We start from the raw sequence: 115,343 nt of genomic DNA on the forward strand, positions 1-115,343 counted from the left end.
AGTACCGGGCGATCACCTGGTGGATGGTGACCAACGGGATCGACATCACGGACCCCTCCGCGATCGCCGCTGTGGCGGGCAAGCCCGAGATCGTCTCCGGTACGGACCCGGAGAACCCGACGATCACCGTGGACGGCACCGACGTCGGCGGTCCGATCCGTACCCAGGAGGTCACCGCCAAGGTCAGCGCGGTGAGCGCCGTGCCCGAGGTGCGTGCCCTGATCACCGAGCTGCAGCGGTCCATCGCCGGGTCCGCCCCGTCGGGGATCGTCGTCGAGGGGCGGGACATCGGCACGACCGTGCTGCCCGACGCCGACCTGAAGATCTTCCTCACCGCGTCCCCGGAGGCGCGTGCCGCCCGCCGCAGCGGTGAGCTGAAGGGCGCCGACGTCAACAGCACCCGCGAGGCGCTGCTGAAGCGGGACGCGGCCGACTCCAGCCGCAAGACCTCACCGCTCGCCAAGGCGGACGACGCCGTGGAGGTCGACACCTCCGAGCTGACCCTCCAGCAGGTCATCGAGTGCGTCGTCACCCTTGTCGAGGAGAAGCGGGACGCGAAGTGAGCGACCCGTCGAACGTTCCGTCGGAGCGCGGCGCCGAGGTCGGGCGGCGTATCGGCGTCGGCCTGATGTACGGGCTGTGGCGGCCGCGTGTCCTGGGCTCCTGGAAGGTGCCCGCGACCGGGCCGGTGATCCTCGCCGTCAACCACTCCCACAACATCGACGGGCCGATGGTCATCGGCGTGGCACCCCGGGCCTCACACTTCCTGGTCAAGAAGGAGGCGTTCATCGGCCCGATCGCCACCTTCATGCGCGCCACCGGCCAGCTGGAGGTCGACCGCTCGACGGCCGACCGTACGGCGATCAGCCGGGCCCTGGGCGTACTGGCGAACGGCGGGGTGCTCGGGATCTTTCCCGAGGGCAGCCGCGGCGACGGCGACTTCGCCTCGCTGCGCTCCGGGCTCGCCTACTTCGCCGTGCGCAGCGGCGCTCCCATCGTTCCGGTGGCCGTGCTGGGAAGCACCGACCGGCGCGGACGGTTGATAAAGGCGCTGCCTCCGCTGCGCAGCCGCGTCGACGTGGTCTTCGGTGACCCGTTCGAGGCGGGCGACGGCAGCGGGCGGCGTACGCGCGCGGCGCTGGACGAGGCGACCGTACGCATCCAGAAGCACCTCACCGCGCACCTGGACAACGCCAGACGGCTCACCGGCCGGCAGGGAGACGCCGGGCGCCCCGCTGAGCGCTGAGCGACACTTGAGTACTTGAGCAGTTCCAGTAGTTTGAGCAGTTTCGGTAGTTTCAGTAGTGGATCACCCGACAACCGGGGGTTTCACCGATCACCACGATGAACGAGGTACGCACTTCATGAACGACCACATTCCCTCCGAGAGCTCGGGAGAGTACGAGCACGGAGAGCTTGGCGATGCCGAGTACGCGGAGTTCATGGAGCTCGCCGCGGTGGAGGGCTTCGACATCGAGGATGTCGAGGGCGCGATCGACGAGGCGGGACACGGGCCGCTGCCCGTCCTCGCCGTCGTCGGACGGCCGAACGTCGGCAAGTCGACGCTCGTCAACCGCATCATCGGGCGCCGCGAGGCCGTCGTCGAGGACAAGCCCGGCGTCACCCGCGACCGCGTGACCTACGAGGCCGAGTGGGCCGGGCGGCGCTTCAAGATCGTCGACACCGGTGGCTGGGAGCAGGACGTCCTCGGTATCGACGCCTCCGTGGCGGCGCAGGCCGAGTACGCGATCGAGGCGTCCGACGCGGTCGTCTTCGTCGTCGACGCCAAGGTCGGCGCCACCGACACCGACGAGGCCGTCGTACGGCTGCTGCGCAAGGCCGGCAAGCCCGTCGTGCTGTGCGCCAACAAGGTCGACGGACCGAGCGGCGAGGCCGACGCCACGTCCCTCTGGGCCCTCGGGCTCGGCGAGCCGCACCCCGTCTCCTCGCTGCACGGCCGAGGCACCGGCGACATGCTGGACGCCGTCCTGGAGGCGCTGCCCGAGGCGCCCGCGCAGACCTTCGGCGCCGGGGTCGGCGGCCCGCGCCGCATCGCCCTCATCGGCCGCCCGAACGTCGGCAAGTCCTCGCTGCTGAACAAGGTGGCGGGCCAGGAGCGGGTCGTCGTCAACGAGATCGCGGGCACCACCCGTGACCCGGTCGACGAGCTGATCGAACTCGGCGGCGTCACCTGGAAGTTCGTCGACACGGCGGGCATCCGCAAGCGCGTCCACCTCCAGCAGGGCGCCGACTACTACGCCTCGCTGCGTACGGCCGCCGCCGTGGAGAAGGCCGAGGTCGCGGTCATCCTGATCGACGGCTCCGAGAACATCTCCATCCAGGACCAGCGGATCGTCACCATGGCCGTCGAGGCGGGCCGCGCGATCGTCCTCGCCTACAACAAGTGGGACACGCTCGACGAGGAGCGCCGCTACTACCTGGAGCGGGAGATCGAGACCGAGCTGGCCCAGGTCGCGTGGGCGCCCCGCGTCAACGTCTCGGCCCGCACCGGCCGGCACATGGAGAAGCTGGTCCCCGCGATCGAGGCGGCCCTCGCGGGCTGGGAGACCCGGGTCCCCACGGGCCGGCTGAACGCCTTCCTCGGCGAACTGGTCGCCGCCCACCCGCACCCCGTCCGGGGCGGCAAGCAGCCGCGCATCCTGTTCGGCACCCAGGCGGGCACCAAGCCGCCGCGGTTCGTGCTCTTCGCCTCCGGCTTCATCGAGGCCGGCTACCGCCGCTTCATCGAGCGCCGGCTGCGCGAGGAGTTCGGCTTCGACGGCACCCCGATCCACATCTCGGTGCGGGTGCGCGAGAAGCGCGGCAAGAAGAAGTAAGCAGCACGTCCTACGTGACTGAGGGCGGCTCCGATCCGGAGCCGCCCTCAGTCACGTGCAGGTGGTGGTCACACGCCCCGGCGCGGGCCCGGTGGCAGTGCGGCCGGGATGTGGGTCATCCCGGTGTAGTGCTGCTGCCGTGAGCCCGTCTGCCACACGGCGGTCGCGGTCGCCGTCTGCGGTTGCCCCTGCTGCGCGTCGAGTTGACCGACCCGCTGCCACACGGACGGCTGGCTCCCGCCGGTGCGCGCACTGAAAGCCCCCGCGCTGTAGGCGCTGTACGAACCCGACCCGAGCGAGCCGCCGTACGAGGCATGGCCGCTCGGACTGCTCCCGAAGGCCGCGAAGTTCAGCTCCTCCTCGCCACTGCGGTCACCGGGCCGCGACCGGAAGGACTTGCCGTACTCGGCGTAGAGCGCGTCGTAGATCGGCGTCGCCGATGGGCCGCTGGAGTAGGACTGGCGGCGGGGGACATCGTAGGTGTGCACAAACCTCCAAACGACCCTAAAGCCCAACAGATGCGGTCACTATCCCGATTTCGCAGGGCGCGCAGCGCCCGCAAAATGGGCGCGGGGAACTGCGCGACAAGCCACACGCGACCGAGAGCCGCCATCCAACCGAAGCCCCCAACCCCTATGCCGCTCACGTCCCCGCGAGCGGCAACGCACTGGCAACCAACTTGCCGACCCCCGCCGCCTTGTCCAACGCGTCCCGCAACAGATCCTCCCGGGGCTGGCGCCCGATGGACCCCACCGGCGCCGCGAACATCAGCACCTGCTGATGCTTGTTCGCGGCGGCCCGCCAGCTCTCCGTGACCTGCAACGGCTGGTGCGCCTGCCACCAGGCCACCGCGGACCCGCCGTTCGGCCCCGGCTGGAGTACGGCGTGCAGCTGGCCCGCCGCGAGCAGCACCGACCAGCCGTGCAGCACCGGCGGCACCTCCGTCAGCTCGGTCAGCGGCATGAAGCCCTGCTCGATGAGGAGCGGCAGGAAGTCGTCGCCGACGCCGGTCGTGCCGGGGCGGACGATCGGGGCGGTCGGTTCGACGACCAGGGCGGGGTGCAACTCGCCCTCGATCAGGACGAGTCCGCTGGTGACCCCCAGTACGGCCTGCTCGGGTGGGGCCGTCGGGGCCTCCTCGTCGGCGTTGATGGAGCGGACCGCGCCCTGGAGCTGCTCCTCGGTGACCTGGACGACCTGTGAGGGCAGGCAGCCCGCGTGGGCGAAGGCGAGGACGGCGGTCTCGTCCCCGATGAAGAGGACGGTGCTGGTGCGCTCCTGGGCGGAGTCGCCCGGCGTGCGGCAGGACGTGCAGTCGTAACTGCCCGGGGCGTTGTCGCCGGCGAGCAGCCGGTCGGCTTCTTCGTCGCCGATCTCGGCGCGGACCTCGTCGCTGACATCGAGCATGCGCGGCACGGGTGGCTCCCTCGGGATGCGGTACGTGGCGGGGCCGGGTCGCCCCCGGCCGGTGGGCCCGGACAGTCCGGGCTCATGAAGATGACAACGGGCGATCTGTGGCGGGGGTCACGCTGCACGGCGAACGGAATCGAACCATCACATGCACACGGTCACGTTGGGTGCGGAATCGGGCACTCCATGTCAAGTAACGGACAGGTTACGGAAGTTGGTTTGGTGAACTGACTCACAGTTTGTCCGAGTAGCTGGTCGACAAATCAGGAAATGCGCGAATGAAGTGGGTGGCCGAGATTCGCCGCTACCCACGGTAACTGTCAACTGGCCTGGGGCAACAGGGAATTGGTTGTTAACGGGTCGTCAGGGTCCATAGATTCCTCCGCTGTGTGCAGAGAGCACCGCTTGGGTACGTCCGCCGGCCGCGCAGAACCAGACATCGCGCAGCACCACCGCCGACGGACGGGGCGGAGTGTGCCGACCGCGTCACCGCGCGGCCGACGCGTTCCGGTCAGGGGGAGCCCGGGTCCGTAGAGAGGGATCTACATGTCCGAATGTGCCGATAGTTACACCCGCAAGTCGCGCAAGACGGCGGTCCTCGCCGGGGCGGCACTGCTCGCCCCTCTTGGTCTGCTGGCCGCGACCGGCAACGCCGCGGCAGCGGACAGCGGGGTGTGGGACCGCATCGCCCAGTGCGAGAGTGGCGGCAACTGGCACATCAACACCGGCAACGGCTACTACGGAGGACTCCAGTTCTCCGCGAGCACCTGGCGTGCCTACGGCGGTACGGCCTATGCGGCCACCGCCGACGGGGCCTCCAAGTCCCAGCAGATCTCCGTCGCCACCAAGGTCCAGAACGCCCAGGGCTGGGGCGCGTGGCCGACCTGCTCGGCGCGCGCCGGAGCCTCTGGGAGCGCTCCCGCCGCATCGGGCTCCGACTCGGGCTCCGGTTCGGCCGGCACCAAGTCGACGAAGAAGTCGACCAAGAAGGCGACCGGTTCCGGCGAGTCCGCCGCGTCCAAGGTCCCGTCGCAGGCGCCCGAGCGCGCGCCTGCCCACACCAACCGCAGCTCGTCCCGCGGCGACGGTGACTACACCGTCCGCGCGGGCGACACCCTGAGTGGCATCGCCGCCCGGTACACGACCACCTGGCAGCACCTGTACGCCGCCAACAAGGCCGTCATCGGCGACAGTCCCGACCTGATCGTGCCCGGACAGAGGCTCGACATCTGAGCCGCTCCCCCTGAGTCGGGCACGGTGCCCCATCCGGTCCGGACCGGATGGGGCACCGGTGTCATCTCGGTGGGTCGGCGAGTTCGGAGGCCTCCCCGCCGAACACGACCGCGCCCCGGCGGAGTTCGTACACGAGGGCCCGGCGGCCGTGCAGGGCGGGCGGCAACCGCTGCTCGGCGACGATCACACAGGCGTCCAGCGCGCTCAGCAGCCCGTACGTGTGGGCCGCGACCGCCGGTGACATGCCCTGCGCGGGCTCGTCGACGAGCACCACGCGCGCGTGTGCCAGCAGGGCGCGGGAAAGTGCGAGCATGCGCTGCTCGCCGCCGGAGAGGGTGCCCGCGCGGCGCGACAGCAGGAGCTTCAGCTGCGGGTAGGCGTCGAGTGCGGGGGTGGGGTCGGCGGCCGTCAGTTCCAGGTTCTCCCGGACCGTCAGCGACCCGAACACGGCCTGCCGTTCCGGCACCAGGCACAGTCCGCGCCGGGCCCGCTCGTACGCCGGCATCCGGGTCACGTCGGCCCCGTCCCACACCACCGCGCCCCCGGACAGCGGTACCGCTCCGGCGAGGGCGCGCAGGACGGTCGTACGGCCGGAGCCGTTGCGGCCCAGCAGGACGGTGAGGCCCGGACCCGGGGCGGTGAGGGAGACGCCGTGCAGGGCCTCCAGCGGGCCGTAGCGCACGCGCGCGTGCCGCAGGGCGAGGGTGGTCATCGGCCCACCGTCGCTTCCAGGGTGGCGAGGACCTGGTCGGGTGGCCCGGACGCGACGATCCGGCCCGCTGTCAGGACGTGGACCTCGTCGGCCAGGTCGGCGACCAGGTCGAGGTCGTGCTCGACGACGAGCAGGGCGGTGCCGTCGGCGGCGAGGGCGCGCAGCACGCGGGCCAGCGCGGCGACTTCGGCGGTGTCGAGACCGGCGGCGGGTTCGTCGAGGAGCAGGACGCGCGGGCTCCCGGCGAGCGCGCGGGCCAGTTCGACGCGGCGAAGGGTGCCTGTCGGCAGCTCGGCGGCGGGCAGTGAACGTACCGGTCCGTGGAGGCCTAGGAGCCGCAACGCCCGTTCCACCGCCGCCGGGTCGGTGACGTGGCCCTGTTCGGCGCCCACGCGGACGTTCTCCGCCACCGTCAACGACGGGAAGACGGCCAGTTGCTGGAAGGTCCGGGCGACACCGAGCCGGGTCCGGGCATGGGCGGCGAGCCGGGTGATGTCCCGCGTCCCGTAAAGCACCTTCCCGCGCGTGGGACGCACGGTTCCGGCGAGACAGTGGAACAGGGTGCTCTTCCCGGCCCCATTGGGCCCGACGACCGCGGTGACCCGCCCCGGCCGGACGTCGAGATCGACCCCGTCGAGCGCCGTGAATCCGTCGTAGCGGACGTGGAGGCCACGCGCGCGGAGGAGCGGCGCGGGGGCGGAGCCCCTGGGACCGGCGGCGGCCGGAGGAAGCGGTTGGGGACGCGGGGCAGTCGGGGGACCCGGGAGAGCCGGAGCGGTCGGGCCGACGGTCGGCCGTACGCCTTCGCCCACCAGCCGTCCGTGCGGGGCGGCTTCCGGCCGTTCGGGCAGCGCCGTCTCCGGCTGTCCGTGCGGTGCGGCTTCTGGCTGTTCGCGCGGTGCGCTCCCCAGTTGTCCGTGCGCTGTCGCTTCAGGCTGTCCGTGCGCTGTCGTCTCCGGCTGTCCGTGGGGTGCGGCTTCTGGCTGTTCGCGCGGTGCGCTCCCCAGTTGTCCGTGCGCTGTCGTCTCCGGCTGTTCGTGCGGTGTGGCTTTCGGCTGTTCGTGCGGTGTGCGCCCCGGCTGTCCGTGCGCTGTCGTCTCCAGTTGTCCGTGCCGTGTCGCCCCCGGCCGCCCGTGCCGTGTGCCCCCCGATCGCCCACGCCCCGCGGCCTTCAGCCGCCCCCGCGCGGCGACCCCCAGCGGCGTCAGCCGTGTCGTCCGTGCCGGCCGTAGCCGTTCCGTCAGCGTGCGCAGGGCCTCGTACGGGCCGCCCGGGAAGCGGCCCACCAGGGTCGCCAGGACGCCGATCAGGGCTGCCGCCACGCCACCCCGCGCGCCCGCGTCCAGGCCCACCAGCAGGGCCGCGGCCGTCAGCGCGCCCAGGGTGCTGTCGGCGCCCAGGACCACCACCGCGGCGAACCACAGCAGGCCGCGTACGGGGTCGAAGGTGCCGGGGTCGAAGGCGCGCAGGCCCATGGTGAGGAGGGCGCCGCCCAGGGCGGCCAGGGCGGCGCCCGTGACGAAGGCCAGCAGTTTCAGGGACGGGACCCGGACCCCTGACGCCGACGCGCCCTGTTCGTGGTCCCGTATCGCGGCCAGGGCCCGGCCCGTACGGCCCGTGCGCAGGAACCGCGTCGCCAGCAACGCGACCGCCAGTAGTGCCAGTTCCAGGACGTAGTACGCGCGGTCGCCCTCGAAGCCCGCCGGGCGGTGGACCGTCAGGCCCGCCGTGGCGTACGGCTGGGCGAAGACGAAGCGGCTCACCCCGACGCCCACCGCGAACGTGGCCAGCGCGAGGGCAAGGCCGTGGCGGCCGATCGCCGGCCCGCCCGTCAGCAGGCCCAGGGGAGCCACCAGGAGCACCGCCAGCGCCAGCGCGGCCAGTTCGGGGAGCCGGGGCAGGCCGGGGAAGCGACCGGCCGCCAGCAGGGCCGTGAAGAGGGCGCCAAGGCCCGCGTACGCCGCCTGGCCCAGCGAGATCTGGCCGCCGCGGCCGGTCACGACCACCAGGGACAGCAGCACCACGCCCAGCGCCGGCACCTGGACCGACGTATGCAGGTCGGAGCCCGCGAAGCCCAGGGGGAGCAGGAACAGCACCCCCGCCACGATCCACGCGCCCGGCGGGGTCGGTACGCGGGCCGTCGCCGCGCGCGGGAGCGCGTCGCGCGTGCCGATGCCGGGCAGGACCAGGGCCGCGACCAGCAACGCGACCACGAACAGGTTGGTGGCGACGGCCTGGAGCAACGGCTGGGCCCAGCCCGACGGGTGAAGGCGCGTCAGCTGGCTCTGGGCGACCCCGATGCCCAGGGCGACCAGCACCGCCACCGGGAGCGAGCGCATCCGGGCCGCCACGGCGACGGCCACCACCTCCATCACCAGCAGCGGCATCCCGTACGGGTCGAGGCGTACGTACGGGGCCAGCAGTACGCCCGTCAGGCCCGCGGTGAACGAGCCGAACGCCCAGCCCGCCGCGGCCACCCGGTCCGCGTCGACGCCGTTCAGCACCGCCAGCGGCCGGTCGTCGACCACGGCGCGCAGTTCCCGCCCGAACCGCGTCCACCGCGTGACCGCGCCCACGGCGACGGCCAGCACCAGGGCCACCGTCAACTGCCCCCACGGATCCGCCGACACCAGCTCGGGCGCGTCCGCCCGCGCCCCAGGACCCCACACCAGGACGGCCCCGCCCACCAGCAGCACGAACACGCCGATCGACGCGACCAGGGTCTGCGCCGGATCGCCGCCCAGGACCGCGAGCGGCCGGAACACGAACCGCTCCAGGGCCATGCCGATCGCCGGAGCCAGTACGAACAGCGTCACCAGGGCACCGAGCCACAGCGGCCAGCCCCACTCGACCGTGCTCTGCCGCAGCGCGTACGCGCACACCATCGCGATCGCGCCGTGCGCGAAGTTGAGCACGCCGGTCGCGCGGTACGTGACGATCAGGCCGATCCCGGTGAGCGCCGCCGCGCCGCCGATCGAGAGACCCGCGAGGGTGAGGTCGTACGTCAGGGACGCCATCGGTCAGTCGTCCGCCGAGTCCGGCTCGCAGATCGGACAGGGGGCTAGTTCACCGGTCGCGAGGAGTTTGCCGTCCACCGGTACCGCCTCCGGCTTTCCCGCGACCAGCGGGCAGTCCGCGCGGTGCCACAGGGTGCCGCCCGGCACCATCAGCAGACGGCCGCTGACGGCCACGGGAGCGGTGACCGGCTCTCCGGTGGCCTCGGCGGGCTCCGCGGCCACCAGGAGGCCGTACAGCTCCTCCACGCGGGCCGCGGCGAGCGCGTCCCGGCTGTGGGCGAGGAGGACCGCGCCCGCGACGATCAGGGCGGCCCCGGGGACCGTGCAGGACGCGAGGTACGGCAGCTGCCGCTCGGCGAAGCGCTCGCCCGAGACGCCGTACCAGCCGAGCACGCACAGCACCGCGCCCGCCGCCAGCGCGGCCCAGCCCGTCCAGAGGACGGGACGCACGGTCCGCGGTCGAGCCGATCGAGCTGTCTGCATCCTTGGCTCCCACACGTCGTGTGTCCTGGCTGTGTCCGTCCAAGCCCGCCAATGGCTTGCACTATGCCCGCTGTCAGCTGACCCTGAAAGCACCGGGCACGCCTGGCCCGGACCGACACCCGGTGGTGAGCCAGATGGTTCTCGGGAGCGACCTCAGGCGGGGGAACGCACGGCGGGGCACGGCCATCACGGCCGCCCTGGTGCTCTTCCTCGGCCCGGCCCTCGCGGCGTGCAGCGACGACGACGGTGGAGGCGGTGACTCGACGACGTCCACCCCGTCCGTGTCCACGGAACCGACGGACACGACGGAACCGACCGAGACGTCCTCGGAGCCGACCGGCGACGGTCCGGCCGATCCCGTCGCGGCCGAGAAGGAGATCCGGCAGAACTGGGTGAAGTTCTTCGACCCGGCCGTCTCCCTGAAGGACAAGCAGGCCGTCCTGGAGAACGGCGACAAACTGGGTCTGCTGCTCCAGGCCTTCAGCGGCGACCAGCGGGGCGGACAGGTCGAGGCCAAGGTCGACGAGGTCGAGTTCACCTCGCCCACCGCGGCCAACGTGAGCTACGCGCTCCTCCTGGAGGGCGCCACGGCCCTGCCCAACGCCTCCGGCACCGCCGTCGAACAGGACGGCACCTGGAAGGTCACCGTCAACACGCTCTGCGCGCTGGTCGGGCTGAGCGGCAATGCGTCGACGGCTCCGGGGTGTTGAGTCGGCCGCCCTGGGGCTGCTGCTCCTCCTGAGCGCGGCCTGCGGCAGCCGCCTCCCGGAGAGCGACTTCGAGCACCGCGGTACCCCGACGGCACCGTCGGCCGGTACGGCGCCCATCCGCGTCGGCATCATCGCCAGCGCCACCAGCCCGGTCGGCGCCACAGCCTTCACCGGCCCCCGCGACGGCGCGAAGGCCTGGTTCGAGCGGCTCAACGCGCGCGGGGGCATCGACGGGCGTCCGGTCGAGGTCCGGCTGTGCGACGACGGCGGCAGCGGAGTCGGCAACAACGAGTGCGTGCACAAGCTGATCGACGAGGACAAGGTCGTCGCCCTGGTCGCCACCACCGCCCTCGACTACGCGGGCGCCGACCTCGTCGCACGCGCACGCGTGCCCGACATCGGCGGTCAGCCGATCGGCGCGGCCTACGACACCTATCCGCACCTGTACGGCATCTACGGCAGCCTCGCGCCCCGGAACGGCACCCCGGGCTGGGGCGGGCAGCTGTACGGGGGCACGGAGGTCTACCGGTACTTCGCGCGCGAGCACGGGGCCCGCACGGCCGCCGTCGTCTCGTACAACCAGGCAGCCTCGGCCGCGTACGCCCGGCTGGTCGCCCGGGGTCTCGAGGCCGAGGGCTACGACGTGGTCACCGAGGAGGTCGACTTCGCGCTGCCCAACTTCCGCGCGGCGGCGGCCGACCTGAAGGAACAGGGCGCCGACCTCGTCTTCGACGCCCTCGACACCCACGGCAACGCCCAGCTGTGCGAGGCGATGGACGAGGTGGACGCGAAGGTCACCGCCAAGGTGACGAACGTACAGAACTGGACCTCCACCGTCCCCGAGGACTACAAGGACTCCCCGCGGTGCCGCAACGCCCTCTGGGCGACCGGATCGAGCCGCAACTACGAGGACACGGAACAGGCCGCCGTACGGGAGTTCCGGGACGCGACCAAGGGCCTGAAGACGCGTTCCCAGTGGCAGTTGGAGGGCTGGGCGGCGGCGAAGTGGTTCACGGACGCGGCGAAGTCGTGCGCGGGAACGGGCGTCACGCGCGCGTGCGTCGACGACTTCATGAACCGCAGTGACGGGTACACGGCCGGTGGTCTGCTGATTCCGGTGCGGTTCGAGCGGCTCGCCGAACCGCCGAGGACGCGCCGGACATGTCTGTCGGTCGCCCGGTGGCAGGACGACAAGGGGTGGGTCTCGCAAGGGGACATGAACAGCGACTGTTTCGATGTGCCGCAACTGCCGTACAGCCCTTGATACAGACTTCGACCATGTTGGAGACCTCGGCACGACTCCTGCGCCTGCTTTCCCTGCTTCAGGCCCACCGCGAGTGGTCGGGCGCCGATCTGGCCGACCGGCTCGGGGTCACCCCGCGGACCGTGCGCCGGGACGTGGACCGGCTGCGCGAGCTGGGGTATCCGGTCAACGCGAGCCCCGGCACGGGCGGTGGCTACCAGTTGGGCGCGGGCGCCGAGCTGCCGCCGCTGCTGCTGGACGACGACGAGGCGGTCGCCGTGGCCGTCGGGCTGCGGACCGCCGCCGGGCAGGGCATCGAGGGCATCGGCGAGACCTCCGTACGGGCACTGGCCAAACTTGAACAGGTGCTGCCCGACCGGCTTCGCCGGCGTGTCGGGGCGCTGAACGCCTTCACGGTGCCGATGCTGCGCGGGCCGCAGCCCTCCGCCGTCGACCCGGCCGTCCTCACCGAACTCGCCCACCTCTGCCGGGACACGGAACGGCTGCGCTTCGAGTACCGGGGGCACGAAGGGGCGGTGTCCCGGCGCACCGTCGAGCCGCACCGCCTGGTGTGCACCGAGCGGCGCTGGTATCTCGTCGCCTGGGACGTCGACCGCGCCGACTGGCGGACCTTCCGCGTGGACCGCATCACGCCGAAGCCGCCGCACGGACCGCGCTTCGCCCCGCGCAAGCCACCTGCCGACGATCTCGCCGCCTATGTCTCCCAAGGGGTCTCCACGCGCGCGTACGCCTCGCACGCCGTCGTCCGGCTGCTGGTGCCCCTCGCGGAGGCCGCCGAGCGGATCTCGCCCTCCGCGGGGACGCTGGAGCCCGACGGGGAAGGGGCCTGTGTGCTGCGTACCGGGGCCGCGAGCCTCGATGTGATGGTCGTCCACATCATGCTGACGGGCTTCGACTTCGAGGTGCTGGAGCCCAGGGAACTCGTCGACGTGATCAGGACCGCCCGGGACCGGCTGTCCCGCGCGGTGGCCCGGCCGGCGGTTTCCGAGAGGGGATCCGGGGCGGTGTCCTGAAGCTTCGGTGCGGGGGTTCTGTGTGGAAGTCGTGGGTGTTTTATGCGCTCTGCCGTCCGGGTGACGACCGGGATGCGTGGCATCGCCATGTATGGCGTGTGTAAGCGGCGCGTAAGGCGCCGGGCTGGAGATGAGCGGCGCAATTCGCCGTCCCCGAGTCGTCCTTCCGGCGTTCTCGGACGGGGTTTAACGGGGTTTATCGGGGGCTCTCGGAGGGGTGGCGAATTAGCCATGCATGATGATTATCGCTCGAAACAAGTGTCGTGATCTTGTGACAGAAGCGTGACCGGAGTCGTACCGGGAGATGCGAGGTGCCGGCGGCCGGGCTTTCCCCGGCCGCCGCCGGGCGCCTACGGTGACGGACATGGCATCCATCCCCAGGCCCGAAGAACCCCAGGACAATCCGGACACCTATGTCGGCCTCGACTCGACGCGGGCCGAGCGGCTCGCCCGGGAGCGCGGCTGGTCCGCGGTGCGGTCGCTGCCGCCCGGGGCGATCATCACCATGGAGTACCGGTCGGGACGGCTCAACTTCGAGGTCGCCGACGGCAGGGTGAAGCGCTGCTGGAAGGGCTGAGGCGACGCTGGTGCCGCCCCTGCGGCTCAGCCGTTGCCGGGCAGCGGGCGGGCCGAGGGGGCGCCGGTGCCGCGCGGGGCGCGGTCCGCGTGCGGCGGACGCCGGCTGCCGGTCGGCGTGATCGGGGTGCGCTCCGAACGGGCCGCGTGCGGATGGGCCGGATGGGTGGGCGTCCGGGACGAGCGGGCCGCCGGGGTGGTGTTCTCGCGGGCCGTGGCCTCTTCCTCGGCGGTCGCGTGCGGCCCCAGCAGCGCGGGCGTGCCGACCCGGGCCGGTACGGGCGCCGTGCTGGTGCCCTTGCCGCGGGCGCGCCAGCGGTCGCGCAGCGACAGGATCCAGGTCTCGGTACGGGGGATCAGCGGCTCGAACCACGGCAGCGCGAGCAGGACCAGAAGCCCCGCGACCCAGCCCAGGACGACATCGCTCAGCCAGTGAGTACCGAGATAGACCGTGGTGAGGCCGACGCCGAGGGACATCAGTGCCGAACCGGCGGACAGCCAGCGCCTGGCCAGCGGGCCGGTGGCCAGATAGGCCAGGATCCCCCAGGTCACCACGGCGTTCGCGGTGTGACCGCTGGGGAATATATCCCCGCCCATGCCCATTTCGTTCGAGCCGATGGTGGTCGCGTAGTGCGGTCCGAGCCGGCCCATGCCGATCTTGGCGGCACCCACGGTGACATTGAGCAGCAGCAGCGCGACACCGAACACGAGCAGCGGGCGCAGGGTGTGCTGACGCCAGGCGCGCCAGCCCAGCCAGGCCGAGATCATCACGGCGGTGGGGCCGCGCTGGCCGAGCACCACGTAGTAGTCGAGGAACGCGTGGATCTCCGGCCACTGCTGGTAGGGCCGGAAGAACATGACCTGCCAGTCGAGCCGGACCAGCCATGAGGTGATCACTACGGCCCACACGGTGGCGAGGTAGAAGGCCAGGGTCGCGACGAGGAGCGCGATCCGGTGCCTGCTCATCTTCGGCACATCGATGTGGGTCGGCCGTTCCGGTTCCCGGTCCAGCCTTGCGAACACCCGGTCCAGACGGGCGAGGTTTCCTTCGGTACTCACTCAATCGACGTTACAGCGAGTGAGCGCTGTTCTCCGCCCAATCTGCGGCTTTGTAATGACGATGTGATGTGGGATTCCTCTCAGGATGATGTTTAATTCCGCAGAATCCCTATTGGGGAGCGCGCCTTCCCTTCATTTCCATTGATCATGCGGCGAGCTTGTTTAATGGCCCTTTCGAATTAGTTCACCGTGCGGTCGTCCGGAATTCGCCCGGCGGTCAGGGCGGTCCCGAGCCGTTCAGCCAGAACGCCCCGTAGACCGCCGAGGCCACCGCGACCACGCCCGTCACCAGCGCCGACCTGGACGTACGCAGCCGGGCCAGGGCCAGGGCGAGCGGCAGCAGAAGGGGGAAGGCGGGCAGCAACAGACGTGGTTTCGAGCCGAAGTAGCTCGACGCGCACAGGGCCAGCAGGGTGACGACACCCGCGTACACCAGCAGCGGCAGCGGCTGGCGCTGCCGTACGCAGACGGCGTACAGCCAGATCAGCAGGCCCACGCCGACGATCAGTCCGATCCCGGCCAGGGCCGACGGGAACGACGTGAACTTGTCGGCGACGAAGCGGGCGAAGGCGGCGCCGCCGTCGAAACCGTTGCGCCAGCCGGCCTGGACGTCGAGGTAGCCGAAGGGGCCCTTGCCGGTGCGGTGGCCGACCCACAGGACGTATCCGGCGGCGCCGAGCGGTGCGATCAGCATGGCGAGGGCGCGTCGCCATACGGGCTCCCCTTGGTTCCGTACGCCTTGGAGGTGGGAGGCGATGGCCGCCGTCCACACCGCCGCGACCACCGCGAGGCCCACCGGGCGGGTCAGGCCCGCCAGGAGGGCCAGGGTGCCCGCCGTCAGCCAGCGGCCGGTGAGGACCGCGTACAGGGACCAGGCGGCCAGCGCCGTGAACAGGGACTCGCTGTACGCCATCGACTGGACGATCCCGACCGGCAGCACCGCCCACAGCAGCACCGCGCAGACACCGGCCCGGCGGCCGTAGACGTGATCCGCGACCGCGAACACCCCCCACGCGGCCGCCAGCGAGGCGACGATGCTCACCGCGAAGCCCGCGTCGGCGTACGACATCGGGGTAGCCGAAGCCAGGAGCCGCTCCAGCCAGGGCAGCAGTGGGAAGAAGGCGAGATTCGAGTGCACATCGCCGTTGGGGAGACGCACCTCATAGCCGTAGCCGAGTTCCGCGACCCGGGTGTACCAGACCGAGTCCCAGCGGGCCGTCAGCAGTTTGTACGCGCTCTTGTCCCGCGCCGCGCTCCACACGGCCAGCGCGACCAGGCCCAGCAGACGGACGGCCGCGTACCCGAGGAGGGCGGGCGCCGCTCGGCGGAGCGTGGGCAGCGCCGGGAGCGCGGGAGGCGGGCGGGTTCCGAGGTCGGTCACCGGTCGATTATCGACGGCGTATCGAACAAGGGCGGGCGGGGAGGCGGGCGGCCCGCCGGGCGCGTGGTGTACACCACACGGGTTCCGTGGACGGGTGAGAGGTCCGACACTTTTCGCCGCTGCGAACTCGCGTACGCTGTCGGACCACTCGCTATTCGCCGCGCGGACTGAGGACACCGCTCCTCCTCAGCCGGAGCCCCGGGGAGTCCCCACCCCGCGGACCGCCGAACGCGAGGGAACCTTGGAGGTACGTACATGTCCGGGACGACCAGGGCTGCCGCTGCGCTGCGCCGCCGGGCGGCCGGGGCCGGTGCCGGAGCCAACCGCTGGGTCGTCCTTCTCGTCCTCTGCACCAGCCTGCTGCTCGTCGCGGTCGACGCGACCGTGCTGCACGTGGCGGTACCCGCCGTCAGCGAGGACCTCCGGCCCGGCGCGATAGAGCTGCTCTGGATCGTCGACATCTATCCGCTGGTCTGCGCCTCGCTGCTGATCCTGTTCGGCACGCTGGGCGACCGCGTCGGCCGGCGGCGGATCCTGCTTCTCGGGTACACGCTGTTCGGCGTCGCCTCCGGACTGGCCGCCCTCGCCGACAGCGCCCAAGTGCTGATCCTGGCGCGGGCGTTGCTGGGTGTCGGCGGCGCGATGATCATGCCCGCGACGCTCTCGATCCTGCGGCAGGTCTTCCCCGACCGGCACGAGCGGGCGCTGGCGATCGGTGTGTGGAGCGCGGTGGCGGCGGTGGGCGCGGCGGTCGGGCCGCTGCTCGGCGGCTTCCTGCTGGAGCACTTCTGGTGGGGCTCGGTCTTCCTCGTCAACATCCCCCTGATGCTGGTCAGCCTTCCGGTCGGCCGGCTGCTGCTGCCCGAGTCGCGCGGTGAGCGGGACACCGGTCCGTGGGACGTGGTCGGCGCGCTGACGGCGGCGGGCGGGCTGTTCGGCGTCGTGCTGGGCGTGAAGCGGCTGGGTGGCGGGGAGGGCGCGGGGAACTTCCTGACGGTCGTGCCGCTGGTGGCGGGTGTGCTGCTGCTGGTGGTGTTCGTACGGCGGCAGCGGCGGCGCAAGCATCCGCTGGTGGACCTGGGGATGTTCGCCCGGCCGGCGTTCAGTACGTCCGTCGGGTGCATCGTGCTGGCGATGCTCGCGCTGGTCGGGCTCGAGCTGATCGCGGCGCAGTATTTGCAACTTGTACTGAAGCTCTCGCCCCTGGAGACGGGGCTACGGCTGCTGCCGCTGACGCTGGCGGCGATGGCGGCCGGGTTGGCGGGGGCGCGGCTGCTGCGGCGGTTCGGGCCGCGGACGATGGTGTGCGCCGGGTTCTGCCTCACGGCGGGGGCGGTCGTGCTGCTGATGGCGATGGGCGGGCGGGACAATCCGGGGCTGTTGCTGTCCGGGTTCGTGCTGCTGGGCTTCGGGCTGGAGACGACGCTTTTCGGGGCGTACGAGTCGATGCTGGCGGAGGCTCCGGCGGAGCAGGCGGGTGGGGCGGCGGCGATCGGGGAGACGTCGTACCAGCTGGGCGCGGGGATCGGGATCGCGCTCCTGGGGAGTGTGATGAACGCGGCTTACGCACCGGGGGTGGGGTCGGTGCCCGGGGTGCCCGCGTCGGCGTCGGCTGCGGCGGGGCATTCGCTGGGCGAGGCGTACGAGGTTGCCGGGCGGCTCGGGGGGTCGCCTGGGGCGGCGCTTCGTTCGGCGGCTCGGGATGCGTTTGTGCACGGGCTGCATGTGACGTTGCTGGTGAGTGCGGGGTTGTTGGTGCTGGGGGCGGTGATGGCGTTGCGGTTGCCGCGGGTCATGCAGTGTGGCGGGGCGGGTGGGCTGGCCGCGGTGCCTGGGCCCCGGGAGGTTGCGGGGAGCCGGGTGTCGGTGTGAACGGGGGGTTCGCCCACCCGCCCACCCGTGCGGCTTGATCGAGACGTGGGCGTCTCCTGTGGGGGCGGAGGTCTGTTGGCGGCTGCGGGTCGATACCTTTCCCACCCGCCCACCCGTGCGGGTCGGTTCAATCGCGGGCGTCTCCTGTGGGGGCTGGCGTCCGTAGGCGGCTGCTGGTCAGGGCCTTTCCCGCCCGCCCGCCTGTGCGGGTGGGTCGCGGCGTGGACCTCTGCCGTGGGGCGTGGGGGAGCGTTGGCGGCTGCGGGTGGTTCGGCGGGCCGCTGCCGGCATTGCTCACACCTTGTCGGGTGAGTGAGAGGCCTGCATGTCAGTTGGCCCGCACGGGCGGGTCGGTGGGAGAAGTTCTGACGCTGACTTGCAGCCGCCTACGGACGCCAGCCCCCACAGGAGACGCCCGCGATTGAACCGACCCGCACGGGTGGGTGGGCGGGCGGGAAAGGTCCTGACCCGCAGCCGCCGACGAACGTCAGCCGCCACAGGAGACGTCCGCAATTGGACAGGCCCGCACGGGTGGGCGGGTGGTAGAGGTCGTAGGCGGCGGTCGATTTCGTCCTCAGCCGTGGACGTGCGGCATGCTTCGTCGTAGCGTCGGGGTGTTGTAACTAGCGGTGCTAGTTAAAGTTATCGGAGGCTTCTCTGTGGCTGGGTTTGTGAAGCTGCCCCCTTTTGATCCCGCCGACCCGCTCGGGCTCGACGACACGCTCGACGCGGAGGATCTGGCGATCCGGGACACCGTGCGGGCCTGGGCTGCGGATCGGGTGCTGCCGTATGTCGGGGGGTGGTTCGAGGACGGGGAGCTGCCGGATATCAGGGGGCTTGCCCGGGAGCTGGGGGGTATCGGTGCCCTTGGGATGTCGCTCGACGGGTATGGGTGCGCCGGGGCTTCCGCCGTGCAGTACGGGCTTGCCTGTCTGGAGCTGGAGGCCGCCGACTCCGGTATTCGGTCTCTTGTCTCTGTGCAGGGGTCTCTCGCCATGTACGCCATCCACGCCTTCGGGAGCGAGGAGCAGAAGCAGCACTGGCTGCCCCGGATGGCCTCCGGCGACGTCATCGGCTGCTTCGGGCTCACCGAGCCCGACCACGGGTCCGACCCCGCCGGCATGCGTACCTACGCCAAGCGTGACAGTGGCGACGGCGGCGACTGGGTGCTCAATGGGCGGAAGATGTGGATCACCAACGGGTCCGTCGCCGGTGTGGCCGTCGTGTGGGCGCAGACCGATGACGGGATTCGTGGGTTTGTCGTGCCCACCGACGCCCCCGGCTTCTCCGCGCCCGAGATCAAGCACAAGTGGTCCCTGCGCGCCTCCGTCACCAGCGAGCTGGTGCTGGACGGCGTGCGGTTGCCCGGTGATGCGGTGCTGCCCGGTGTCACCGGGCTTCGCGGGCCCCTCAGCTGTCTCTCCCACGCCCGGTACGGGATCGTCTGGGGTGCCATGGGGGCGGCCCGGTCCTGCTTCGAGGCCGCCGTCGACTACGCGAAGACGCGCGAGCAGTTCGGGCGGCCCATCGGGGGGTTCCAGCTCACCCAGGCCAAGCTCGCCGACATGGCGGTCGAGCTGCACAAGGGGATTCTGCTCGCCCACCATCTGGGGCGGCGCATGGACGCCGGCCGCCTGCGTCCCGAGCAGGTCAGCTTCGGCAAGTTGAACAACGTACGCGAGGCCATCGACATCTGTCGTACGGCCCGGACGATCCTCGGCGCCAACGGGATCTCGCTCGAATACCCCGTGATGCGGCACGCGACGAACCTCGAGTCGGTGCTCACGTACGAAGGCACCGTCGAGATGCACCAGCTGGTGCTGGGCAAGGCGCTCACCGGACTTGACGCCTTCCGCTGACCTGAACAGCGGCCGGCGCGGCCGGTGAGCTGCCTTGCCTCAGCTCTGGTTGAAGAAACCGTCCGCCCGGTGCGGCTGGGCCTCTCCGCTGACGATCTCCGTGTCGGAAGGGGTCAGCAGGAACACGCGGTTGGACACCCGCTCGATCGAGCCGCGCAGACCGAAGATGAGGCCTGCCGCGAAGTCGACGACGCGCTTGGCGTCGGCGGGCTCCATGGCCGTGAGGTTCATGATGACCGGGACGCCGTCCCGGAAGAGCTCGCCGATGGCGCGGGCGTCCCGGAAGCTGTCCGGGGTGACCGTGCCGATCCGACGGCCCTTCTCCTCGGCCACCTCGCCGGCGACCTTGACCCGGGGGTCCGTGACCCAGGCATCCCCGGGCTGCTCGGTTCCCTCGGAGTAGTCGTCGTCGTTGTAGTAACGCTCGTCATCGTTGTCGTCGACGAGGCCAAGCCAGGCGCTTGCCTTGCGTACCGATCCCATGGACGCCTCCTCTCACAGCGGTCCTTCTTGCTTTCCGCATCCCTATCGTCATCCATGATGCGGATGGCGCGCCAAGTGAATAGACGCCGCGCGGGGGTTTCGTGACGGTACTGGTGCACAACCATTTCGTCGAGAGGCCCCGCGCCGCAAGGGTCTTGCTGTGTGCGGCTGCTGACTGAGAGTGAAATATGATTCTTCGTGGCGTATGGGTGAGCGTTGGGACGTATGGGTGAATGGGCGTCCTGCCCGCATTCCTGACGGAGCCTCAGGCGCGGCCGGCGGAGGCCCAGTCACCTCCGAGGTGGATCTGACGCATGATCAGTCCTTCAGGAACACCTTCAGAAACACCTTGTGCGTCCGCCGCCTCGAAGGTCGTCCCGGCGCCGGGCACCACGTTCAGGCCGGACAACTGGGTCAGATCTGTGACCTTCGTGAGTTCGGGGAGAGGAGGGAAGAGGGAGGGAGGAGAGGAGAAGGGGGTTGCGGGAGGAGAAGGGGGGCGCGTGAGGGGAGGGGTGTGCGCGGGTGTGAAGGCGCTGGCTGAGCGTGAAGTGCGTGATGTGCGCGGGAGAACGCGAAAAGGCGCCCGTGCGAGCGGGCGCGCAGGGGGTCAGCTCAACAGGAGGAGGACCACACTCGACCAAGGTCGATGTGGGAGCGTTTGACCAGCCACTGCTGTGGATGCATGGGGTAAGTGGAACAGGCATCCGGTTCGGCGTCAACCGACATGAGACGAACCGCTCACAGTTCGGACAGCCTTGACAGTGAGGGGAAACGGCGCCGTACAGTCGGTGAACGGCCCTGCTGAGGGGCTCGGCCGTAACGCGCGCCAGATACGACGTTCCGCGTCGTGTCCGCGCCGCGCGCACCCGTGTGAAGGCATCACCGTGTTCGACCTATCGCGTCACGGAGCCCTCGCATGTCCTCACACACCCTGGCCACGTCGGCCCCACCCGCGGACGCGGAACAACAACCACGCGACGAGACCCTTCCGGCCGTCGTCCGGCGCCGTCGGCGAGGCCAGTTGCTCACGCTCCGGCCGACCGCCGTCGCCGTCATCGGGCTGACGCTGCACGAGGCCGCGTACTCGATCGAGGGAGTTGCCCGGTGAGGCCGGCTCTCGTCATCGTGGGGGCCGGTCCGCGGGGGACCGGTCTTCTGGAGCGGATCGCCGCCAACGCGCCTGAGCTGTACGGGGATTCGGGCCTCGACATCCATCTCGTCGACCCCCATCCGCCGGGCGCCGGCCGGATCTGGCGCCAGGAGCAGTCCCCGCTGCTGTGGATGAACTCGCAGGCCCAGGACGTCACCATGTTCACCGACGAGACGGTGACCATGAAGGGCCCGGTGCGCCCGGGGCCCACGCTGCACGAGTGGGCGGACATCGACGGCCGGGTCTTCTCGGACCGGCAGCGCCTCGGCGCCTATCTGAACTGGGTGTACGAGGATTCCGTGGCCGCCCTGCCGCCCGGTGTCCGAGTCCAGCACCACACCGGGCGCGCGCTGCGGGTCAGCGGGCCGCGCGAGGGACGCCAGCAGGTGTGGCTGGAGGGACGCGCCCGGCCGCTGCTCGCCGACCTCGTCGTGCTGACGCTCGGCCATCTCGACGCCGAACTCGACGACGAGCAGCGTGAGTTGGCCTCGTACGCGCAGGCTCATGGGCTGGTCCATCTGCCGCCCGACTTCACCGCCGACAGTGATCTGTCCGCGCTCACGCCCGGTGAACCGATCCTCGTGCGCGGCTTCGGGCTCGCCTTCGTCGACCTCATGGTGCTGCTCACCGAAGGGCGAGGTGGGCGCTACGAGGGCGATCCTTCCGGTGCGGAGGGGGAGTTGACCTACGTGCCGTCCGGGCACGAGCCCGTGCTGTACGTCGGCTCGCGGCGCGGGGTGCCGTACCACTCGAAGATCGGCTACGACTGGACCGGCGAACGGCCGCCGCTGCCACGGTTCTTCGGGCCCGCCGAGGTGGACGCCCTGCTCGCGCGTCCGGACGGCTTCGACTTCCGGCGGGACGTATGGCCGCTGGTGGAGAAGGAGTTGGGGTTCGCGCACTACCACCGGCTGTTCACCGTCCATCCGGAGCGCACGAGTGGCACCTGGACGGACTTCGAGGAGAAGTACGCCGCCGCTGACCGGGCGGAGCGGGAGGTGCTGGTCGCCTCCACCGTGCCCGACCCGGCCGACCGGCTCGACCTCGACGCCCTCGACCGTCCGCTGGAGGGGGTGCGGTATCCGTCGTACGAAGCGCTCCAGGAGGGGCTTCGGGGGTACATACGGGATGATCTGACCCGGCATCACGATCCCTCGTACAGCCCTGACTTGGCTGTCTTCCTCGGGCTGCTCTCCGTCTACGGGCAGTTGGTGCGGCTCGGGGACATCGGGTCGTGGTGGCACGGCTTCTTCAGCTATCTCGCCTCGGGGCCGCCCGGGCCCCGGCTGCGGCAGATGCTCGCGCTGTCCCGGGCCGGCATCCTCAACTTCCTCGGCGCCGACACGATCGTCACCGCAGAGGACGGGGTGTTCCGGGCGAGCGGTGCGAGTGTGCCCGGTGCCTCGGTGGAGGCCCGCGCGCTTGTCGAGGCACGGCTGCCGGAGCCGACCGTGGAGCGCGCCCGCGACGCCCTGCTGCGCGAGCTGTACGCCGACGGGGCCGCCGTCACCCCTGAGGGGCTGCTTGCCGTGGACCCCGGTGACGGGCGGCTCCTGGACCGGGACGGCCGGCCGCATCCCCGACGTTTCGCGCTCGGTCCGCACACCGAGGCGCGGGGTTCCGGGGCGTTCACCCGGCCGCGCACCGGCGGTCCCGCGTTCCGCCAGAACGACGCGACGGCGCGCGCCGCGCTGTCCTTCCTACGGGCGCTGGACTGTCGCGAGCGCGGTGTGGAGTCCGGTCACTTCCTCGGCGCCGAGTCCGGCGTCGGGCGCGGCGCCGAGCGCGTTGCCGGGTCCGGTGTCGAGCGCGGTATTGGGCGCGGTGTCGGCTCCAGCGCTGAGCGCGGTGCCGGGCCCGGTATCGAATCGGGCGCCGGACCGGGTGCCGAATCTGGTGTCGGGCGTGGTGCTGAGCGCGTTGCCGGGTCCGGTGTCGAGTCCGGTATCGGACCTGGCGCCGGACCTGGCGCCGAGTCTCGTGTCGGGCGCGGTGCTGAGCGTGCTGTCGAGGCCGGTGTCGAGTCCGGTATCGGGCTTGGCGCCGGACCTGGCGCCGAGTCTCGTGTCGGGCGCGGTGCTGAGCGTGCTGTCGAGGCCGGTGTCGAGTCCGGTATCGGGCTTGGTGTCGAGTCCGGTGCCGGGCAGGGCGGTGAACTCGATGCCCGAGCGGGCGCCGAGCGTGACACCGCCGCCTGAAGTCCTGCCTTGCCATGCGGGTGCTGTGAGCGCACCGACGAAAGGTTTTCCCCATGACCTCAACGCACGGTCGGGGGCTGCTGCATCTGGCCGCTGCCGTCGACCGACAGGGATTGTTCGACGCCGACCTGTACGTCGAGTCGGCGCGGCTCGCCGAGCGCGGTGGGCTCGACTTCGTGACGCTCGGGGACTCCTTCACGCGCCCCGGCCCCGACGCGCTCGGGGTGCTCGCGCGGGTCGCGCCCGCCACCTCGCGGATCGGTCTTGTGCCCACCGTGACCACCACGCACACCGAGCCCTTCCACGTCCAGGCTGCGGTGGCGTCCCTCGACTGGGTCAGCGGCGGTCGGGCCGGCTGGCAGCTCGACGTGTCGGCGACCGAGGCCGAGGCCCGGCTCTTCGGCCGTCGTCGTGCCGAACCCGGCGACGCGCTGTGGCGGGAGGCCGGCGAAGTCGCCGACGTGGCCGCCCGGTTGTGGGACAGCTGGGAGGACGACGCCGAGATACGGGACGTGGCGACCGGCCGTTTCATCGACCGGGACAAGCTGCACCACGTCGACTTCCAGGGCGTCAATTTCTCCGTCAAGGGTCCGTCCACCGTGCCGCGGCCGCCCCAGGGGCACCCCGTCCGTGTCGTCGACGCGACCGAGGGACAGGCCCGGCAGACCGCGGCCCGGTACGCCGACGTGGTGCTTGTCCGGGCCGTGAGCGCCGCCCAGGCGGGTGCCGTACGGGACGAACTGCGGGTCGCCGCCAAGGACTTGGGGCGTGATCCGGACGGGCTGCGGGTCCTCGCGAGCCTCGTCGTCGACCTTGGGGGCGGTGAGTACGCCGCGGCGCCGGGACACGGGGGAGGCGGTCCCCGGCCGAGCGTGCACGGGCCGCTGTACCGGGGCGGGCCCGTCGACCTCGCCGAACTGATCACCGCCTGGCACACGTCCGGCATCGTCGACGGCTTCCATCTCGTCCCCGCCGAGCCGCGCCGCGACCTGGAGCGGCTCGTCAACGGCACGGTGGCACTCCTCCAGCACCGGAGCCTGTTCCGCACCTTCTACCCGGGCCGCACTCTCCGGGAGCACCTCGGACTGGCCCGGCCCGTCAACCAGTACGCCGGGTCGGTCGTGGCCGCCAGGGGTGCGTCATGACCGTGCGGGCGCCGGGGCGTCGGCAGATGCACCTCGCCGCGTACTTCCCGGGGGCCGACAGCACCACCGTGTGGGCCGATCCGAGGGCCGGGTCGCAGATCGGGTTCGCATCCATCGAACGGCTCGCCCGGACCGCCGAGCGCGGGCTGTTCGACTTCTTCCTCCTTGCCGACGGGCTGCGGCCGCGCGAGCACGAGGATCGGATTTATGACCTGGACGTGGTCGGGCGGCCCGAGTCGATCACCGTGCTGAACGCGCTCGCCGCCGTCACCGAGCGGATCGGGCTCGCCGCCACCGTCGACGCGACCTTCGACGAACCGTACGAACTCGCCCGCAGATTCGGCACGTTGGACCATCTCAGCGGCGGCCGGGCCGCCTGGAACGTGGTGACCTCGGCTGATGCCCTCACCGGCGAGAACTTTCGGCGCGGCGGCTTTCTCGACCGGGCCGATCGGTATCCGCGCGCGGCCGAATTCGTCGAGGCGGCACGGGAGTTGTGGGACTCCTGGACACCGGAGGGGGTGTCCCGGCCCTTCGCGTACCGGGGTCAACACTTCGACATCGCGGGCGAGTTCGGCGTACCGCGCTCACCGCAGGGGCAACCGGTGGTGATCCAGGCGGGGGACTCGGGGGAGGCCCGGGAGCTCGCCGCGTCGGCCGCCGATGTGGTCTTCGCGAGGTACGGGAGTCTGGACGCCGGGCGGGCCTTCTACGCCGACGTCAAGGGGCGGCTCGCGAAGTACGGGCGGGCGCCCGGGGACCTGAAGGTCATGCCCGGGGTGGGCGTCGTGCTTGGCGACACCGACGCCGAGGCGCGGGAGAGGGCCGCCGAGATCCGCCGGCAGCAGGTCTCGCCGCAGCACGCGATCCTCGCGCTGGAGGAGATCTGGGGCACCGACCTCTCCTCCTACGACCCCGACGGGCCGCTGCCCGACTTCGACCCGGTGCCGGGGACGGCCGTGGTGCGGGGGCGGAGCGGGATCGCCGACCCGGTCCAGGTGGCCGAGCGGTGGCGGGCCCTGTCGCGGGCGAAGGGGCTGTCGATCCGGCAGACCGTCATCGAGGCGAGCGGCCGGCACGTCTTCGTCGGCACCCCGCGGTCGGTCGCCGACGGGCTCGACACGTTCGTACGGGAGGAGGCGGCCGACGGGTTCGTCCTCGTCCCGCATCTCACCCCGGGCGGACTGGACGAGTTCGTGGACCTGGTCGTGCCGCTGCTCCAGGAACGTGGCGCGTTCCGTACGGAATACGAGGGGGTCACCCTGCGCTCGCACCTCGGGCTGGGCGAACCCGTATGGACGGGCTGACAGGGCGTCGCGCCGACAAAGATGACATACAGGTTGTGTACGGGCCGCGCACAGAACGCGTGGTCCGGGCGTGTGCCGAGGGCGGCGCACGGAGTGTTTCCAGGGAGTGAGCTGGAGTGGGTTCATGACGGTGGACGCGTCCGAGGTGTCGCAGAAATGGCACGAACGGCGCATCGGGACGGTGTCGGCGCCCTACGGGCCCCTCTCGCTCGTCGGTACGCACCGGGCCGAGGGCATTCCGGACGGTCGAATTCCGGCCATCCGCGGGCGGTGGACGTCCGACGGTGACGTGGTTGTCCTGACCGCCGTGGCCGGGCGACGCCTGGTCGTACTGGTGCGCGAGGGTGGCTGGGGCGTGCGTGGCTTCGACCCCGCCGCCGAGACCCGTACGGGGTTCAAGGGCGTCGAGGTCACCGCGTACGACCCGCGCCGGTCGGTGCCCGGCCGGTTCACCTCGTACGACGGGCGACGCACCGTGGGCCGTCTTCGCCGACTCGACCAGCGGCGACGGCGGTTATCGCCTCCGGTTTCCGCGTCCTGCCGCTCCGGGCGCGGAGGGGCGCGCGACGGTGGACTTCAACCGGTCCCTGCTTCCATCGTGTGCGTTCGCCGACCGCTTCGTCTGCCCCTTTTCCCCGCCGGGGAATACGCTGGTCGTCGCGATAGCCGCAGGGGAACGCGATCTCCGCTGGAACGATGCCGGTACGCCGCCAGAGCACTGCCCGAGCATCACCGGAACACCTAGCTCCTTGATCAACCCCTCCGGGTCGTACGGGGGTTGAACATCGTGAGGCCGAAAGGCGCCCTTGCGTCGGTCGGTGGTACGGCCGAATACTCCCACCCAGCGCTTGTCAGGGTCACAGCATGTTCGGAATCCGGACAGAGTGGTCCCTGACTGCGCCTCACGGGCCCCGACCCCACGCGGGCCCCCGACTTCCCATGTGGAGGAACGACAAGTGAGGATCAAGCGCACCACCCCCCGCAGTGGCATCACGAGACGGACCCGGCTGATCGCCGTCAGCACCGGACTCGTGGCCGCGGCCGCAGTCGCGATCCCCAATGCGACCGCCGCCGACGTCACCTCCTTCAGCACCGCCCAGCTCTCGAAGGCGAGCAGCTCGGTGCTCAAGGCCGACATCCCGGGCACCGCCTGGGCCGTCGACGCCAAGACGAACCGCGTTGTCGTCACCGTCGACAGCACGGTCTCCAAGGCGGAGATCGCGAAGATCAAGCGGCAGGCGGGCACCACCGCCGGCGCCATCACCATCAAGAAGACCCCGGGTACGTTCAACAAACTGATCTCCGGCGGCGACGCTATCTATGCGAGTAGCTGGCGCTGCTCCCAGGGCTTCAACGTCCGCAGCGGCTCCACGTACTACTTCCTCACCGCAGGTCACTGCACCGACGGCGCGGGCAACTGGTGGTCCAACTCCGGTCGTACGACGCTGCTCGGCGCGACCTCGGGCTCCAGCTTCCCGACCAACGACTACGGGATCGTCCGCTACTCGACCAGCTACCCGACGAGTTCGATCTCGGGCACCGTCGGCAGCGTGGACATCACCAGCGCCGCCACCCCGTCCGTGGGCACCACGGTCTACCGCCGCGGTTCCACCACCGGCACGCACAGCGGCCGGGTGACCGCCCTGAACGCCACGGTCAACTACGGCAGCGGTGACATCGTCTACGGCATGATCCAGACCACGGTCTGCGCCGAGCCCGGCGACTCCGGCGGGCCGCTCTACTCCAACGGCGGTGTCGCCTACGGTCTGACCTCGGGCGGCAGTGGCAACTGCACCTCCGGTGGTACGACCTTCTTCCAGCCCGTCACGGAGGCCCTGAGCGCCTACGGCGTCAGCGTCTTCTAGGGCAACCGGCTGGAACAACCGGCGCCATCGGTTTTCGCACGGCCTGACCTGTAGCCGGCAGCAGCAGGAGAGCCCCCGTACGCAACTCGCGTGCGGGGGCTCGCTCTTGTGCGCCTGACGGAGTTACCTTCGAAGTACAGGAAGTATCGCCAGTACGGGAAATACCGGCAGTACAGGAAGTCTCCCCTGCATACGCCCACTTCGGACCCTGGGGGCCGGCATGGTCGAGGAGCTGGTGACGGCGGGAGTCGCTGTCGCGTCCGTCGGAGTGATGTACGTGGCATCGGCGGCGCGAGTCGTCAAACAGTACGAGCGGGGTGTGGTGTTCCGGCTCGGTCGGCTCACGTCGAACGTCCGTGGGCCAGGGTTCACCGTGATCGTGCCCTTCGTGGACAAGATCCGCAAAGTCAACATGCAGATCGTGACGATGCCGGTGCCCGCGCAGGAGGGCATCACGCGGGACAACGTCACGGTCCGGGTCGACGCGGTCGTCTACTTCAAGGTCGTCGACGCGGCGGACGCGGTCGTTCAGGTCGAGGACTACCGGTTCGCGGTCTCGCAGATGGCGCAGACGTCGTTGCGGTCGATCATCGGCAAGAGCGATCTCGACGATCTCCTGTCCAACCGGGAGAAGCTCAACCAGGGCCTGGAGCTGATGATCGACAGTCCGGCGATGGGCTGGGGTGTGCAGATCGACCGGGTCGAGATCAAGGACGTGTCCCTGCCGGAGACCATGAAGCGCTCGATGGCCCGGCAGGCCGAGGCGGACCGGGAGCGGCGGGCCCGGGTCATCAACGCGGACGCCGAGCTACAGGCCTCGAAGAAGCTGGCGGAGGCCGCCGGGGTGATGTCCGAGCAGCCCGCCGCGCTCCAACTCCGGCTGCTCCAGACGGTGGTGGCGGTCGCGGCCGAGAAGAACTCGACACTCGTCCTGCCCTTCCCGGTGGAGCTGCTCCGCTTCCTGGAACGGGCACAGCAGCCGGCCGGGCAGCCAGCTGGGCAGCAGGTCGGGCAGCCGGTCGCGCCCTCGGCCGAACGGCCGGTCGCGCCGGCGCCGTCGGCGGGGTCGCCGGAGGCGGCGCGGGTGTCGGACGCGTCGGACGACGGGGAGCGGTCGGTGATCGCCGAGCGAGCCGACCAGTCCGGGCAGTCGCTGTCCGAGCAATCGCTGCACGAGCAACTTCCGTCCGCCGCGTCCCTGTTGGAACTGAGCCCCGAAGGGGCGAATTCAAGACAGGACTAGACCTCACCGTCTGCCTACTCGTTACTCACCCGTGGTGTTTGCAGTGCGAATTCATGTGAGGCAACTGTGCGATGACCGTGGACAGTCAAGGCGGGTTTGCCGGTGGGGGCGCACGCCCGTTTATCTACGCGCGTCCTGAAGTCGACCTTGTGTGCTCCCCGAACGCCTCGGAATAGTGGGTGCAGTTCGACCGGCCAAGGAGGTCCCCACAACCTCCGGCCGAACCCCCCACAGGAGGACGCAAGTTGAAGCACCGACGCATATCCAGGCGCCGTGCCACCGTGGTAGGTGCGGGCATCACCGCACTCGTCGCCGCGGGAGTGACCTTCCAGAGTGCGAACGCGAGTGAGGTCACCAAGTCCGCCGAGCCCAAGGCCCTTTCGGTCCTTGCGGCCGGAAAGATCGCCTCGACGCTCGGCAAGGACCTCGGCGCCGACGTCGCGGGAACGTACTACGACGCGAAGACGAAGACCCTCGTCGTCAACGTGCTCGACGAAGCGGCGGCCCAGTCCGTCGAGTCGGCCGGCGCCAAGGCCCGGATCGTCGAGAACTCCGTCGCCGAACTCGACAGTGCCCGTACGACCCTGAAGCAGGACGCGACCATCCCCGGCACCTCGTGGGCGGTCGACCCGACGGCCAACAAGGTCGTCGTCACCGCCGACCGCACGGTCTCCGCGGCCGAGTGGGCCACGCTCACCAAGGTCGTCGACGGCCTCGGCGGCACGGCCGAACTCCAGCGTACGAAGGGGGAGTTCAGGCCCTTCATCGCCGGCGGCGACGCGATCACCGGCAGCGGTGGCCGCTGCTCGCTCGGCTTCAACGTCGTCAAGGGCGGCGAGCCGTACTTCCTGACCGCCGGGCACTGCACCGAGGCGATCTCGACGTGGTCGGACTCGTCCGGCGTGATCGGCGAGAACGAGTCGTCCAGCTTCCCCGGCAACGACTACGGCCTGGTCAAGTACACGGCCGACGTCGCCCACCCGAGCCAGGTCAACCTCTACAACGGCAGCTCCCAGCGGATCACCGGCGCGGCCTCGGCCACCGTCGGCCAGTCGGTGACCCGCAGCGGCTCCACGACCCAGGTGCACTCCGGCACGGTCACCGGTCTGAACGCGACCGTGAACTACGGCAACGGCGACATCGTCAACGGGCTCATCCAGACCGACGTCTGCGCCGAGCCCGGTGACAGCGGCGGCTCGCTCTTCTCGGGCGCCAGCGCGATCGGCCTCACCTCCGGCGGCAGCGGTGACTGCGACTCGGGCGGGGAGACCTTCTTCCAGCCGGTCACGGAGGCGCTGTCGGCCACCGGTACGCAGATCGGCTGAGGCTTCGCCTTCACGTCGTTCGTATCCTTCGCGTCCTTCGCGTCCTTCGCGTCCTTCGCGTCCTTCGCGTCCTTCGCGTCCTTCGCGTCCTTCGCGTCCTTCGCGTCCTTTGCACACGATTCCTTTCCCGGTCTGATCGGTCCGGGACGATCCCGCCCCTGGGTTTCCGGGGGCGGGTTTTCGTTGTGGGCGGCGGCCCGTGTGATGCCTCTTGGTGAGATACAGTTTCGATCCTGATACTGAGTTCCACTATTCAGTGAATAGATCAGGTATGGCACTCAGAAGCGCTGACTGGAGACAAGACTCATGGCCAAGACCCTCGGACTCATCGGCAGCGGCATGATCGGCGGCGCGCTGGCCCGCCTCGCCGTCGGCGCCGGTCTGAACGTCGTACTGAGCAACTCCCGAGGCCCCGAGACCCTCGCCGACCTCGTCGTCGAACTCGGTCCGCAGGCGCGTGCGGCCACGCCCGACGAGGCCGCGCAGGCCGGTGACCTGGTGGTGGCGACGGTTCCGCTGGGCGCCTACGAGCAGCTGCCCGCCGCAGCCCTGGCGGGCAGGACCGTCATCGACACCATGAACTACTACCCCGACCGCGACAGCAGGATCGCCGAGCTGGACGCGGGCGAGCAGACCTCCAGCGCCCTGGTGCAGCGGCACCTGGCCGAGTCCCGGGTGGTCAAGGCGTTCAACAACATCGACTTCCGGCGCCTGTTCACCTCCGCCCGGCCCGCCGGTGCCCCCGACCGCAGCGCGCTGCCCGTCGCCGGTGACGACGCGGCCGCCAAGGCGCAGGTGGGGGAGGTGCTGGACGCCCTCGGCTACGACGCGGTGGACATCGGCACGCTGGCCGACAGCTGGCGCAGCGAGCCGGGCGCCCCGGTGTACGTCCAGCCGTACCTGGCGGCGCAGCCCGAAGGGCTGACCCAGGAGGAGATGGGGCGCTGGTTCTTCGAGACGCCGGGCGTCCCGGTGCCGGTCGACAAGGTGCGGGAACTGACCGACACCGCCGTCCGGCGGGCTGCGGGCGACGCCCGGGCGACCCTCAGTCGGGACTGAGGCGGGGAGGGCGGGGCTGGCGTGGTGACGGCGGGGGGAACCGGGCAGCTCGGGGTAGTTCGCCCGCGCCCCCGCCCGTACCGTTCACCGTCCCCGCCCGTACCGTTTCCCGTCCCCGGCCGCACCGTACGCCGGGGAGCCGGGCTCCCGCCGGAGGGCCTGCGGCCCGGCCCCGCGCGCGTGGTCAGCCGTACCGGCGACGTCTTCGCCGCCGACCCGGGCGGCGGGGTACGGCTGCTGGCCGGCACGGAAGGTTGGCCCGCCTGGCAGCGCGACATCGCCCGCCATGTCTTCCGCCCCCCCGGGGTCGCCCGCGACCTCTTCGCGAACCGGGACAACCAACTGTGCGGCTGTACGGCCCGGTTGCGTGCCCCGGTCGGCACGCCCCCGCCGCCCCCGATCCGACCACCCTCGTCGGCGAACGTGCTGTGACCGTTCGCAATTGTCGGCGGATCCGAGACCTGGCCCGGTGCGCCACCGGCGAGCGTGCCGCACGCCGCGGACCGCGAAGTCGGATACGTCGGTCGGTCGCTCCAGCGGGACCGGGATCTCCTCGGGTGCGGCCCCGAGGCGCTCGCGGGGTTGGTCACAAGGCGGGCGGGATCGGCGATGACGCGTCGGCAGGGACGGTCGTCCGCGCGGATCGCGGGGTGTCGGAAAGCCCATGATCTTGGAAGGGCGCGTCATCCGCCGGCGGCGTCCTCGGCCTCCCAGCGCAGCAGGTCGCCCGGCTGGCACTCGAGTACCTCGCAGAGTGCGGCGAGCGTCGTGAAGCGGACCGCCTTGGCGCGGCCGTTCTTGAGTACCGCCAGGTTGGCGGGCGTGATGCCCACGCGGTCCGCGAGTTCGCCCACGGACATCTTCCGCCTGGCCAGCATCACGTCGATGTCGACGGTGATCGGCATCAGATCACCTCGTCCAGCTCGGCCTGCATCTGTGCCGCTTCGACGTCGCGCGCGACGGCCTGGGCGAGCAGCATCCGCAGTACGAGCACGATGAGCGCGACCCCCAGGATGGCCAGGCCGACCCCGGCCATGATGACGGTGACACCCGGGTCGTCCCGCTGGCCCGGCGCGTTGACGGCCGTGACCGCGAACCACACGAGGGAGGCCGCCACGATCGCGCCGATCACGCCGTCCACGTAGCGGAAGGCGGCGTGGGAGAACACGGTTCCGCGTCGCACCATCGCCACCAGCCGCCATACGCAGACCAGGGCGACCTGGACCGAGACCATGCCCAGGATCGTGATCACGCGCAGCGCGGTCAGCGGGAGCGACCCGTCCTCCGGGTCGTTCCCGCTGACCAGCACCCACACCATCAATGCCTGTACGAACACGGTGCCGGCGAGCACCACCACGAGCACGGCGCGCAGCGCACGTACGGTCAGCTTTCCCACGGCCCGTCCTTCCATCGAATGACGATGGGAATCTATCGAAATTCGATAGGTGAAACAAGGGGTGGGGTAAAGGGTGGGGTGGGGCGGGGAGTGTGCCGCGAGGTCCTCCCGAATGCGGCAATCGAACGAGTGTGCGAGCCTTGGGTTATGGTGAGGACCTCGTGGGACGGGTCGGTCGAAGGGGGGCTTGTGGGTAGCAGGAGGTGTGTATGTCGTTTACGCACCTCCATGTCGCCAGTGGCTACTCACTGCGCTATGGCGCCAGCCATCCGCACGCGCTCGCGGAGCGGGCGGCGGAACGTGGACTGGACGCTCTCGCACTGACCGACCGGGACTCCCTCGCCGGTGCCGTGCGCTTCGCGAAGGCGTGTGCGCGGGCCGGAGTACGGCCGTTGTTCGGTACGGATCTGGCGGTTCCCGGGGCGCCGGGGGCCCGGTCGGCCGGGGCGAAGCGGCAGCGTACTCCGGCCAGGGGTGGTGCCTTCGTGACGGAGGCGCCGTTCCGGGCGGTGTTCCTGGCGCGGTCCGCGTCCGGCTGGGCCGAGCTGTGCCGTCTGGTGTCCACCGCGTCCGCCGAGTCGGCCGCGTCAGGCGCGTCAGTCCAAGGGGTTGGGTGGGATGACCTGGCCTGTGGTCGCGACGGGCTGTTCGTGCTGCTCGGGGCCGGTTCCGAGGTGGGCCTCGCGCTGGCGGCGGGGCGGCCGGACCGGGCGGCGCTGCTGCTGGAGCCCTGGCGGGAGCGGTTCGGGGAGGCGTTGCGCCTGGAGGTGGTCTGCCACGGTCGGCCCGGTACCGGGCCGGGGTCGCTGCGGCTGGCCGCGCGGATGGCGGGCTTCGCCGCCGAGCAGCAGGTGACGGCCGTGCTCAGCAACAGCGTGCGATACGCCGACCCGGGCCAGCGGGAGGTCGCCGACATCCTGGACTCCGCGCGTCTGCTGGTGCCGATCGACAACCGTGACGCGGCCCGGCTGGACAGCGGGCAGCGCTGGCTGAAGGACGCCGGGGAGATGGAACGGATCGCCGGACGGATCGCCGAGGCGATGGGCGGACGCGGCGCGGAGGCGCAGCGGCTGCTGAAGGCGACCGAGGAGACGGCGGCGGCCTGTGCGGTCGATCCGGGCGAGGCGTTCGGGCTGGGGCGGCTGAATCTGCCGGAGCCCGATCTGGTGGGCGCCAGTGCGGAGTCGGCCGACCGTGTGCTGGCCGAACGGTGTGCGGCGGGGATGATGAACCGCGGCTACCACCGGGAGGTGGCGCGGTGGGACCGGCTGGAGGACGAGCTCCGGATCATCGCCGGGCACGGCTTCGCCGGCTATTTCCTGACCGTCACCGAGGTCGCGGCGGAGGCTCAGAAGCTGGGTATCCGGGTCGCGGCGCGCGGCTCGGGGGTCGGCTCGCTGGTCACCCACCTGCTCGGGATCAGCCCGGTCGATCCGGTGGCGCACGGCCTGGTCATGGAACGCTTCCTGTCGGCGCGGCGGTCCGCGCTGCCCGACATCGACCTGGACGTGGAGTCGGCCCGCAGGCTCGAGATCTATCAGGCGGTGCGCGAGAGATTCGGGGCCGAGCGGGTGGCGACGCTCGCGGTGTACAAGACGTACCGGGTGCGCGGGGCGATCGAGGACGTGGCGCGGGCGCGGGGCGTGGACCCCGACCGGGCCGCTCGGCTGGCCAAGGAGTTTCCGCACATCAGGGCCCGGGACGCCCGGGCGGCACTGAGTGAACTGCCGGAGCTGCGCGAGGTCGCCGGGGAGGATCACGGGCGGTTGTGGGAGCTGGTGGAGATGCTGGACGGCCTGCCGAACGAGGCCGCGATGCACCCGTGCGGGCTCCTGGTGTCCAACGCCGGGCTGCTGGCGCGCACCCCGGTGCTGCCGACCACCGTCGAGGGCATCACCATGGCCCAGTTCGACAAGGAGGACATCGAGGACACCGGACATCCGAAGATCGACGTCATCGGCGTACGGATGCAGTCGGCGCTCGCCCACGCGGTCGCCGAGATCGAGCGGGTCACCGGCGAGCATTTCGACCTGGACGATCCCGCGCAGGTGCCGCCCGACGATCAGGCGACCTACGACATGATCGTGTCCGGGGACACCATGGGCACGTTCCAGCTCGAAAGCCCGGGTCAGCGCGAGCTGGTCAGGAACCTGCGGCCCCGCTCCTTCCTCGACCTGATCATCGACATCAGCCTGTTCCGGCCGGGCCCGGTGGCCGCGAACATGGTGCACCCGATGATCGAGGCCCGCGACGGCCGGACCCGGGCCCGTTATCCGCACCCGAGCCTGAAGCCGATCCTGGAGGAGACCAAGGGGCAGGTGGTCTTCCATGAGCAGGTCATCGAGATCATGACGACGATGACCGGCTGCGACCGTGGCATGGCCGACGAGGCCCGTCGCGCGCTGTCCGACCCGGACCGGCACGGCCGTATGCGGGCCTGGTTCGCCGCCGAGGCCCGTACCCGTGGCTACCAGGCGCAGGTCGTCCGGGAGGTGTGGGAGATCCTGGAGAGCTTCGGGAGTTTCGGCTTCGCCAAGGCGCACGCTGCGGCCTTCGCGCAGCCCGCCTACCAGTCGAGCTGGCTCAAGGCCCACCGGATGGCGGCCCTGCTGGCGGGGCTGCTCACCCATGATCCGGGGATGTACCACAAGCGGGTCCTGGCCGCCGACGCCCGTCGGCACGGGGTGCCGTTGCTGCTGCCCGACATCAACCACTCCCAGGGCGCACACATAATCGAACTGGTGTCTGATAGGTGGGGAGTTCGGATCGGACTGTCCCAAGTACGCGGTATCACCGAGGCCGAGACCGAACGCATCACCGGCGGACAGCCCTACACCTCACTGGGCGACTTCTGGCAGCGCGCCCGGCCCAGCCGGCCACTGGCCGAACGCCTCGCCCAGGTCGGGGCGATGGACTCCTTCGGGCCCCGGCGCGAGCTGCTGCTGCGGATCGCCGAACTGCACCGGTCCGGTCGCGGACACGGCTCCGCCTCGGGGCAACTCCCCATGGACGACGATCCGGGCGCCTCGACGGAAGGCGGTACGACAGACGGCGGTGCGACGGAAGGCGGTACGACGGCGGGGCTGCCGGTGATGAGCGCCTCCGAGCAACTCGCCGCGGAACTCGACGTACTCGGCATGGACATCTCCCGTCATCTGCTGGAGGACCACCAGTCCTTGCTCGCCGACATCGGCGCGACCCCCGCCGCCGATCTGCCGGGACTTCGGCACGGTACCCCCGTCCTGGTCGCCGGGATCAAGGTCGCCACCCAGACCCCGCCGATCCGCTCCGGCAAGCGGGTCGTCTTCGCCACCCTCGACGACCCCACCGGCCTGTCCGACCTGGCGTTCTTCGAGGACAGTCACGCACGCTGCGCCCACACGGTCTTCCACAGCGGTCTGCTGCTGGTACGCGGGACGGTGGCCCGCCGCGCACCGCGCGCGTTCAGCATCACCGGGACCGCCGCCTGGGATCTGGCCGAACTCATCGACCTGTACCGGGACGGGGGCCCGGCCGCCGTCGCCGACCGTCTCACCCGTCCGACGGTCACCGCCGGTCCGACCGCCGCACACCGGACCATCACCCAGCCCACCGGCTACGAACTGCACCCCTGGGCCGACCTGCAACCCCCTGGTGCCCCGGTCATCAGCGGGCGCACCTTCCACCACTCCAGCCCCGGAAGCGCGGGGTGACCGACGAATGATCCTCTACGTCCACTTCGGCAGCCCATGCCCGGAAGAAACGTTCCTCCAACTCCTGGACCTGCTCGGCGAGATCACCCCGGTCGTCCAGGCGCTGCCACCCGACGCCGCGTTCGCCGACGTCTCGGGGAGCACGCGGTACTTCGACCGCGACGCGACCGGGCTGGCGGCCGTGATCCGGATGCGCGCCGCCGCGGGCTGCGACGCCGACTGCACGATCGGCGTCGCCCCCAACCCGCTGCTCGCCCGGCTGGCGGCCACGCGCGGAGCACCCGGCGCGATCCGTACCGTCCCCGACACCCCTCGGGGCATCACCGCTTTCCTCGCGGGGCTGCCGGTCGCCGCCCTGCCGGACGTGGGGCCGGCGACCGTACGCACCCTGGCCTCCTACGGCCTGACCACCCTCGACACGATCGCGGTCGCCCCGCCGGCCACACTGCAACGCATCCTCGGTACGGCCGCCGGGCGCCAACTCCACCAGCGGGCGGCCGGTATCGACCCCACCCGGGTCATCCCCGGCGCCCCGCCGCGTTCCCTCTCCGCGGAGCACCGCTTCGGGCGGGACGAACTCGACCCCGGCCGACAGCGCGGCGCCCTGGCGCACCTGGCCGAGCGGCTCGGCGCCCAACTCCGCGGCGAGCACCAGGTCTGCCGGTCCCTGACCCTGACCGTCCGGTACGCCGACCACTCGACGACCACACGCAGCCGCACCCTGCCGGAGCCCACCGCGCACGGCCCCCAACTGCGGTCCGTCACCTACGCGTTGTACGCGACCCTCGGCCTGCAACGAGCCAGGGTCCGCGGCATCATGTTGCGGGCGGACGGCCTGTTCGACGCGGACTCGGCCACCCGGCAACTCACCTTCGGCACCGGCGACGACAGGGCTTACCGGATCGAGGCAGCGGCGGACAGGGCCCGGGCACGCTTCGGTCCGGGCGCGGTCCGGCCCGCCAGCACGGCCGGAATGGCCTGACCGTGAGTGGAGGGCTTCCTTCGGGGAGTCCGTGGACGCCGACGTCGGTACCGGGGCGGCGCCGGGCACGGCCGTCACGTGCGCGGTCCCCGGTCGGCCGGTCGGCCCCCGTTGGTCACGGTCCGTGCGTGGTGCGGGCGAAGTGGTCGATTTCGGAGCGGCCGGGGCCGGGGCGGGGAGTGTTTCGGTGGTGGGGGTGCGCAGTCCGTCGAGGAGTACGCCGATGCGGCGGTCGGCGAGGTCCGCCGTTGCGTCGGCGTTCCCGGTGCCGGGGAGCCGAGTGGCGGGGAACGGCGGCACACGGCTGTCGGTGTCGGTCGTGCCATCGCATCCGCGTACGGGCTTCCGGTCCTCCGCGTCAGTGACAGGCGGGGCGGCGGGCGGGTCGGGCGCCGGGGCCCGGACGCCGGTCGGCGCCGGGGCGGGTACGCGACGGCGCGGCGGTTCCCTGTACGACGCCCGTCCAGGGGGAGCGGCCAGGGCCTGTCGTTCGGAGCATGTCGGCTTCGGGCTGTGGTGTCGTCGTCTGCCGGTGAGCGGGGCGATGGGGTTCCCCGCTCGGGCGAAGTCGAGCGTGGGGGGGCGTGCGGCCGCAAGGCGGAGGAGGACGTCGACGCGTGAGGGAGTCGGCGGGCGCGTCGGCGCGACAGACGGGTGCCCGCCTCGGAGCGGCTGATGTCACGGCCGCCCTACGGCCCAGGCGTGATCCGGACGACAGGCCCTGAGTCCCCGGGTCTTGTCTCCCCGTGCCGGGCCCCGTTACCTTGCGGCGAGGTTTTGGTCAGGTACGCGGTGCGGTCCGGCGCATCGGTGTTCGGCGTACGGAACGGGCATCGGGTGACAGGTCGAGGCAAGGGCCGGCAGGAAGCGCAGTACGGGCTGCTGACGAGCATCGCCGCCGAGGCGGGGATCTCGCTCAGCACCGTGTCCAAGGTGGTGCACCGGCGCCGGGACGTGGGCGCGGCGACCCGGGACCGGGTCGAGGAGCTGCTGGAGCGGTACGGCTACGTCCGCCCGTGGGAGCGGGATCCCGCTACGCCCCGGCAGATCATCGTCGTCTTCCGCGATCTGTCCGGCCCGTACACGCTGGAGGTCGCCCGGGGCATCGTGGACGCGGCCGGTGAGTTGGGCATCGACGTGATCACCGGGACGACGAGCCGGCGGCCGATCTCCGGGTGGCTGGAGGAGTGCGTGGCGCTCGGCGCGGCCGGGATCGTGATCGTCATCTCGATGCTCGCCGAGGACGACCAGCGGCGGATCGTCGAGCAACAGCTGCCGGTGGTGCTGATCGACCCGCTCAGCGCGCCGTCGGAGGACATCCCCAGCATCGGGGTGACGAACTGGAGCGGGGCCCGGGACGCGGTGCAGCACCTGCTGGGGCTGGGGCACAGCCGGATCGGCATGGTCGCCGGCCGCTCGCACTCCCTGGCCGGGGCGGCCCGCGTGCACGGTTACCGGGCCGCGCTGGACGAGGCGGGCATCGGCTACGACCCGGCGATCGTGCGCTCCACCGACTTCGACTACACCGAGGCGCTCGCCGCGAGCCTCCAGATCCTGCGGGCCGCCGATCCGCCCACGGCCGTCTTCGCGGCCAGCGACGCGCAGGCGCTCGGTGTGCTTGAGGCCGCCCGGCAGCAGGGACTGTCCGTACCGGAGGACCTGTCGGTCATGTCCTTCGACGACACGCTGGTGGCCGCCATGGCCTGCCCGCCGCTGAGCGCGGTGCGTCAGCCGTTCGAGGAGCTGGGGCGAGAGGCGACCCGGGTGCTCATGGATCTCGCCCAGGGCCGGCCACCCGCGTCCCCGCGCATCGAGCTGGCGACGGAACTGGTGCTGCGGACCTCGACGTCCGTCCGCCGTCGAGTCAATACCCCGTAAGCCGTCATCGCGCGAAACCCTTTCGCAATGTGCCGGTGACAGTGCGGTGTCGCTTGCGAATACTGGCGTCCTCCCTTGCACGCCCCCTGCATCCCCCTTGCAGCCCATTTCAAAGGAACGCCGTTGAAAAGATCCTGGGCGCGAAAGGCTTTCGCCGCGGCGACGGCCTTCGGTATAGGTGCGGCATTCGCCGTCACCTCCGTGACGACCGCGTCGGCATATCAGCCGAGTACCGCGAACCTGTATACGGCGACCAACACCGCCGCGTGCAACAAGAGCCCCTGTGTGCTCTACCCGAAGTCGGCGCAGTTGCCGAGCGGGCGGATCGTGGCCACGTTCGAGGACAGCGAGAGTGCGCCGGTGGGCCAGACGCTGCCGGTCTACAAGAGCGACGACTACGGCACGACGTGGGCGAAGCTGTCCGACGTCCAGGCCCCCGCCCATCTCTCCAGCGACTCCGCGTACGCGAAGTACACGAGCAACTGGACCAACCCGTATCTGTACGTGCTTCCGCAGGCCGTCGGCAGCCTCAGCGCGGGCACGCTGCTGCTCGCGAGCATCGTCTCGGGCGACGACGCCTACTACCAGGAGCAGAAGGCCGCCGACTCCAGCTGGACACCGTCCGGCGACGGCGACCGCAAGGACGTCGCGCTCGCCCTGTACGCCAGCACGGATGACGGCGCTACCTGGAGCTTCAAGAACATCATCGAGGCCGGCGGCTGGCAGGGCGGCAGCGCGGGCGCCGTCGGCCGGGTCTCGGCCGCCAACACCGAGGCCCAGGTCGACCCCGTCTGGGAACCCCATCTGCTCGCCCACAACGGCAAGCTCATCGCGTACTACTCCGACGAGAAGGACTACACCGGGTACGACACCACCACCGGTGCTCCGACCCTCGACCCGGACAACGACACCGCGACTGACTCCGGCGGCCAGGTCCTCCTGCACCGGACCTGGGACGGCGCCAGCGGCACGGCGTGGAGCAGCCCGGTCGTGGACGTCCCGGGCTCGACCGTGAGCATGGGCGGCGGCAAGACGGAGATCGGGGGCGGCCGGCCGGGCATGACGACCATCGCCCCGACGACCGACGGCAAGTGGCTCCTGACGTACGAGTACTGGGGCGGCGGGACGAACGTCCGCTACCGGATCTCCGACGACCCGACGAAGTTCTTCTCGGCCACGGACGCCGCGATCACCTCGCTGCCCGTGCCCTCGGGCGGGAACACACTGGCCACCGGCGGCAGCCCGGTGCTCCTGCCGATGCCGGACGGCCGGATCGTCTACAACGCCTCCGGCAGCGGCAGCGTCTGGGTGAACGAGTCCGGGCTGAGCACCGGCACCTGGAAGCAGTACCAGACGACCATCGCCGCCGGGTACAGCCGCAACCTGCAGTACGTCGACGGCACGGGCCGTGTCCTGATCCTCCAGGCGTCCTGGAGCGGCGGCAGCGTCGGCCCCGTCAAGTACGCCGAGGTCGACCTCGGCCGCTCCGACGGCGCCTACTACAGCCTCGTCAACCGGCTGACCGGCCAGGTCCTGAGCACCGCCTCCGCGAAGACGCAGGACGCGAACCTCACCGGGAACACCCCCGACCTCGTCCTGGGCGCGGACTCCGCCGCGAACACCCAGCGCTGGCACCTGACCGCCAAGGGCAGTGACGTGACGCTGCTCAACAAGGCCGGGGGCCGTGCGGTCGCCATCTGGACCGGCACCGCCACGGCCGGGCAGAAGCTGGCCCAGTGGGTCGACGACGGCGCCACCGACAAGGCGTGGACCCAGGTCGCCGCGACCACCAGCGGGTACTACAAGCTCCGTTCGGTCCGTAACACCAGCCTGTACATGACCGGAGCGACCACGGGCGGCTCCGTCACCCTGGCGGCGTCGACAGACGACGGCTCGCAGGACTGGCAGCTGGTCCAGGATCCGCTGCCCACGGCCTCGACGTTCACCCTGAAGGGCACGAACTCCGGGCGCTGCCTCGACGTCCCGAACGGCCAGACGGGCGTCCAGGTCCAGGTCTACGACTGCTCGGGCAACGCCAACCAGACCATCACCCGGACCGCGGCGGGCGAACTCCGCGTCTCCGGCAAGTGCCTGGCCGCCAACGCCGACGGCACCACTGCGGGCACCAAGGTCATCCTGTGGGCCTGCAACGGCAAGACCAGCCAGCAGTGGGCGTTCCGGGTCGACGGCACGATCGTCAACCGCTCCAACGGTCTCGTCCTCGACGTGACCGGCTGGGGTACGGCCAATGGGTCGAAGGTTCAGCTGTGGACCGGGCTGGGCAATGCGACCCAGACCTGGACGCGGAGTTAGCGTTCCGTTTGAGGCATAGTGCGTCGGCTGCGGGTCCGTTGTGGCTGGTCGGGCAGTTCCCCGCGCCCCTAGGGGCGCGGGGCTCAGCCCCGTTCGATCGTCACCGGCACGCCGTGATGCCGTACGACCGTCGCGTCCCGTTCCTCACCCACGAGCCGGATCGCGTCCCGTACCGGTGTGTTCAGGCTGGAGGAGCCTGCCTGGAGGAGGATCTCGCCGGGTTCGACGATGCGGTGGCCGGTCAGGCCGGTGAAGGCCAGGCGGTCGGTGTGGACGTGGAAACGGACCACGGCCTGTTCTCCGGGGGCGAGTTCGACCTTGGCGAAGCCGAGCAGGAAGCGCACCGGCCGGGTCACCTGGGCCACCGGGTCGACGGCGTACAGCTGGACGGTCTCGGCGCCCGCGACCGTCCCCGTGTTCCGGACCCGCGCGCTGACCGTGAACTCCCCGTCCGTCGGCACCTGTTCGCGGTCGACGGTGAGCAGGTCGATGTCGAAGTCCGTGTACGACAGCCCGTGTCCGAAGGGGAACGCGGGTGTCGGATCGAGGTTGGACAGGAAGCTCTGCCGGTCGCCGAGCGGCGGGTGGAGGTAGGTGTAGGGCTGTCCGCCGGGCGAGTTGGGGATCTGTACGGGCAGCTTGCCGCTGAAGTTGGCCCGGCCGGACAGGAGTTGGGCGACGGCACGGCCGCCCTCCTCGCCCGGCAGGAACACCTGCACCATGGCCGAGGCGGTGGCCGCGAACCGGCCCACGGCATAGGGCCGGCCACTGCTGACGACCAGCACGACGGGCTTCCCCGTCGCCAACACCGCCTCCACCAGCTCCTCCTGGACACCCGGCAGCCGCAGATCCTCCACGTCACAGCCCTCGCCCGAGGTGCCGATGCCGAACATGCCCGCCTTGTCGCCGACGACCAGGATCGTGAGATCGGCGGCGGAGCAGGCCGCCACCGCCGCCGGGATGCCGGAACGGTCCTCGTCCCGGATCGGGCAGCCCTGTACGAACTCCCAGTGCACGGACGGGAGTTCCTCGGCCAGCGCCGTGCGCAGGGAGATCGCCTCGACGCCGTTGCCGAGGTCGTCGCGTTCGGCGAGGACGTGGTTGGGGAAGCTGTAGCAGCCGAACATGGTGCGTACGTCGTCGGCGCACGGGCCGATCAGTGCGATCCGGCCGATGGACGGGAGGGGCAGGGTTCCGTCGTTCGACAGCAGGACGGCACTCGACCGGGCCACGGCGTGGGCCAGCCGGCGGTTGTCCGGCTTGTCCAGGTCGAGTTCGCCCGCGCGCAGGGCGGGGGGTCTCGGGTCCCAGTCGGGGTCCAGGAGTCCGAGTTCGGCCTTCTGCCGCAGCACCCGGCGTACGGCGCGGTCGATCAACTCCTCGTCCACCAGCCCCTGTTGTACGGCATGCACGAGGGCGTCCCCGAAGCCGCGCTGGTCGGGCAGTTCGACGTCCATCCCGGCGCGCAGCGCGAGCGCCCCGGCGTCGGGGAGGTCGGCGGCCACCCGGTGGGCGCTCACCAGGAAGGGCAGGGACCAGTAGTCGGAGACGACGGTGCCCTCGAACCCCCAGACGTCGCGCAGGACTTCGGTCAGCAGCCACCGGCTCGCGGCGGGCGCCTCGCCGTCGATCTCGGCGTACGAGTTCATGACCGACCCGACGCCCGCGGCGACGAGCCGCTCGAAGGGCGGCAGGATCACGTCGTACAGCTCCCGGCGGCCGATGCCGACCGGGGCGTGGTTGCGGCCGCCCATCGAGGCGGAGTACCCGGCGAAGTGCTTGAGGGTGGCGTACACCCCGGCGCTCTGGAGACCGGTGACATACGCCTCGCCCATCTCCCCGACGAGGTAAGGGTCTTCGCCGTACGTCTCCTCGCAGCGGCCCCAGCGGTAGTCGCGGATCACGTCGACGACCGGTGAGAGCCCCTGGTGGACGCCGGCCTCGGCCATGTCGGCGCCGATGGCCGTGCCGACCCGCCGGATCAGCTCCGGGTCGAAGGTGGCCGCCATGCCGAGCGAGGTGGGGTAGATCGTCGCCCCGTACGCGGTGAACCCGGTCAGGCACTCGTCGTGCGCCATGGCCGGGATGCCGAACCTGCTCTGGCCGGTGATCTGCCGCTGGCGCTCGGCCAGGGCCCGGGAGTGCTCCAGGGCGGGCCGGGGCAGGGTGCCGTACGGGCGGGTCAGCTGGCCGAGGCCGTGCCGGGCGGTCTCGGTGAGGTCGCCGACGCGGTCGAAGATGCTGGTGCCCGGTGCCACCTCGGGGCCGGCCGGTTCGACGTCCTCCCAGGCGCTGCTGAGCTGCGCGACCTTCTCGGGGAGGGTGAGCCGGGCGAGCAGGGCCTCGACCCGCTCGGCGGTCGGGAGGCCGGGGTCGGTCCAGGGCCGGTCGTCCTCCTCCTGCTGGGGGAGGCCGTCGCTGTGGTCCGGCATGGTGGTGGTCATTGACGACTCCTCGGGGAGGTGCGCGGGCATGCCGACGGGGCCGGACACCCGGCCCGGCCGTCGTACGGGGTGAACTGCCCGGTGGTATGGGCTACTTGGAAAAGCCGGCGGTGAGACCCGCGACGAGCTGGCGCCTGGCCAGAATGAACAGCGCGAGCATCGGCAGGGTGGAGAGCACCACGGCGGCCATCGTGGCCGGTACGTCGATGCCGAACTGGCCCCGGTAGAGGGTCAGGGCCAGCGGGAGTACGGCCTTGTCGCCGCTCTGGGTGAGGATCAGCGGGAACAGGAAGCCGTTCCAGACCTGGAGCCCGTCGTACACGGCGACGGTCATCAGAGCCGGGCGGGCCAGCGGCGCGGCGAGCGAGAAGAGCATCCGCCAGTCGCCGGCGCCGTCGACGATCATCGCCTCGAAGAGCGAGCGGGGAACGTCGCGCAGAAAGCTCACCAGGATCATCACGGTGATCGGCAGCGCGAACGCCGCCGAGGGCAGCACGATCGCGAGCAGACTGTCGTACAGCCGCATCCTGATGATCAGCAGATAGACCGGGATGATCACCGCCTGGAGCGGGATCGCCAGGCCCAGCAGATACAGCCGGAAGGAGATCCGGGAGAGGCGGCTTCCGGCGCCCCGGACGATCGCGAAGGCGGCCATCAGGGCGACGGTCACGGTCAGGGCGACCGTCGCCACGGTCACGATCACGCTGTTGAGCAGGTAGGTCGTGAAGTCCCCGGCCAGGACGGTCCGGAAGTTGTCGAGCGTCGGGTGGCCGGGCAGGGCGAGCGGGCTGTCGGCGGTGAAGTCGGCGCGGGTGCGCAGACTCGTCACCACCAGCCAGTACACGGGTACGACGACGATCGCGGCCCAGAGGAGCGTGGTGCCGCCGGTGAGGATGCGGCGTACGGCGCCCACGGCCGTGCCGCGTCGGCGGGTACGGGGACGCGGGGGTGGCGTCGGCGGCTCGCCGCCGGTGGCCGTACGGGGGCGGCGGGCCCGGGTGACGGTGGTGCTCACATGCCCTCCTGCTGGCTGTCCATCCGGGTGAAGCCGGACAGGCGGGTCATCAGGAGCGACAGGCCGAGGCCGAAGACCACCAGGAGGGTGGCGACGGCACTGGCACGGCCCATGTCGTGGGCCTGGAACCCGGTGATGTACATGGCGAGGGGGAGGACGCGGGTGGCGGTGCCCGGGCCGCCGGTGCCTCCCGACAGGACGAAGATCAGGTCGAAGTAGGTCAGCGAGCCCACCAGCATGAGGGTGCTGGAGGTGACCATCGTGTACTTCAGCTGCGGCAGCGTGATGTGCAGGAAGCGGGTCACGGGCCCGGCGCCGTCGAGCGCCGCGGCTTCGTAGAGGGCGGTCGGGATCTGCCGTATCCCGGCCTGGTAGAGCAGGGCGTGGAACGGCACGAACTGCCAGGCGATCACGGAGATCACCGTGTACAGGGCCAGGTCGGGCGAGCCCAGCAGCGGCTTCGCCAGCCAGTGCAGGCCGGGCGTGGCACCGATGCCGAAGGACGGGTCGAGGAGCGCCTGCCAGGTCAGGCCGATCGCCACCGCCGACAGCAGCAGCGGCAGGAAGAACAGCACGGCGAACAGGGCCCGCGCCCTGCCCCTCGGGGCCTGGAAGACCCCGAGGGCGAGCGCGATGGGCGTCTGGACCAGCCAGCTCACGGCCATCACCTTGACGGTGAGGCCGAGCGCCTGCCAGGTCGCGCCGTCCGTCAGGACACTGGTCCAGTTGGTGAGGCCCGCCCAGCCGATGGAGCCCAGGCCGTCCCACCGGGCCAGGCTGAGCGCCACGACTCCCACCAGGGGGACCAGCCCGAACAGGCCGAAGAGCAGCAGGGCGGGGGCGGCCATCAGGAGGCCGGAGCCTCCTGACCGGCGCGCGGGGGCGGTGAGCGTCACGACCCCGCCTTGCTCATGTTCGTACCGAACTCGGCGGGCGATATCTCGCGCAGGAACGACTTGTCGGTGTTCGTCAGCAGCGGGTCGGCCTGGTCGGACGGCAGGGCCTGGTCCCAGGAGAGCTGGAAGCCGGGCGCGTTCTGCACCAGGTCGTAGACGAAGGTCAGCCACTCCTTGTCGGTCGACGACGTCACCGCCGCCAGCTTCGACTCCAGGCCCTTGACCGGCGGCACACTGCCCGCCGCGAGATAGGCGTCGACCTGGGAGTCGTCGAGGACGTAGTCCTTGAAGTAGGTGAGCGCGGCGGACTTGTTCTTCGTCGACGAGTTCAGCGACAGGAAGTTCGACGGGTTGCCGACGATGCTGTTCGCCTCACCGGCGCCGTCGGGCAGCGACGGGAACGCGGTGTAGCCGAGGTCGCCGCTCTTCAGGAAGTCCGGCGCGGCCTTGGCGATGTTGGCGTACTCCCAGGTGCCCATCAGCGTCATCCCGGCCTTGCCCGTGTAGAGCAGGGCGGTGGACGCTCCCTGGTCGTAGCTGACGGAGGAGGCGTTGTCCCCGAAGGCGCCGGCCTTCGCCAGGTCCTGGAGGCGCTGGTTGGCCTCGGTGACGGACGGGTCCTTCCACTTGGCCGCGTCACCGGAGGCGATGTCCGTGAACACCTGGGAACCGCCCTCGCGGTCGAGCAGGTACTCCAGATACATCAGCGTCGGCCACTTGGAGTTCGCGGCGAGGGAGAGCGGGACGACGTCCTTCGCCTTCAGCTTCTTCACGGCCGTCAGCAGGTCGTCGTACGTCTTCGGCGGCTCGACGCCCGCGTCGGCGAGCACCTTCTTGTTGTAGTAGAGGACGACCGGGGCGAGGCCGTTGGCGGGGACGCCGTAGACCTTGCCGTCGAAGGTGGCGCTCTGCATCACGCTCGGGGTGAAGCGGTCGGTGTCCGCGTTCGCCTGTGTCAGCGCGTCGACCTTGCCCGCCTCGACGTAGTCGTTCAGGGCGCCGCCGCCCCAGCTGAAGAAGATGTCCGGGGCCTGGTTCGCGCCGAAGGCGACGCGCAGCTTCTGCTTGTAGTCGTCGTTCGCGTAGAGCGAGAGGGTGATCTTCGCGTCCGGGTGGTCCTTGTTGTAGGCGTCGACGGAGTCCTTGAGGATCGTCTGGTCGTTGAGCGCCCACATCGTCAGGCCCTTCGCGGACGAGTTCCCGGACGATCCGGCCGGCCCCGAAGTTCCGCACGCGGCAAGGCCCATGGCCGCCGTGAGGGCGACCGCGGACGCGACGACGCGTCGAATTCTCGGGCTTTTGGCAATTCCGGGATTTCCGCTCGGCGGGACTCTCCGCATGGTGGTGCCTCTCTTCTTTCACATGCCGTCGGTGCGCCAGGCAGATCGGAGACGGTACGAAAGGCTTTCGGATTCCTCGCTGCCGACGGCCTGCCTGCTGGCCGGGACACTGGCACGGAATTCACATCCGGAACAAGGACCGGAAATGTCTCGGTTACGAAAGACTTTCGCCGGCCCTGTCCGCGCCCTGTCCGCGCTTTGTCCGAGCCCGGTAGTCGGGCGGTAGACGGGCGGCCATGGCGCGGTCCCCGCCCGACGCACTGCCGGGCTGGACGCGCTCATGCCAAAATGGTGCGCCCGGGCACAGTGCGCTCACTGGTGCGGGAGTTGGGCTCGGACCGGCACCCGGAGGTGGCAGTTTGGCGCGGCGCTCCAGTCGGGACGATCCACGTCACGCAGGCCGGGACGGACCGCCCGGCGAGCCGCAGCCTCGGCGGACACCGTCGTACGCCCCCCGTCCCGCGCCCGAGTTCGTCGGGCGGGAGGCCGAACTCCTCGCCGTGTGCGAGGCGTTGGGGAACGGTCCTGCGCTCGTCGTGGTGGAGGGCGAGGCCGGGATCGGGAAGACCCGGCTCGTGCGGGAGGCGGTCGCCCGGGCGGTCGGGCGCGAGGCCGTGATCGCCACCTGCCCGCCGCTGCCCGAACCGTTCACCCTGGGCGCGGTCGTCGACGGCATCCGCCGCCGCGTCCCTTCCCCGCCCGCCGGACTCGAACTCAGCCCGCTCGCCGGGGCGTTGCGGCCGCTGTTCCCCGACTGGGCCGACCGGCTGCCGCCACCGCTGGACGTGCTCGACGACCCCCACGAGACCCGGCACCGGATCCTCAGCGCGCTCACCGAACTGCTGGGCCGCCTCGACATCGGTGTGCTGGTCGTGGAGGACGCCCACTGGGCCGACACCGCGACCCTGGAGTGGCTGCTCACCCTCACCGCCGCCGGCCGGCCCGGCCTGTCGATCGTGGTCTCCTTCCGCCCCGACGAGGTGCCGAACGGCTCGCTCCTGACCCGGCTGACCTCCCGGGTGCCCTCGGACGTCACGCTCGTACGGCTGGCACTGGGGCCACTGGACCTGGCGGACACCCGCGAGCTGGTCGCGTCCATGTTCGACACCTCGACGGTGTCCGCCGAATTCGTGTCCTTCCTGCACCGGCACACCGACGGCATCCCGCTCGCCGTGGAGGAGTGCGTCCTCCTGCTGCGGGACCGCAAGGACATCGTCCACCGCGACGGCACCTGGATCCGCCGGGTGCTGACCGAGCTGCAAGTCCCCGCGACCCTCCGCGACTCGGTGCTGGAACGGGTCGAACGGCTCGACGCCCCGGCGCGCAGGGTGCTGGAGGCCGCCGCCGTCCTGGACACGCCGTCCGAGGAGGCGCTCCTGAGCACGGTCGCGGACCTGGGCTCCGAGGCCGGCCGTGCCGGGCTGGCGGCGGCGCTCGGGTCGGGGCTGCTGCGGGAGGAGACACCCGGCGCGTACGCCTACCGGCACGCCCTGGACTGTCTGGCCGTACGCGGGGCGATCCCCGCACCGGACCGGCGCCGGCTGCACGGCAGGGCCGCGGCGAACCTGCGCGGGCTGCGGCCCGAGCCCGTCGCACGGCTGTCCTGGCACTGCCGCGAGGCGGGCGACATCGCGGGGTGGTGCCGGTACGGGGAGGCCAGCGCCGACGTGGCCCTGGAGTCCGGCGACGACCGTGCCGCGGTCGTGACCCTGCTCGGGCTGCTCACCTCGGCGGACCTCGCGACGGCGGACCGCTCGCGCCTCGCCCGCAAGATGGGCGGCGCGGCCGTCTTCGGCGCACGGGACGTCAGCGATCTCTCGCGGGCCGTCCTGGACGCCGTACGGAAGCTCCTGTCGTACGAGGATCTGCCGCGCCAGGAGCGTGGTGAGACCAAGCTGCTGCTCGGCCGGCTGCTGCGGGACGCCGGTCAGGAGTCCGCGGCGTTCGACGAGATCGAGGACGGTGTGGCCCATCTGGGGGACCGGCCCGAACTGGCCGCAACGGCGATGTCCGTGCTGGCCATGCCGCTGGTGCCGGAGTGGCCGGCGGCACGGCACCGCGGGTGGCTCGCGCGGGCGACGGAGCTGCTGCCCCGGATCGAGTCGCCGTCCGACCGGCTCCGGGTGATGACGAACCGTGCCTCGGCCCTGCTCCTGCTCGGCGACGAGGAGGGCTGGCGGGCGGCCGACGAACTCCAGCGGGCCGCGGTCGACGCGCCCCCGGCGGAGCGCGGACTGCTCGCCCGGTTCCTGTTCAACGCCGGTCAGACGGCGGTCGTCCGGGGCGACTACGAGGGCGCGCGGTCCCGGCTGACGGCGGCGACGGAACTCGCGGAGTCCATCCGGAACCGGCGGCTGGTGAGCATGGTCCGGGTCCCGTTCGCGTATCTGGACTGGTGCACCGGCGAGTGGACGGGCCTGGACGGGACCGTCGCCGCGCTGGCCGCCGACCGGGACGTCAACCCCTACGGTTCGCGGCTGGCCCGGCAGATCCTGGCGGTGCTGGCACTCGCCCAGGGCGGCGGCGCGGCGGCCCGGGGCGGATTGCGGAAGGTCGTCGACGAACTCGCCGAGGGCGGCCTGTGCGAACCCGAGGCCGGGCTCTCCGCGGCGGCACTCGCGCGGTCGTACCTGGCCGACGGCGACTGGGCCGAGGCCCTCGAAGTCACCGGCCGGATACTGGAGTTGATCGAACGCAAGGACGTCTGGCTGTGGGCCACCGACATCCTCCCGGCCCACCTCGACGCCCTGACCGGAGCCGGCCGCGTCGACCGCGCCGACGAACTGCTGCGGCGGTACGCCGACGGCACCGAGGGCCGCAACGCGCCCGCGGCCGTCGCCGCGCTGTCGTCGGGCCGCGCGATCCTGGCCGAGGCCCACGGCGAACCGGCCCCGGCCGCCGAGGCGTTCGCGACGGCGGCCTCGGTGTGGGCCGAACTGCCGCGCCCGTACGACGAGTTGCTCGCCCTCGAACGGCGCGGCCGCTGTCTGCTCCGGCACGGTGACACCGGGCAGGCGCTCGCGCAGCTCACCACCGTGCAGGAACGGCTGTGGACGCTGGGCGCGCGCACGGACGCGGACCGCGTCGCCCAACTCCTGCGCGAGCACGGGGTGGAGGTGGCCCGCGTCTGGCGCAGGGGGCCGCGCGGCTACGGTCCACGGCTCTCCCCACGGGAGCGGCAGGTCGTGGCCCTCGTCGCGCAGGGGATGACCAACAGGGAGGCGGCGCAGGCGCTGTTCGTCTCCCCGAAGACCGTGGCCACTCAACTCAGCGCCGCCATGCGCAAGTTGGGGGTGTCGTCGCGGGCGGCCGTCGTCCGGGCGGCGGTCGAGGCCGGGGTGCTGCCGCTGGAGTCCGAGGGCTCGGCACCCCACGGCTAATTTTTCGGTCACCTGACTGATCGCCGTGCGGCCGGTCGCGTACGAGGCTGGTGTGCCATGCGAGTCGACCCGCAGGAGCCACCGCACGCCGAGGAACAGAGCGAGCAGCACGCGGAGAACACGCCCGAGTCGCCCTGCCCCCAGGAGCCCTCCGACGAGGAGGAACCCCTCCCGGGAAGCCGCGACGACGGCCGGTTCGAACCCCTCTGAGCCACCGCCCCCCACCTTCGGCACTGCCGACGCCTCGGAAAGGAACCCCTTGATACCCCCCGCCCCCGCTCACCGCCCCGGCCGGCGTCCCGGATCCCCCCGCCCGGCCATCGCCCTCACCGCCTCCGTCCTGGCAGCCGCCCTGACCGCCGCCGCCCTCGCCGCCTCACCCCCCGCCGGCGCCTCGGACACCGTGCCGGAGACCACCGACGGACGGACGTCGGTCACCCTGATCACCGGCGACGTCGTCCAGGTCACCGAAGTCGGCGCCGGCCGGCGCTCGGTGCAGGTGGAGGCCGGGGAAGGCCGCTCGGACATCGTCTTCTACCAGCGGGAGGACGCCGGGAACTTCAGCGTCATCCCGTCGGACGCGCTGGGCTTGGTCACCGACGGCACCCTCGACGCCCGGCTGTTCGACATCACCGCCCTGACCCGGAACGGGTACGCCGACCGCGACACGCTGCCGCTGATCGTCCAGCACACCGGGGACCGTACGCCCTCGGCACTCGCCAAGGCCGACGGTGCCACCGTCGGGAAGACGCTGGAGAGCATCGACGCGACCGCCGTCGAGGAACTGCCCGCCGAGGCGGGCGAGTTCTGGGCGGACATCGTCCGCGAGCCGACGTCCGTGTCCGTGTCCGCGATGAAGCTGGAGTCCGGGCTGTCCAAGGTGTGGCTGGACGCCCCGGTGGAGACCCGCGACGACATCGGCAACGCCCAGATCGGCGTCCCGGCGGCCCGCGCGGCCGGGTACACCGGCGAGGGCGTGAAGGTCGCCGTCCTGGACACCGGCTGGGCCCATGCCCATCCCGACCTCCGGGGCAGGGTGACAACGGAACGGAACCTGATCAACGCCTCCGACAACGCCGAGGACGACAACGGCCACGGCACCCATGTGGCCGGCATCGTCGCCGGGAGCGGAGCCGCCTCGGACGGCCGGTACGAGGGGGTGGCGCCCGGCGCCGACCTGCTGATCGGCAAGGTCATGGACGCCGGCGGTTCCGGCTTCAGCTCCACCATCATCGCGGGCATGGAGTGGGCGGTCGCGCAGGGCGCCGACGTCGTCAACATGAGCCTCGGCACCCGGCTGCCGAGCCCGGGCACGGACCCCTTGTCCCTGGCGGTGAACTCCCTGTCGGCGCAGGGGGACGCGCTGTTCGTCGTCTCGGCGGGCAACTCCGGACCCGGTGCCACCACCATCGGGGCGCCGGCCGCCGCCGACGCAGCCCTCACCGTCGGCGCGGTCGACTCCACGGGCGCGATCGCGTCCTTCTCCAGCCGCGGCCCCCGGCTCGGCGACGGAGCCGTCAAGCCGGACATCACCGCCCCCGGCGTGGCCGTGATCTCGGCCCGGGCCAAGGGCACCCCGATCGGCGACGTCGACCCGACAGGCCCGCAGGGCCCGATCGACGACGACTACACCGCGCTGTCGGGCACGTCCATGGCGGCACCGGCGACGGCGGGCGCCGTGGCCCTGCTCGCCCAGGCGCACCCGGACTGGGGCGGGCAGCAGCTCAAGGACGGGATCAAGTCCACGGCGAGTCCGCAGCCGGACCAGGGCGTCCATGTCCAGGGCAACGGTCTCGTCGACGTGGCCAGGGGCACGAGGAAGACGGTGACCGCGTCCCCGGCCGGTCTGAGCACGGGGCTGTTCACCTGGCCGCACACCGCGAACCCGGCCGAGACGAAGGCGATCACCTACCGCAACGGCACCGACGCGCCGGTCACCCTGACCATCACTCCGTCACCGGACGGAGCGACACCGCCCGAGGGCACCCTGAGCCTCTCCGCCACCGAGGTCACCGTGCCGGCCCACGGCGAGTCCACGGTGGAGGTGACGATCGACCCGTCGGCCGGCATCCCGTCGACCGGCGCCTCGTACGCCTGGCGGCTCGTGGCGGCGACGGCCGACGGTGGCACCCGCGTTCAGACGACGGTCGGCGCACGGTTCGAGGAGGAGAGCTACGACCTCGACCTCACCGCCCTCGACCGCAACGGCAGCACACCTCTGTCGCCGTACTCGGCCACGATCGCCATCGACCGTCTCGACCGCACCGGCGCCTCGGTCTTCGCGTCGATCAACACGACCCGGCCCGAGGGTCATCTCAGGCTGCCCAAGGGCCGGTACGGTCTCACCGCGCTCATCAACACCGTGGACCCGGAGACGAAGAGGCCCACCGACCTCACCCTCGAAAGCCGACCGGGGATCGCGCTCGACCGGAACACCTCGATCGAACTCGACGCCCGCAAGGGCAGGCCGGCGGCCGTCGGTGTCCCGGACGACGCGGTCGCGCCCTGGTTCCGTGAGTTCGGCGCCCAGCACACCTCTGTCGACCCCACCGGCACCCGGGAGACCTCGGGGTTCGGCGTCTTCACCCCGTACTACTCGACGACGGCACTGTCCGCCGTACCGACCCCGCCCGCGGACCGGGACGGCACCTACCGCTACTTCTACCGAACCACCCTGGCGGCACCGGCCGAGCCCGGCGCGTTGATCGGCGGTCCGGTCTACGCACTGGTGGAGGAGAAGAAGGGCGGAATTCCGGGCCGCCTCTCCTACGACGTCCCGCTTCGGCGACTGGCCAAGGTGGAGGCCTCGTACGGCAAGCGTGACGGTTCGCGTGCCGGCGGGGCCCGGATCATCTCGGGCTTCGTGGGCGGCCAGACCAGCCTGATCACGGTCGTACGCAATGCACCGCTCGCCGCCACACGGGTGGAGTACTACAGCGCGGACCCGGATGTCACCTGGACCGGAGTCCTCGGGCACTACATGACTCCGGACGACGGCTCCTACTACCCGCTCGGACGGCAGCACTCCAACCCGCGTACCTACAAGCCGGGTACGACCACGCAGGAGACCTGGAACCAACCGGTGGTCGGCCCGGCGCTGCCCTCGAACGGGCAGTTCCTGACCCGCACCGGAAACCGCGTCGCACCGGAGTTCTCGCTCTGGGGGGACTCGGACCCGAGCCACTACAACTGGAACGACCGCGCGTTCAGCCAGGGCGTGGCGACCCTCTACCGGGACGGCACCGAGGTCGGCTCGCTGAACCGCCCCTGGCCGGACGAGGAGAACTTCGACAACTTCACCAACTTCTGGACCGTGCCGTCCGAAGCCGCCGACTACCGGCTCGACGTCTCCGCGTCCCGCAGCACCAGCTGGCACGGCCAGCGCTCGCAGCGCGTCCAGGCGAGCTGGACGTTCCGGTCGGCGGCCACCGACGCGACCGCCCCGCTGCCGCTGACCGTACTGCGCTTCCAGCCGCCGACCGACCCGAACGGCATCGCCCCGGCGGACACGGAGTTCACGATCCCGTTCACCGTGCAGCAGCAGGGGCCCCGCCGTCACCGAGGCCTCGACACGGTGAAGGTCGAGGTGTCGTACGACGACGGCGCGACCTGGACGACCGTCCCCACCCGGGTCAGGGGCACCACCGGGAAGGCCGTCCTGACCCACCCGGCGGCCTCCGCCACCAGCGGCTGGGTGACCCTGCGCGCCGGCGGTGAGGACCACTCGGGCAACACCTTCAGCGAGACGATCACCCGGGCGTACCCCATCGGCTGACGGACCGACGGAACACGGGCCGGCCCGGGGCCGGGTGGGAGCGCGGTGTGCTCCCACCCGGCCCCGCTCAGCGCGCTTCCCGTACCGGCAGGACGATCGCCGAGGGCTGTGCGGGATCGTGGAATACCTGCTGGTCGGCGGCGCGCAGGGTGGTGGCGGTGGCGCGGGGCTCGCCGGTGCCGGGGTTGCGGTTGTAGCGGGGGAAGGCGCCGCTGGAGATCTGGACGCGGATGCGGTGACCGCGCTTGAAGCGGTACGCCGTCGGCCACAGCCGTACGGTCACCCTGGACGGCTCATCGGCATCCGTCAGACCTGTCAGGCCGTCGCACACGTTGGTGGACCGTCCCCGCTCGTCGACGTCGCACAGGCGGACGAAGACGTCGGCGTACGGCAGGCCGGAGCGGAACCAGATCTCGGCCTCGACCTCGCCGATCACCTCGACGTCCTCGTCCAGTTTGGGAGTTGTGTAGGTGACGACGTCGGGGCGGGCTTCGAGGGCGGTGTTGTCCGCGCGGCCCGATCTCACCCCCACGGCCATACGGACGCCGCCGACGGCCGGGGTGGGGTCGGCCGGGTCGTAGCGGTAGCCGTCGGGGGCCGATTCGGCGGGCGCCTCGGTGGAGAGACCGCCGTCCGGCTGGAGGTGGAAACGGCGCGGTTCGTAGCCGGGCGGCGGCCAGGACGGGAAGTCGCGCCATTTCTCCTCGCCCATGACGAACAGGCGGACCGGCGCCCGGTCGGCGGGCTGTCGGCCATGGGCGTACGCCAGTCCGAAGTCGAGGGCCTCGGCCGCGGCCGTCCGGCTCACGCCCATGGAGATGTGCGCCCAAGGGCCGATGGTGAGCCGGGCGGTCCGTCCGGCCTCCTGAAGGGTGCGGAAGTCACGGATCTGGCCGGGCACGAAGATGTCGAACCAGCCGCCGACCGTGCTGACCGGAACGGTGACGTCGGCGACCCGCTCGCTGTGGTCGAGGACCTGCCAGAACGCCGAGTCGGCGTCATGGGCGAGGACGTCCTGGAAGTAGGGGGAACGGCGGCCGGTCGCCGCGGTGTCCGCCTGGTCGAGGGGCAGCGTGTACCAGGCGCGCCGTTCCTTCGGCAGCCGCCGCAGCTGGTGCAGCAGCGCGAACCGGCGTTCCTGGTCGGCCACTTGGAGGCCCCAGCCGAGCGTGGCCTCCAACGAGAAGGACTCGGTGCGCAGGAACTCCAGGGTGAAGGCGGACTCCGACACCGCCGGGATCATGGCCTTGACCTGAGGGGGCAGGGCGTCGGCCACCGCCCACTGGGTGAAACCGAGGTAGCTGCCGCCGTACAGCACGACCGCCTCGCCGCACCAGGGCTGCCCGACCAGCCAGTCCAGGGTGTCGAGGCCGTCCTCGCGCTCGCACCGCAGCGGGTCGAAGCCACCGCCGGAGCCGAAGGTGCCACGGGTGCTCTGGACGAGCACCTGGAAGCCGCGCTCGGCCAGCGGCCTGGCCAGCTGCACCGCGATCATGCCCGACCTGCCGTACGGGATACGGACGAGCGCGGTCGGCAGGCCCGTGCCGCCGGCTTTCGGGGTCCAGCGGTCGGCCAGCAGTTCGGCGCCGTCGCGCATGGGGACGCGCAGACCGCGTTCGACGGCCAGATCCCTGGTCGGGGGCGGGGACAGGCGCAGCATGCGCTGGACGAGCCGACTGCTCAGCCGGCTCACCGGGGACCTCCGTCGGGGGACGTACGGCCGCCGCCGGTGAACACCGGGGCGAGACGGAGCAGGCGCCGCGCCAGCTCCTCGGGGTCGAGCGGGTCGAGCGGATCGGCGCCGTCGATCAGCCAGTCGTTGACCACCGCGCCGGTGCCGGCCGCGACGAACGCCGCCAGATCCCGCGCGACCTGCTCGTCCAGCTCACCGAACAGCTCGCGCACGGTCTTCGCGTTGGCTGCGCCGAACAGGCCGTTCAGCGTCCTGGTCATGGCGAACGCGCACGAACCGGTGAGCATCGCACGGTAGAAGGACCGGTGCGCCGCGAAGTGCCGCGCCATCGCCTGCACTCCCGAGAAGGCGTCACCGCTCTCGTCGGCCTCGGTGATGAGTTCCCGCCGGACCAGGTCCGCGGCTGCCTCGACGAGCAGCACGTCCCGGTCGCCGAACTGTAGATAGAGCACCTGCCGACTGACGTCCGCGGCCTCGGTGAGGTCGGTGACCGGGATGGCGGTGGTCCCACGCTCGGACACCAGCCGTACGGCGGCTGCCATCAGGGCGGCACGCGAGCGAAGCGCACGGCGGTCCTGGCTGCGGGGTGGGGCGGCGGGTTCTGGCTGCATGCCCGGGATAATATACAGGTGTTAATTAATAGGCGAGTGTTGAATAGTTGCCGTCCGTGAACGCCCGCCCGGTGTGGCGCCGACGGACTCAGGCCGGACGCACCAGACCGACGTCGTACGCGAAGATCACCGCCTGTACACGGTCCCGCGCGCCGATCTTCGCGAGGATACGGCTGACGTGGGACTTCACCGTGGACTCGGCGAGGTGCAGGCGCTCGGCGATCTCCGTGTTGTTCGCGCCGCCCGCCATGGCGGTCAGGACCTCCCGCTCGCGTTCGGTGAGGTCGGCGAGCCGGAGTTCGTGGCCGGGGGCGGGGCCGGCCCGCCGGCTGGTGAAGGTGTCGATCAGCTTGCGGGTGACACCGGGGGAGATCACGGCGTCCCCGGCGGCCACCGCGCGGATCCCGACGACGAGTTCCTCGGGCCGCGCGTCCTTGAGGAAGAAGCCGCTGGCTCCGGCGCGCAGCGCGTCGTACGCGTACTCGTCGAGATCGAAGGTGGTCAGCACCAGGACACGGGAGCGGCCCCCGGACTCGACGATCCGCCGGGTCGCCTCGATGCCGTCCATGCCGGGCATGCGTACGTCCATCAGGACGACGTCGGGACGCAGTTCGGCGGCCTTGCGGACCGCCTCGCTGCCGTTGGTGGCCTCGTCGACGACGGTCATGTCGGGCTCCGCCTCCAGCAGCATGCGGAAGCCGAGGCGTTGCAGGGTCTGGTCGTCGACGATCAGGACGGTGGTCATGCCGGGGGCTTCTCCGTGGTGTGGGCGGTGCCGGACGGGGGGTCGGTGAAGAGAAGGGCACGGACGCTCCAGCCGCCGTGGTCGTTGGGGCCCGCGGTGACACTGCCCTGGTAGAGGGCGGCACGCTGTCGTATGCCGACCAGGCCCTGGCCGCTGCTTGGCCTGGTGAGGCCGGCCGGCAGGGGGTGCGAGGGGCCGGTGTCCTCGACGGTGAGGTGAACCGTGCCGGGGTCGACGGCCAGGACGACGGTGACGGCGGTGTCGCGGGCGGCGTGCTTGAGCGTGTTGGTGAGGGCCTCCTGGACGATGCGGTAGACGGCCAGTTGGAGTCCCTGGGTCAGGTCGGTCAGCTCTCCCTCGGTACGGAGGGCGACGGTCGGGCCGGCTGCCCGGACCCGTTCCAGCAGGGCCTTCAGATCGGCCAGCCCCGGCTGCGGGGCGAGCGGTGCCTCGCCCCGGGTGTCCCGCTCGTCCCCGACGACGGCGAGCAGCCGGCGCAGTTCGCCGAGCGCGTCCCGGCCGCTGTCGCCGATGATGCGGAGCGTCTCCGCACCGGCTTCCGGCTTGGTCCGGGCGAGGGAGGCGGCGCCGTCGGCCAGGCCGACGATGACGGCGAGGGTGTGGCCGAGGATGTCGTGCATCTCCCGGGAGACGCGGGCCCGCTCCCGGGCGGTCGACAGCCGGGCCTGCTGGTCGCGCTCCTTCTCCAGGGCGAGGATGAAGGTGTTCGCCAGCCGGCCGGCCAGGCCCAGGCAGGCGAACGCCGTCACGAGGAGCAGCGCCAGCATCAGCACCACCCAGGAACGGGTGGCGTGGGCGACCTGGCCGGCGTCCCAGAAGAGGGTGCCCGCCACGGTGATCTGCGCCAGGGTGACGGCGGTGGCCAGCGCCGCCCGACCAGGCGCGGCGAAGCGGCCCATGTTGTACAGGGCCACGACCCACGACGAGTTGGCTCCGGTCAGGATCCCCAGGAAGGCGACGGGCATCGAGACGACCGTGATGACGGCCCAGACCAGCGTCGGCCGCCGCTCCCGCCACAGCAGCGGGACGGTGAGTCCCAGCGTCAGCGCCAGCTTCACCGGGATGTTGGGACCGAAGTCCGGGTCGAACACCTCGGAGACACCGAGCAGGGTGCAGAAAGCGGGCACGGTCCAGCGCCGGATGCGGGGGTGCGCCCGGTCGGCCAGCCGCCATCCCGCCAGCCGGGTGATGATCGAGACGATCGCCCGCTGGTCGGGATCGTCCGACAGCGGCCGGGGCAGCCGGACACGGTCGGACGGCGCCGCCGGCGCGGCTGCGTTCGATGCGGTCACTCTGTACGCCCTTCACGGTGCGGGCGGGCCCGCCCGCCGGCCTCGGGGGAGTGGACCGGCGGACGGGGGCTCGGGGGGACACGGCCGGCCGGGCCCCGACGCCCAGATGGGGATCGTAAGGCCGTGCGGTCGGTGCTCTCGCGTCAGTGCTTGCGGGCCAGCTTCTCGGTGTCGCCCGCGGTGTCGGCGTCCTGGCCCGCCTCCTCATGGCCCGCGGGCGCCGTGGACGTCTGCCGTGCCTCCAGCGCGTGGCGCAGCTTCTCGCCCTCGACGTCCACGTCGGGCATGATCCGGTCGAGCCAGCCGGGCAGGGCCCAGGCGCGGCGGCCCAGCAGGGTCATCACCGCCGGGACGATGGTCATCCGTACGACGAAGGCGTCGAAGAGGACGGCGGAGGCGAGGCCCAGTCCGATCGACTTGACCAGCGCGGTGTCGTCCAGCAGGAACCCGGCGAAGACGGAGATCATGATGATCGCCGCGGCCGTGACCACCCGGCCGCCGTGCCTGAACCCCGCGACGATCGCCTCCGTGGGCTCGGCCCCGTGGACGTACTCCTCGCGCATCCGGGTGACGAGGAAGACCTCGTAGTCCATGGCCAGGCCGAAGACGACGCCGATCAGCAGGATGGGCAGCACGCTCACGATCGGCTGGGTCTGGTCGACGCCGAAGACGTCCTTCAGCCAGCCCCACTGGAAGACCGCCACCAGGACCCCGAGGGTCGCCACCACACTGAGCAGGAAGCCGAGCGCGGCCTTGAGCGGGACCAGGACCGAGCGGAACACCAGCAGGAGCAGGATCAGCGCCAGGCCGACCACGATCGCCAGGTACGGGATCATCGCCTCGGCCAGCTTGGTGGAGACGTCGATGTTGACGGCGGTCGTGCCGGTGACCATCAGGTCCGCGCCGGTGTCCTTGTGCAGGGCATCGCTGTGGTCGCGGATGTCGGCGACCAGGTCCTTGGTGGCCTGACTGGTCGGCGAGCTCTTCGGGATCGCGGCGATCAGCGCCACGTCACCGGCCTCGTTGAAGGCGGCCGGACGGACGGCCGCCACGTCGGGCAGCTCGCTGATCGTGGCGTACGCGTTCTCGGCCGCCGCCTTCGGGTCGTCGCTGTCGCGGGCGTCGACGACCACCGTCAGCGGGCCGTTGAAGCCCGGACCGAAGCCCTTGCTGAGGGTGTCGTAGGCGACGCGCTGGGTTGAGCCGGGGGAGGCCATGCTGTCGTCGGGCAGGGTCAGACGCAGGGACATCGCCGGAATGGCCAGCAGCCCCAGGCCCACCACCGAGACCACGAGCATCTTGACCGGGTTGCGGGTGACGAACCGGCCCCAGCGCACGCCCATCGCCTCGCGTTCGCCGCGCTCCTCGGCGCGATGGCGCTCGCTGGTCAGCTTCCCCTTCATGATCCGCATCCCGGCGAAGCCCAGCACGGCGGGCAGCAGGGTCAGCGCGATGACCACGGCGACGGCGACCGCGAAGGCGGCGGCCAGGCCCATCGTGGTGAGCATCTTGATGCCGATGACGCTCAGTCCGGCCAGCGCGATGACCACGGTCAGCCCGGCGAAGACGACCGCGGAGCCGGCGGTGCCCAGGGCCCGTCCGGCGGCCTCCTCGGGCTCGTGCCCGTCGCGTATCTCGCCCCGGTAGCGGGACACGATGAACAGGGCGTAGTCGATCGCCACCGCCAGGCCCAGCATCAGGGCCAGGGTGGAGGAGGCCGAGGCCATGTCGAAGAACTGGGTCGAGACGGTGATGCACAGGATCGCCACGCCCACCCCGATGAGCGCGGTCAGCAGCGGCAGCCCGGCGGCGATCATCGAGCCGAAGGTGATGACCAGCGCCACGGCGGCCACGGCGAGGCCGATCAGTTCGGCCGCCTTGCTGGCGGCCTTCTCCTGCACGGCGTTGCCGCCCAGGCTCACCGTCAGTCCGGCCCGCTCGCCCTTCTCGGCGACCTGGTTCAGCGCCTCGGAGGCGGAGTCGGTGAGGTCCGCCTTGGGCACCTCGTAGGTGACCTGGGCGTAGGCGATCGTGCCGTCCTCGCTGACCAGGCTGTTGCGGAAGGGATCGGTGACGCTCGCGACCTGAGGTGCCTTCTCGAGGTCGGCGACGAGGGCGGAGATCTCGGTCTTGTAGGCCGTGGAGGTCAGCTTCTGCCCGGCGGGCGCCTCGAAGACGACCCGGGCCGTGGCACCGTCCGCGGCGGCCTGCGGGAACTCCTTGCCCAGCAGGTCGATGGCCCGCTGGGACTGGGTGCCGGGCAGGGTGAAGTCGTCCGTCGTCTTGCCGGACACGCCGGCGGCACCGATACCGACGGCGGCGAGGACGACGATCCAGAGCATCAGGAAGAGCCGTCGGCGCCGGAAGGCGAGCCGGCCCAGCCGGTAGAGGAACGTGGCCACGGAAGTACTCCCAGCAGGAGATGGATCCAGGGGCTGGATCACTGGAGGGCGGGGCTCGATCGACCCCGCGCTCACGCTAGGAGCGCTTTTCCGTCGTTCTCCGGCACCGCGGGACCGAATCCGGCGGGCGGGCAGTACCGGGGTACTGGCTCGGCTCGTCCTCAGGGGGTGTCCGTGTCGGGGGACTCCGCACCGGTCGCCGTGGTCTGTACGGCGGCCGACTGCGCGGTCGTGGCGCGCTGCGCCGTCTCCAGCGCGTGCAGCCGGCGCTTGATGTCCCGCAGTTCGGTGCGGAGGGTGTCGGGACGGTTGATCCTGGTCAGGGGTGCTCCTGGCCGGTGTGACGGTCAGCTGGACCTGTTCCTCGCCCGCGTCGTTGCCCGGGGTGACGACGGTGGCGGCGTCGCCGACCTGGTAGGACCCGAGGACGGGTTCGAGGTCGGCGTGCGAGGGGCCCTGCTGGCCGAGGCGGGGCGTGCCGACGCGCAGTCCGCGAACGTGTACTTGACCGTCCACACGACCCCGCCCCGGACGAGCACGCCGTCCCGCTCGACATAGAGGGCGGCGCGTCCGGGCTCGGTGAGTTCACGGGGGTGATGGACCGTCACCCTCGGGTCGCCCAGCGGCAGGCCCCCGCCTTTGTTCGCCGTCGCAGCTAACGGAGGGTCAACTCCCGCTAGTCGGCGCGGTGTTGATGTCTCCAGGGCGCCAAATCCAACGGGACCCGCAAGTGTGATGTGAGTCAACTCGCGTTTCGGGCAGGTAACGATGCGCCGGGTGTGACGGAGGGGAAATCGACGACATCCAGATGCCCGGGAGACGCGAAATGAACGTGTGACCGTCCTCTGCGTACGCTTCGCACCGCCTCCGATGTGCGGGCCCGTCCTCCCGCAACTCCTCGCTCTGCTGGGCGAGTTCACACCCGCCGTGGAGGCTCTGCCGCCCGCCGGAGCGCTGCTCGGTCCGCACGATGGCGTACGGCGATCAGGGCGGGACGCCGTGGAGGTGGCCGCGGCGATCCGTACCCAGGCCCTGGCCCGTCACGGCGTGGACTGTGCCGTCGGGATCGGCCCCGGGCCGACGCTGGCCCGGCTGGCCCTGGACGGAGCCGCTCCCGGGACGACCCGTGTCCTGCCCGAACACCCCGACGCGCTCACGGAGTTACTCGCCCCCTACTCCGTCACCGCACTCCCCGGAGCCACCGACACCACCGCCCGCATCCTCGGCCGCCACGGCCTCGACACCCTCGGCCGGATCGCCGCGGCACCGCCCTCCGTCCTGTGCCGCCTCCTCGGTACGGAGGCCGGTCGCGACCTGCATGACAAGGCGTCCGGCATCGACCGCGGCCGAGTCGTGCCGAACGTCATTCCCGCCCACCGTCTGACCGCCGAACGCGCCCTGTCCGCAACGGAGTACCAGCGGACCGCCCTGCTCTCGGCGGCCGAGGAACTCGGTGCCCGACTCCGCGCACTGGAGAAGGAGTGCCGCACGCTCACCCTCACCCTGCGCTACACCGCCCACCCCGCGGAGACCCGCAGTCGCACGCTCAGGCGGCCGACCGCCCGCTCCTCGGCCCTCACCCGCGCCGCCCACGGGATGTACGAGGCGCTCACCCCGCAGCCCGCCCGGGTCCACGGACTCGCCCTGCACGCCGAGGAGTTGACGTCGGCCGAACTCCGGGCGAGTGGATCGGAGGCCCAATATCACAGCAGTCGACCACCGCTGAAAGTTTTTACCGACGCGTAACTTCCACGTTGTGCTACTCGCCCGTAACTTGACGAGTGAACAGCATCCTCGTGATCCGGATCACAGGGCGTAGAGCCGTCGTAACTCCCTTGAGCCGCAAGGAGATCACTCGATGCTGCCCTGGAAACGCGTCCTCAGATCCCTCGCCAGACCTCTCGCCGCACTGCTGATGACCGCCGCGGCGACCCTCGTACCCGTCGCCGCCGCGCAAGCCGAAACGCAGGCCGAAGCCGCCGTCAGCAGCGGCTGGAACAACTACTCCTGCAAGCCGTCCGCCGCACATCCCCGCCCCGTCGTCCTCGTCCACGGCACCTTCGCCAACGGCATCGACAACTGGCTCACCCTCGCGCCGTATCTGACGAACCGTGGCTACTGCGTCTTCTCGCTCGACTACGGCCAACTGCCCGGCGTACCCCTCTTCTACGGCCTCGGCCCCATCGACGAGTCGGCCGAACAGCTCGACGCCTTCGTCGACAAGGTGCTCGCCGCGACCGGCGCCGCCGAGGCCGACCTCGTCGGCCACTCGCAGGGCGGCATGATGCCCCGCTACTACCTCAAGTTCCTCGGCGGCGCCGCCGAGGTGAACACCTTCGTCGGCATCGCGCCCAGCAACCACGGCACGACCCTGAACGGCCTCACCAACCTGCTGACGTACTTCCCCGGGGCCGCGGACCTGCTCACCACGGCCACCCCCGCCCTCGCCGACCAGGTCGTCGGGTCCGCGTTCCTCACGAAGCTCAACGCGGGCGGCGACACCGTCCCCGGCGTCCGCTACACGGTCATCGCCACCCGGTACGACGAGGTGGTCACGCCGTACAGCAGCCAGTTCCTGAGCGGAACCGGCGTACACAACGTCCTGATCCAGGATCTGTGCCCGCTGGACCTCTCCGAGCACGCCGCCGTCGGGCTGCTCGACCGGATCGCGTTCCACGAGGTGACGAACGCCCTCGATCCGGCGCACGCCACCGCCACCACCTGTCTGTCGGCGATCGGCTGACCCCGGTCGGGGAGCGTCCGCCGGGGCCTGGCCGGCCTGAGCCGCCAGTCAGGCCCCGGCGAACTCAGTGGCCGTGTCGTCCGCCGCCACCCACCGCGCGCCGGCGGACCGAGAGCAGCAGGGCCGCGACACCCAGCGCCAGGGCGCCCGCGCCGCCCACCGCGAGATACGGGGTGCCGCTGTCGCCACCGGTCTCGGCGAGGTTCGCCACGGCGCCGGCGGCCTGGGGTTGCGCGACCGCTTCGGTCGTCTCAGGGCTCGCCTCCGGGCTCGGCTCCGCCGAGTGGCCCGCGTGTTCGACCGTCGACTCGTCGGCACCGGCCTCGATCTGCTCCTCGGAGGGCGCGGAGGCACTGCTCGACGGGCTTTCGTCCGGACCGCTCGCACCCTCGTCCGCACCGAACGTCACGTCGGAGCACGAGTAGAAGGCCTCCGGGCTGTCCGAGCGCTGCCAGATCGCGTACAGGAGCTGCTTGCCGGAACGTTGCGGCAGGGTGCCGGAGAACGTGTAGAAGCCGCCCGCCGCGACCGGGTCCGTCGCCGTCGCGACCGGGTGTTCGAAGTCCAGGTCGGCCCAGGACAGGGGCTGCGCCGGGTCGTAGCCCGGCTTGGTGAGGTACACCACGAAGGTGCCCTTGTGCGGGGCGGTCACGCGGTACCTGAAGGTGTACGAGCCGCTACTGACGCCGGTCGCCGGCCAGTCGGCGCGGGGCAGGTCGAGGCCCTTGAACTCGTCGTTGCCCGCGCTGCACAGCTCGCCGTCCGGGATCAGCGCCTGGTGCCGCCCGCCCGCGTCACCGATGCGGATGCCGTTCCAGTCGTAGAGCGCCTGTGTGCCGCCCGCCGCGACCGCCGCCCGGCACGCGGCCGACGTCGGGTTCTCGGGGCCCTCCGCGTAGCACTGGGCGACCCTGCTGACCGGGTCGCCCATCGAGCCGTGCGCGGACGCGGGCGCCGCGGGCAGGGCCAGCGGGGCGATGCCGAGGGTGGTGACGGCGGTGATCGCGGCGGCCGTACGGCGGCGTGCGCGCATGCGGGATCTCCTCGGAACGGTTCTCGGGGGGCGATCAGAAAGCTAGCCCCAAGAAACCGCGAAATCGCCTGCTGGAGGCGGGTGAGGGAGATCCTTATGGTCGGCTTAAGGGAGGGTTCGGACTGCGCTCAGGTAGGGAGCGTGCGCGACTCGTGGGCGCACGCCCGGCGGGCGGTCCGGTCCTCGACGGCCGGCGGCGCTCAGCCGTCCGGCCACCACGTGCGTGCGATGTCCTTTCGGACCTCGGGACGCTCGGTGACGCGTTCGTCGACCTCTTCCCGCACGCGGCGGGCGTCCGACTTCTTCAGGGGCTTCTGCACGGTTACGCGGCGCATGGCTGCCTCCTTCGGTCCACCGGGTTCCGCGTTTTCACGGAGATAGACCGTTCCCGGGAGGGTGACTCATCGGCGCCGGTCTGTCAGTGGCGGCGGTCACGATTCGATTGTCAGTGGTGGGTGTCACTCTTGGCCGCATGACGAACACCGACTGGGACGCGGAAGCGGCCACTTTCGACGACGAGCCCGACCACGGCCTGCGCGATCCGGGCGTGCGTGAGGCCTGGGCGGCCCGGCTGCGGTCCTGGCTGCCCGACCGCCCGGCCGACGTCCTCGACCTCGGCTGCGGCACCGGCAGCCTGTCGCTCCTCGCGTCCGAACAGGGACACCGCGTCACCGGCGTGGACGCGTCCCGGGCCATGGTCGAGCAGGCCAGGGGCAAGCTGGCGGGCCGGGCCGCGGTGTTTCTCTTCGGTGACGCGGCGGCGCCTCCGGTGGGGGAGGAGCGCTTCGACGTCGTGCTCGTACGACACGTTCTGTGGACCCTGCCCGACCCCGCACGCGTGCTGCGGCACTGGCAGGGACTGCTCAGGGCCGGCGGGCGAATGGTGCTGGTCGAGGGGGTGTGGGGGACGGTCAGCCCGGTCGGCATACCCGCCGACACCCTTACGGGGTTGCTCGCGCCCCTCGCCGCCGACGTGCGCGTGGAGCGGCTGTCCGGCGACGCGAGGCTGTGGGGGCGCGAGGTGGAGGACGAGCGGTACGCGGTACTGGCCCGGTTGTAGGGCCTCTTGCTCGGTCGCAGAGTCTCTCAGGCGAGCAGCTTCTCGAAGCCGCCCTCTCGCGCCAGCGACTCCAGTTCGTCGAGCGCCGCCACGGCGGCGGACGCGGCCCGCGGGTCCGACTCCGCCAGACCGCTCTCCTCGAACTCGTCCTCGTCCAGCCGTCGTACGTCCGTGCCGTCGGCGGAGCGCCACAGGTCCAGGTCGAGATCCTCGACGACCAGGTCGGTGCCGGTGAGCGTGGCCGGGCGGGTGATGTCGCAGTACCAGCCCTTCAGCGTGCCCGACGGGTCACGCACCTCCTTCACCGAGTACCAGCGGTCCCGCCAGTAGTACTCCGTGAACATGTCGCCCGGTTCGAAGCGGACGAAGCCGAAGTCGCGGACTCCGTCCGTGGCCCAAGTGGCGCGTACGGCGAGTCGTGTGCCGTCGTCGTGGAGCAGCTCGGCGGGGTAACGGATCTTCGTGCGGCCTGCTTTGACGAGTACGACGTTCAGTGTGGGTGTGGGCGTGGGCTCAGATGAGTTCGCGGACATACCGCACCTCCGTTGCGCAGATCTCGTAGCCGAACCACTTGTTGATGGCGATCATCGGGCCGTTTCCGGCGTCGTTGCCCGTCAGGGCCTCCGTGTACCCGGCGGAGCGGGCGCGGTGCAGGGAGTCGTTCTTGGCGAGCTTCGCCAGGCCCCGGCCGCGGAAGTCGCGGGCGGTGCCGGTCATCACGGTGCCGTAGCGGGTGGCGCCGTCGGTGCGGGCCGCGCTGAAGGCGGCGGGGCGGCCGTCGACGAGGGCGATCGTGGTCAGTTCGTGACTGAGCAGGGGGTGGTGCCAGGTCTCGCGGAGCCAGGCCTCGTAGTCCGTGAACTCGTAGTCGACATCGCTCGGTTCGTCCGACGTCGTCTCCGCGTCCAGGTCGAACAAGGGGCGTGGGTCGGCGGCGAAGTCGGCGCCCGTGCGGAGTTCGACGCCGGGCGGGGGGTCCTGGAGCGGGGGCAGTGTGCCGCCTGCCAGGTCCAGGCGGAGGAAGTGCGCGCTGCGGCTGGAGCGGTAGCCGTGGTGTTCGGCGAAGGCGTGGTTGCCGGGGGCGTCCAGTACCCAGGCGAAGGACTTCGTCACTCCGGCGGCGGCGAGGTGCCGTTCGGCGGTGCGGACGAGGAGCGAGCCGGCGCCGCGGCCCGTGCGCTCCGGGTGCACGTACACGTTGACGAAGCCCTGGCCGGGTTCCGGGCTGTCGTGGACGACCGCGGTCTGGGCGGTTCCGATGACCTCGCCGTCCTGTTCGGCGACCAGTGCCTGGAAGTGGGCGTCGGGGTGGGCGTGCGTGATGTCGTACGCGAGGGATTTCGGGGTGATCAGGAAGAAGGGGAGGGCCATGTGCCGGACGTGGGCGAAGCCCTCGACGCCGGCGGTGTCCTCGGGGTGGAGTGCGCGGACGGTCACTGTCATGAGCTGGGACGTTACGCGGGGGAGATGCGCGGATGCCTCTTATTTTCCGGCCGGTGCGGGAGAATCGGGGGGTGACCTTGAAGATCCGCATCGATGACAGTGCGCCGCCTTACGAGCAGGTGCGGGCGCAGATTTCTGAGCAGGCTCGGGCGGGGGTGCTGCCGGTGGGGTATCGGTTGCCGACTGTTCGGGGGCTTGCGGAGTCGCTGGGGCTGGCCGCGAACACGGTCGCCAAGGCGTATCGGGCGTTGGAGTCGGACGGGGTGATCGAGACGCGGGGGCGCAACGGAACGGTGGTCGCTGCCGCGGGCTCGGCGGCGGATCGTGAAGCGGCGTCCGCTGCGCAGGCGTATGCGGAGCGGGTGCAGAGGCTTGGGCTGGGGCAGGGGGCGGCGCTCGATGCCGTACGGGATGCCCTGCGGGCGGCCTATGAGGGGTAAGGAGGGTAGTTGCTTCGGCTGCGGGCCGGTGGGGGCTTGTCGCGCAGTTCCCCGCGCCCCTGTCGGGGCGCTCCCCAGCCGGTGATTACAAGTACAGGCCTGCGTCTGCTCCCTCTCTCTGGTCTGGGACCGTTGTTGGGGATGTGCCCCGGCGTAGGGCGTACAGCTCGGCCAGGGTTGCTCCTTCTCGGCCTACGCCTTCCTCCGTGCCCAGCCAGGTTGTTGCCTCGCGGTGGGTCAGGGGGCCGACCTCGATGCGGGCCATGCAGCGGCCGGGGCGGACCACCGCCGGGTGGAGGCGTTCCAGGTCCTCGTTGGTTGTCACGCCCACCAGGACGTTGCGGCCCTGGCCGAGGAGGCCGTCCGTCAGGTTCAGGAGACGGGAGAGGGCCTGGCCCGCCGTGTGTTTGGCCTCGCCCCTGATCAGTTCGTCGCAGTCCTCCAGGAGGAGCAGGCGCCAGCGGCCCTTGCCCGTGCTGTCCTCCTCGCCGATCGCGATGTCCATGAGGTAGCCGACGTCGGAGAAGAGGCGCTCGGGGTCGAGGACGCAGTCCACCTGGCACCAGTCGCGCCAGGAACGGGCCAGGGTGCGCAGCGCGGACGTCTTGCCGGTGCCCGGCGGGCCGTGGAGGAGGAGGAGGCGGCCCGCGATGTCCTCGGGGGTGGTTTTCATCAGGCCGTCCATCGCGTCCGCCACCGGTGCCGTGTAGTTGGCGCGGACCTCGTCCCACGTACCCGCCGAGATCTGGCGGGTCGTACGGTGCGGGCCCCGGCGCGGGGAGACGTACCAGAAGCCCATCGTCACGTTCTCCGGCTGGGGTTCGGGCTCGTCCGCCGCGCCGTCCGTCGCCTGGTCGAGGACCTTCGCGGCCAGCTCGGGCGTGGTCGCCGTCACCGTGACGTCGGCGCCCCGGTTCCAGCGGGACACCAGGAGGGTCCAGCCGTCGCCCTCCGCCAGGGTGGCGCTGCGGTCGTCGTCGCGGGCGGTGCGCAGGACCTTGGCGCCCGGCGGGAGAAGGGTCGCCCCGGACCGTACGCGGTCGATGTTCGCCGCGTGCGAGTACGGCTGCTCGCCCGTCGCGAAGCGGCCGAGGAACAGCGCGTCGACGACGTCGGACGGTGAGTCGCTGTCGTCGACGTTGAGCCGGATCGGCAGCGCGTCGTGCGGGTTACCGGACATGCCGCCATGATCCGGCACACGGACGCGGTGTGCACCCCGTTTCCGCGGTGCGCTGCGGAGGGCTGCCCTCCGGCCGGGTCCCGCCGTTACTGTTGCCCTTGATGGGACGTCATGGGTGGAATTCGGGGGCTCGGCGGTGGCAGCTCACCGCCCTGCTCGGTGTGGGGGCCGTCGCGCTGGCTCTGGTCCTGACCCTGATCAACACACTGCCGTCGAACGGCGGCAGCACCGTGGGTACCTCCCGCGACGGCGACAAGGTGCACGGCACGCCCGCCGCTTCTCCGGCGGTTTCGGAGCCGGACGTCGGGTGGGGGTTCACGCACACCCAGTTCAGCGCCGACGAGGGCGCCGGGGCGGCCGTCGCCCGGGTCGAGGGGCTGCTCTCGAAGGACCCCGGGCTGCCGCAGAACCAGCACATCATGGGCTGGGGCGCCGGCAACCCCGAGCCGGTCGAGGGGCGTTACGACTTCGCTGAGATGGACCGGCGTATCGACTTCGTGCGGGCCTCCGGGGGCACGCCCGTGGTCACCCTGTGCTGTGCGCCGGACTGGATGAAGGGCGGCAAGTCCGGCTCCGACAACACCAATTGGAGCCAGGCCGCCCTGGAGACGGCTCCGACCCGCGCCCACTACAAGGACTACGCCGCGCTCGCCGCGACCGTCGCCAAGCGCTATCCCGACGTACGCCACTTCATCGTCTGGAACGAGTTCAAGGGCTTCTGGAACAACGCCGAGGCCCGCTGGGACTACGAGGGCTACACCGAGCTGTACAACCTCGTCTACAAGGCGCTGAAGAAGGTCGACAAGGACATCATGGTGGGCGGGCCGTACCTCGTCATGGACAGCCTCGACCCCCGGCAGAAACCCGACGCCTCCACGACCTTCAAGGGTCCTTGGGGCGCCATGGACCAGCGGGTTCTCGACGCCTTCGACTACTGGAACAAGCACAAGGTGGGTGCCGACTTCGTCGTCGTGGACGGCTCCAGCTACACGAAGGACGACGAGCTGCTGCCCGACGAGTTCGGGGCGACCGACAAGTTCACGGCTGTGGGGAAGTGGGTGCGGGCGCGGACGCGCGGGCTGCCGTTGTGGTGGGCCGAGTACTACGTCGAGCCCGCCGACGGCAACGACGATCGTACGGGGTGGTCCGAGGCCCGTCGCGAGGCCGTCCAGGCGGCCGGTCTGATCGCGATGGCCAAGGGGGGTGCCTCTTCCGGCTTCTACTGGAACCCGGAGGAGGAGAAGGGGTCCGGCTGCGCCGGGTGTCTGTGGACTCCCACCTCAAGTGGCAGTGGGGGAACGGCACTTCCGATGTTCGATCTCGTCTCGCGGTTCGGGGCGGCCTTTCCGCCGGGGACGCGGTACGAGACGGTTCCGGTGGCTTCGGACGATGTGCCCAACGTGCGGGTGCTCGCCGACGACAAGGCTGTGCTTGTCGTCAATGTTCTGGATCGGCCGATCGATGCGCAGGTGGACGGGAAGAAGTTCACGATGGGCGCGTACGAGGTGAAGTGGCTCAGCCGATAGTCCACTGAGCCACCCACCTCCCTGCCTCACTTCATCGTCAGGAAGCGCTGCACCAGCGACGCCAACAACACCGCCAGCAGCGGCAGCGAGAACCAGAAGCTGCTCTGTAGCCAGCGGAGTTGGCGGACGCTCGGGCGTAGTGCCACCCGGACGATCTCCCTGGCCGTGAGGAGCAGGATCAGGGCGACGGCCGCGAGGCCGCCCACCACCGACCATGGTGTCCAGGTCACCTGGGGGCCGATCGGGCCGGGATCAGGTTTCGCGACCTTGCCCTCCGGCTGTTGCCGCAGCGCGTACATCGTCACGTCGGAGTTGACGAACACCTTCTTCAACTCGTCCCGGCCGTCCAGGTTCTGGAGCAGTCGGCCCTCCCAGGCCGCCGAGTAGCCCACGTCCAGCTGGAGATAGATCACCTGGCTGCGGTTGACCATCAGATACGAGTTGGGGCCCGCGTCCTTGAGCGCCTTCACCAGCCCCGACACCAGTACCGGGTCGGCCGGGGCCAGCGTCGGCACGTACTGCACCTTCTCCATGTCCTTGGCGCCCCACGGCAGGGCCGGGGTGACGTTGTCGACGAGGTCGTTGCTCAGCCACAGCAGGCGGACCGTCGGGTCGTCGTGGGCGTACACGTAGTTCATCGCGGCGACCTCGCCGGGGCGGGTCCGTTCGAAGGACTCGTTGCCCCAACGGGCCACCAGGAAGCCGCCCATGAGGATCAGGCCCGCCATCAGGGCCGCCAGGGGAGCCAGGCTGATGCGGTCCCTGTCCCGTTCCTTCGCTGTCACCCCCGTGCGCGGGAAGAGCGCCAGCGCGGCCAGCAGCGCCGCACCCGGGAGGGCGAACATGAAGACGCGCAGGGCCATTTCGCCGCCGTACGACTGCATGCCGAAGCCGAGGAACGGGACGAAGGTGAGGACGAGCAGGGAGCGTTCGCGGTACTTGTGGTCGCGGCGGCGCCACCAGCCGTAGCAGGCCAGGGTCATGACCCCGCCGGCCAGCAGGACGCGGGTGTAGAGGACGAGCTTGTGGCTCGAACTGCCGCCCTCGATACGGCCGGAGACGCTCGACGACACATTGCCGCCCACTCCGCCCATCCCGCCGAACAGCTCGTCGAAGTGCCCCGACCAGTACGGCTCGGCCATGAAACCGACCCAGACCGCGACGATGACACCGAACAGGATGGGCAGGCCCCGCAGTTCGGACTTGCCGATGACGACCAGGACCGCCAGCACGCCCAGCATCACGAACGGCGTCAGCTGGTGGGCCGGGACCGTCGCCGCGAACAGGGCGATCAACACGGCCAGCAGTACGGCCTGTTGACGGCGGTTCGTCGGCTCGACCTCCGCCTCGCCCGGACGCGTCTTCCCCCAGAGGACTCGCGGCGCCCGGAACCACACCAGCAGGATCGCCGCGAAGACCAGATAGAGGAGGTACGTGAAGCCTTGAGGAGAGAAGTAGTCCTGGCCCACCCAGCCGCTCAGGACGAAGATCCACACTCCGGTCCACTTGGCCCGCCAGCTCGCCCGAAGGGAGCGGGTCAGCAGGAACAGCGGGGCCAGGTACAGGAGTTGCATGGCCAGCGGCCACCAGCGGATGACCTCCGTGAGGTCGTTCACCCCACAGGCCTTCGCCACGAACGCCGCCCCCGCGAAGAAGCCCGGCCAGCTCCAGCGCGCGTCCAGGTCCGGTACGGCGGTCCCGGTCCGGTCGATGTAGTCGAGGAACCCGAGATGCTGCCAGGCCGTCGCGAACCGGGGTTCGGCCTCGATCACGGCAGGCAGCGCGTGCAGCGACACGACCGTCGCGAGCAGGGTGAGAGCCAGCAGCGTGCGGTGCTCCCGGTTGCCCCACAGCAGCGACGCGAACACCAGGACCAGCAGCCCGGCCCCGATCAGCGTCGGCAGCGGCAGGATGGAGATCAGCCCCAGCCCGCCCATCCGGTCCAGGTCGGCCTCGCCCAGGCGGGACGCGGGCACCCAGTAGAGCAGCAGCGCGGCGATCAGCAGACAGCCGAGGACCACTCCGCCGCGGGTGGGCAGCAGGCGCTCGCGCAGGGTCTGGGGAGGCGGTGGCGACGGGTCGGGTGCGGTCTGCGCGGTGCGCAACTCCCGTACGAGGGACGCCTGGGCGGCTCGTACGAGATCGGCGTCCGCGCCCGCCGGGACGGCCGGCCGCAGCAACGAGCCCTCCGTCGGCTCCCGTTCCTCCACGGGCAGCCCCACCACCTCGGGCTGTTTCAGCGCCCAGGTCGGCCGGCGGTCCACGCGCGGCGCCGGTGTCCCGGTGGGTGGGGTCCCCGGGCCCGGGCGGACGTCCGGACGGCGTTCCTGGTGGTCGAAGTCGAGGTGGACGCCCAGGGCGAGGGTGTCCGAGTCCAGTGAGCGTGCCCAGCCCTGGCCGCGCCCCCGGGAGCCCGCCGTCAGGTCGGCGAGGTCCCCGTCCGGTGCCGAGCCCTCGGGGATCGCGTCGGCCGGTGCCGCCCTGACCGTCCGGTACAGCTTCGGCGCGGCGATCGCGACGATCACCGTGAGGGACGAGATCTCCGCGACGCCCGCTCCGGTCAGGCCCATCCGGGGGAGCAGGAGCAGCGTCAGACCGAGCACCAGGGAGCACAACAGGCCCTGCATCCAGGCGAGTCCGGCCGTCCGGCTCTGGGCGCGCAGTACGGCGAAGTACGTCTCCATGACGACCCGCAGCACCGCGCCGACCGCGAACCAGCGCAGCAGCGGCGTCGCCGCGTCCGCGTAGCCCGAGCCGAAGACGCCCAGGATCCAGGGCGCGCCGAAGAACAGCACCCCGGCGACCGGCAGCATGATCCGCGCCATGCGCCTGAGCGCGGCGCGGGTGTTGGCGGCCAGCCGGGCCGGATCGTGCGAGCCCTCGACCGTGAGGGAGGCGCCCATGTTGATGGCGAGCAGGTTGACCGTGCCGCCGATGGTTGTGGTGATGTAGAAGTACGCGTTGTCGGCGGAGCTGACCTGCGAGGCGACGATCACCGGCACCAGGTAGACCACCGCGAGGGAGAACAGCGAACCCGTGTAGTCGCCCGCGAGGAACCGGCCGATCTCCTTCAGCGTCGGCGGCTTCGCGTGCTCCTCGGTCGCCTTGATGTGCCGGGGCACAAGGCGCCGGAACACCAGCCAGCCGAGCGGCAGCACCGACATGGCGATCGCGGCGACCCACGACACGAACACACCGCTCGTCGGGATCGCCGCAGCGAAGGCCACCAGTAGCCCCAGCTTGACCGCCGAGAACACCGTGTTGCCGACCGGTACCCACAGCGCGTTGCGCAGCCCGGTCAGCACCCCGTCCTGGAGCGTGAGCAGGTTCCACAGGACGACGGCGCCGACGAATCCGAGGGCGGGCACCGGACCGTGCAGGAACCGGTACGAAGGACCCCACATGTTCAGCGTCAGCAGGAAGACCCCGGCGGCCAGCGCCACGATCACCGAACTGCCCGCGTACGTACGGAAGATGAACCGTCCGGTGGCGCGGCCCGCGACCGGGATGAAGCGGGCCAGGGCGCCCGTCAGCGTCACCGCCGTGAGACCCGCGAGGAGCTTCATCGCGGCGATCGCGGCGGAACTCTGGCCCACCGCCGACTCGGAGTAGTAGCGGGCGGCGGCCAGCCAGAAGCCGAGCCCGAGCACGGCGGAGATGCCCGTGTTCAGCATCAGCGCGTAGGCGTTGCGGAACAGCTGGCTGCCGCCGCCCTTGCCCTTGCCCAGGCCGGGGAGCCGCAGCCGCCGGCCCGGCCGCTGTCCGGGTGTATCGGCCGAGGGAGCCTCGGCCTCGGTCGTGGGTGTGGTCGTCGTGTCAGACACGGGAACTGATGGCCTTCCGGCGGACCTGACGTGCTCTGCGGACCATGGCGTACCCCTTGGTGAGGGCACGGTCCCGGGCGAAGTCCCGCGCGATGGACCGGCCTTCGGCCAGCCGCGCGAACTCCTCGATTCCGGTGGAGCGGCGCACGGTGACGCGCCGCAGGGCGTACGGACCCTGCTCCCGGCGTGCGAGACCGTTGCCGACGGCGAGCGCCTGCGCGAACCCGGCCGCCCGCACCGCCGCCCGCACCCGGCGGCTGGAGTAGCCGTACGGGTAGGCGAACGACACGGGTACGGCGGCCAGTTCACCGGCGACGACCTCGCGGCAGCGGGTCAGCTCGAAGCGCAGCGTGTCGTCGTCGAGCTGGTCCAGCTCCGGGTGCGTATGGCTGTGGCCGCCGATCTCGACGCCGCTGCCCGCGAGTTCGCGCACCTGCTCCCAGTCGAGCATGGTGTCGAGGCCGCCCCCGGTGTCGTACGGGCCCCTGAGCCAGCCCGTCGACACGAACAGGGTGGCCGGGAAACCGTACTTGGCGAGCACCGGCAGCGCGTGCCGGTGGACGCCCTCGTAGCCGTCGTCGAAGGTGATCAGGAGAGGGCGGGCGGGGAGCGGTCGGCCGGAGCGCCAACTTGCCGCCAGTTCCGCCGTGTTGACGGGCGTGAAGCCCTGGTCGGCCAGGAGCGCCAGCTGCTCGGCGAACGCCTCCGGTGTCACCGACAGGGTCCTGGTCGCGTCGTTCGGCTCGGTGGCGACCGAGTGGTACATGAGGATCGGTACGGGCGTGCTCATGCCGTCCCTCCTTCGGCGCTCCGCTCGATCTCCACCACCGTGAACGTGGGCCCGCCCCGGCGCGCCCGCACACTCCCGAGGACGTACCCGCCCGCCGCCGTCAGCACCCCGGCGACGATCGCGCCCGCGCGGCCCGCGCCGCCCGGCCGGGCCAGCAGGGCGTCGCGCAGACCGCGTGCGACCCCGGCGGGCAGGACCCGGGTGGTGTACCGGCGTTCGGACTCAAGTCCCTTGTCCGCGCCGACACTTCGGGCGACCAGCGCCTTCGACAGGCCCTCGGCGTAGGTGCGGGTGCGGAAGTACCCGAAGTGCTCGCGGACCTCCGGCACCCGGTGGTGGATCACCGCACGGTCGTCGATCAGCAGGACCGCGTCCGGTCTGGCCCTGGTGAGGCGGATGCACAGCTCCGTCTCCTCGCAGCCCAGCGGACGCTTGTCGCCGTCCCGTCCGATGCCGGTGGCGAAACCGCCGGCCGCGTCGAAGGCCGTACGCCGGAAGGAGGCGTTCCCGCCGAGCACGTTGCGGACCTGGACGCGTCCCTCGGGCAGCCCCTTGTAGGTGCAGCCCACCACCCAGTCGAACTCCTCCGGGAACCAGGCCGGCCGGCGGCCCGACGCCCAGATCGGCATCGTACGGCCGCCGACGGCCATCACCCGGGGGTCCGCGTAGCCGTCGGCGAAGTGGCGCAGCCAGTCGCGTTCGGCCACGGCGTCGTCGTCGAGGAAGGCGATGATCTCCCCGTGCGAGGCGGCGATCCCGGTGTTGCGGCCGGCCGACAGGCCGCGCGGGCCCGCGTTGGCCAGCACCCGTACCTCGTCGGTCTCCTTGTACTCCTTGGCCAGCCGCTCCAGGAGAGCCTGGTTGTGGTCGACGACCAGGAGTGTCTCCAGGGCCGGCCGTGACTGCGCCCGCACCGAGGCGACCGCCGCGAGGATGTCCTCCCAGCGGTCCTCGGTGTAGACGCAGACGACCACCGAGACGTCGAGCTGGTTCAAGACGCCTCTCCCCGGCTCGCGCTGAGGATGCGGGAGTGCGAACGGCTGCGCAGGTCACGCCGGTTGGAGCGCTCCTTCAGGATCACCCGCAGCACGCGCAGCCCGTCCCGCACGGCCCGCAGATTGCTCGCGCCGTGGATCCGGAGGTACTCGTGGCTCGGGATCTCCTGCACCTTGAGCCCCGCCTTGACCACCCTGATGTTGATCAGGGTCTCGATCTCGAAGCCGGTGCAGTCGAGGTCGATCTTGTCGAGGCAGTGCCGCCAGAACGCGTTGTAGCCGTAGCAGAGATCGGTGTAGCGGGCGCCGAACTTCTTGTTGACGACCGTGCACAGCGCCCAGTTGCCCAGCTTGCGGATCGGCGTCATGTCGTCCGTGCCGCCGCCGTTGGCGAAGCGCGAGCCCTTGGCGAAGTCGGCGCCCGAGACGAGCGCGGAGACGTACGACACGATCTCGTTGCCGTCCGCCGACCCGTCCGCGTCGACCATCACGATGATGTCGCCGGTGCAGGCCTCGAACCCGGTGATCAGGGCATCCCCCTTGCCCTTGCCCTGCTGCTTCACCACCTTGACGTCGGGCCACAGCCCACGGGCGACCTCGACGGTGTCGTCGGTGGAGTTGCCGTCGACCAGGACCACCTCGTGGATCCAGTCGGGCAGTGTCTTGAAGACGTACGGCAGGTTCTCCGCCTCGTTCATGGCGGGGATCACCACACTCACCGGTGGCGTGATCGCCAGATGGGAGGAGATGGGCCGGTACACGTCGGCCTTGATCGGTTGCTGGTTGGCGACCGCGGGCTCCTCGCCCGAGATCGCCGGTCGCAGAACGGAACTCATGAGTCTGGTCCCTCTCGTCCGGTGGACCGCCCGCCCCTGGGCGGCCCGGTTATGTGTCCGGTTCGAAAGGGGGGTTCTCACTCACGGCATGACGAATGGTTTCTCCGTATCGGTCTCTAGCTGGCTCCGTGCATGCCGGGTGAGCTGGCAAAGCTGGCCGAACGCCTGATCAGGTGTCCGGTCTCGCGGCACGGCTCGGCAAGACGTGCGTTCACCGAGCGCGGCACCCCCCTACCGCGTCCCGCTCCGACGGTCGTCGTGGACCCTGAGCCCTCCCCTGAGTCACAGGACGACGTACCGATGCGGGTGAGATGTATGACGGTATTGACGATTGCGCCCTTATGGCAAGACCTGGAACGAGGCCTCACGTTTTTATTGGTTTGCCCGTTACACAGCCACTTTGATCGTTGGACAACTACTTTGATCGATTTCGTGAACGGAGCTGTCCCATCCGTTTCAGCGCCTTGTCGGCCGGCTCGAACAGCTCCGGCCGGGACAGCACCACATTGCGCAGCGCCCGGACGGGGGCGCGCCGCGCCCGGTGTCCGACCGCCACCGGGTGACGACGGGTCACCCACCCCTCGGACACCGTGAGTTCACGGGTCTTCAGGGAGTCCTTGTACTCCTTCTGCCCCCGGCCCAGATCCAGGTAGGCGATCCCGTCGGCGGCGGCCGCCTCGGCCATCCGCAGATGCAGGACAAGGCCCGGCGAGTACTTCGAGAACGCCGGGTCGTACGCCGGGAACCAGCAGGCCAGCACGCGTTCCGTACGCAGCCCGAAGTGGGCCGCGACCGGCTTTCCGTCGGCGTAGAGCACCGAGAGGATGCCCGCGAACGGGTCGGAGCGGGTGTGGAAGAGCTGCCGCACCAGCCGGGTGATCCAGGGGTGCGCGAACCGGTCGCTGCGGCCGGTCCTGCGGTACTGGGCGGACTTCCAGTCCATCAGCCTGCGCAGCGCCTCGGGATCACGCTCGTCGTGGACGTAGCGCACCTCGCCGGCGTCCCGGCCGAGCTTGCGCTCCTTGGCGAGCGTCGTGCGGGTGAACTTGGGTGAGCGCGCCCGCAGTCCGGCCAGATAGGCCTCGTACCCCTGGTCGACGTCCATCACCGGGGACGGGAAGGTGCCGGAGGCCTCCGCCTCGAACGGCTCCTGGCCCCCCACCAGGTGGTCGAACTCCCAGACCGAGAGCCCGCAGGCCCGCAGCAACTCCCGTGCGTCCCAGGCGAATCCGGGGCGGTGCACCAGCCCCTGGCAGTCGGAGACACCGAGCCCGATCGCCCGGCCGACGCCGGCGGCGGATCTCTGGAACGGGAAGAAGGCGGCCGGCTCACCGCCCTCGCGGAGCACCGCGATACGTACGCCGCGTCTACAGCGGCCGACCGCGAGCGTGAACTCCGGGGACAGGAAGGGGTTCGCGAGTTCGGGCGAGCCGTGCAGATGGGCCTTGGCCTGCAACGCCGTCCAGGCGGCCCGGTCGGCGGCGGTCAGTTCGCCGGGTCTGTACACGGTGAGGGTCACGTCGGAGGTCAGGTTTCGAGCCACGTCACCAGCCACGTCAGGAGGTCCGTCTTCTCGCCGTACGGCCGCGGTGCCGCCGTACCAGAACCAGCAGGAGGATGAGCGAGCTGATCACGGTCACGGCGACGACCCCGCCGCGGACCGACCATTGATGCGTCGCCAGCATGCCCTGGGCGACCAGGAGATCGAGTGCGACCGCCGCCGCGACCGACGTCACGATCCGGCCGAACGGCTCCAGTCCGCGCAGCGCGGCGCCCACGGCGACCGCCGGTGCGGCGAGGAGGAAGAACAGCGTGAACGGGCCGCGCAGCGGTGAGGCGGTGTCGGTCAGCGCGAGGCCCGCGCCGACGGCCGCGACGGCCACGGCCACGCCCGCGAGCAGCGGGAACAGGTCCTTCACGAGCCCCTGCGGTGGCGGCTCACCGTCCCCCGGTCCGCTGTCGGATGAAGGTGGCTTGATACGTATGGTCTGCATTGGCGACTTTGCCCCCCGACGCGCCGGATGCCGGGCTTCAATGTCGCGCAGCGCGACGGGCGAGTCAAGATGCGCAACCAGCACGTCACATTGCCCAGAGGCATGCGCGATGTTCCCCGGAGGGGAACGAATGGGTGAACGGACAAGTTCCCCGGAGGCGCCGGCTGCCTCCGGGGAACTGCCGTTCGGATGGAGCGGGTTACCGCTGTGGGACGGGTGTTACGAGACGAGCTTCAGCAGACGGTTCGGCGAGCCGGTGCCGGCGCTGGTGACCACGCCGGTGGTGGCGCCGCCCGTCAGCGCCGTGGCGACCTGGGCCGGGGTGGCCGAGGTGTGGCCCGCGAGGTAGACGGCGACCGCGCCCGCGACGTGCGGGGTGGCCATCGACGTACCCGAGAGCGTGGCCGTCGCCGTGTCGCTGGTGTTGTAGCCCGCGACGATGGAGGAGCCGGGGGCGAAGATGTCCAGGGTCGAGCCGTAGTTCGAGTAGCTCGCCTTGGCGTCCGTGCTGGTGGTGGCGCCGACCGTGATCGCGGCGGCGACCCGGGCGGGGGAGTACGAGGAGGCGTTGGCGCTGCTGTTGCCCGCCGCGACCGCGTAGGTGACGCCGCTGGCTATGGAGTTGGCGACAGCCGTGTCCAGGGCCGTGGAGGCGGAGCCGCCGAGCGACATGTTGGCGACGGAGGGGCCGCTGTGGTTCGCGGTCACCCAGTCGATGCCCGCGACGACACCGGCCGTGGTGCCGGAACCGCTGTTGTTGAGCACACGGACCGCCACGATCTTCGCCGCCTTGGCGACACCGTAGGTCGAGCCCGCGATGGTGGTCGCCACATGCGTGCCGTGGCCGTTGCCGTCCTGCGCGACGGTGTCGCCGTCCACGGCGTCGTAGCCGTTGGCGGCCCGGCCGCTGATCTGCGTGTGCGTGATGCGTACGCCGGTGTCGATGACGTACGCGGTCACGCCCGCGCCGGCCGTGTCCGGGTAGGTGTAGGTGCCGGACAGCGGCAGCGCCGCCTGGTCGATGCGGTCCAGGCCCCAGGGGGCGCTGGTCTGCGTGGCGTCCAGGTGCACCGTCTGGTTCTGCTCGACGGAGGCCACCGACGGGTCGGCGGCGAGTCTGCGGGCCTCGGTGGCGGACAGGGTCGCGGAGTAGCCGTTCAGCGCGGTGCTGAACGTCTTCTTCACCGTGCCGCCGTATTCACTGATGAGACTCTTGCCGGCGCTCGACGCGGCCTTGAGGCCGGTCGTCTTCTTGAGCGTGACGATGTAGCTGTCCTTGATGGCCGTGGGGGAGCCGGCGGCCAGCACCTTGCCCTCGGCGGGTGCCGGGGCGGCCTGGGCGGGGAGCGCGGTGAATCCGCCGACGAGAGCGGCGGCTGCCACGACGGTGGTCGCGGCGGTCCTGAGCTTCTTGCTACGCATTTGTGCCATTACGAGGGAGTCCTCCTCTTAGGCAGCACGCGCCTGGGTGGGGGCGCGTCTGTGGGGGGTGCGCGCGAGTGCGGGCACAGCCCGGAGCGTCGCGTTCCGTCCGGGCCGAAGTAAAGACTCGGTCATGTACGGGAGTTGCTCAAGAGGTTCGGACTCTTGTCACGCGCATGTCATACACACGCAATCCAACGAAATGTGAACGCGGGGGATCGGGGTTGATGTGGGCGGGTAAGTATTGGCATGAACACTTCCAATCAACACGCGTAGTTGGTACGAACGTTGTGGCAGAGATCCTGCTAAAGGGAGGTTCCATGAGACGTTCCCGAATTACGGCATACGTGACCTCGCTCCTCCTCGCCGCCGGCCTGGCCCTCACCGGGGCGACGTCGGCGCAGGCATCCCAACTCGCCGCCGCCACCGGGTATGTGGCCCTCGGAGACTCCTATTCCTCGGGCGTAGGCGCCGGCAGCTACATCAGCTCCAGCGGCAACTGCAAGCGCAGCACGAAGGCGTACCCGTACCTCTGGGCCGCCGCCCACTCGCCCTCCAGCTTCAACTTCACGGCCTGTTCGGGCGCCCGAACGGGTGATGTTCTGGCGAGTCAGCTGACCCCGCTCAGCTCCTCCACCGGCCTCGTCTCGATCAGCGTCGGCGGCAACGACGCGGGCTTCGCCGACGTCATGACGACCTGTGTGCTCCAGTCCGACAGCTCCTGCGTCGCCCGCATCAACACCGCGAAGGCGTACGTCGACTCGACCCTCCCCGGTCAGCTCGACACCGTGTACAACGCCATCAGCTCCCGGGCGCCCGCCGCCCGCGTCGTCGTCCTGGGCTACCCCCGCTTCTACAGGCTCGGCCAGACCTGCCTCGGCCTGTCCGAGGCCAAGCGGTCCGCGATCAACGGCGCCGCCGACTACCTGAATAGCGCCCTCGCCAAACGGGCCGCCGACCACGGCTTCACCTACGGTGACGTCAAGACGGCCTTCACCGGTCACGAGATCTGCTCCGGCAGCTCATGGCTGCACAGCCTCAACCTGCTCAACATCGGCGAGTCGTACCACCCGACGGCCGCCGGCCAGTCGGGCGGCTATCTGCCGGTGCTCACCAGCAACGCCTGACAGACCGGCTGACGTCCTTTCAGGGCGTAGCTGTGGGAGTGGAGGCCCCGTCCGTCGGGGTCTCCGTCTCACAGGTCACCGTGAACGGCACGGTGTTGGACTTCACGCCCACCGGGTCGCGGACCTCCACGCCGATCGCGTTCTTGATCGTCCCGCTCTCGTCGTACGTGGTCACGAAGACCTTGTTCTGCTTGGTCTTCCCGCCCCCCGACGGGAACGACAGCGTCCGCCAGCCCTGCTCCGGCGCCTCACCCGTCTCCGTCACCCAGCGGTAGGAGACCTTCGTGGGTACGCTCCCCACGGTGAAGGTCGCCGTGAACCCGGGCGCCTCGGACTGGGGCGGCGGACAGGTCCCCGAGTACTCGGTGTCCGACCCGACCACATCGACCTCGACGGTCTGCGCCGGCTTCGAGGTCGTACCGCCGTCGTCGCCGCTCGGCGACTCGCTCGTCTCCTCGTTGCCGGAGTCACTGGGGCTGTTCTTCGGCGAACTCGCCTCGCCCGTACCGCCGTTGCTCTGCTGCGTGCTGGTCCCGGCACCGTTGTCGTCCTCGCCGCCGTCGTTGCCGTTCAGCAGCGCGTACGTCAGTCCGGCCACCGCCAGCGCGACGGCGACGAGGCCCGCGACCAGGACGACGGCCGCGCGGCGGTTGCGGTCCGGTTCGGCGGAGCGGGTGGTGGGCCGGGTGTCCGGGGGCGGGGGGCCGAACTGGCCCGCCGTCGTGGACACGGGAGTCGGCTGCGGAGGCGTGGGAGGCTGAGCCGGCGGCTGCTGCGGGAGGCCCGCGATCGTCGGCGTGTACGGAGCCGTCGGACCGGCATCCGCACGCAGGCTCCCTCCCCCAGAGGGGGTACCCCCAGCCCCGATGATCCGCAGATCGTGCTCGGCCTGCTCGGCGCCCAGACGTTCGGCCGGATCCTTGCGCAGCAGCCCCTCGATGACGGGGGTCAACGGCCCCGCCCGCAGCGGCGGCGGCAACTCCTCGTCCACGATGGCGCGCAGGGTGCTCAGCGGGGTGTTCTGCCGGAAGGGGGAGTTGCCCTCGACCGCCGCGTACAGCAGCACGCCCAGCGACCACAGGTCGGACTCGGGGCCGGGGGTGCGCCCCAACGCCCGTTCGGGGGCGAGGAATTCGGGCGAACCGATGACCTCGCCGGTCATGGTGAGCGCCGAACTTCCCTCGACGGTCGCGATCCCGAAGTCGGTGAGCACGACCCGGCCGTCGTTGGACAGCAGGACGTTGCCCGGCTTCACGTCCCGGTGCAGCACCCCGGCCTCGTGCGCGGCCCGCAGCGCGGCCAGCACCTCGGCGCCGATGTGGGCCGCCCGCTGCGGGGAGAGCGGTCCCTCGGCGTCCAGCTGGTCGGCGAGCGAGACCCCTCGGATCAGCTCCATGACGATCCAGGGCCGGCCGTCGTCGGTCGCCACGTCGTACACCGTCACGACGTTGCGGTTCGAGACCCGGGCGGCGGCCCACGCCTCGCGCTCCAGCCGGGCGTACATCCGTTCGACGTCGGAGGTCAGGAGTCCGGCGGGCGCGCGCACCTCCTTGACGGCGACCTCGCGGTGCAGCACCTCGTCCCGGGCCCGCCACACCGTGCCCATGCCGCCCTCGCCGAGCGGCGAGAGCAGCCGGTAGCGTCCCGCGATCACACGTTCACTGCCCGGTTCTACGGACACGGACGTCCCCCCATCGCAGCAGCGCGTTCACTGGAATCGGTCTCACCGCACGTCTATACCGCACGCCGGTTTTCCGCACACCGCCTGATTTCTTCCCAAAAGTAGCTCAGCCGATCGCGGCTGCCGCCCCCTTGAGCACCAATCCGGCCCCCAGCGCCACGATGAGGAGCGCGGATCCCAGCGGCGCGGTACGCCGCAGCAGCGCGACCACCGGACCACCGGCCAGCCCCGGACGCCGGTCAAGCAGCCGGTTGGCCCCGCTGCCCAGCTTCACGACGAGGAACCCGGCCCCCGTGAGGGTGAGCGCGAGCCCGACGCCGTACGCCAGCACGAGCAGGAACCCGAACCAGGCCTTCCCCAGCGCGGCGGCGCCCACCAGGACGACCACGGCGGACGGACTCGGCACCAGCCCACCGGCGAACCCGAGCAGGATCGTGCCGCGCACGGTCGGCGCGACGGCGTGCGTGTGGGTGAAGCCGCCGTGGGTGTGTTCGAGGGTGGTGGCGGAGTGCTTGTGCTTGGGGTCGTCGTGCGTGTGGGGGTGCTCATGGTCGTGATCGTGATCGTGGTGATGGTCGTGGGGGTGCTCGTGGTCGTGCACGTGTGCGGGGGTGGCGGCGTGTGCGTGGGCGCGTACGGGAGTGGTGTCCGTGTCCGTGTCCGTGTCCGTGTGCGGGTGTGCGTGCGCCGCGTGGGCGAGGACCAGTTCGCGCTCCGGCGCCTTGTCGGCGGCGTGGGTGTGGCTGTGGGGGTGCTCGTGGTCGTGGTCGTGCGAATCGCCGTGATCGTGATCGTGGTCGGAGGAGTGGTCGTGCGGGTGGGGATGGGGATGGGGATGGGGGTGCGGATGGGACTGGGTCCGGGACTGGTGGTGCGCGCGTTCGTGGGCGCGGTGGCGCCAGGCCCGGCGCAGGAGGGTCAGGCCCGCGCCCGTCACGAGGACACCGCTCGCCACGCCCAGCCAGGCGATCACCGAGGGCGCCGCCGCCGAACCGGCCGTCACCAGCAGGCCCAGGCCGACCACGCCGAGGGTGTGGGTGACCGTCACCGAGGCGGCCAGCGGCATGACGTCGCGCAGGCGGGCCCGGCCGCCCCGGGCGGCTGCCGTGGCCGCCATGAGGGTCTTGCCGTGGCCCGGGGCGAGCGCGTGCATCGCGCCGAGGAAGACCGCGATGACCAGGGCCAGCGCGGCGAAGCCGATCGTGAGGTCGTGCCGGGCCACGAGGTTGTCCAGCGCACGGGTCCAGCGGTCGGCGCCGCGCGGCAGTACGGAGGAGGCCGGGGCGTCGTTCTCGCCGCTCTCGGAGAGCGCCGGGCCGCCCGGACTCACCTGGAGGGCGGCCGTCGCGGTGTCGGCCGGGGAGGAGAGCAACTCCTGTGGATAGCTGGTCAGTTCACCGGAGAGCGACTTCTCCGGTACGTCGGACTCGGCGAGAGTCATCCGGTCGCCGCGCGCGGTGATCTCCCGCCAGCCGGGCCCGGACTCGGTGCCCGCGCTGTGGAAACCGAGGGAGACGGAGTCCCCTTCGGCGACCTCGGGGAGGGCGGCGGTCAGCTCGCACTCGACGCGCAGGGTGTCGAGGCCTGCCTGACCGGGCCGCACGCTCGCCTTGGCGCCGCCGACGGAGAGCGTGACGGCCTGCCCGGCGACGGTCACCTTGCTGCCCTGTGCGGCGGTGGCGCACCGCTGCCCCGCCCAACCAGTCAGCCCCAGCTTCTCGATGTCGGGCTTGGCCTGGGTCGCCGGGATCTCCGCGAGGTCCTCGACGTGAGCGACGCGGAGCTGTCCCGGGGCGACGACGAGACCGTCGTACCGGTTGACGGTGAAGTTGCCGAGGGGATGCGCGCTGGCGGCCCCGGCGGGAACCAGGACGAGCGCACAGGCGCCCGCGAACACGGCCGCGCCGGCGGCGACCACACGACGGGACATCACTTCGCCGCCTCCAGGGACTTGAGAGCCGTACGGGCCTTCTGGGCGCCCAACGGGGAGAAACCGGGGTTGAGTTCGAGGGCGGCGGAGAGCGAGGCGCGGGCTTCCTTCGCGTTGCCCGTGGCCTGCTCGATGATGCCGCGGTGGTAGAGGAAGGAGGCGTTGCGGTAGCCGGTCGCGGTGGCGCGGCGGGCGTACGGGAGCGCTTCCTCGTCCTGGCCGTTGACGTGCAGCGCCCACGCAAGGGCGTCGGCCGTGTGCACGGTCTCGCGGCGGTCCCACTCGGCGCGGGCCGCGCGCAGCGCCGACTTCTTGTCGCCGTGGTCGGCTGCCGCGAGCGCGGTGTCCAGGTCGGCGTTGACGCCGTTGGCGCGGGCGATGGCCGTCCAGGCGTTCACGAGCGCGTACTGGTCGCGGGCCTTCGCCAAGTCGCCGTCGCCGCCCCGGACTTCGTACAGCTCACCGAGTTCGACGAGCGGACCGGGCAGCGGATAGCGGGAGACGAGTTCCTCCATGCCCTTGACGGCCCCGGCCAGGTCGCCGTCCGCGAACTGCGCGCGGGACCGCCCTTCGAGGGCGGGCAGATAGGCGTCGTCGGCGGCGAGGGCGCGAGCGTAGTACTCCAGGGCGGACGTGTACTCGCCCTGGTTCCAGGCGAGTTGCCCGAGCGCGGTGGCCACGTAGGCGACGTCCCCGCGAGAGGTGGCGGAGCCGAGCGCCCGCTCGAGCACGCGCCGCGCGGTGGCGACATCGCCGCGCAGCTCACGCACGTACGCGTACCGCGTGAAGACAGGCACCCCGGGCCGCTTGTCGTCGGCCTCGTCGGCGGCCTTCGACGCCTCGTCGTAGCGCCCGAGTTCGACCAGGGCGTCGATACGGGTGGACAGGGCGCGCTCGCTGTACGGGTTCTGCTCGAGAGCCTGGTCCGCGTACTTCAGCGCACCGGGAAAGTCATGGCGGGCGGCGGCGAGGGCAGCACGCCCGGCGAGAGCGGAGTCGTTGTCGGGCCGCAGCTCGAGGGAGCGCGCCAGCGCCTGCTGGGCCTGCGGATACCGGGAGGGGTCACCCTTCGTCCGGGCCTGCTCGACATAGGCGAGCCCGAGAGTGGCCCAGCTCCCGAAGTCCTTGGGCTGGCTGCGGAGATGGGCCTGAAGCGAGGCGATGCTCGCGTCGAGATCCCCACTGGCGAGCAGCGCGGGCGACATCGCCGCAGGCGCCGACGACACGGAGGCGGTCGCGCCCCCGTCCCGAACGGCCCCCAGCACCACGGCCCCAGCGGTGAACGCCACCGCCAACGCGGCAGCACAGGCCCCGAGTTGCAAGGCCCGCCAGCGCCGAGACGCCTCCCCGACCCGTCGCACGGCGGCGACGCGCTCGTCGGAGGGGGAGGGGGCGGTCTCGGTGTCGCCGGTGGAGTCGGAGGCAGTGGCCTCGGTGCCGGGGGCGAGGGGAGACGAAACGGGGGAGGCCTGGTCGGCGGAGACGCCCGGCTCGTGCCCGGCCGCCCCGGCGCCCACGCCCTCGGGCGAGGTTTCGGAGCCGGTGGCAACGGGCGCTTCACCGGCGCTGTGCGCGACTTCGGCTTCCGGCGCCTGAAGGATCTCCGGCGCGACTTCGGCCGCCGGGGCTTCCTGGCCGGTGCCGGAAGCGGAGAGGTCTTCGGAGTCCTGCTCGGAGCTGTCCTGCTCGGGGTCAGGCACGGCACGCAGTGCGCGCGGACGCTCTGTGTCCGTCCCGGCCGCGGCCGTTCCGCCAGGGCCGGTCTCCGGAGCGGCGTCGGCCGACGGGGTCTCCTGACCGGCGCCGGACACGGAGAGATCCACGGAGAGGTCGTGGGAGTCCTGCTCGGTGGCCCCCGCGGGAGCGTCGGCCGACGGGGCGCTGCCCGGTGCGGCTGCGTCCGTTCCGCCCGAGCCGCCGGGGGCCGGTGCGTTGTCGTTCGTACGCGGGGGCATGCCCTCTCCTCAGGTCGTTCAGGCGGTTGACCGGCGGATCAACCGCTTTGGTGCCGTGCGGCGCGGCCCGCGCCGTGGGGGATGGATACGAGCGGGCCGCGCCAGTTGGGGGTGGGAGCGGAGCGGTCAGTACGCCCGGTTGCCCATGTTCCGACGCCACCAGACCACGCCGGCCGTGATCAGCAGGAACCCGGCCGCACCGGCCGCCGCGGAACCGGCTATCAGCATCGTGTCGGTGCCACCGGAGGTACCCGCCGGCTGGAGCGCGTCGCCGAGCTGGCTGCGGACGTCGTTCGTGCCGTCGGTGCCCTTGGCGAGGGGACCGCGCGAACCCTCGGTCGGCAGAGCGACGTACGGGAAGTAGTTCTCGAACTTCTTGTCGTTCTTGTCGACCGCGTCGCCCAAGTCGTTCTTCGCGCCGAGCAGTTCACCCTCGACGACCTGGAGCGAGGCGTCGATCACGTCGTCCGTCAGACGGCGGCCGTTCGGGAAGCCCGCGTTGTCACCGTCGAGGACACCGAGCCGCTTGGGGCTCTTGGCCGGGGCGATCGAGGTGTTGAGACGCAGTTCCTCGGCCGGAGTCACGTGCGGCGGCTGGTTGAGGCCCTCGACACCCTTGAGGAACACGTCGACCAGGTCGTTGCGCGGCTCGTCGGGCGCCGGGATCTTGTAGATCGCCTCGATGAGCTTCGGCAGCTCGGGGTTGGTCACGTTCTTCAGGAACTGGGCGTCGTCCCACGGCGAGGACGCGTTGAACTTGTCCTTGTCCTTGATCGGGTTGACGACCTCGTTCACCAGCGGCATACCGAGCCGCGAGACCTGCTTGTACTGGCCCTTGGCGTTCTCGCGCTGGGTCGTCGACCAGATGCCGACGATCGGCTGCTTCGACGACTCCACGATCATGTGCGTAGGCACCTGAAGCGCGATGGAGTTGACGTTGTAGCCCTTGAGCGTGTCGTTGCCGACCTCGGAGAGGTTCCCGCCGTACAGCAGGTCGAAGACGCGCAGGTCCAGGAAGAACGGGTCGTCGGCCTGCCCGGCGAACGTCGTCGAACCGTTCGTCAGCTTGTGGATGGCCTGGTCGCGCAGCTTCTTGTAGTCCGGCATCGACGCCTTGCCCACGTTGGACGGGGCGACCGGCACGTCGTCGGCGATCTTCGTCTTCGACTCGACGTACTGGTTCTTGAGCTTGATCATCTCGATGTCGTACGTCTGCGTGATGTTGAGGTCCTTGTCGTCAAGGCTCTCCACCGCGCCGGTGTTGTACAGGAACGTCTTCTTGTTCTTGACGTGCGTCTTGAAGGTGTAGCGGAACAGGATCTCGCCCTGCGCGTCGCCGTTGTTGTCGATGTGGATGTCGTACTGGGCGTCCTCGGCGAACTGGTAGAAGTTCGGTCCGCCGGCGGGCTCCTCGAACGGGATCCAGTTCGCGACGATCGTCGTCGTGTCGGGCTTGTCCGGGCTCACGAACGCGTACACGTCCGTGTTGTCGTACTGCGGTGTCCCCGAGATGAGCGGTGCCTCGCGGTGGCTGGAGGCAGAAGCCGTACCCGGTACGAGCGCGGTGACGCCGGCGGCTGCGAGCCCACCGGCGGCCAGCGCACCACAAATGAGGGTCGCGATACTCCTGCGTCGCGCGCCACCCTTGGAGATGGTTGTCGTCATGCCGTCCGTCCTCACCGTGCCAACTTGCCTGACGACGGGGATTCGGAGCCCTCCCGGATGCGGATTGGTCGAACCTGAAAACTTTCTTGAAGAACTTTCCGGCGACGTTTGGAGGGCGCCTCGAGGATGTTCGAAGGTCACCGACCCGCACTTCGACGGCAGTTGATCCGTACCCATCCGGAAGGCTGTTCGCTTCGAATGCCTAAGGTGACGGTGACAAGCGTGATGGAGCGGGGAGGGGCCGTGTGCGGCCATAGAGAGGGGACGCGGGTGGGAGCGGACGAGCTTCTGGTACTCGTGGCCGGGGGCGACCAGAAGGCTTTCGAAGAGCTGTACGGGATCGTGTCCGGACCGGTGTTCGGTTTGGTCAGGCGCGTGGTGCGGGACCCGGCACAGTCGGAGGAGGTGTCCCAGGAGGTCCTGCTCGAACTCTGGCGCTCCGCCCCCCGGTTCGACCCCAGGAAGGGCAGCGCCCTGTCCTGGATACTCACGCTCGCCCACCGTCGGGCCGTCGACCGGGTGCGCAGCGCCCGCGCGGCCGGTGAGCGCGAGCAGCGAGAGGCCCAGCGATCCCACCGTCCCGCCTTCGACCACGTGGCCGAGGAGGTCGAGGCCGGCATGGAGCGCGAATGGGTGCGCCGCTGCCTGGACCGGCTGACCACCCTGCAACGCCAGTCGGTCACCCTCGCCTACTACGAGGGCTACACGTACCGTGAAGTGGCGGAGCGGCTCTCGCTCCCACTGGGCACGGTGAAGACAAGGATGCGCGACGGACTGACCCGGCTGCGCGAATGCCTGGGAGGTGTCGCATGAGCGTGCTCGGCAGACTGTTCCGCCGCGAGGATCTCCATTCCCTCGCCGCCCCCTACGCCCTCGACGCCCTGGAGGGCGACGAGCGGCGCCGCTTCGAGAAGCACCTCGACCGCTGCGACGCCTGCACCGCCGAGGTGCGCCTGCTGTCCGAGGACGCGGTCCGGCTGGCCTGGTCCACGGCCGCGCAGCCCCCGTTCGCCATGCGCGACCGGGTCCTGTCCGCCGTACGCGCGACTCCGCAGGAGTCCCCCGGGTACTCGCCGGGCCAGTCCCCGTCGTACGCCCCCGGCCGCGCCGCCGACGCGCCCCGCCGCAAGAGCCATCAGCTGCCGGCGCATGTGTGGGGCACCGAACCGCCGCCCGTGCGCCGTGCGCCCCGCATGCGCCCCATGTTCGCCCCGTTCGCCACCGTCACGGCGGCGGCCGCTCTTGTCGTCGCCGCGCTGTTCGCCGTTCAGAACACGCAGACCCAGGACAAGTTGGACGCCGCGCAGGCCCAGGCACGTGAGATTGCCGACGTTCTGGCCGCTCCCGACGCGCGGGCGACCTCCGGACGGGACGCCAAGGGGCAGGGAATCACCGCCATCGCCTCCGCCTCCGAGGGGCGCGCGGTGGTGACCCTCAGTGGGTACGGGGAGCTGCCGAGCGACCGCGTGCGCCAACTGTGGCTCATGCGCCCTGATGTGCAACCGCGCTCCCTGGGACTCTTCAAGGGCGACACGCCCTTGGTCGCGACCGGTCTCGACAAGACGGCCACATCACTCGCTGTGACCGTGGAACCCGACGGGGGCTCAGAGCAGCCCACCAGCGCACCAGTTGTCCAACTCGCCCTGGAATCGGTTGGATTCGGAGAGTAATCGTCAACACCCTTGTGGGGAAGGTGAATCCTGTGACCGCGATACACGCATGCCCCGAGGGAGCGATAGGGTTAACCTGCCCGGGCCGGGTGGACTCGTACGGGTGGGGAGTGACATGGAACAGATAACGATGCACAGCAGGGCACGCGTCCCTGCGATCACGTGCGGGAGCAGTGCGACCAAGGCGCGCCTCGACCGCCATCTCTCGGTGCTGTCGGGACCCGCCGTCCCTCAGCGCGAGACGGCGGAGGCGACCTCGCTGATGCGTGAACTGACCGCACGGGACACCGTGAAGCAGCGCAGTGACCTCGGCACACGTGTGAGCCGACTCTCGCTCTTCGCCCCGCTGCGCCGCCTGAGCCGCACCCTGTTCGGCGGGCGCTGACCGGACCGCCCGGCGTCCCCACGCCGGTCCGGTATCACCGTTCACCGCCCACCGTCCGGTTGTTCCAGGTCCGCGCTCAGGCGGCCACACCGTCCCGGCGCAGTGCTGCGATCTCCTCGCCCGTCATCCCCACGGCACGCAGCAGCGCCTCGGTGTGCTCGCCGAGCGCGGGCACATCACCCATCCGCGCCTCGTCCCCGCCCGGCAGGGTGATCGGGGGCAGCAGCGCGCGCAACGGCCCCACCGGCGAACCCACTTCCCGCCACCGGTCCCGGGCCGCGAACTGCGGATGGTCCGCCACTTCCTGTACGTTCCTCAGCCGCGCGCACGCGATCCCGGCACCCTCCAGCCGCGCGACGGCGTCATCGACCCCCAGCGAGCCCAGTGCCGCGGCCACGTGGGCATCGGTCCGCTCCCGGTTCCGGACCCGAGCCGCGTTCGTCGCGAACTCCGGATCGGTCCCCAACTCGGGTCGCCCCAGCACCTGTTCGGCGAGCCGCCGCCACTCACGATCGTTCTGCACGGACAGCAGCACGCGCCCGCCGTCGGCCGTGGGGTAGGCGTCGTAGGGTGCGATGACGGCGTGCGCGAGGCCGGTACGTGCCGGGGGCGTGCCGTCGTGCATCGCGTGATGGAGGGGATGCCCCATCCACTCGGCGAGCGCGTCGAACATCGACACCTCCACCGGCCCGCCCCGCCCGGTGGTGCCCCGCCGCACAAGAGCCGCCAGCACCCCCGAGAACGCGTACATCCCGGCCGCGATGTCCGCCGCCGGGATCCCCGCCTTCACCGGCTGCTCCGGCGTCCCGGTCACCGACACCAGCCCCGCCTCGCACTGCACGAGCATGTCGTACGCCCGCTTGCCCGCGTACGGTCCTGACGCCCCGTATCCCGAGATGTCCACGGCGACGAGGCGGGGGTGCGCGGCGCAGAGCGTGGCCGCGTCCAGTCCGAGCCGGGCGGCGGCGCCCTGGGCGAGGTTCTGCACGAACACGTCGGTGCCGGTGAGGAGCCGCCGTACGACGTCAAGCCCACGCGGATCCTTCACATCGAGGGCGAGGGACTCCTTCCCCCGGTTGCACCACACGAAGTGCGAGGCGAGGCCGTGGGCGGTGGTGTCGTATCCGCGCGCGAAGTCGCCGCCGTCGACGCGCTCGATCTTGATGACGCGGGCGCCGAGGTCGGCGAGTTGGCGGGTGGCGAAGGGGGCGGCTACGGCTTGTTCGAGGGCGACGACTGTGAGGCCGGTGAGGGGGAGGGGTTCCATGCGGCCGATCATGCCGGTCTTTCTCCGCCCCCGCCGCCCCTACCCGTTCCCATCCCTGGGGGCTGCCGCCCCCAGACCCCCGCTGTCGGCCTGAACGGCCTCGTCCTCAAACGCCGGACGGGCTAAAAAGCAAGCCCCGGCCGGTGTTCGAGGGCAACTGTGCTCAGCCCACCCTTTTTCCCGCCCACCCACCCCCACCACACTTCAGCACGAGCCTGGGCATTCCAGCCCGTCCGGCGTTTGAGGACAAAGGGGGGTCTGGGGGCGGAGCCCCCAGGGATGGGACGGGTAGGGGCGGCGGGGGCGAAGAAACTTCCTACCCCTCGCCCTCCGCGTACCGTCGCACCGCCAGCGGCAAGAACACCGCGATCAGGAGCACGCACCACGCCAGCGACCCCGCGACGGGGTGCGTGACGGGCCACGCGCCGTCCGTCGGGGTCGGTGCGTTGCCGAACAGGGTGCGCAGTGCTGTGGTCACCGCGCTGATCGGGTTCCAATCGGCCAGTGTTCGCAGCCAACCCGGCAATCCGGCCGTCGGGATGTACGCGTTCGACAGCAGCGGCAGGACGAAAGTCGCGCCCCCCAACTGGCCCGCCGCCTCCTCACTCCGCGACAACAGCCCCAGATAGATCCCGATCCACGTCGTAGCGAACCGGAACAGCAGCAACAGCCCCACCGCCCCCGCCGCCCGCAGGGCCGACCCCTCGACCCGCCACCCCACCGCGAGCCCGACGAGCAGCACCGGCACGGTCCCCGCAGCGGTGACCACGAGGTCCGCGAGTGCCTGCCCGAGGGGCACGGCGGCCCGGCTGATGGGCAGCGTACGGAGCCGGTCGGTCACGCCCCGGTGGGTGTCCTGGGCGGCCTGGAACATCCCGGTCATGATGCCGTTGGCGGCGGTCGCGACCAGCAGCCCCGGGACCAGGAAGGCCCGGTACTCCTCCCCGGGCATCGCGAGGGCGCTGCCGAGCACGTACCCGAAGAACAGCAGCATCGTGATCGGCATGGACTGGGTGAGGACCAGCAGTCCAGGGTTGTGCCGCAGCCGACGCAGATGCCGGCCCAGCATCGCCGTGCCGTCGTACGCCAGGGCAGAGGCCATGGAGGTCGCGGACGTCGACGTGCTCATGCCGCCACCTCCTTGCGCTCCGTCAGCCGGAGAAACACATCGTCGAGGGTCGGCGGACGCAGGCTCGCGTCGAGCAACGCCACGCCCGCCGCGTCCAGTTCACGCACCAGCCGCGGCAGCGTGACCGTCGGATCGGTGGTGACCGCCCCGACGGTGAGCCGGTCCCGGTCCAACACCGGCTCGGAACCGGTGAGTTGGTCGAGAACTGCGGCCGCCCCGAGCAGCGCGTCCGCATCGGCGACCACGACCTCGGCGTACGACCCCATGAGCGCCTTGAGTTGGGCGGGCGTCCCGGACTGCGCGACCCGGCCGTGCTCCAGGAGGGCGATCTCGTCGGCGAGTTGGTCGGCCTCCTCCAGGTACTGAGTGGTGAGGAGGACGGTTGTTCCCTCGTCCCGCAGACCCCGTACCGCCGCCCAGATCTGGTTGCGGGCCGCCGGGTCGAGCCCCGTCGTCGGCTCGTCCAGGAACAGCACCTCGGGCCGCTCGACCAGGCCCGCCGCGAGGTCGAGGCGGCGGCGCATCCCGCCCGAGTAGGTGGACGCGGGCCGGTCGGCGGCCTCGGCCAGCCCGAAGCGGTCGAGCAGCTCGTCCGCGCGCGCCGCCGGCCCCCTGACCCGGTGCAGCCGGGCGAACATCCGCAGGTTCTCGCGGCCGGTGAGGTCCCCGTCGACCGACGCGTACTGCCCGGTGACGCCGATCCGGCGCCGTACGGCAGCAGCGTCCCGTACGAGGTCGTGGCCCGCGACCCGCGCCGACCCCGCGTCGGGCCGCAGGAGTGTGGTGAGCAGGCGTACGACCGTGGTCTTGCCCGCGCCGTTCGGCCCCAGCAGCCCGCACACGGAGCCCTTGGCCACGGCCAGGTCCAGCCCGCGTACGGCATGGACCTTCCCGAAGGACTTCTCCAACCCTTCACTAAGTACAGCGTACGTAGTAGTCATGGAGTGACCATAGCGCACTACGTACGCCGTACGTAACTACGATGGGTGGTCGAGGTGATGATCAATGGCCGGCCGAGCCGCCGTACCCGAAGTGATCTGGGCGCGTCCCGAACGTGCGGGCCGTGGCCCCAAGGCCGCGTACAGCCGCGCCGACATCGCGGCCGCCGCGGTGCGGATCGCGGACGCGGAGGGGCTCGACGCGGCCTCGATGCGGCGCGTCGCGGCCGAGCTGGGCTGCGGCACGATGTCGCTCTACAACTACGTCCCCCGCAAGGAGGACCTGTACGAGCTGATGGTTGACGCGATCAGTGGCGAGCACGAGTTGTGGGAGCCGTCGGGGGACTGGCGGGCGGAGATGGTGCGGGTCGCGCACCAGACGCGTGAGTTGATGCTTCGGCATCCTTGGCTGCCGCGCCTGATGTCCCCGGTGTACGGCTTCAGTCCCAATGCCCTGCGCTATCTCGAACACTGCCTGACCTGTCTCGACCCGTTCGAGGGGACGTACGGCACGAAGTTCGAGCTGATCGCGATGCTCAACGGCATGGTGACGACGTATGTCGGCAACGAGTTGGCGACCGCTGAGCGCGCTCGGTCCTTGCCTTGGTCGGAGGAGCAGGAGAGTGCGATGCGGATCGCTTATCTCGGGGGGCAGGTGGCTGGCGGGGGGTATCCGAGGTTGGCTGCGGCGTTCTTGGAGGACTCGGGGCCGATTGATCTGGAGGCTGTGTTCGAGCGGATGGTTTTGCGGGTGTTGGATGGGTTTTCGTTGCGGGGGTGAGGGGTTGTGTGTCGGGTGCGGGTCCGTCGTGGTTGCTCGCGCAGTTCCCCGCGCCCCTGAAGACCTAAAAGCAGGCTGGTCATAGCAGCGTGAACTGGCCTTCTGGGCCCTCTTCTTGGTGGTCCAGGACCGACGCCGGTTGGCGCGCCCTGTCAGGTACCGGGAGGACGCCCGCCGTCCGTAGCTCCGTCGCAGTGATCGGGTTCGTCACCGTCAACTGCGCCTGCTGTGGGCGCAGTTCCGCCAGAAGCGCCAGTACCGTGATCAGCTCCAGCAGTTCCGATGTCCAGGTCTGCGGCCAGGTCGTCGGCCGGATCGCCTCCAGCGTCCCCGGTTCGACCGCACCGTCCACCCGCACCGCCAGCCACTCCTCCAGCACCCGTACCCCGCCCACCTCGAAGTCCCATGCCTCCGGTGGTACCGGGGAGATGCGGCCGTCGTCGACCTGGAGGGTCTCCTCGTCGCGGTCGTAGTGGACGGTGACCGGGCGGGAGGGCAACGGGGCGCGTACGTACGGGCGTCGGCCGCCGGGGAGCTTTGGGCGGTCGCCGTCCCGGCGCATCAGCCACAGCACCCGGCGGCCCAACTCGACGCCTTGGGACCAGAGGTCGGGGTCGGCGGTGAGGGGGACGGAGAGGCCCGGGCGTACGGCGACCAGGGTCCAGGCGAGGATGTCGAGCGGGTCGGGGTGGTGGCCGAGGCGGTCGGTGAGGTGGGACGTCAGGCCAGGGGCCAGGTTGGGTTCGGCGCCGTCGGGGCGTCGGTACAGGGGGCGGATCCGGCCACCCGGGCGGATCAGTGACAGCAGGGGTGAGGCCAGGAGCAGCGGGCCGTCGGAGGTCGGGGGAGAGGGCGGTGCCTCGACCACGAACACCTGGCGTTCGTCCGCCACTCGCCACAACTCCGGGCGGGCCGCGTCGATCAGCCGGTGGTCCGGGATCAGCCACTGCTCGTCGAAGGGGGCTCGGAGGACCCGTACGGGCTCCGCGCAGGGGCCCGTGGCGCGGGCGAGCTTCTCCGTGCCGCTCCGCCGGCCCGGCAGTTGGGCGACCGCCGAGTGCGGGGTGCGTGAGCGCGTCGGCTCGAACAGGGTCTCGCGGTCCGGGCCTTCGGCCTTCAGCAGGGCGTCCCAGCGGGCTTTGAGGGTTGCGTTGTCGGGGGCCGTCGGCCACCCCCGGCCCAGCCGTGGCGGTGCGACGGACCACGGCATGAGGTCCGCGAGCAGCGGAGCATCGTCGTCGTACGGCACGCTGGGCATCGTACGACGGCCCCCACGCCCGGCTCCCCTAGGTCGCATCCAAGGTCACCGTGAAGGAGAAGCGGTCGCCCCGGTAGTGGATGACGGCCACGTCCAGGACCCGGCCGTCTCCGTCGTACGCGATGCCCGTGTAGTGCAGGATCGGGCTGAGGAGGGGGACCCTGAGGAGGCGGGCCGTCTCCGGGTCCGCGAGGCGGGCCTGGACCGTGTCCGTGATGCGGGCGATGTCCGCGCCCACCGAGTCCCGCAGCACCTTGGTCATCGGCCAGCGGAGGAGATCGTCGCGGTCGATGCGCTCGGCGAGTTCCGGACGGACGTAGTTGCGGGCGTGGTTGGTCGGTTCGCCGGTCTCCTCGTCGCCGCGCAGGCGGTGGTACGTGGCCACCTCCACCAAGTCCGGGAAGTACTCGGCGAGTTCGGCGGGCACGGGTGTGCTGCCGTGGTCGAGGAGTTCGGTCGTCATGCCGGACTGCTGGGCCACGATCGCGTCGACCGAGCCCAACAGCCTTACGGGAGCGCCTCGTTGGGCGTCCGGCTCGATGAACGTGCCGCGCCTGCGGTGGCGGCTGATCAGCCCCTCGTCCTCCAGCTCCTTCAGGGCCTGGCGCATGGTCAGCACGCTCACGCCGTAGTGGCCCGCCAACTGCTCCTCGGTGGGCAGCCGTAGTGGGTCCCGCGCCGAGCGGCCGAGGATCGAGGCGCGCAGGGACTGCGAAACCTGGTACCAGAGCGGCAGCTTGCGGTTCAGGACGATCGAATCCGGAGCGAAGGAGGTCACGGAGGTATCCGTACCGGTCGGCAACGCTCAGTGCAACGGGCGGAAGTGACGCTGGAGGCCCGACCACACGTCGTCGTACCCGGGTTGCAGATGCTCCGCCCGTGCAGCCTGTGCCGTCAGGGTCACCGGCCAGCGCGTTTCGAACATGAACGCCAGCCCGTCGTCGATCCGTTGGGGCCGCAGCTCGGCGGCGCTCGCCCGGTCGAAGGTCTCGCGGTCGGGTCCGTGCGCGGACATCATGTTGTGCAGCGAGCCGCCCCCCGGCACGAAGCCCCCCTTTCCGGCCGTCTTCGCGTCGTACGCGCCCTCGATCAGGCCCATGTACTCGCTCATCACGTTCCGGTGGAAGTACGGCGGCCGGAAGGTGTCCTCGCCCACCAGCCAGCGCGGCGCGAACACGACGAAGTCGACGCCCGCGAGGCCCGGGGTGTCCGACGGGGACGTCAGCACCGTGAAGATCGACGGGTCCGGATGGTCGTACGAGATCGTGCCGAGGACGTTGAAGCGGCGCAGGTCGTAGGCGTACGGGACATGGTTGCCGTGCCAGGCGACGACGTCGAGCGGGGAGTGGTCGTAGACCGCCGTCCAGAGGTTGCCGCAGAACTTGTTGACGACCTCCACCGGACCCTCGACGTCCTCGTACGCGGCTACCGGTGCCCTGAAGTCCCGTGCGTTCGCCAGGCCGTTGGCGCCGATCGGGCCCAGGTCGGGGAGCTGGAAGGGGGCGCCGTAGTTCTCGCACACGTAACCGCGGGCCGAGGCGTCCAGCAGCTCCACCCGGAAGCGCACTCCGCGCGGGATGAGGGCAACGTGGCCCGGTTCGACGTACAGCAGGCCGAACTCGGTGCGCAGCAGCAGTCCGCCGGTCTCCGGGACGATCAGCAGCTCACCGTCGGCGTCGCTGAACACCCGCTGCATCGAGGAGTCGGCGTGATAGAGGTGCACGGCCATGCCGGTGCGCTGTGTGGCGTCGCCGTTGCCGCCGAGGGTCCACAGGCCCGCCAGGAAGTCCGTCCCGGCCGTGGGCTCGGGCAGCGGGTCCCAGCGCAGCCGGTTGGGATCCGGGACGGATTCTGTGAAGGGTGCCGTACGGATCGGGCCGTTGTCGGCGGGCGCGAACGGGGGATGCGCCGCCGAAGGGCGGATGCGGTACAGCCAGGAGCGGCGGTTGTGGGCGCGGGGCTCGGTGAACGCCGTACCGCTGAGCTGCTCGGCGTAGAGGCCGAGAGGGGCGCGCTGCGGGGAGTTGCGGCCCTCGGGCAGGGCGCCCGGGACGGCTTCCGAGCTGTGCTCATTGCCGAAACCGGAGAGCCAGGAGAGGGTGTCCAGCCCTTCGGCGGCCTTCCGCGCGTCGCCGTCCGTGTCCCCGCCGATGCCCTCGCTCGCGTCCCCGCTCATGGGTGCTCCCTCGCTCCCTCACTCCCGATCCCGCATTCCTATGCTTCACCGTAGGATTCGGTGTTCGCGGGCGCAAGAGGGCGGAAAGCCAGGGGTACGGTTCACCGGACCGCCGGGGAACGGCATGATGAAGGGCGTGCCCCCAGCTACCTCGCTACGTCGTGCGCCCGTACAGCGGCGCAGTGCCGAACGGCTGACCCGAATCCTCGACGCCTGCGCCGACCTCCTCGACGAGGTCGGCTACGACGCCCTGAGCACCCGCGCGGTGGCGATACGCGCCGGCGTCCCCATAGGCTCCGTCTACCGCTTCTTCGGCAACAAGCGCGCCATGGCGGACGCGCTCGCCCAGCGGAACCTGGAGCGGTTCATCGCGCGTGTCACCGAGCGGCTGCGGGAGCTGAGCGGGGGTGGCTGGCGCGAGGCCATGGACGCAGTGCTCGACGAGTACCTGGCCATGAAGCGCACCGCGCCCGGTTTCTCCCTCGTCGACTTCGGCAACCAGATCCCGGTCGGCAAGCGCGACGCCGAACCCAACCACCGCGTCGCCGACACCCTCACCACCCTCCTCGCCGACGTCATCGGCCGCGCACCCGACGACGACCTGCGCCGTACGTTCCTGGTCGCCGTCGAGACCGCCGACACCCTGATCCACCTGGCCTTCCGGGTCGCTCCGGAGGGCGACGAGCGGATCATCGCGGAGATGCGGGAGCTGCTGCGGGCGTATCTGGCGCGGGTGCTGGACTGACGCACCCGCATTCACGCGGGCGTCGGACGAACGGGCTCGCGGGTTTCCGACCTCACCCGGTTGAAGACCTCCCCTCCATCCGTACCGGTCGGTATGCTCGGCCTCAGTCTCCAGCCGTGCGTCGATGCTGCCGCCACCCTCCGGGAGGACCCGTGTCCAGCCCCACCGACTCCCGTACCGCCCTGCGCGTGTGCCCGCTCTGCGAGGCCACCTGTGGACTCACGCTCACCATCGAGAGCGGCCGGGTCACCCGGGCCCGCGGTGACCGTGACGATGTCTTCAGCCAGGGGTTCATCTGCCCCAAGGGCGCCTCCTTCGGGGCCCTCGACAGCGACCCCGACCGGCTGCGCACCCCCCTCGTCCGACGCGACGGCGAGCTGCGCGAGGCGAGCTGGGCGGAGGCCTTCGACGCCGTCGCCGCCGGGATCCGGGGCACTGTAGAGCGGTACGGGGCGAACTCCGTCGGGGTCGTCCTCGGGAACCCGAACGTGCACACCGTGGCCGGGGCGCTCTACCCGACCGTCCTGCTCGCCGGCCTCGGCACCCGCAGCATCTTCAGTGCCTCCACGGTCGACCAGATGCCCAAGCACGTCTCCAGCGGGCTGCTGTACGGCGACGCCAACGCGATCCCCGTACCCGACCTCGACCGCACCGACCACCTCCTGCTCATCGGCGCCAACCCCCTTGAGTCCAACGGGAGTCTGTGCACCGCACCCGACTTCCCCGGCAAACTCAAGGCCCTCAAGGCGCGCGGCGGCACCCTCACCGTCATCGACCCGCGCCGCACCCGCACGGCCAAGCTCGCCGACCGGCACATCGCGATCCGCCCGGGTACGGACGCCCTGCTGCTCGCCGCGATGACCTTCGTGCTCTTCGACGAACACCTCGTAGACCTGGGCGAGTTGGCGCCACACGTCGTAGGCGTCGATGAACTGGCCGCCTCCGTACGGGACTTCACTCCCGAAGCCGTCTCCGGGGCCTGCGACGTGGACGCGGACACCATCCGCACCCTCGCCCGGGAACTCGCCGCAGCGCCCACCGCCGCCGTCTACGGCCGCATCGGCAGCTGCACGGTCCCGCACGGCACCCTCGCCAGCTGGCTGGTCGACATCCTCGACATCCTCACCGGCAACCTCGACCGGCCGGGCGGCGCCCTCTTCCCACAGGCGGCCACCGACAGGACACCCCGGCCGGCCGGGCCCAGTCACGGGTTCGCGCTGGGCCGGTGGCACTCGCGGGTCGGTCAACACCCGGAGGCGAAGGGTGAGTTGCCGCTCTCGGCACTCGCCGAGGAGATCGACACCGCGACCGCGGAGGGCGAGCCGATCCGGGCCCTCATCGCGGTCGCCGCCAACCCCGTCCTCTCCGCACCCGACGGCAACCGGCTCGACAAGGCGCTGGACTCGCTCGACTTCATGGTCAGCGTCGACCCCTACCTCAACGAGACCTCGCGCCACGCCGACGTCGTACTGCCGCCGCCCCCGCCCTCGCAGAGCCCGCACCACGACTTCGCCCTCAACACCCTCGCCGTACGCAACCAGGTCCGCTACAACCGCCCCGCGGTCCCCCTGGAGCCGGGCAGGATGGCCGAGACCGAGATCCTCGCCCGGCTCGTCCTGGCCGCGACCGGCATGCACGGCGCCGACCCCGCCGCCGTGGACGCCATGGTCATCGACCAGACCCTCGGCAAGTCCGTCAAGGAAGCGCACTCCCCGGTCCACGGCCGGGATCCGCAGGAGCTGGCCGAGTCGCTCGACGGCGACACCGGCCCCGAGCGCCGCCTCGACCTGATGCTGCGCCTGGGCCCGTACGGCGACGGCTTCGGCGTACGACCGGACGGCCTGACCTTGACGAAACTGCTCGCGCACCCGCACGGCATCGACCTCGGCCCGCTCCAGTCCCGCCTCCCGCAGCCCCTGAAGACGCGCAGCGGCAGGATCGAGCTGCTGCCGCAGCCCATCGCAGACGACCTCCCCCGCCTCCGCCAGGCCCTGCGGGAGCGCCCCGCCGGGATCGTGCTCATCGGCCGACGCCACCTGCGCTCCAACAACAGCTGGATGCACAACGTGCCCGCCCTCACCGGCGGCACCAACCGCTGCACCCTGCACATCCACCCCGAGGACGCCGCCCGTCTCGGGGTCGAGGACGGCGCTCCCGTACGGATCAAGGGCGCAGGGGGAGAGGTGGTGGCCCCGGCGGAGATCACCGACGTCGTCCGGCGCGGGGTCGTGAGCCTGCCGCACGGGTGGGGGCACGACCGGCCCGGCACCCGGCTTGGACACGCTTCCGTCGACCCCGGGGTCAACGTCAACCAGCTCCTCGACGGCAGTCTGCTGGACCCGCTGTCGGGCAACGCCGTACTGAATGGTGTACCCATCGATCTCGCGCCAGCAGGCACAACGCTGTGACCTGGAGTTTTGCGCTTATTGCTCGCACGTCAACATCTTGTTAAGACTTGCGTGGGCGCCCTAACGTCATCGCACTGCCGACTCCGGTGGGAGTTCAAGGGCGAACGTTAGGTAACCCACTCATGTTGACCATCCTGGGCTTCACGATGATCGCGACCTTCCTGGTCCTGATCATGATGAAGAAGATGTCGCCGATCGCGGCGCTCGTACTGATCCCGGCACTCTTCTGCGTCTTCGTCGGGAAGGGCGCCAAGCTCGGTGACTACGTCATCGACGGCGTCACCAGCCTCGCCCCCACCGCGGCGATGCTCATGTTCGCGATCGTCTACTTCGGTGTGATGATCGATGTCGGCCTCTTCGACCCGATCGTCCGAGGCATCCTCAAGTTCGCCAAGGCGGACCCGCTGCGCATCGTCGTCGGTACGGCGATCCTCGCGGCGATCGTCTCCCTCGACGGCGACGGCTCGACCACCTTCATGATCACGGTCTCGGCGATGTACCCGCTGTACAAGCGCCTGAAGATGAGCCTCGTCGTGATGACCGGCGTCGCCGCGATGGCCAACGGTGTGATGAACACCCTGCCCTGGGGCGGCCCGACGGCCCGCGCCGCGACGGCCCTGAAGCTCGACGCCAGCGACATCTTCGTCCCGATGATCCCGGCCCTCGCCGCCGGTCTGGCCTTCGTCATCGCCCTCTCGTACGTCCTCGGCCGCCGCGAGCGCAAGCGGCTCGGCGTGCTGACGCTGGACGCGGTCCTGGTGGAGGAGCCGGAGCAGGAGACGGAGACGGTCCTCGTCGGCGCCGGTTCGGGTGTCAAGTCGGCCGTGGGCTCCGGTGCGGGCAACTCGGCCGCGCCGACCGGCGGTTCGGCCGCCGAGGCCCCCACGGCCGGGGACGGCGACGATGACGACGACGACCGGATGCTGAAGGTCCTCGACCCCAACCGCACCACCCTGCGCCCCAAGCTCTACTGGTTCAACGCGCTGCTCACGGTCACGCTCCTGACCGCCATGATCATGGAGTGGCTGCCGATCCCGGTGCTGTTCCTGCTCGGTGCCGCGCTCGCCCTGACGGTCAACTTCCCGCACATGCCCGACCAGAAGGCCCGTCTCGGCGCCCACGCCGAGAACGTCCTCAACGTCTCCGGCATGGTCTTCGCCGCCGCCGTCTTCACCGGCGTCCTGACCGGCACCGGCATGGTCGACCACATGGCCCGCTGGCTCGTCGACAACATCCCCGACGGCATGGGCCCGCACATGGCCTTCGTCACCGGCCTGCTGAGCATCCCGCTCACCTACTTCATGTCGAACGACGGCTTCTACTTCGGCGTCCTGCCGGTCCTCGCCGAGGCCGGCGCCGCCCACGGCGTCTCCCCGCTGGAGATCGCCCGCGCCTCCCTCATCGCCCAGCCCCTGCACATGTCCAGCCCGCTCGTCCCGGCCGTGTACGTTCTCGTCGGCATGGCGAAGGTCGAGTTCGGCGACCACACCAAGTTCGTGGTCAAGTGGGCGATCCTGACCTCGCTGGCGATCCTCGGGGCGGGAATCCTGTTCGGCATCATCTGATCCACGCACTTCTCCTACGCGTCCGGAAGGACATGTCCACATGTCCATGAGGCCCGGTGGGAACCGCGGCTGGCTGCTCCGCCTCGTCATCGCCTTCAGCTTCACGCAGGGGGCGGTGTCGATGGCCCGGCCCGCCGTCTCCTACCGGGCCCTCGCGCTGGGCGCGGACGAACGGGCGATCGGCGTCATCGCCGCCGCGTTCGCCCTGCTCCCGCTCTTCGCCGCGGTCCCGCTGGGCCGACGCACCGATCACGGCCGCTGCGCGCCCCTGCTGACCGTCGGCGCGCTCCTCATCGCGGGCGGCTGCGCGCTGGGCGCCACCGCCGACTCCCTCGCGGCGATGGCCGCGTGGAGCGGAGTGACCGGCCTGGGCCACCTCTGCTTCGTCATCGGCGGCCAGTCGCTCGTCGCCCGCAGGTCCGCCCCGGACGAACAGGACCGCAACTTCGGGTACTTCACGATCGGGGTCTCGCTCGGCCAGTTCATCGGGCCGATGGCGGCGGGCCTGCTGATCGGCGCTGAGGACATGGCGGCCAGCAGCGCCCGCGCCCTGCTCGTCGCGGGTGCGGTCGCCGCGTTCGCGTTCACGTCGCTGTGGCGGGTCGAGGACCGTACGGTCGTCAAGTCCCGTACGGAGCAAGGTGATCGTGTCCCGGTGCACCGCATCCTGCGCACCCGGGGCGTACCCGCGGGCATCTTCGTCAGCCTCGCCGTGCTGTCCGCGACCGACGTCCTCACCGCGTACCTTCCGGTGGTCGGCGAGGACCGGGGTATCGCGCCGGCGGTGATCGGCGTGCTGCTCGGACTGCGGGCGGCGGCCACGATCGCGTGCCGGCTGGTGCTGACGCCCCTGGTACGGCTGCTGGGCCGGCGCCGACTCCTCACCCTGACCTGTCTGTTGGGGGCGGTGCTGTGTGCGGGGATCGCGGTGCCGGTGCCGGTGGGGGGGCTGGCGTTGATGCTCGCGGCGCTGGGGTTCTGCCTGGGCGTGGGCCAACCCCTGTCGATGACGACGGTCGTCCAGGCAGCTCCGGCGGGCGCCCGCTCCACCGCCCTCGCACTACGCCTGACCGGCAACCGCCTCGGCCAGGTGGCTGCGCCGGCTACGGCGGGGCTGGTCGCCGGGGTTACGGGGGTGGGGGCGCCGTTCGTGATGCTGGGGGTGTTGTTGGTGGTGTCGTCGGGGGTTTCGCGGGTTCGGAGTTGACGGGGTCCGGGATGGGATTTCTTCGCCCCCGCCGCCCCTACCCGTTCCCATCCTCGGGGGCTCCGCCCCCGAACCCCCGCTCCTCAAACGCCGGAGGGGCTGGATGGTGCCGGCCGGGGCTTGATCTTCAGCGCGAGCCCAGGCATTTCAGCCCGTCCGGCGTTTGAGGACGAGGCCGTTCAGGCCGAAAGGGGGGTCTGGGGGCGCAGCCCCCAGGGATGGGGCGGGTAGGGGCGGCGGGGGCGAAGAAGGCTACGGCACCTCCCCAGCCGTCGCGGGCACCCGCTTTGCCACCCGTCGCCGAGACCGCGACACCGCCACCCCCGCCAGACACAACCCCCCGCCCGCCAGCGTGAGCAACCCCGGTACCTCACCCAGGGCCAGCCAGGACATCAGGACGACCAGGGCGGGGACCGCGTACGTGGTCGCGCCCATGCGGCTGGCCGTCGTGCGGGCCAGGGCGTAGGCCCAGGTCGTGAAGGCCAGGGCGGTCGGGAAGACGCCCAGGTAGATCATGTTGAGGGTGGCCGAGAGCGGCGCGTCGGCCGCCTCACCGACCAGTTGCCCGGCGAACGGCAGACAGGTCACGGCCCCGACCAGGCAGCCGAACGTCGTCACCTGAAGGGCGCTCGCGCTGCCGAGGGCCGGCTTCTGCGCGACGACACCCGTGGCCCACGCCGCCGCCGCGAGCAGACACAGCGCCACCCCGAGCACGGACGTACCGCCCCCGCCCGACATCGACAGCCCGACGGTCACCGCGCCCGCGAACGACACCGCCATGCCCGCGAGCAGCCTGGGCGGCATCGGATCGCCGAGGAGCCGGGTGCCGAGCAGGGCTATGAGGATCGGGCCGACGTTCACGACGAGGGCGGCCGTCCCTGCGTCCACCTGCTGCTCGCCCCAGTTGAGGACGACCATGTACACCCCGAACCACAGCACGCCAGAGATCGCGATCCCCCTCCACGCCGACCGGGGCGGCAGCCCCTCCCGCCGTACGAGACAGATCGCTCCCAGCGCCAGGAACCCGGCGAGCATCCGCCCGAGGGCCAGCGCACCCGGCGAGTACGAGGCCCCCGCACTGCGGATCGACACGAACGCGGAGGCCCACAGCACCACGGTCACGCAGGCCGCGACAGCGGCGAGCACCTCCGTACGAGGGGTCGTACCGGGGGGCGGGGAAGAGGTCATCATGCTCCAGAGGCTAGGGAGAACGGGCTGGGAGGGCTCGCGATTTTCGGACGTGCGGCTTCCCAGGAGACGTACGGTCGCCGGTCGCTCAGTGCAGCGCCCTCGGCTCGATGCCGAGCAGCTCGGCGAAACGGCGTTCCCCCTCCGGGGTCACCCTCACCGCCCGTTCCGAGCCGATGCGTACGCACCAGCGGGCGTCCAGTGCGTGCCGGCACAGGGCCGCGCCGGCCGAACCCGCGAGGTGGGCGCGGCGTTCGGTCCAGTCGAGGCAGGCGCGGGTGAGGGGGCGGCGGCCGGTGCGGTCGAGGTCGATGCCCGCGTCGGCGAACCAGCGCAGCCCGGCGTCCGTGAGCGCGAACCCGGTGTCCTGGCGCAGCAGTCCCCGTACGGTCAGGGCGTCGGTGAGGGCGATACCGAGCCGTCCGGCGAGGTGGTCGTAGCAGGTACGGCCACGCGCCATCGCCGACCCGGCGCCGGACTCCCGTAGGGTGCGCGGGCGTTGGGCCTCGGAGGGGCCGACCTGGGCGGCCAGGTCCTCGACGAGTTGCGCCACGCGGGCATCGGCCAGCCGTACATAGCGGTGCCGTCCCTGACGCTCCTCGGCGAGCAGCCCACCGGCGACCAGCTTCCCCAGGTGCTCGCTGGCGGTCGACGGCGCGACCCCGGCGTACCGTGCCAGCTCCCCGGCGGTCCACGCCCGCCCGTCCAGCAGCGCGATCAGAAAACCGGCCCGCGTCTCGTCGGCCAGCAGCCCGGCCAGCGCGGCGAGCCCGGACGCACGGCCCGGCTTCCTGGTCTTCATGAGCCCAGCATGGGTCACGGACACTTCGGCGCCCACCGAACAGTGCGGAGCGCTCCGCTGGGGGTGCCGGGATGGGTCGGTGTCGTCGGTTGTCCGCGGTGCCGTCGTGGCTGGTCGCGCAGTTCCCCGCGCCCCTTAGGTCTGACTTGCTCAGGGAGTTTGCTTCTGCCGCTCGTGTCGGGACGGGTCGGTGTTATCGGTTGTCTGCGGCGTCGTCGTGGCTGGTCGCGCAGTTCCCCGCGCCCCTTCAGGGCGCTTGTCGAGCCCCCGACTTGCTCAGGAGGTTCGCTTCAGTCGCTCGTACTGCTGTGCCAACCCGTCCAGCAGGGCCGTCAGGCCGGTTTCGAAGGCGCGCTCGTCGATCTTCTCCTGTTGTTCGGCGAGGAGGTGTGCCTGGCCGAGGTGGGGATAGTCGGCCGGGTCGTACGCGCTCTCGTCGTTCACGAAGCCCCCGGCGAAGGAGCCGAGCGCGGAGCCCATGATGAAGTACCGCATCAGCGCGCCGATCGACGTCGCCTGGGCGGGTGGCCAGCCGGCGCCGACCATCCCGCCGTAGACCGCGTCGGCGAGGCGCAGGCCCGCCGGGCGGCGGCCGGGGCCACGGGCCATGACCGGGACGATGTTCGGGTGGTCGCGCAGGGCGGCCCGGTAGGAGACGGCCCAGTCGTGCAGCGCGGTACGCCAGTCGCGGCCGTCCTCGAACATCGACAGGTCGACCAGCACGCTCACCGAGTCCGCGACCGCCTCCAGGATCTGGTCCTTCGTCCGGAAGTGGTTGTAGAGGGACGGCCCGCTGACCCCCAGTTCGGCGGCGAGCCGACGCGTGGAGACGGCCGCCAGCCCCTCCGCGTCCACCAGCGCCCGTGCCGTCTCGACGATCAGGCCGGTGCTGAGGAGGGGCTTGCGTGGTCGGGCCATGGCGCACATAGTAGGGCTGGGTCACGGAAACTAGCAGTGCTAATTTAATGGGTCCGGTGGAGGGTGGTGGGGTCTTGGTGAATCTGGGGCTCAGTGACGAGCAGGAGGCCGTCCAACGGCTCGCCCGGGACTTCGTCGAGCGCGAGATCGCCCCCAATGTCGTCGAGTGGGACCGCGCCGAGGCCGTCGACCGGTCGATCGTGAAGAAGCTCGGCGAGGTCGGCTTCCTGGGGCTGACCGTCGACGAGGCGTACGGCGGCTCCGGCGGTGATCACCTCACGTACTGCCTGGTGACCGAGGAGCTCGGCCGTGGCGACTCGTCCGTGCGCGGGATCGTCTCCGTGTCCCTGGGGCTGGTCGCCAAGACGATCGCGGGCTGGGGGAGCGAGGAGCAGAAGCGCCGCTGGCTGCCCGGGCTCACCTCCGGCGCGTACGTCGGCTGCTTCGGGCTGACCGAGCCGGGCACCGGGTCCGACGCGGGCAACCTCACCACGCGGGCCGTGCGGGAAGGCGACGAGTACGTCGTCAGCGGCACCAAGATGTTCATCACGAACGGGACTTGGGCCGATGTTGTTCTTCTCTTCGCCCGGTCCACCGACGCCCCCGGGCACAAGGGCGTCTCCGCCTTCCTCGTGCCGACCGACACCCCCGGACTGACCCGCCGTCCCCTCCACGGCAAGCTCGGGCTGCGCGGTCAGGCCACCGCCGAACTGGTCTTCGAGGACGTGCGTGTGCCCGCCTCGGCGATGCTGGGCCCCGAGGGCAAGGGCTTCTCCGTGGCCATGTCGGCGCTCGCGAAGGGGCGGATGTCGGTCGCCGCCGGGTGCGTCGGGATAGCCCAGGCCGCCCTGGACGCGGCCGTGCGGTACGCGGGCGAGCGCGAGCAGTTCGGCGGGCCGATCGCCCGGCACCAACTGGTGCAGGAGCTGATCAGCGACATCGCCGTCGATGTCGACGCGGCACGGCTGCTGACCTGGCGGGTCGCCGATCTCGTCGACCGGGGCCTGCCCTTCGCCACCGAGTCCTCCAAGGCCAAGCTCTTCGCCTCCGAGGCCGCCGTACGCGCCGCCAACAACGCCCTCCAGGTCTTCGGCGGCTACGGCTACATCGACGAGTACCCGGCGGGCAAACTCCTGCGCGACGCCCGCGTGATGACCCTCTACGAGGGCACGAGCCAGATCCAGAAACTGCTGATCGGGCGCGCGCTGACGGGCGTATCGGCCTTCTGAGCCCTGCCTCGCATGAGTATCCGTCTGAGTATCTCGGCGGATGTGGCATGGGCCACGTCCGCCGACCCTTGTCCCCATGGACATGAACGTGAACATGAACGAGAGACCCGTCAAGCAGCAGAACACGGCCGCCTTCTACGGCCAGGCCGTCGCGTCCTTCGCCGTCGCCATGGGTGCGACGGCCATCGGCATCTTCCGGCTGAACGCCGACGCCTGGGTGCGCGGCTTCCTCGCCATCGCCGTCCTCTATCTGGTGACCTCCTCCTTCACCCTGGCCAAGGTCATCCGCGACCGTCAGGAGTCAGGTCGCTGAGCGGGCACGCTAAGCGCCCGCTCACCCACGGCGGTACAGTGGGGGGTCACTGTCGGTGGAAGGGGCGAACGGGCGATGAGTACGGCGGAGGAGATTGCCGGCGGCGAGGCGGCGCCGTGGGGCGAGGTGACCCCCGACGCGGCCAGGCGGCTGCTCATCGCCGCCGTGGAGGCCTTCGCCGAGCGCGGCTACCACGCGACGACGACCCGTGACATCGCGGGCCGCGCGGGCATGAGCCCGGCCGCGCTCTACATCCACTACAAGACCAAGGAAGAGCTGCTCCACCGGATCAGCAGGATCGGCCACGAGAAGGCCGTCGACATCCTGCGTACGGCGGCCCGGACCGAGGGCACCTCGACCGAGCGGCTGGCCGAGGCCGTCGGCTCCTTCGTCCGCTGGCACGCCGGAGGGCGCACCACCGCACGGGTCGTGCAGTACGAACTGGACTCGCTCGGCCCCGAGGCCCGCGCCGAGATCCTCGCGCTGCGCCGCCAGTGCGACGCCGAGGTACGCGGGATCATCGAGGACGGTGTGGAGGCGGGCGAGTTCGACGTCCCCGACGTACCGGGCACGACGCTCGCCGTGCTGTCGCTGTGCGTCGACGTGGCCCGCTGGTTCAACGTCAACGGTTCGCGTACGCCCGACGAGGTCGGCGCGCTCTACGCCGACCTCGTGCTGCGGATGGTGGGGGCCGAGCAGGTGCCGGCAGGTTCTGGCGGCGGCGCCTAGAGGTAGTAGCGCGACACGGACTCCGCCACGCACACCGGCTTGTCGCCGCCCTCGCGCTCCACGCTGAAGCCGACGGTGACCTGGACGCCCCCGGGGACGTCCTCGACGCCGTTGAGCGTGGCGGTGGCGCGCAGTCGGGAGCCGACCGGGACGGGCGCGGGGAAACGCACCTTGTTCGTCCCGTAGTTGACGCCCATCTTCACGTTCTCGACCTTGATCAGCTGCGGCCCGAAGAGCGGCAGCAGGGAGAGGGTCAGATAGCCGTGCGCGATGGTCGTCCCGAAGGGGCCCGTGGCCGCCTTCTCCGGGTCGACGTGGATCCACTGGTGGTCGCCGGTGGCGTCCGCGAACAGGTCGATGCGCTTCTGGTCGACCTCCAGCCAGTCGGTGTACCCCAACTGCTCACCGACCGCCGCCTTCAGGTCGTCCGCGCCCGTGAAGATCCTCGGCTCTGCCATGTCCCGGCCTCCTCGCCACTTGTCTAAGCAACTGCTTAGCATGGTCGGCCGCGGTTTCCCTGTCAACGGACCGCGGCAAGCCGTCTTGGGTAGGGTTCGGGGAGTGCCCCAGATTCCCGAGAAGATCCATGAACTCACGGTCGGCCAGCTCGCCGCCCGCAGCGGCGCCGCCGTCTCCGCCCTGCACTTCTACGAGTCCAAGGGCCTCATCAGCAGCCGTCGTACCTCGGGCAACCAGCGCCGCTACAGCCGTGACGCGCTGCGTCGGGTCGCCTTCGTCAGGGCAGCGCAGCGGGTCGGTATCCCGCTCGCCACGATCCGCGAGGCGCTCGCCGAACTCCCCGAGGAACGCACGCCCACGCGGGACGACTGGGCCCGGCTCTCCGAGAACTGGCGTTCCGAACTGGACGAGCGCATCAAGCAGTTGAATCGGTTGCGGGATCACCTCACCGACTGCATCGGCTGCGGCTGTCTGTCCCTGGAGGGGTGCGTGCTGTCCAACCCGGACGACGTGTTCGGCGAGAGCCGGGCGGGGTCGCGGCTGATGGTGGAGAGGGGCGGCGCCAAGCCGGTTGCTCGTACTCCGTCTCGGCCTTGCACGTCGGACTGACGCCTGGGTGACGCGCCCCAAAGGGGCGCGGGGAACTGCGCGACAGGCCCCCACCGGGCCCGCGGCCGACAATCCGCCAGTTGGGGGGTGCGGCATCCCCGGCGCACCCCCGTCGTGCTCGTGCTCAGGCCGACGCGAGCAGCAGTCGTCCGCGCCTGGACTCCGCCAGGGCCTCGGGGGTCAGTACGGGCCGCGGCACCACGATGCCGCACTCCGTGCAGACGGGACCCGACGACGGCTCATGGGCCAGGTCGTACTTCCAGGTGAGGCGCTCCCCGACGCACACCGGGCACACCGAGCCCGGTTCGCGCTCCAGGGCGGCGATCAGCCGTCGCAGCACCTCGGCCAGCGGTTCATGGGGATGTACCCCCGGGTCGTCGCACCAGGCCACCCCGAACCCACCCCAGGTCAGCCGATGCCAGTCGTCCACGCTTCCGGGCCGGCGCAGCCCGTCGAACTTCTCCTTCTTGCGGCGCTTCGCGAACTCCACCTCGTAGGCCAGCCAGACCGAGCGCGCTTCCTCCAGCTCGTCCAGTGCGGCCACGAGCCGCGCTGGATCGGGGGACCGGTCCTCGGGACCGAACCCGGCCCGGGAGCACAGATGGTCCCAGGTCGCCCTGTGCCCGTAAGGGGCGAACCTCTCAAGGCACTTGCGGAGCGAGTAACGCCGCAGTGCCAGATCGCTCCGCGGATCCCGCACCTGTCTCGCCAGACTCCGGAAACCGGCCATCGCCTTGCACCTCCGTCACACCTGCACCTGTACTTCGGTCACTTCGGCGTCGTCGAACGGACGTCGCCGAATAGACGTATCGACAAGCGATTCGGCTCCATCCGTTTTCCGATGACGGCCATAAGCCGTTCGTCGGCCCCCATGGGACCGACGTCAACGGCCCTGAACCGTCCGCCGGACCACCCCTCACGGTTACCTCCCGCAGCTGTCGGCCGCCTGTGGAACACCTGTTGAACATTGCGCCGGGCCCAAGTCGCGCCCAGCGCCCCCGAAGTGCCCCCGCACTCCTCCCAACGCATTTGCTGTACCACGTTGTTCAAAAGTGACGCATGTTCATCTTCGAACCCGGGGATACCGGCGGTAACGTCCGGCCCACCCCGTCCGGAGTCGGCCACCCCCCGTCCGGAGGAGCTGCCATGTCACGGCGCACCCCAGGCACCACCGTCGACAGGACCACCGGGACCCTCAGATCCCTCAGGTCATCGAGGTCCCTCGACAGACTGAGAACTCCCCGCAGCGTCTTCGGGTTCCTGAAGACCGCAGCTGTATGCACGCTCATTGCCGGTCTTTTGTCGCCGCTTTCCCCGGTCTCCCCGGCGACAGAGGCCCACGCGGCCGCCGCGAACGACTACTGCGGAGCCCAGTGTTCCGACATCCTCCCGCCCGGCCAGAACGGCAACGCGACCCTCGCCCAGATCCTGCTCAACCAGGCCTTCGGCACCCAGCCCGAACACGCGGAAGACCAGCTCGGGCCCTATGCCAACCTGGCCACGGGCTACTCGGGACTCACCAACGCCACCATCAACAACTTCTTCAACGACGCCTCGTTCGGGGTCGCCGCCGACCAGGTCGCCTCGACCCTGGCCCCGGCCGGCCGCACCGACGTGACGATCGTCCGCGACAAGAAGACGGGTGTGCCGCACATCACAGGCACCACCCGTTACGGCACCGAGTTCGGCGCCGGGTACGCCGCGGCCCAGGACCGCCTCTGGCTGATGGACGTCTTCCGGCACGTCGGACGCGGCCAGCTCACGCCCTTCGCGGGCGGCGACCCCTCCAACCAGGGCCTTGAACAGGAGTTCTGGCGCCACGCCCCGTACACCGAGGCCGATCTCCAGGCCCAGATAGACAACGCGGTCGCCACCAACGGCGCCCGCGGCCAGCAGGCCCTCGCCGACGTCAACGCCTACGTCGCCGGCATCAACGCGTACATCGACGCTTCCGACAGCGGCCGTTACTTCCCCGGCGAGTACGTCCTGACCGGCTGGAAGGACTCCGTCACCAACGCGGGCACCATCCAGCACTTCAAGACCACCGACCTGGTCGCGCTGGCCTCCGTGATCGGCGCGCTCTTCGGCTCCGGCGGCGGCGGTGAGGTCAACAACGCGATCTCGCTCATGGCGGCCCAGAACAAGTACGGCGTCGTCGAGGGCACCAAGGTCTGGGAGTCGTTCCGCGAACGCAACGACCCCGAGGCCGTCCTCACCGTCCACAACGGCGAGAGCTTCCCGTACGCCACCGCACCCGCCGACCCGCAGGGCGAGGCCCTGCCCGACGCCGGCACGGTCGTCACGGAACCGCTGGTGTACGACCGTACGGGCAGCGCCGCCACCGCGACCGCGACGACCGCCTCCACCACGGCGACCGCCACCGCCCTCACCTCCGCCAAGCGCGGGATGTCCAACGCCCTGGTGGTGAGCGGGGCGAAGACCGCCAGCGGCCACCCCATCGCCGTCTTCGGCCCGCAGACCGGCTACTTCGCACCCCAGTTGCTCATGCTCCAGGAGATCCAGGGCCCGGGCCTCAGCGCGCGCGGCGCCTCCTTCGCGGGGCTGAGCATGTACGTCGAACTCGGCCGCGGCCAGGACTACGCGTGGAGCGCGACGACCTCCGGGCAGGACATCATCGACTCGTACGCGGTCGAGCTGTGCCAGGACGACGTCCACTACCTCTACCACGGCACCTGCACGGCGATGGAGAAGATCGAGCAGACCAACGCCTGGAAGCCGACCACGGCCGACGACACGGCCGCCGGCTCCTACCGCATGCAGGTCTACCGGACGAAATACGGTCCGGTGAGCCATCGGGCGACGGTCGGCGGGAAGAAGGTCGCCTACACCACCCTGCGCTCCTCCTACATGCACGAGGCCGACTCGATCATCGGCTTCCAGATGCTCAACGACCCCGACTACGTGAAGGGCCCGGCGACCTTCCAGTCGGCGGTGCAGCACATCAACTTCACCTTCAACTGGTTCTACGCCGACTCCACGCACACCGCGTACTACAACAGCGGCGACAACCCGGTGCGCGCGAGCGGAGTCGACGCCGAGTTCCCGGTCTGGGCGCAGTCGGCGTACGAGTGGCAGGGCTGGAACCCGACCACGAACACCGCCACCTACACACCGGCCTCCGCGCACCCCAACTCGGTCGACCAGGACTACTACATCTCCTGGAACAACAAACAGGCCAAGGACTACACGACCGCCCCCTGGGGCAACGGCTCCGTCCACCGCGGCAACCTCCTGGAGGACCGGGTCAAGAAACTCGTCACGGCGGGCGGCGTGACCCGGGCCCAGTTGGTGAAGGCGATGGCCGACGCCGCGCTCGCCGATCTCCGGGCCGAGGACGTGCTGCCGAAGCTGCTGCGCGTCATCAACAGCTCGACCGTCACCGACTCCACGGCAGCGGCGGCCGTCAGCAAGCTGTCCGCGTGGGTGACGGCGGGCGCCAAGCGCACGGAGACGTCCGCCGGTTCGAAGGCGTACGCCAACGCGGACGCGATCCGCATCCTGGACGCCTGGTGGCCGCTGCTGGTGCAGGCCGAGTTCGAACCGGGCCTCGGCACCGACCTCTACACCGCCATCACCACCAACCTCCCCGTCGACGAGGCCCCTTCGGCCGCACACGGCCCGACCGGCGCACACGCCGGAAGCTCCTTCCAGTACGGCTGGTGGAGCTATGTCGACAAGGACATCCGGGCGGTTCTCGGTGACTCGGTACAGGGCGGCCTCGCGCAGAAGTACTGCGGCGGCGGCACGCTCACCGGCTGCCGGGACATCCTGATCAGCACCCTGAAGACCGCGGCGGGCAAGACGGCCGCCCAGGTCTACCCCGGCGACGACCTCTGCGCGGCGGGCAACCAGTGGTGCGCCGACTCGATCGTCCAGCGCACCCTGGGAGGCATCAAGCACTACAACATCAGCTGGCAGAACCGGCCGACCTATCAGCAGGTCGTCGAGTTCACCTCACACCGGTAACAGCTGCTCCGGTGCAGGCGGCGGGTCGCATTCACTTGATACGGCCCGCCGCCAGCACCACCCGCGCCAACTCCGCGTGGCAGATGTCGCTGTGGGCTCCCACCGGACCCCCACCGTTCCTGACCACCGCCGCCGCGTCGACGCTCACGCACCCGCTCACCGGCAGCTTCGCGGGCTGGAGCGCCTCGGCGAGCGTCAACTTGACCGTGCCCGGCACCGCCTGGACGCCGTCGTGGCCCATCGCGCCCCACTTGGGACCCAGCGTCTTCGCGACACTGAACCCCGCGAACGACCGGTCGGCGCCGAGCAACCCCTGGCTCTCGCCCGCCATGCGCGAGGCCAGCGGATAGAACGTACTGAGTGCTCCGTCGTGCTGGGAGTAGCAGCACACCAAGGGGCCGTCGATACGGCTCTGCCTGCCCCGCAACGCGCCCCCGGCGCCCGTGTCGTGGGGCAGCTTCTCCGCGAACGCGTAGTGGGAGAAGGCCCCTTGGAGGAGCGTCACCGACTTCACCGTGCCGACCTCCTCGGGCAGCCCGCGCAGCGCGAACGACACCAGCCGGGCGCCGAAACTGTGCCCGACGAGATGCACCCGCACCCCGGGCGCCGCCTCGGCGAGCCGCCCGAGCACCGGCCCGAGACCCCGCTCACCGACGGTTCCGGCCCGCCGTTTCATCGCGTAGTACGTGGCCTGCCGCAACAGCTCCTGTGCGCCCTTCCACGGGTTGGGCAGCGCGAACTCGGCGACAGCGCCCGGGGATTCGTGACCCGCGAGAGTCCGGGCGAACTCCTCGCAGACCGCCGCCGTGCTGCCCGCGAACATCTCGGGGACGCCCTCCGGCTCGCCGTCCCCGAGG

91 protein-coding genes and 3 pseudogenes (2 of these 94 running past the window's edge) are annotated in these 115,343 nt (G+C 71.0%); 47 read left to right on the forward strand and 47 right to left on the reverse strand.

The window, feature by feature from the left end:
* The 3 genes from cmk to der all read left to right on the forward strand — a co-directional run.
* Positions 1–563: the 3' portion of a (d)CMP kinase gene (gene cmk / locus OG787_RS39050; protein WP_369032926.1), read on the forward strand. Its footprint begins 115 nt before the window's first position; 563 of the gene's 678 nt are visible here — the last part of the coding sequence; the start codon falls outside the window, past its left edge; its stop codon occupies positions 561–563.
* Entirely contained in the window at positions 521–1,246 is a 726-nt protein-coding gene (locus OG787_RS39055) for a lysophospholipid acyltransferase family protein (protein ID WP_405538413.1), read from the forward strand. The genes cmk and OG787_RS39055 overlap by 43 nt, the downstream gene beginning before the upstream one ends.
* A gap of 118 nt (positions 1,247–1,364) precedes the next feature.
* Positions 1,365–2,837 carry a ribosome biogenesis GTPase Der gene (gene der / locus OG787_RS39060; protein ID WP_369032924.1) on the forward strand — a complete coding sequence of 491 codons (1,473 nt, stop codon included), beginning with the start codon at positions 1,365–1,367 and terminating at the stop codon, positions 2,835–2,837.
* Between the two features lie 68 nt (positions 2,838–2,905).
* Here der and OG787_RS39065 read toward each other — a convergent pair whose 3' ends face one another.
* Positions 2,906–3,325: a hypothetical protein gene (locus OG787_RS39065; protein ID WP_369032923.1), complete on the reverse strand. Its 420-nt coding sequence runs from the start codon at positions 3,323–3,325 to the stop codon at positions 2,906–2,908.
* A gap of 154 nt (positions 3,326–3,479) precedes the next feature.
* On the reverse strand, positions 3,480–4,253 hold the full coding sequence (locus OG787_RS39070; protein WP_369032922.1) for a hypothetical protein: 774 nt from the start codon (positions 4,251–4,253) through the stop codon (positions 3,480–3,482).
* Between the two features lie 540 nt (positions 4,254–4,793).
* Between OG787_RS39070 and OG787_RS39075 the strand changes: the two genes are divergently transcribed.
* Complete coding sequence (locus OG787_RS39075; RefSeq protein WP_369032921.1) at positions 4,794–5,480, forward strand: transglycosylase family protein; 687 nt, start codon at positions 4,794–4,796, stop codon at positions 5,478–5,480.
* A gap of 61 nt (positions 5,481–5,541) precedes the next feature.
* Here OG787_RS39075 and OG787_RS39080 read toward each other — a convergent pair whose 3' ends face one another.
* From OG787_RS39080 to OG787_RS39090, 3 genes are read right to left on the reverse strand one after another with little or no spacing between them, the layout of a single operon-like run.
* Complete coding sequence (locus OG787_RS39080; protein ID WP_405538414.1) at positions 5,542–6,192, reverse strand: ABC transporter ATP-binding protein; 651 nt, start codon at positions 6,190–6,192, stop codon at positions 5,542–5,544.
* Positions 6,189–9,209 (reverse strand): ABC transporter permease subunit, encoded by a 3,021-nt coding sequence (locus OG787_RS39085; protein ID WP_405538416.1) that lies wholly within the window; start codon positions 9,207–9,209, stop codon positions 6,189–6,191. Before OG787_RS39085 ends, OG787_RS39080 begins: the two co-directional genes overlap by 4 nt.
* A gap of 3 nt (positions 9,210–9,212) precedes the next feature.
* On the reverse strand, positions 9,213–9,692 hold the full coding sequence (locus OG787_RS39090; protein ID WP_369032918.1) for a hypothetical protein: 480 nt from the start codon (positions 9,690–9,692) through the stop codon (positions 9,213–9,215).
* 134 nt (positions 9,693–9,826) lie between these two features.
* Here OG787_RS39090 and OG787_RS39095 point away from each other — a divergent pair, with 134 nt between their 5' ends.
* The 4 genes from OG787_RS39095 to OG787_RS39110 all read left to right on the forward strand — a co-directional run bounded on the left by OG787_RS39095 (position 9,827) and on the right by OG787_RS39110 (position 13,256).
* Positions 9,827–10,402 carry a hypothetical protein gene (locus OG787_RS39095; protein WP_405538417.1) on the forward strand — a complete coding sequence of 192 codons (576 nt, stop codon included), beginning with the start codon at positions 9,827–9,829 and terminating at the stop codon, positions 10,400–10,402.
* Positions 10,377–11,666: an ABC transporter substrate-binding protein gene (locus OG787_RS39100; protein WP_405538418.1), complete on the forward strand. Its 1,290-nt coding sequence runs from the start codon at positions 10,377–10,379 to the stop codon at positions 11,664–11,666. Before OG787_RS39095 ends, OG787_RS39100 begins: the two co-directional genes overlap by 26 nt.
* 14 nt (positions 11,667–11,680) lie before the next feature.
* Positions 11,681–12,679 (forward strand): helix-turn-helix transcriptional regulator, encoded by a 999-nt coding sequence (locus OG787_RS39105; protein WP_369032915.1) that lies wholly within the window; start codon positions 11,681–11,683, stop codon positions 12,677–12,679.
* Between the two features lie 364 nt (positions 12,680–13,043).
* Positions 13,044–13,256 (forward strand): I78 family peptidase inhibitor, encoded by a 213-nt coding sequence (locus OG787_RS39110; RefSeq protein WP_369032914.1) that lies wholly within the window; start codon positions 13,044–13,046, stop codon positions 13,254–13,256.
* A 26-nt stretch (positions 13,257–13,282) separates the two neighbouring features.
* Here OG787_RS39110 and OG787_RS39115 read toward each other — a convergent pair whose 3' ends face one another.
* Both OG787_RS39115 and OG787_RS39120 read right to left on the reverse strand, forming a co-directional pair.
* A complete protein-coding gene (locus tag OG787_RS39115) occupies positions 13,283–14,314 on the reverse strand; it encodes a phosphatase PAP2 family protein (protein WP_369032913.1) in 1,032 nt (343 codons plus the stop codon).
* Between the two features lie 217 nt (positions 14,315–14,531).
* Complete coding sequence (locus OG787_RS39120) at positions 14,532–15,695, reverse strand: mannosyltransferase family protein (protein WP_369032912.1); 1,164 nt, start codon at positions 15,693–15,695, stop codon at positions 14,532–14,534.
* Between the two features lie 255 nt (positions 15,696–15,950).
* Between OG787_RS39120 and OG787_RS39125 the strand changes: the two genes are divergently transcribed.
* Together OG787_RS39125 and OG787_RS39130 are read left to right on the forward strand one after the other, a co-directional pair.
* On the forward strand, positions 15,951–17,567 hold the full coding sequence (locus tag OG787_RS39125) for an MFS transporter (protein WP_369032911.1): 1,617 nt from the start codon (positions 15,951–15,953) through the stop codon (positions 17,565–17,567).
* A 659-nt stretch (positions 17,568–18,226) separates the two neighbouring features.
* Entirely contained in the window at positions 18,227–19,426 is a 1,200-nt protein-coding gene (locus OG787_RS39130) for an acyl-CoA dehydrogenase family protein (RefSeq protein WP_369032910.1), read from the forward strand.
* A 39-nt stretch (positions 19,427–19,465) separates the two neighbouring features.
* Here the strand turns inward: OG787_RS39130 and OG787_RS39135 are convergent, their stop codons facing one another.
* Positions 19,466–19,909, reverse strand: coding sequence for a cell division protein SepF (locus tag OG787_RS39135; protein WP_369032909.1), 444 nt, complete (start codon positions 19,907–19,909; stop codon positions 19,466–19,468).
* Positions 19,910–20,828: 919 nt separating this feature from the next.
* Here OG787_RS39135 and OG787_RS39140 point away from each other — a divergent pair.
* The 10 genes and pseudogenes from OG787_RS39140 to OG787_RS39185 all read left to right on the forward strand — a co-directional run bounded on the left by OG787_RS39140 (position 20,829) and on the right by OG787_RS39185 (position 31,636).
* Positions 20,829–21,020 (forward strand): hypothetical protein, encoded by a 192-nt coding sequence (locus OG787_RS39140; protein ID WP_369032908.1) that lies wholly within the window; start codon positions 20,829–20,831, stop codon positions 21,018–21,020.
* Positions 21,017–22,774: pseudogene (locus OG787_RS39145) on the forward strand (FAD/NAD(P)-binding protein); the annotation flags it as partial. The gene OG787_RS39140 and the pseudogene OG787_RS39145, both read left to right, overlap by 4 nt.
* Before the next feature lie 539 nt (positions 22,775–23,313).
* A complete protein-coding gene (locus OG787_RS39150; RefSeq protein ID WP_405538419.1) occupies positions 23,314–24,405 on the forward strand; it encodes an LLM class flavin-dependent oxidoreductase in 1,092 nt (363 codons plus the stop codon).
* Positions 24,402–25,712: an NtaA/DmoA family FMN-dependent monooxygenase gene (locus tag OG787_RS39155; protein ID WP_369032906.1), complete on the forward strand. Its 1,311-nt coding sequence runs from the start codon at positions 24,402–24,404 to the stop codon at positions 25,710–25,712. Before OG787_RS39150 ends, OG787_RS39155 begins: the two co-directional genes overlap by 4 nt.
* 124 nt (positions 25,713–25,836) lie before the next feature.
* Positions 25,837–26,494: pseudogene (locus OG787_RS39160) on the forward strand (DUF1684 domain-containing protein).
* Positions 26,495–26,668: 174 nt separating this feature from the next.
* On the forward strand, positions 26,669–27,577 hold the full coding sequence (locus OG787_RS39165; protein ID WP_389357738.1) for a S1 family peptidase: 909 nt from the start codon (positions 26,669–26,671) through the stop codon (positions 27,575–27,577).
* A gap of 220 nt (positions 27,578–27,797) precedes the next feature.
* Positions 27,798–28,820 carry a slipin family protein gene (locus OG787_RS39170; protein ID WP_369032904.1) on the forward strand — a complete coding sequence of 341 codons (1,023 nt, stop codon included), beginning with the start codon at positions 27,798–27,800 and terminating at the stop codon, positions 28,818–28,820.
* Between the two features lie 245 nt (positions 28,821–29,065).
* Entirely contained in the window at positions 29,066–30,145 is a 1,080-nt protein-coding gene (locus OG787_RS39175; protein WP_369032903.1) for a S1 family peptidase, read from the forward strand.
* Positions 30,146–30,451: 306 nt separating this feature from the next.
* Positions 30,452–31,204 carry an NADPH-dependent F420 reductase gene (locus OG787_RS39180; RefSeq protein ID WP_405538420.1) on the forward strand — a complete coding sequence of 251 codons (753 nt, stop codon included), beginning with the start codon at positions 30,452–30,454 and terminating at the stop codon, positions 31,202–31,204.
* A gap of 24 nt (positions 31,205–31,228) precedes the next feature.
* The gene (locus OG787_RS39185) at positions 31,229–31,636 is read left to right on the forward strand and encodes a hypothetical protein (protein WP_405540717.1); all 408 of its coding nucleotides are present in this window, start codon (positions 31,229–31,231) and stop codon (positions 31,634–31,636) included.
* Between the two features lie 251 nt (positions 31,637–31,887).
* On the opposite strand, the gene OG787_RS39190 is transcribed toward OG787_RS39185, so the two are convergent.
* Both OG787_RS39190 and OG787_RS39195 read right to left on the reverse strand, forming a co-directional pair.
* The gene (locus tag OG787_RS39190; protein ID WP_369032901.1) at positions 31,888–32,109 is read right to left on the reverse strand and encodes a helix-turn-helix domain-containing protein; all 222 of its coding nucleotides are present in this window, start codon (positions 32,107–32,109) and stop codon (positions 31,888–31,890) included.
* Entirely contained in the window at positions 32,109–32,600 is a 492-nt protein-coding gene (locus tag OG787_RS39195) for a DUF2975 domain-containing protein (RefSeq protein WP_369032900.1), read from the reverse strand. Before OG787_RS39195 ends, OG787_RS39190 begins: the two co-directional genes overlap by 1 nt.
* A 209-nt stretch (positions 32,601–32,809) precedes the next feature.
* Here OG787_RS39195 and OG787_RS39200 point away from each other — a divergent pair, with 209 nt between their 5' ends.
* From OG787_RS39200 to OG787_RS39215, 4 genes are all read left to right on the forward strand, one after another.
* Complete coding sequence (locus OG787_RS39200; protein ID WP_405538422.1) at positions 32,810–36,292, forward strand: DNA polymerase III subunit alpha; 3,483 nt, start codon at positions 32,810–32,812, stop codon at positions 36,290–36,292.
* A gap of 7 nt (positions 36,293–36,299) precedes the next feature.
* Positions 36,300–37,274 (forward strand): DNA polymerase thumb domain-containing protein, encoded by a 975-nt coding sequence (locus tag OG787_RS39205; protein ID WP_405538423.1) that lies wholly within the window; start codon positions 36,300–36,302, stop codon positions 37,272–37,274.
* An 837-nt stretch (positions 37,275–38,111) separates the two neighbouring features.
* Complete coding sequence (locus OG787_RS39210; protein WP_369032897.1) at positions 38,112–39,152, forward strand: LacI family DNA-binding transcriptional regulator; 1,041 nt, start codon at positions 38,112–38,114, stop codon at positions 39,150–39,152.
* Between the two features lie 201 nt (positions 39,153–39,353).
* Entirely contained in the window at positions 39,354–41,465 is a 2,112-nt protein-coding gene (locus OG787_RS39215) for an RICIN domain-containing protein (RefSeq protein WP_405538425.1), read from the forward strand.
* 83 nt (positions 41,466–41,548) lie between these two features.
* On the opposite strand, the gene OG787_RS39220 is transcribed toward OG787_RS39215, so the two are convergent.
* The 4 genes from OG787_RS39220 to OG787_RS39235 all read right to left on the reverse strand — a co-directional run bounded on the left by OG787_RS39220 (position 41,549) and on the right by OG787_RS39235 (position 46,995).
* Positions 41,549–43,909 carry a glycoside hydrolase family 3 N-terminal domain-containing protein gene (locus tag OG787_RS39220; protein WP_405538426.1) on the reverse strand — a complete coding sequence of 787 codons (2,361 nt, stop codon included), beginning with the start codon at positions 43,907–43,909 and terminating at the stop codon, positions 41,549–41,551.
* 91 nt (positions 43,910–44,000) lie between these two features.
* The gene (locus OG787_RS39225) at positions 44,001–44,924 is read right to left on the reverse strand and encodes a carbohydrate ABC transporter permease (RefSeq protein WP_369032895.1); all 924 of its coding nucleotides are present in this window, start codon (positions 44,922–44,924) and stop codon (positions 44,001–44,003) included.
* Complete coding sequence (locus OG787_RS39230; RefSeq protein WP_369032957.1) at positions 44,921–45,772, reverse strand: carbohydrate ABC transporter permease; 852 nt, start codon at positions 45,770–45,772, stop codon at positions 44,921–44,923. Before OG787_RS39230 ends, OG787_RS39225 begins: the two co-directional genes overlap by 4 nt.
* A 44-nt stretch (positions 45,773–45,816) precedes the next feature.
* Positions 45,817–46,995, reverse strand: coding sequence for an extracellular solute-binding protein (locus OG787_RS39235; protein WP_405538427.1), 1,179 nt, complete (start codon positions 46,993–46,995; stop codon positions 45,817–45,819).
* A gap of 524 nt (positions 46,996–47,519) precedes the next feature.
* Between OG787_RS39235 and OG787_RS39240 the strand changes: the two genes are divergently transcribed.
* The 3 genes from OG787_RS39240 to OG787_RS39250 are packed head-to-tail and all read left to right on the forward strand — an operon-like array spanning position 47,520 to position 54,315.
* The gene (locus tag OG787_RS39240; RefSeq protein WP_405538428.1) at positions 47,520–50,540 is read left to right on the forward strand and encodes an AAA family ATPase; all 3,021 of its coding nucleotides are present in this window, start codon (positions 47,520–47,522) and stop codon (positions 50,538–50,540) included.
* A 57-nt stretch (positions 50,541–50,597) separates the two neighbouring features.
* The gene (locus OG787_RS39245) at positions 50,598–50,750 is read left to right on the forward strand and encodes a hypothetical protein (RefSeq protein WP_369032892.1); all 153 of its coding nucleotides are present in this window, start codon (positions 50,598–50,600) and stop codon (positions 50,748–50,750) included.
* A 49-nt stretch (positions 50,751–50,799) separates the two neighbouring features.
* Positions 50,800–54,315, forward strand: coding sequence for a S8 family serine peptidase (locus OG787_RS39250; RefSeq protein WP_405538430.1), 3,516 nt, complete (start codon positions 50,800–50,802; stop codon positions 54,313–54,315).
* Between the two features lie 67 nt (positions 54,316–54,382).
* Here the strand turns inward: OG787_RS39250 and OG787_RS39255 are convergent, their stop codons facing one another.
* The 5 genes from OG787_RS39255 to OG787_RS39275 all read right to left on the reverse strand — a co-directional run bounded on the left by OG787_RS39255 (position 54,383) and on the right by OG787_RS39275 (position 61,079).
* Positions 54,383–56,008, reverse strand: coding sequence for a CocE/NonD family hydrolase (locus tag OG787_RS39255; protein WP_405538432.1), 1,626 nt, complete (start codon positions 56,006–56,008; stop codon positions 54,383–54,385).
* On the reverse strand, positions 56,005–56,619 hold the full coding sequence (locus tag OG787_RS39260) for a TetR/AcrR family transcriptional regulator (protein ID WP_405538433.1): 615 nt from the start codon (positions 56,617–56,619) through the stop codon (positions 56,005–56,007). Before OG787_RS39260 ends, OG787_RS39255 begins: the two co-directional genes overlap by 4 nt.
* An 88-nt stretch (positions 56,620–56,707) precedes the next feature.
* Positions 56,708–57,364, reverse strand: a complete 657-nt coding sequence (locus OG787_RS39265; RefSeq protein ID WP_369032888.1) for a response regulator — start codon at positions 57,362–57,364, stop codon at positions 56,708–56,710.
* A complete protein-coding gene (locus OG787_RS39270) occupies positions 57,361–58,677 on the reverse strand; it encodes a sensor histidine kinase (protein ID WP_405538435.1) in 1,317 nt (438 codons plus the stop codon). The genes OG787_RS39265 and OG787_RS39270 overlap by 4 nt, the downstream gene beginning before the upstream one ends.
* 143 nt (positions 58,678–58,820) lie before the next feature.
* Positions 58,821–61,079: an MMPL family transporter gene (locus OG787_RS39275; RefSeq protein ID WP_369032886.1), complete on the reverse strand. Its 2,259-nt coding sequence runs from the start codon at positions 61,077–61,079 to the stop codon at positions 58,821–58,823.
* A gap of 174 nt (positions 61,080–61,253) precedes the next feature.
* On the opposite strand from OG787_RS39275, the gene OG787_RS39280 reads away from it, so the two are divergent.
* From OG787_RS39280 to OG787_RS39290, 3 genes are all read left to right on the forward strand, one after another.
* Positions 61,254–61,637 carry a hypothetical protein gene (locus OG787_RS39280; RefSeq protein ID WP_405538436.1) on the forward strand — a complete coding sequence of 128 codons (384 nt, stop codon included), beginning with the start codon at positions 61,254–61,256 and terminating at the stop codon, positions 61,635–61,637.
* A 312-nt stretch (positions 61,638–61,949) separates the two neighbouring features.
* Positions 61,950–62,825 (forward strand): hypothetical protein, encoded by an 876-nt coding sequence (locus OG787_RS39285; protein WP_405538438.1) that lies wholly within the window; start codon positions 61,950–61,952, stop codon positions 62,823–62,825.
* Positions 62,826–62,937: 112 nt separating this feature from the next.
* Complete coding sequence (locus OG787_RS39290) at positions 62,938–63,822, forward strand: esterase/lipase family protein (RefSeq protein WP_369032882.1); 885 nt, start codon at positions 62,938–62,940, stop codon at positions 63,820–63,822.
* A 64-nt stretch (positions 63,823–63,886) separates the two neighbouring features.
* Here OG787_RS39290 and OG787_RS39295 read toward each other — a convergent pair whose 3' ends face one another.
* Both OG787_RS39295 and OG787_RS39300 read right to left on the reverse strand, forming a co-directional pair.
* Positions 63,887–64,855, reverse strand: coding sequence for a lytic polysaccharide monooxygenase (locus OG787_RS39295; RefSeq protein WP_369032881.1), 969 nt, complete (start codon positions 64,853–64,855; stop codon positions 63,887–63,889).
* Between the two features lie 200 nt (positions 64,856–65,055).
* Complete coding sequence (locus tag OG787_RS39300) at positions 65,056–65,190, reverse strand: hypothetical protein (protein WP_105972665.1); 135 nt, start codon at positions 65,188–65,190, stop codon at positions 65,056–65,058.
* Positions 65,191–65,327: 137 nt separating this feature from the next.
* On the opposite strand from OG787_RS39300, the gene OG787_RS39305 reads away from it, so the two are divergent.
* Positions 65,328–65,915 carry a class I SAM-dependent methyltransferase gene (locus tag OG787_RS39305; protein ID WP_405538439.1) on the forward strand — a complete coding sequence of 196 codons (588 nt, stop codon included), beginning with the start codon at positions 65,328–65,330 and terminating at the stop codon, positions 65,913–65,915.
* Positions 65,916–65,941: 26 nt separating this feature from the next.
* Here the strand turns inward: OG787_RS39305 and OG787_RS39310 are convergent, their stop codons facing one another.
* Both OG787_RS39310 and OG787_RS39315 read right to left on the reverse strand, forming a co-directional pair.
* Positions 65,942–66,448: a DUF402 domain-containing protein gene (locus OG787_RS39310; protein WP_369032879.1), complete on the reverse strand. Its 507-nt coding sequence runs from the start codon at positions 66,446–66,448 to the stop codon at positions 65,942–65,944.
* Positions 66,429–67,358 carry a GNAT family N-acetyltransferase gene (locus tag OG787_RS39315; RefSeq protein ID WP_405538440.1) on the reverse strand — a complete coding sequence of 310 codons (930 nt, stop codon included), beginning with the start codon at positions 67,356–67,358 and terminating at the stop codon, positions 66,429–66,431. Before OG787_RS39315 ends, OG787_RS39310 begins: the two co-directional genes overlap by 20 nt.
* A 71-nt stretch (positions 67,359–67,429) precedes the next feature.
* Between OG787_RS39315 and OG787_RS39320 the strand changes: the two genes are divergently transcribed.
* On the forward strand, positions 67,430–67,798 hold the full coding sequence (locus OG787_RS39320) for a GntR family transcriptional regulator (RefSeq protein WP_369032877.1): 369 nt from the start codon (positions 67,430–67,432) through the stop codon (positions 67,796–67,798).
* 85 nt (positions 67,799–67,883) lie between these two features.
* On the opposite strand, the gene OG787_RS39325 is transcribed toward OG787_RS39320, so the two are convergent.
* Positions 67,884–68,978 (reverse strand): DUF5925 domain-containing protein, encoded by a 1,095-nt coding sequence (locus tag OG787_RS39325; protein ID WP_405538442.1) that lies wholly within the window; start codon positions 68,976–68,978, stop codon positions 67,884–67,886.
* A 101-nt stretch (positions 68,979–69,079) separates the two neighbouring features.
* On the opposite strand from OG787_RS39325, the gene OG787_RS39330 reads away from it, so the two are divergent.
* The gene (locus tag OG787_RS39330; RefSeq protein WP_405538444.1) at positions 69,080–70,504 is read left to right on the forward strand and encodes a GH39 family glycosyl hydrolase; all 1,425 of its coding nucleotides are present in this window, start codon (positions 69,080–69,082) and stop codon (positions 70,502–70,504) included.
* A gap of 26 nt (positions 70,505–70,530) precedes the next feature.
* Here OG787_RS39330 and OG787_RS39335 read toward each other — a convergent pair whose 3' ends face one another.
* From OG787_RS39335 to OG787_RS39365, 7 genes are all read right to left on the reverse strand, one after another.
* Positions 70,531–74,328 (reverse strand): lipopolysaccharide biosynthesis protein, encoded by a 3,798-nt coding sequence (locus OG787_RS39335; RefSeq protein WP_405538445.1) that lies wholly within the window; start codon positions 74,326–74,328, stop codon positions 70,531–70,533.
* On the reverse strand, positions 74,321–75,118 hold the full coding sequence (locus OG787_RS39340) for a polysaccharide deacetylase family protein (RefSeq protein WP_369032873.1): 798 nt from the start codon (positions 75,116–75,118) through the stop codon (positions 74,321–74,323). Before OG787_RS39340 ends, OG787_RS39335 begins: the two co-directional genes overlap by 8 nt.
* A complete protein-coding gene (locus OG787_RS39345; RefSeq protein ID WP_405538446.1) occupies positions 75,115–76,113 on the reverse strand; it encodes a glycosyltransferase family 2 protein in 999 nt (332 codons plus the stop codon). Before OG787_RS39345 ends, OG787_RS39340 begins: the two co-directional genes overlap by 4 nt.
* Positions 76,110–76,949, reverse strand: coding sequence for a glycosyltransferase family 2 protein (locus tag OG787_RS39350; protein ID WP_369032871.1), 840 nt, complete (start codon positions 76,947–76,949; stop codon positions 76,110–76,112). Before OG787_RS39350 ends, OG787_RS39345 begins: the two co-directional genes overlap by 4 nt.
* A 415-nt stretch (positions 76,950–77,364) precedes the next feature.
* Positions 77,365–78,468, reverse strand: coding sequence for a GNAT family N-acetyltransferase (locus tag OG787_RS39355; RefSeq protein WP_369032956.1), 1,104 nt, complete (start codon positions 78,466–78,468; stop codon positions 77,365–77,367).
* A 37-nt stretch (positions 78,469–78,505) separates the two neighbouring features.
* Positions 78,506–78,943 carry a hypothetical protein gene (locus tag OG787_RS39360; protein WP_369032870.1) on the reverse strand — a complete coding sequence of 146 codons (438 nt, stop codon included), beginning with the start codon at positions 78,941–78,943 and terminating at the stop codon, positions 78,506–78,508.
* Between the two features lie 219 nt (positions 78,944–79,162).
* Positions 79,163–80,374, reverse strand: a complete 1,212-nt coding sequence (locus OG787_RS39365; protein WP_369032869.1) for a S8 family peptidase — start codon at positions 80,372–80,374, stop codon at positions 79,163–79,165.
* A 311-nt stretch (positions 80,375–80,685) separates the two neighbouring features.
* On the opposite strand from OG787_RS39365, the gene OG787_RS39370 reads away from it, so the two are divergent.
* Positions 80,686–81,492: an SGNH/GDSL hydrolase family protein gene (locus OG787_RS39370; RefSeq protein WP_405538449.1), complete on the forward strand. Its 807-nt coding sequence runs from the start codon at positions 80,686–80,688 to the stop codon at positions 81,490–81,492.
* A 19-nt stretch (positions 81,493–81,511) separates the two neighbouring features.
* Here the strand turns inward: OG787_RS39370 and OG787_RS39375 are convergent, their stop codons facing one another.
* From OG787_RS39375 to OG787_RS39390, 4 genes are all read right to left on the reverse strand, one after another.
* Positions 81,512–83,173, reverse strand: a complete 1,662-nt coding sequence (locus tag OG787_RS39375; RefSeq protein WP_405538450.1) for a serine/threonine-protein kinase — start codon at positions 83,171–83,173, stop codon at positions 81,512–81,514.
* Between the two features lie 106 nt (positions 83,174–83,279).
* On the reverse strand, positions 83,280–85,103 hold the full coding sequence (locus OG787_RS39380; RefSeq protein WP_405538451.1) for a nickel transporter: 1,824 nt from the start codon (positions 85,101–85,103) through the stop codon (positions 83,280–83,282).
* The gene (locus OG787_RS39385) at positions 85,103–87,058 is read right to left on the reverse strand and encodes a tetratricopeptide repeat protein (protein ID WP_405538452.1); all 1,956 of its coding nucleotides are present in this window, start codon (positions 87,056–87,058) and stop codon (positions 85,103–85,105) included. Before OG787_RS39385 ends, OG787_RS39380 begins: the two co-directional genes overlap by 1 nt.
* A gap of 126 nt (positions 87,059–87,184) precedes the next feature.
* On the reverse strand, positions 87,185–88,723 hold the full coding sequence (locus OG787_RS39390; RefSeq protein ID WP_369032864.1) for a DUF4331 domain-containing protein: 1,539 nt from the start codon (positions 88,721–88,723) through the stop codon (positions 87,185–87,187).
* A 270-nt stretch (positions 88,724–88,993) separates the two neighbouring features.
* Here OG787_RS39390 and OG787_RS39395 point away from each other — a divergent pair, with 270 nt between their 5' ends.
* From OG787_RS39395 to OG787_RS39405, 3 genes are all read left to right on the forward strand, one after another.
* A complete protein-coding gene (locus tag OG787_RS39395; RefSeq protein WP_369032863.1) occupies positions 88,994–89,536 on the forward strand; it encodes a sigma-70 family RNA polymerase sigma factor in 543 nt (180 codons plus the stop codon).
* On the forward strand, positions 89,533–90,393 hold the full coding sequence (locus tag OG787_RS39400; protein ID WP_405538454.1) for an anti-sigma factor domain-containing protein: 861 nt from the start codon (positions 89,533–89,535) through the stop codon (positions 90,391–90,393). Before OG787_RS39395 ends, OG787_RS39400 begins: the two co-directional genes overlap by 4 nt.
* 115 nt (positions 90,394–90,508) lie before the next feature.
* Positions 90,509–90,778 (forward strand): hypothetical protein, encoded by a 270-nt coding sequence (locus OG787_RS39405; protein WP_369032861.1) that lies wholly within the window; start codon positions 90,509–90,511, stop codon positions 90,776–90,778.
* Between the two features lie 76 nt (positions 90,779–90,854).
* Here OG787_RS39405 and OG787_RS39410 read toward each other — a convergent pair whose 3' ends face one another.
* From OG787_RS39410 to OG787_RS39420, 3 genes are all read right to left on the reverse strand, one after another.
* Positions 90,855–92,057, reverse strand: coding sequence for a CaiB/BaiF CoA transferase family protein (locus OG787_RS39410; protein WP_405538455.1), 1,203 nt, complete (start codon positions 92,055–92,057; stop codon positions 90,855–90,857).
* 304 nt (positions 92,058–92,361) lie between these two features.
* Entirely contained in the window at positions 92,362–93,174 is an 813-nt protein-coding gene (locus OG787_RS39415; protein WP_405538457.1) for an ABC transporter permease, read from the reverse strand.
* Positions 93,171–94,115, reverse strand: coding sequence for an ATP-binding cassette domain-containing protein (locus OG787_RS39420; protein ID WP_405538458.1), 945 nt, complete (start codon positions 94,113–94,115; stop codon positions 93,171–93,173). Before OG787_RS39420 ends, OG787_RS39415 begins: the two co-directional genes overlap by 4 nt.
* Before the next feature lie 64 nt (positions 94,116–94,179).
* On the opposite strand from OG787_RS39420, the gene OG787_RS39425 reads away from it, so the two are divergent.
* Entirely contained in the window at positions 94,180–94,893 is a 714-nt protein-coding gene (locus OG787_RS39425) for a TetR/AcrR family transcriptional regulator C-terminal domain-containing protein (protein ID WP_405538459.1), read from the forward strand.
* Between the two features lie 79 nt (positions 94,894–94,972).
* Here the strand turns inward: OG787_RS39425 and OG787_RS39430 are convergent, their stop codons facing one another.
* From OG787_RS39430 to hmgA, 3 genes are read right to left on the reverse strand one after another with little or no spacing between them, the layout of a single operon-like run.
* Positions 94,973–96,151: a type ISP restriction/modification enzyme gene (locus OG787_RS39430; RefSeq protein WP_405538460.1), complete on the reverse strand. Its 1,179-nt coding sequence runs from the start codon at positions 96,149–96,151 to the stop codon at positions 94,973–94,975.
* 28 nt (positions 96,152–96,179) lie between these two features.
* On the reverse strand, positions 96,180–96,929 hold the full coding sequence (locus tag OG787_RS39435) for a GntR family transcriptional regulator (protein ID WP_369037800.1): 750 nt from the start codon (positions 96,927–96,929) through the stop codon (positions 96,180–96,182).
* Positions 96,930–96,956: 27 nt separating this feature from the next.
* The gene (hmgA, locus tag OG787_RS39440; protein ID WP_405538462.1) at positions 96,957–98,327 is read right to left on the reverse strand and encodes a homogentisate 1,2-dioxygenase; all 1,371 of its coding nucleotides are present in this window, start codon (positions 98,325–98,327) and stop codon (positions 96,957–96,959) included.
* A 127-nt stretch (positions 98,328–98,454) separates the two neighbouring features.
* Here hmgA and OG787_RS39445 point away from each other — a divergent pair, with 127 nt between their 5' ends.
* From OG787_RS39445 to OG787_RS39460, 4 genes are all read left to right on the forward strand, one after another.
* Positions 98,455–99,072: a TetR family transcriptional regulator gene (locus OG787_RS39445; RefSeq protein WP_369037805.1), complete on the forward strand. Its 618-nt coding sequence runs from the start codon at positions 98,455–98,457 to the stop codon at positions 99,070–99,072.
* Between the two features lie 152 nt (positions 99,073–99,224).
* Positions 99,225–101,480 (forward strand): molybdopterin oxidoreductase family protein, encoded by a 2,256-nt coding sequence (locus OG787_RS39450; RefSeq protein WP_405538464.1) that lies wholly within the window; start codon positions 99,225–99,227, stop codon positions 101,478–101,480.
* A 122-nt stretch (positions 101,481–101,602) separates the two neighbouring features.
* On the forward strand, positions 101,603–103,045 hold the full coding sequence (locus OG787_RS39455; RefSeq protein WP_405538465.1) for a CitMHS family transporter: 1,443 nt from the start codon (positions 101,603–101,605) through the stop codon (positions 103,043–103,045).
* A 46-nt stretch (positions 103,046–103,091) separates the two neighbouring features.
* The gene (locus OG787_RS39460) at positions 103,092–104,252 is read left to right on the forward strand and encodes an MFS transporter (protein ID WP_405540718.1); all 1,161 of its coding nucleotides are present in this window, start codon (positions 103,092–103,094) and stop codon (positions 104,250–104,252) included.
* A gap of 252 nt (positions 104,253–104,504) precedes the next feature.
* Here the strand turns inward: OG787_RS39460 and OG787_RS39465 are convergent, their stop codons facing one another.
* The 3 genes from OG787_RS39465 to OG787_RS39475 form a co-directional block, all read right to left on the reverse strand.
* Positions 104,505–105,443 carry a DMT family transporter gene (locus OG787_RS39465; protein ID WP_405538467.1) on the reverse strand — a complete coding sequence of 313 codons (939 nt, stop codon included), beginning with the start codon at positions 105,441–105,443 and terminating at the stop codon, positions 104,505–104,507.
* 85 nt (positions 105,444–105,528) lie between these two features.
* The gene (locus OG787_RS39470; protein ID WP_369034759.1) at positions 105,529–106,242 is read right to left on the reverse strand and encodes an ArsR/SmtB family transcription factor; all 714 of its coding nucleotides are present in this window, start codon (positions 106,240–106,242) and stop codon (positions 105,529–105,531) included.
* 276 nt (positions 106,243–106,518) lie between these two features.
* Positions 106,519–107,160 carry a TetR/AcrR family transcriptional regulator gene (locus tag OG787_RS39475; RefSeq protein ID WP_369034758.1) on the reverse strand — a complete coding sequence of 214 codons (642 nt, stop codon included), beginning with the start codon at positions 107,158–107,160 and terminating at the stop codon, positions 106,519–106,521.
* Positions 107,161–107,237: 77 nt separating this feature from the next.
* On the opposite strand from OG787_RS39475, the gene OG787_RS39480 reads away from it, so the two are divergent.
* From OG787_RS39480 to OG787_RS39490, 3 genes and pseudogenes are all read left to right on the forward strand, one after another.
* Positions 107,238–108,389 (forward strand): acyl-CoA dehydrogenase family protein, encoded by a 1,152-nt coding sequence (locus tag OG787_RS39480; protein ID WP_369034762.1) that lies wholly within the window; start codon positions 107,238–107,240, stop codon positions 108,387–108,389.
* A gap of 94 nt (positions 108,390–108,483) precedes the next feature.
* Positions 108,484–108,699: pseudogene (locus OG787_RS39485) on the forward strand (YiaA/YiaB family inner membrane protein); the annotation flags it as partial.
* A gap of 78 nt (positions 108,700–108,777) precedes the next feature.
* A complete protein-coding gene (locus tag OG787_RS39490) occupies positions 108,778–109,431 on the forward strand; it encodes a TetR/AcrR family transcriptional regulator (RefSeq protein WP_405538469.1) in 654 nt (217 codons plus the stop codon).
* Here OG787_RS39490 and OG787_RS39495 read toward each other — a convergent pair.
* Entirely contained in the window at positions 109,428–109,889 is a 462-nt protein-coding gene (locus tag OG787_RS39495) for a MaoC family dehydratase (RefSeq protein WP_405538470.1), read from the reverse strand. The two genes, OG787_RS39490 and OG787_RS39495, sit on opposite strands and share 4 nt — an antisense overlap.
* A gap of 103 nt (positions 109,890–109,992) precedes the next feature.
* Here OG787_RS39495 and soxR point away from each other — a divergent pair, with 103 nt between their 5' ends.
* Positions 109,993–110,499, forward strand: a complete 507-nt coding sequence (soxR, locus tag OG787_RS39500; RefSeq protein ID WP_369034755.1) for a redox-sensitive transcriptional activator SoxR — start codon at positions 109,993–109,995, stop codon at positions 110,497–110,499.
* 124 nt (positions 110,500–110,623) lie between these two features.
* On the opposite strand, the gene OG787_RS39505 is transcribed toward soxR, so the two are convergent.
* Positions 110,624–111,229, reverse strand: coding sequence for a hypothetical protein (locus tag OG787_RS39505; protein WP_369034754.1), 606 nt, complete (start codon positions 111,227–111,229; stop codon positions 110,624–110,626).
* Between the two features lie 416 nt (positions 111,230–111,645).
* Here OG787_RS39505 and OG787_RS39510 point away from each other — a divergent pair, with 416 nt between their 5' ends.
* The gene (locus OG787_RS39510) at positions 111,646–114,486 is read left to right on the forward strand and encodes a penicillin acylase family protein (RefSeq protein ID WP_405538472.1); all 2,841 of its coding nucleotides are present in this window, start codon (positions 111,646–111,648) and stop codon (positions 114,484–114,486) included.
* Positions 114,487–114,517: 31 nt separating this feature from the next.
* Here the strand turns inward: OG787_RS39510 and OG787_RS39515 are convergent, their stop codons facing one another.
* Positions 114,518–115,343 carry the 3' portion of a serine-threonine protein kinase gene (locus tag OG787_RS39515; protein WP_405538474.1) on the reverse strand. It continues 545 nt past the right edge of the window, so only the last 826 of its 1,371 coding nucleotides appear in the window; its start codon lies beyond the right edge, outside the window; its stop codon occupies positions 114,518–114,520.

Source organism: Streptomyces sp. NBC_00075, assembly GCF_045041225.1.
Taxonomy (GTDB): Bacteria; Actinomycetota; Actinomycetes; order Streptomycetales; family Streptomycetaceae; genus Streptomyces; species Streptomyces adonidis.

What these genes read in the sequence shown, in the direction of transcription:
- OG787_RS39380 (WP_405538451.1), bottom strand. Translation starts at nt 85,103, where the DNA reads ATGTCCCGTCGTGTGGTCGCCGCCGGCGCGGCCGTGTTCGCGGGCGCC.
- OG787_RS39305 (WP_405538439.1), top strand. Translation starts at nt 65,328, where the DNA reads ATGACGAACACCGACTGGGACGCGGAAGCGGCCACTTTCGACGACGAG.
- OG787_RS39230 (WP_369032957.1), bottom strand. Translation starts at nt 45,772, where the DNA reads ATGGCCGCCCCCGCCCTGCTGCTCTTCGGCCTGTTCGGGCTGGTCCCC.
- OG787_RS39285 (WP_405538438.1), top strand. Translation starts at nt 61,950, where the DNA reads ATGTGCGGGCCCGTCCTCCCGCAACTCCTCGCTCTGCTGGGCGAGTTC.
- OG787_RS39415 (WP_405538457.1), bottom strand. Translation starts at nt 93,174, where the DNA reads ATGAGCACGTCGACGTCCGCGACCTCCATGGCCTCTGCCCTGGCGTAC.
- OG787_RS39290 (WP_369032882.1), top strand. Translation starts at nt 62,938, where the DNA reads ATGCTGCCCTGGAAACGCGTCCTCAGATCCCTCGCCAGACCTCTCGCC.
- OG787_RS39370 (WP_405538449.1), top strand. Translation starts at nt 80,686, where the DNA reads ATGAGACGTTCCCGAATTACGGCATACGTGACCTCGCTCCTCCTCGCC.
- OG787_RS39455 (WP_405538465.1), top strand. Translation starts at nt 101,603, where the DNA reads ATGTTGACCATCCTGGGCTTCACGATGATCGCGACCTTCCTGGTCCTG.
- OG787_RS39465 (WP_405538467.1), bottom strand. Translation starts at nt 105,443, where the DNA reads ATGATGACCTCTTCCCCGCCCCCCGGTACGACCCCTCGTACGGAGGTG.
- hmgA (WP_405538462.1), bottom strand. Translation starts at nt 98,327, where the DNA reads ATGAGCGGGGACGCGAGCGAGGGCATCGGCGGGGACACGGACGGCGAC.
- OG787_RS39330 (WP_405538444.1), top strand. Translation starts at nt 69,080, where the DNA reads ATGGGACGTCATGGGTGGAATTCGGGGGCTCGGCGGTGGCAGCTCACC.
- OG787_RS39095 (WP_405538417.1), top strand. Translation starts at nt 9,827, where the DNA reads ATGGTTCTCGGGAGCGACCTCAGGCGGGGGAACGCACGGCGGGGCACG.
- OG787_RS39405 (WP_369032861.1), top strand. Translation starts at nt 90,509, where the DNA reads ATGGAACAGATAACGATGCACAGCAGGGCACGCGTCCCTGCGATCACG.
- OG787_RS39350 (WP_369032871.1), bottom strand. Translation starts at nt 76,949, where the DNA reads ATGAGTTCCGTTCTGCGACCGGCGATCTCGGGCGAGGAGCCCGCGGTC.
- OG787_RS39135 (WP_369032909.1), bottom strand. Translation starts at nt 19,909, where the DNA reads ATGGGATCGGTACGCAAGGCAAGCGCCTGGCTTGGCCTCGTCGACGAC.
- OG787_RS39090 (WP_369032918.1), bottom strand. Translation starts at nt 9,692, where the DNA reads ATGCAGACAGCTCGATCGGCTCGACCGCGGACCGTGCGTCCCGTCCTC.
- OG787_RS39075 (WP_369032921.1), top strand. Translation starts at nt 4,794, where the DNA reads ATGTCCGAATGTGCCGATAGTTACACCCGCAAGTCGCGCAAGACGGCG.
- OG787_RS39505 (WP_369034754.1), bottom strand. Translation starts at nt 111,229, where the DNA reads ATGGCCGGTTTCCGGAGTCTGGCGAGACAGGTGCGGGATCCGCGGAGC.
- OG787_RS39260 (WP_405538433.1), bottom strand. Translation starts at nt 56,619, where the DNA reads ATGCAGCCAGAACCCGCCGCCCCACCCCGCAGCCAGGACCGCCGTGCG.
- OG787_RS39400 (WP_405538454.1), top strand. Translation starts at nt 89,533, where the DNA reads ATGAGCGTGCTCGGCAGACTGTTCCGCCGCGAGGATCTCCATTCCCTC.
- OG787_RS39110 (WP_369032914.1), top strand. Translation starts at nt 13,044, where the DNA reads ATGGCATCCATCCCCAGGCCCGAAGAACCCCAGGACAATCCGGACACC.
- OG787_RS39220 (WP_405538426.1), bottom strand. Translation starts at nt 43,909, where the DNA reads ATGACCACCACCATGCCGGACCACAGCGACGGCCTCCCCCAGCAGGAG.
- der (WP_369032924.1), top strand. Translation starts at nt 1,365, where the DNA reads ATGAACGACCACATTCCCTCCGAGAGCTCGGGAGAGTACGAGCACGGA.
- OG787_RS39295 (WP_369032881.1), bottom strand. Translation starts at nt 64,855, where the DNA reads ATGCGCGCACGCCGCCGTACGGCCGCCGCGATCACCGCCGTCACCACC.
- OG787_RS39105 (WP_369032915.1), top strand. Translation starts at nt 11,681, where the DNA reads ATGTTGGAGACCTCGGCACGACTCCTGCGCCTGCTTTCCCTGCTTCAG.
- OG787_RS39430 (WP_405538460.1), bottom strand. Translation starts at nt 96,151, where the DNA reads ATGCCCAGCGTGCCGTACGACGACGATGCTCCGCTGCTCGCGGACCTC.
- OG787_RS39360 (WP_369032870.1), bottom strand. Translation starts at nt 78,943, where the DNA reads ATGCAGACCATACGTATCAAGCCACCTTCATCCGACAGCGGACCGGGG.
- OG787_RS39190 (WP_369032901.1), bottom strand. Translation starts at nt 32,109, where the DNA reads ATGCCGATCACCGTCGACATCGACGTGATGCTGGCCAGGCGGAAGATG.
- OG787_RS39490 (WP_405538469.1), top strand. Translation starts at nt 108,778, where the DNA reads ATGAGTACGGCGGAGGAGATTGCCGGCGGCGAGGCGGCGCCGTGGGGC.
- OG787_RS39300 (WP_105972665.1), bottom strand. Translation starts at nt 65,190, where the DNA reads ATGCGCCGCGTAACCGTGCAGAAGCCCCTGAAGAAGTCGGACGCCCGC.
- OG787_RS39340 (WP_369032873.1), bottom strand. Translation starts at nt 75,118, where the DNA reads ATGAGCACGCCCGTACCGATCCTCATGTACCACTCGGTCGCCACCGAG.
- OG787_RS39245 (WP_369032892.1), top strand. Translation starts at nt 50,598, where the DNA reads ATGCGAGTCGACCCGCAGGAGCCACCGCACGCCGAGGAACAGAGCGAG.
- OG787_RS39470 (WP_369034759.1), bottom strand. Translation starts at nt 106,242, where the DNA reads ATGAAGACCAGGAAGCCGGGCCGTGCGTCCGGGCTCGCCGCGCTGGCC.
- OG787_RS39385 (WP_405538452.1), bottom strand. Translation starts at nt 87,058, where the DNA reads ATGCCCCCGCGTACGAACGACAACGCACCGGCCCCCGGCGGCTCGGGC.
- OG787_RS39325 (WP_405538442.1), bottom strand. Translation starts at nt 68,978, where the DNA reads ATGTCCGGTAACCCGCACGACGCGCTGCCGATCCGGCTCAACGTCGAC.
- OG787_RS39460 (WP_405540718.1), top strand. Translation starts at nt 103,092, where the DNA reads ATGAGGCCCGGTGGGAACCGCGGCTGGCTGCTCCGCCTCGTCATCGCC.
- OG787_RS39445 (WP_369037805.1), top strand. Translation starts at nt 98,455, where the DNA reads ATGAAGGGCGTGCCCCCAGCTACCTCGCTACGTCGTGCGCCCGTACAG.
- OG787_RS39205 (WP_405538423.1), top strand. Translation starts at nt 36,300, where the DNA reads ATGATCCTCTACGTCCACTTCGGCAGCCCATGCCCGGAAGAAACGTTC.
- OG787_RS39180 (WP_405538420.1), top strand. Translation starts at nt 30,452, where the DNA reads ATGGCCAAGACCCTCGGACTCATCGGCAGCGGCATGATCGGCGGCGCG.
- OG787_RS39310 (WP_369032879.1), bottom strand. Translation starts at nt 66,448, where the DNA reads ATGTCCGCGAACTCATCTGAGCCCACGCCCACACCCACACTGAACGTC.
- OG787_RS39475 (WP_369034758.1), bottom strand. Translation starts at nt 107,160, where the DNA reads ATGGCCCGACCACGCAAGCCCCTCCTCAGCACCGGCCTGATCGTCGAG.
- OG787_RS39200 (WP_405538422.1), top strand. Translation starts at nt 32,810, where the DNA reads ATGTCGTTTACGCACCTCCATGTCGCCAGTGGCTACTCACTGCGCTAT.
- OG787_RS39265 (WP_369032888.1), bottom strand. Translation starts at nt 57,364, where the DNA reads ATGACCACCGTCCTGATCGTCGACGACCAGACCCTGCAACGCCTCGGC.
- OG787_RS39425 (WP_405538459.1), top strand. Translation starts at nt 94,180, where the DNA reads ATGGCCGGCCGAGCCGCCGTACCCGAAGTGATCTGGGCGCGTCCCGAA.
- OG787_RS39085 (WP_405538416.1), bottom strand. Translation starts at nt 9,209, where the DNA reads ATGGCGTCCCTGACGTACGACCTCACCCTCGCGGGTCTCTCGATCGGC.
- OG787_RS39390 (WP_369032864.1), bottom strand. Translation starts at nt 88,723, where the DNA reads ATGACGACAACCATCTCCAAGGGTGGCGCGCGACGCAGGAGTATCGCG.
- OG787_RS39125 (WP_369032911.1), top strand. Translation starts at nt 15,951, where the DNA reads ATGTCCGGGACGACCAGGGCTGCCGCTGCGCTGCGCCGCCGGGCGGCC.
- OG787_RS39420 (WP_405538458.1), bottom strand. Translation starts at nt 94,115, where the DNA reads ATGACTACTACGTACGCTGTACTTAGTGAAGGGTTGGAGAAGTCCTTC.
- OG787_RS39315 (WP_405538440.1), bottom strand. Translation starts at nt 67,358, where the DNA reads ATGACAGTGACCGTCCGCGCACTCCACCCCGAGGACACCGCCGGCGTC.
- OG787_RS39365 (WP_369032869.1), bottom strand. Translation starts at nt 80,374, where the DNA reads ATGGCACAAATGCGTAGCAAGAAGCTCAGGACCGCCGCGACCACCGTC.
- OG787_RS39510 (WP_405538472.1), top strand. Translation starts at nt 111,646, where the DNA reads ATGTCACGGCGCACCCCAGGCACCACCGTCGACAGGACCACCGGGACC.
- OG787_RS39155 (WP_369032906.1), top strand. Translation starts at nt 24,402, where the DNA reads ATGACCGTGCGGGCGCCGGGGCGTCGGCAGATGCACCTCGCCGCGTAC.
- OG787_RS39150 (WP_405538419.1), top strand. Translation starts at nt 23,314, where the DNA reads ATGACCTCAACGCACGGTCGGGGGCTGCTGCATCTGGCCGCTGCCGTC.
- OG787_RS39140 (WP_369032908.1), top strand. Translation starts at nt 20,829, where the DNA reads ATGTCCTCACACACCCTGGCCACGTCGGCCCCACCCGCGGACGCGGAA.
- OG787_RS39410 (WP_405538455.1), bottom strand. Translation starts at nt 92,057, where the DNA reads ATGATCGGCCGCATGGAACCCCTCCCCCTCACCGGCCTCACAGTCGTC.
- OG787_RS39080 (WP_405538414.1), bottom strand. Translation starts at nt 6,192, where the DNA reads ATGACCACCCTCGCCCTGCGGCACGCGCGCGTGCGCTACGGCCCGCTG.
- OG787_RS39235 (WP_405538427.1), bottom strand. Translation starts at nt 46,995, where the DNA reads ATGTGGGCGCTCAACGACCAGACGATCCTCAAGGACTCCGTCGACGCC.
- OG787_RS39100 (WP_405538418.1), top strand. Translation starts at nt 10,377, where the DNA reads ATGCGTCGACGGCTCCGGGGTGTTGAGTCGGCCGCCCTGGGGCTGCTG.
- OG787_RS39170 (WP_369032904.1), top strand. Translation starts at nt 27,798, where the DNA reads ATGGTCGAGGAGCTGGTGACGGCGGGAGTCGCTGTCGCGTCCGTCGGA.
- OG787_RS39495 (WP_405538470.1), bottom strand. Translation starts at nt 109,889, where the DNA reads ATGGCAGAGCCGAGGATCTTCACGGGCGCGGACGACCTGAAGGCGGCG.